The 115,343-nt window shown below is 73.8% G+C and carries 98 protein-coding genes (2 of these 98 running past the window's edge); 38 read left to right on the forward strand and 60 right to left on the reverse strand.

Annotation, left to right across the window (positions count from 1 at the left end; translation table 11 throughout):
• Positions 1-1,004, reverse strand: the 5' portion of a protein-coding gene (locus LQ327_RS17255) for an NAD(P)/FAD-dependent oxidoreductase (protein WP_230735844.1). The gene continues 403 nt to the left of window position 1, outside the view; the window shows 1,004 of its 1,407 coding nt (coding positions 1-1,004); its start codon is at positions 1,002-1,004; its stop codon lies off the left edge, out of view.
• Between the two features lie 186 nt (positions 1,005-1,190).
• Here LQ327_RS17255 and LQ327_RS17260 point away from each other — a divergent pair, with 186 nt between their 5' ends.
• Positions 1,191-1,556, forward strand: a complete 366-nt coding sequence (locus LQ327_RS17260) for a DsrE family protein (RefSeq protein WP_230735846.1) — start codon at positions 1,191-1,193, stop codon at positions 1,554-1,556.
• 230 nt (positions 1,557-1,786) lie between these two features.
• Here LQ327_RS17260 and LQ327_RS17265 read toward each other — a convergent pair whose 3' ends face one another.
• A complete protein-coding gene (locus LQ327_RS17265; protein ID WP_230735848.1) occupies positions 1,787-5,938 on the reverse strand; it encodes a Pls/PosA family non-ribosomal peptide synthetase in 4,152 nt (1,383 codons plus the stop codon).
• Between the two features lie 218 nt (positions 5,939-6,156).
• On the reverse strand, positions 6,157-7,581 hold the full coding sequence (locus tag LQ327_RS17270) for an FtsW/RodA/SpoVE family cell cycle protein (RefSeq protein WP_372460696.1): 1,425 nt from the start codon (positions 7,579-7,581) through the stop codon (positions 6,157-6,159).
• 277 nt (positions 7,582-7,858) lie between these two features.
• On the opposite strand from LQ327_RS17270, the gene LQ327_RS17275 reads away from it, so the two are divergent.
• Positions 7,859-9,007 carry a magnesium transporter CorA family protein gene (locus LQ327_RS17275; RefSeq protein ID WP_230735852.1) on the forward strand — a complete coding sequence of 383 codons (1,149 nt, stop codon included), beginning with the start codon at positions 7,859-7,861 and terminating at the stop codon, positions 9,005-9,007.
• Positions 9,008-9,060: 53 nt separating this feature from the next.
• Here the strand turns inward: LQ327_RS17275 and LQ327_RS17280 are convergent, their stop codons facing one another.
• The 5 genes from LQ327_RS17280 to LQ327_RS17300 form a co-directional block, all read right to left on the reverse strand.
• Positions 9,061-9,519 carry a DUF5666 domain-containing protein gene (locus LQ327_RS17280; RefSeq protein ID WP_230735854.1) on the reverse strand — a complete coding sequence of 153 codons (459 nt, stop codon included), beginning with the start codon at positions 9,517-9,519 and terminating at the stop codon, positions 9,061-9,063.
• Between the two features lie 179 nt (positions 9,520-9,698).
• A complete protein-coding gene (locus LQ327_RS17285; RefSeq protein ID WP_230735856.1) occupies positions 9,699-10,577 on the reverse strand; it encodes a DMT family transporter in 879 nt (292 codons plus the stop codon).
• A 154-nt stretch (positions 10,578-10,731) separates the two neighbouring features.
• Entirely contained in the window at positions 10,732-11,499 is a 768-nt protein-coding gene (locus LQ327_RS17290) for an enoyl-CoA hydratase/isomerase family protein (protein ID WP_230735859.1), read from the reverse strand.
• Complete coding sequence (locus LQ327_RS17295; protein ID WP_230735861.1) at positions 11,496-13,163, reverse strand: AMP-binding protein; 1,668 nt, start codon at positions 13,161-13,163, stop codon at positions 11,496-11,498. The genes LQ327_RS17290 and LQ327_RS17295 overlap by 4 nt, the downstream gene beginning before the upstream one ends.
• A 26-nt stretch (positions 13,164-13,189) precedes the next feature.
• The gene (locus LQ327_RS17300) at positions 13,190-14,125 is read right to left on the reverse strand and encodes an LLM class flavin-dependent oxidoreductase (RefSeq protein WP_230735863.1); all 936 of its coding nucleotides are present in this window, start codon (positions 14,123-14,125) and stop codon (positions 13,190-13,192) included.
• Between the two features lie 117 nt (positions 14,126-14,242).
• On the opposite strand from LQ327_RS17300, the gene LQ327_RS17305 reads away from it, so the two are divergent.
• The 5 genes from LQ327_RS17305 to LQ327_RS17325 all read left to right on the forward strand — a co-directional run bounded on the left by LQ327_RS17305 (position 14,243) and on the right by LQ327_RS17325 (position 18,519).
• On the forward strand, positions 14,243-15,394 hold the full coding sequence (locus LQ327_RS17305) for an acyl-CoA dehydrogenase family protein (protein ID WP_230735865.1): 1,152 nt from the start codon (positions 14,243-14,245) through the stop codon (positions 15,392-15,394).
• Between the two features lie 71 nt (positions 15,395-15,465).
• Positions 15,466-15,957 carry an ester cyclase gene (locus LQ327_RS17310; protein WP_230735867.1) on the forward strand — a complete coding sequence of 164 codons (492 nt, stop codon included), beginning with the start codon at positions 15,466-15,468 and terminating at the stop codon, positions 15,955-15,957.
• Between the two features lie 5 nt (positions 15,958-15,962).
• Positions 15,963-17,507, forward strand: coding sequence for an AMP-binding protein (locus LQ327_RS17315; protein WP_230735869.1), 1,545 nt, complete (start codon positions 15,963-15,965; stop codon positions 17,505-17,507).
• Between the two features lie 9 nt (positions 17,508-17,516).
• On the forward strand, positions 17,517-18,113 hold the full coding sequence (locus tag LQ327_RS17320; RefSeq protein WP_230735871.1) for a TetR/AcrR family transcriptional regulator: 597 nt from the start codon (positions 17,517-17,519) through the stop codon (positions 18,111-18,113).
• A gap of 34 nt (positions 18,114-18,147) precedes the next feature.
• Positions 18,148-18,519: a DUF2255 family protein gene (locus tag LQ327_RS17325; RefSeq protein WP_230735873.1), complete on the forward strand. Its 372-nt coding sequence runs from the start codon at positions 18,148-18,150 to the stop codon at positions 18,517-18,519.
• A 4-nt stretch (positions 18,520-18,523) separates the two neighbouring features.
• Here the strand turns inward: LQ327_RS17325 and LQ327_RS17330 are convergent, their stop codons facing one another.
• The gene (locus tag LQ327_RS17330) at positions 18,524-18,907 is read right to left on the reverse strand and encodes a hypothetical protein (protein ID WP_230735876.1); all 384 of its coding nucleotides are present in this window, start codon (positions 18,905-18,907) and stop codon (positions 18,524-18,526) included.
• A gap of 507 nt (positions 18,908-19,414) precedes the next feature.
• On the opposite strand from LQ327_RS17330, the gene LQ327_RS17335 reads away from it, so the two are divergent.
• Complete coding sequence (locus tag LQ327_RS17335; protein ID WP_230735878.1) at positions 19,415-19,843, forward strand: DUF805 domain-containing protein; 429 nt, start codon at positions 19,415-19,417, stop codon at positions 19,841-19,843.
• Positions 19,844-19,891: 48 nt separating this feature from the next.
• Here the strand turns inward: LQ327_RS17335 and LQ327_RS17340 are convergent, their stop codons facing one another.
• The 5 genes from LQ327_RS17340 to LQ327_RS17360 form a co-directional block, all read right to left on the reverse strand.
• Positions 19,892-21,166: a cytochrome P450 gene (locus tag LQ327_RS17340; protein WP_230735880.1), complete on the reverse strand. Its 1,275-nt coding sequence runs from the start codon at positions 21,164-21,166 to the stop codon at positions 19,892-19,894.
• A gap of 64 nt (positions 21,167-21,230) precedes the next feature.
• Positions 21,231-21,719 (reverse strand): nuclear transport factor 2 family protein, encoded by a 489-nt coding sequence (locus tag LQ327_RS17345; RefSeq protein ID WP_230735882.1) that lies wholly within the window; start codon positions 21,717-21,719, stop codon positions 21,231-21,233.
• A complete protein-coding gene (locus LQ327_RS17350) occupies positions 21,716-22,507 on the reverse strand; it encodes an enoyl-CoA hydratase/isomerase family protein (protein ID WP_230735884.1) in 792 nt (263 codons plus the stop codon). The genes LQ327_RS17345 and LQ327_RS17350 overlap by 4 nt, the downstream gene beginning before the upstream one ends.
• Positions 22,504-23,268: an enoyl-CoA hydratase/isomerase family protein gene (locus LQ327_RS17355; protein WP_230735886.1), complete on the reverse strand. Its 765-nt coding sequence runs from the start codon at positions 23,266-23,268 to the stop codon at positions 22,504-22,506. Before LQ327_RS17355 ends, LQ327_RS17350 begins: the two co-directional genes overlap by 4 nt.
• Positions 23,265-24,932: a class I adenylate-forming enzyme family protein gene (locus LQ327_RS17360; protein ID WP_230735888.1), complete on the reverse strand. Its 1,668-nt coding sequence runs from the start codon at positions 24,930-24,932 to the stop codon at positions 23,265-23,267. The genes LQ327_RS17355 and LQ327_RS17360 overlap by 4 nt, the downstream gene beginning before the upstream one ends.
• Before the next feature lie 132 nt (positions 24,933-25,064).
• Here LQ327_RS17360 and LQ327_RS34830 point away from each other — a divergent pair, with 132 nt between their 5' ends.
• The 3 genes from LQ327_RS34830 (at position 25,065) to LQ327_RS17375 (ending at position 30,238) form a co-directional block, all read left to right on the forward strand.
• Positions 25,065-26,243 carry a TetR/AcrR family transcriptional regulator gene (locus LQ327_RS34830; protein ID WP_230735890.1) on the forward strand — a complete coding sequence of 393 codons (1,179 nt, stop codon included), beginning with the start codon at positions 25,065-25,067 and terminating at the stop codon, positions 26,241-26,243.
• A 36-nt stretch (positions 26,244-26,279) separates the two neighbouring features.
• Positions 26,280-29,456: an ATP-binding protein gene (locus LQ327_RS17370; protein ID WP_230735892.1), complete on the forward strand. Its 3,177-nt coding sequence runs from the start codon at positions 26,280-26,282 to the stop codon at positions 29,454-29,456.
• A 95-nt stretch (positions 29,457-29,551) separates the two neighbouring features.
• The gene (locus LQ327_RS17375) at positions 29,552-30,238 is read left to right on the forward strand and encodes a nuclear transport factor 2 family protein (RefSeq protein ID WP_230735894.1); all 687 of its coding nucleotides are present in this window, start codon (positions 29,552-29,554) and stop codon (positions 30,236-30,238) included.
• A gap of 4 nt (positions 30,239-30,242) precedes the next feature.
• On the opposite strand, the gene LQ327_RS17380 is transcribed toward LQ327_RS17375, so the two are convergent.
• Positions 30,243-30,596, reverse strand: coding sequence for a VOC family protein (locus LQ327_RS17380; protein ID WP_230735896.1), 354 nt, complete (start codon positions 30,594-30,596; stop codon positions 30,243-30,245).
• A gap of 4 nt (positions 30,597-30,600) precedes the next feature.
• Positions 30,601-31,341, reverse strand: a complete 741-nt coding sequence (locus LQ327_RS17385) for a dienelactone hydrolase family protein (protein WP_230735898.1) — start codon at positions 31,339-31,341, stop codon at positions 30,601-30,603.
• 41 nt (positions 31,342-31,382) lie between these two features.
• Here LQ327_RS17385 and LQ327_RS17390 point away from each other — a divergent pair, with 41 nt between their 5' ends.
• The 3 genes from LQ327_RS17390 to LQ327_RS17400 all read left to right on the forward strand — a co-directional run bounded on the left by LQ327_RS17390 (position 31,383) and on the right by LQ327_RS17400 (position 35,321).
• Positions 31,383-32,762 (forward strand): aromatic amino acid lyase, encoded by a 1,380-nt coding sequence (locus tag LQ327_RS17390; RefSeq protein ID WP_230735900.1) that lies wholly within the window; start codon positions 31,383-31,385, stop codon positions 32,760-32,762.
• A gap of 42 nt (positions 32,763-32,804) precedes the next feature.
• Positions 32,805-34,412, forward strand: a complete 1,608-nt coding sequence (locus LQ327_RS17395) for a Na+/H+ antiporter (RefSeq protein WP_230735902.1) — start codon at positions 32,805-32,807, stop codon at positions 34,410-34,412.
• 63 nt (positions 34,413-34,475) lie between these two features.
• Positions 34,476-35,321: a polysaccharide deacetylase family protein gene (locus LQ327_RS17400; RefSeq protein ID WP_230735904.1), complete on the forward strand. Its 846-nt coding sequence runs from the start codon at positions 34,476-34,478 to the stop codon at positions 35,319-35,321.
• Between the two features lie 108 nt (positions 35,322-35,429).
• Here the strand turns inward: LQ327_RS17400 and LQ327_RS17405 are convergent, their stop codons facing one another.
• From LQ327_RS17405 to LQ327_RS17460, 12 genes are all read right to left on the reverse strand, one after another.
• Positions 35,430-36,347, reverse strand: a complete 918-nt coding sequence (locus LQ327_RS17405; RefSeq protein ID WP_230735906.1) for a hypothetical protein — start codon at positions 36,345-36,347, stop codon at positions 35,430-35,432.
• On the reverse strand, positions 36,344-37,363 hold the full coding sequence (locus LQ327_RS17410; protein ID WP_230735908.1) for a Gfo/Idh/MocA family protein: 1,020 nt from the start codon (positions 37,361-37,363) through the stop codon (positions 36,344-36,346). The genes LQ327_RS17405 and LQ327_RS17410 overlap by 4 nt, the downstream gene beginning before the upstream one ends.
• Positions 37,364-37,677: 314 nt before the next feature.
• Positions 37,678-38,358, reverse strand: coding sequence for a YveK family protein (locus LQ327_RS17415; RefSeq protein WP_230735910.1), 681 nt, complete (start codon positions 38,356-38,358; stop codon positions 37,678-37,680).
• Between the two features lie 442 nt (positions 38,359-38,800).
• Complete coding sequence (locus tag LQ327_RS17420) at positions 38,801-39,028, reverse strand: hypothetical protein (protein ID WP_230735912.1); 228 nt, start codon at positions 39,026-39,028, stop codon at positions 38,801-38,803.
• A gap of 146 nt (positions 39,029-39,174) precedes the next feature.
• A complete protein-coding gene (locus LQ327_RS17425; protein WP_230735914.1) occupies positions 39,175-40,368 on the reverse strand; it encodes an RNA polymerase sigma factor in 1,194 nt (397 codons plus the stop codon).
• 9 nt (positions 40,369-40,377) lie between these two features.
• A complete protein-coding gene (locus LQ327_RS17430; protein ID WP_230736275.1) occupies positions 40,378-40,707 on the reverse strand; it encodes a YciI family protein in 330 nt (109 codons plus the stop codon).
• 39 nt (positions 40,708-40,746) lie between these two features.
• The gene (locus LQ327_RS17435; protein ID WP_230735916.1) at positions 40,747-41,169 is read right to left on the reverse strand and encodes a DUF6069 family protein; all 423 of its coding nucleotides are present in this window, start codon (positions 41,167-41,169) and stop codon (positions 40,747-40,749) included.
• Positions 41,170-41,290: 121 nt separating this feature from the next.
• Positions 41,291-41,692, reverse strand: a complete 402-nt coding sequence (locus tag LQ327_RS17440; RefSeq protein WP_230735917.1) for a cupredoxin domain-containing protein — start codon at positions 41,690-41,692, stop codon at positions 41,291-41,293.
• Positions 41,692-43,032 (reverse strand): hypothetical protein, encoded by a 1,341-nt coding sequence (locus LQ327_RS17445; RefSeq protein WP_230735919.1) that lies wholly within the window; start codon positions 43,030-43,032, stop codon positions 41,692-41,694. The genes LQ327_RS17440 and LQ327_RS17445 overlap by 1 nt, the downstream gene beginning before the upstream one ends.
• Positions 43,029-43,415, reverse strand: a complete 387-nt coding sequence (locus LQ327_RS17450) for a hypothetical protein (protein WP_230735922.1) — start codon at positions 43,413-43,415, stop codon at positions 43,029-43,031. The genes LQ327_RS17445 and LQ327_RS17450 overlap by 4 nt, the downstream gene beginning before the upstream one ends.
• Complete coding sequence (locus LQ327_RS17455) at positions 43,412-44,755, reverse strand: hypothetical protein (RefSeq protein ID WP_230735924.1); 1,344 nt, start codon at positions 44,753-44,755, stop codon at positions 43,412-43,414. Before LQ327_RS17455 ends, LQ327_RS17450 begins: the two co-directional genes overlap by 4 nt.
• Positions 44,752-47,001, reverse strand: a complete 2,250-nt coding sequence (locus LQ327_RS17460) for a galactose oxidase early set domain-containing protein (protein WP_230735926.1) — start codon at positions 46,999-47,001, stop codon at positions 44,752-44,754. The genes LQ327_RS17455 and LQ327_RS17460 overlap by 4 nt, the downstream gene beginning before the upstream one ends.
• Before the next feature lie 482 nt (positions 47,002-47,483).
• Here LQ327_RS17460 and LQ327_RS17465 point away from each other — a divergent pair, with 482 nt between their 5' ends.
• From LQ327_RS17465 to LQ327_RS34835, 7 genes are all read left to right on the forward strand, one after another.
• On the forward strand, positions 47,484-50,237 hold the full coding sequence (locus LQ327_RS17465; RefSeq protein WP_230735928.1) for an ATP-binding protein: 2,754 nt from the start codon (positions 47,484-47,486) through the stop codon (positions 50,235-50,237).
• 33 nt (positions 50,238-50,270) lie between these two features.
• Entirely contained in the window at positions 50,271-51,641 is a 1,371-nt protein-coding gene (locus LQ327_RS17470; RefSeq protein ID WP_230735930.1) for an FAD-binding oxidoreductase, read from the forward strand.
• Between the two features lie 410 nt (positions 51,642-52,051).
• The gene (locus LQ327_RS17475) at positions 52,052-54,412 is read left to right on the forward strand and encodes a molybdopterin cofactor-binding domain-containing protein (protein ID WP_230735932.1); all 2,361 of its coding nucleotides are present in this window, start codon (positions 52,052-52,054) and stop codon (positions 54,410-54,412) included.
• Positions 54,413-54,425: 13 nt separating this feature from the next.
• A complete protein-coding gene (locus tag LQ327_RS17480; protein ID WP_230735934.1) occupies positions 54,426-54,905 on the forward strand; it encodes a (2Fe-2S)-binding protein in 480 nt (159 codons plus the stop codon).
• A 45-nt stretch (positions 54,906-54,950) separates the two neighbouring features.
• On the forward strand, positions 54,951-55,310 hold the full coding sequence (locus LQ327_RS17485) for a hypothetical protein (RefSeq protein ID WP_230735936.1): 360 nt from the start codon (positions 54,951-54,953) through the stop codon (positions 55,308-55,310).
• Positions 55,307-55,525, forward strand: coding sequence for a Sec-independent protein translocase subunit TatA (tatA, locus tag LQ327_RS17490; RefSeq protein ID WP_230735938.1), 219 nt, complete (start codon positions 55,307-55,309; stop codon positions 55,523-55,525). The genes LQ327_RS17485 and tatA overlap by 4 nt, the downstream gene beginning before the upstream one ends.
• 803 nt (positions 55,526-56,328) lie before the next feature.
• The gene (locus LQ327_RS34835; RefSeq protein WP_308286336.1) at positions 56,329-59,043 is read left to right on the forward strand and encodes a helix-turn-helix transcriptional regulator; all 2,715 of its coding nucleotides are present in this window, start codon (positions 56,329-56,331) and stop codon (positions 59,041-59,043) included.
• Between the two features lie 34 nt (positions 59,044-59,077).
• Here LQ327_RS34835 and LQ327_RS17500 read toward each other — a convergent pair whose 3' ends face one another.
• Positions 59,078-59,539, reverse strand: a complete 462-nt coding sequence (locus LQ327_RS17500; protein ID WP_230735940.1) for a group II truncated hemoglobin — start codon at positions 59,537-59,539, stop codon at positions 59,078-59,080.
• A 61-nt stretch (positions 59,540-59,600) separates the two neighbouring features.
• On the opposite strand from LQ327_RS17500, the gene LQ327_RS17505 reads away from it, so the two are divergent.
• Complete coding sequence (locus tag LQ327_RS17505; protein ID WP_308286337.1) at positions 59,601-60,386, forward strand: maleylpyruvate isomerase family mycothiol-dependent enzyme; 786 nt, start codon at positions 59,601-59,603, stop codon at positions 60,384-60,386.
• Positions 60,387-60,404: 18 nt separating this feature from the next.
• Here the strand turns inward: LQ327_RS17505 and LQ327_RS17510 are convergent, their stop codons facing one another.
• Positions 60,405-61,217: a DUF2182 domain-containing protein gene (locus LQ327_RS17510; protein WP_230735942.1), complete on the reverse strand. Its 813-nt coding sequence runs from the start codon at positions 61,215-61,217 to the stop codon at positions 60,405-60,407.
• Positions 61,218-61,221: 4 nt separating this feature from the next.
• On the reverse strand, positions 61,222-61,836 hold the full coding sequence (locus tag LQ327_RS17515) for a DUF1326 domain-containing protein (RefSeq protein WP_230735944.1): 615 nt from the start codon (positions 61,834-61,836) through the stop codon (positions 61,222-61,224).
• A 246-nt stretch (positions 61,837-62,082) separates the two neighbouring features.
• On the opposite strand from LQ327_RS17515, the gene LQ327_RS17520 reads away from it, so the two are divergent.
• From LQ327_RS17520 to LQ327_RS17535, 4 genes are read left to right on the forward strand one after another with little or no spacing between them, the layout of a single operon-like run.
• Complete coding sequence (locus LQ327_RS17520; RefSeq protein WP_230735947.1) at positions 62,083-65,274, forward strand: ATP-binding protein; 3,192 nt, start codon at positions 62,083-62,085, stop codon at positions 65,272-65,274.
• A gap of 59 nt (positions 65,275-65,333) precedes the next feature.
• Positions 65,334-66,389, forward strand: a complete 1,056-nt coding sequence (locus LQ327_RS17525) for a class I SAM-dependent methyltransferase (protein ID WP_269070268.1) — start codon at positions 65,334-65,336, stop codon at positions 66,387-66,389.
• 25 nt (positions 66,390-66,414) lie between these two features.
• Entirely contained in the window at positions 66,415-68,505 is a 2,091-nt protein-coding gene (locus tag LQ327_RS17530) for an alpha/beta hydrolase (RefSeq protein ID WP_230735949.1), read from the forward strand.
• A 9-nt stretch (positions 68,506-68,514) separates the two neighbouring features.
• Positions 68,515-68,772, forward strand: a complete 258-nt coding sequence (locus LQ327_RS17535; RefSeq protein WP_230735951.1) for a hypothetical protein — start codon at positions 68,515-68,517, stop codon at positions 68,770-68,772.
• Here LQ327_RS17535 and LQ327_RS17540 read toward each other — a convergent pair.
• The 6 genes from LQ327_RS17540 to LQ327_RS17565 all read right to left on the reverse strand — a co-directional run bounded on the left by LQ327_RS17540 (position 68,711) and on the right by LQ327_RS17565 (position 75,589).
• The gene (locus tag LQ327_RS17540; protein WP_230735953.1) at positions 68,711-69,925 is read right to left on the reverse strand and encodes a vWA domain-containing protein; all 1,215 of its coding nucleotides are present in this window, start codon (positions 69,923-69,925) and stop codon (positions 68,711-68,713) included. The two genes, LQ327_RS17535 and LQ327_RS17540, sit on opposite strands and share 62 nt — an antisense overlap.
• 2 nt (positions 69,926-69,927) lie before the next feature.
• Positions 69,928-70,812, reverse strand: a complete 885-nt coding sequence (locus LQ327_RS17545) for an AAA family ATPase (protein WP_230735956.1) — start codon at positions 70,810-70,812, stop codon at positions 69,928-69,930.
• Positions 70,809-71,753 (reverse strand): XdhC family protein, encoded by a 945-nt coding sequence (locus LQ327_RS17550; RefSeq protein ID WP_230735958.1) that lies wholly within the window; start codon positions 71,751-71,753, stop codon positions 70,809-70,811. Before LQ327_RS17550 ends, LQ327_RS17545 begins: the two co-directional genes overlap by 4 nt.
• Entirely contained in the window at positions 71,750-74,116 is a 2,367-nt protein-coding gene (locus tag LQ327_RS17555; protein ID WP_230736281.1) for an aerobic carbon-monoxide dehydrogenase large subunit, read from the reverse strand. Before LQ327_RS17555 ends, LQ327_RS17550 begins: the two co-directional genes overlap by 4 nt.
• An 80-nt stretch (positions 74,117-74,196) precedes the next feature.
• The gene (locus tag LQ327_RS17560; RefSeq protein WP_230735961.1) at positions 74,197-74,712 is read right to left on the reverse strand and encodes a (2Fe-2S)-binding protein; all 516 of its coding nucleotides are present in this window, start codon (positions 74,710-74,712) and stop codon (positions 74,197-74,199) included.
• Between the two features lies 1 nt (position 74,713).
• On the reverse strand, positions 74,714-75,589 hold the full coding sequence (locus tag LQ327_RS17565) for an FAD binding domain-containing protein (RefSeq protein WP_230735962.1): 876 nt from the start codon (positions 75,587-75,589) through the stop codon (positions 74,714-74,716).
• 124 nt (positions 75,590-75,713) lie between these two features.
• On the opposite strand from LQ327_RS17565, the gene LQ327_RS17570 reads away from it, so the two are divergent.
• A complete protein-coding gene (locus LQ327_RS17570) occupies positions 75,714-76,661 on the forward strand; it encodes a LysR family transcriptional regulator (protein ID WP_230735964.1) in 948 nt (315 codons plus the stop codon).
• Here LQ327_RS17570 and LQ327_RS17575 read toward each other — a convergent pair.
• Positions 76,658-77,665 (reverse strand): helix-turn-helix domain-containing protein, encoded by a 1,008-nt coding sequence (locus tag LQ327_RS17575; RefSeq protein WP_230735966.1) that lies wholly within the window; start codon positions 77,663-77,665, stop codon positions 76,658-76,660. The two genes, LQ327_RS17570 and LQ327_RS17575, sit on opposite strands and share 4 nt — an antisense overlap.
• Before the next feature lie 211 nt (positions 77,666-77,876).
• Between LQ327_RS17575 and LQ327_RS17580 the strand changes: the two genes are divergently transcribed.
• Complete coding sequence (locus tag LQ327_RS17580; protein ID WP_230735968.1) at positions 77,877-80,006, forward strand: molybdopterin-containing oxidoreductase family protein; 2,130 nt, start codon at positions 77,877-77,879, stop codon at positions 80,004-80,006.
• 16 nt (positions 80,007-80,022) lie between these two features.
• Positions 80,023-80,424 carry a CBS domain-containing protein gene (locus LQ327_RS17585; RefSeq protein ID WP_230735970.1) on the forward strand — a complete coding sequence of 134 codons (402 nt, stop codon included), beginning with the start codon at positions 80,023-80,025 and terminating at the stop codon, positions 80,422-80,424.
• Between the two features lie 85 nt (positions 80,425-80,509).
• On the opposite strand, the gene LQ327_RS17590 is transcribed toward LQ327_RS17585, so the two are convergent.
• The 3 genes from LQ327_RS17590 to LQ327_RS17600 form a co-directional block, all read right to left on the reverse strand.
• Positions 80,510-81,817, reverse strand: a complete 1,308-nt coding sequence (locus tag LQ327_RS17590; RefSeq protein ID WP_230735973.1) for a magnesium transporter MgtE N-terminal domain-containing protein — start codon at positions 81,815-81,817, stop codon at positions 80,510-80,512.
• Positions 81,818-81,830: 13 nt separating this feature from the next.
• The gene (locus tag LQ327_RS17595) at positions 81,831-83,510 is read right to left on the reverse strand and encodes an NRAMP family divalent metal transporter (RefSeq protein ID WP_230735975.1); all 1,680 of its coding nucleotides are present in this window, start codon (positions 83,508-83,510) and stop codon (positions 81,831-81,833) included.
• Between the two features lie 121 nt (positions 83,511-83,631).
• On the reverse strand, positions 83,632-84,831 hold the full coding sequence (locus LQ327_RS17600; protein ID WP_230735977.1) for a DUF5666 domain-containing protein: 1,200 nt from the start codon (positions 84,829-84,831) through the stop codon (positions 83,632-83,634).
• Positions 84,832-84,996: 165 nt separating this feature from the next.
• Between LQ327_RS17600 and LQ327_RS34025 the strand changes: the two genes are divergently transcribed.
• Together LQ327_RS34025 and LQ327_RS17605 are read left to right on the forward strand one after the other, a co-directional pair.
• Positions 84,997-85,128: a hypothetical protein gene (locus LQ327_RS34025; protein ID WP_269070273.1), complete on the forward strand. Its 132-nt coding sequence runs from the start codon at positions 84,997-84,999 to the stop codon at positions 85,126-85,128.
• The gene (locus LQ327_RS17605) at positions 85,121-85,891 is read left to right on the forward strand and encodes a lytic transglycosylase domain-containing protein (protein WP_230735980.1); all 771 of its coding nucleotides are present in this window, start codon (positions 85,121-85,123) and stop codon (positions 85,889-85,891) included. The genes LQ327_RS34025 and LQ327_RS17605 overlap by 8 nt, the downstream gene beginning before the upstream one ends.
• A gap of 10 nt (positions 85,892-85,901) precedes the next feature.
• Here the strand turns inward: LQ327_RS17605 and LQ327_RS17610 are convergent, their stop codons facing one another.
• Together LQ327_RS17610 and mgtA are read right to left on the reverse strand one after the other, a co-directional pair.
• Positions 85,902-86,258: an ArsR/SmtB family transcription factor gene (locus tag LQ327_RS17610; RefSeq protein WP_230735982.1), complete on the reverse strand. Its 357-nt coding sequence runs from the start codon at positions 86,256-86,258 to the stop codon at positions 85,902-85,904.
• A 151-nt stretch (positions 86,259-86,409) separates the two neighbouring features.
• A complete protein-coding gene (gene mgtA / locus LQ327_RS17615) occupies positions 86,410-89,010 on the reverse strand; it encodes a magnesium-translocating P-type ATPase (protein ID WP_230735984.1) in 2,601 nt (866 codons plus the stop codon).
• A gap of 127 nt (positions 89,011-89,137) precedes the next feature.
• On the opposite strand from mgtA, the gene LQ327_RS17620 reads away from it, so the two are divergent.
• Together LQ327_RS17620 and LQ327_RS17625 are read left to right on the forward strand one after the other, a co-directional pair.
• Complete coding sequence (locus LQ327_RS17620) at positions 89,138-90,349, forward strand: LCP family protein (RefSeq protein WP_230735986.1); 1,212 nt, start codon at positions 89,138-89,140, stop codon at positions 90,347-90,349.
• A 29-nt stretch (positions 90,350-90,378) separates the two neighbouring features.
• Positions 90,379-91,041, forward strand: a complete 663-nt coding sequence (locus LQ327_RS17625; RefSeq protein ID WP_230735988.1) for a hypothetical protein — start codon at positions 90,379-90,381, stop codon at positions 91,039-91,041.
• A gap of 66 nt (positions 91,042-91,107) precedes the next feature.
• Here the strand turns inward: LQ327_RS17625 and LQ327_RS17630 are convergent, their stop codons facing one another.
• On the reverse strand, positions 91,108-93,117 hold the full coding sequence (locus LQ327_RS17630; RefSeq protein ID WP_230735990.1) for an ArnT family glycosyltransferase: 2,010 nt from the start codon (positions 93,115-93,117) through the stop codon (positions 91,108-91,110).
• A gap of 242 nt (positions 93,118-93,359) precedes the next feature.
• Positions 93,360-93,992 carry a TetR/AcrR family transcriptional regulator gene (locus LQ327_RS17635; RefSeq protein ID WP_230735992.1) on the reverse strand — a complete coding sequence of 211 codons (633 nt, stop codon included), beginning with the start codon at positions 93,990-93,992 and terminating at the stop codon, positions 93,360-93,362.
• Positions 93,993-94,120: 128 nt separating this feature from the next.
• On the opposite strand from LQ327_RS17635, the gene LQ327_RS17640 reads away from it, so the two are divergent.
• On the forward strand, positions 94,121-94,657 hold the full coding sequence (locus LQ327_RS17640) for a hypothetical protein (protein WP_230735994.1): 537 nt from the start codon (positions 94,121-94,123) through the stop codon (positions 94,655-94,657).
• Between the two features lie 62 nt (positions 94,658-94,719).
• On the forward strand, positions 94,720-94,857 hold the full coding sequence (locus tag LQ327_RS17645) for a hypothetical protein (protein WP_230735996.1): 138 nt from the start codon (positions 94,720-94,722) through the stop codon (positions 94,855-94,857).
• A 33-nt stretch (positions 94,858-94,890) separates the two neighbouring features.
• Here the strand turns inward: LQ327_RS17645 and LQ327_RS17650 are convergent, their stop codons facing one another.
• Both LQ327_RS17650 and LQ327_RS17655 read right to left on the reverse strand, forming a co-directional pair.
• A complete protein-coding gene (locus tag LQ327_RS17650; RefSeq protein WP_230735998.1) occupies positions 94,891-96,093 on the reverse strand; it encodes an FAD-dependent monooxygenase in 1,203 nt (400 codons plus the stop codon).
• Positions 96,094-96,199: 106 nt separating this feature from the next.
• Positions 96,200-96,472, reverse strand: coding sequence for a helix-turn-helix domain-containing protein (locus tag LQ327_RS17655; RefSeq protein ID WP_230735999.1), 273 nt, complete (start codon positions 96,470-96,472; stop codon positions 96,200-96,202).
• Between the two features lie 50 nt (positions 96,473-96,522).
• On the opposite strand from LQ327_RS17655, the gene map reads away from it, so the two are divergent.
• Positions 96,523-97,362 (forward strand): type I methionyl aminopeptidase, encoded by an 840-nt coding sequence (map, locus tag LQ327_RS17660; RefSeq protein ID WP_230736001.1) that lies wholly within the window; start codon positions 96,523-96,525, stop codon positions 97,360-97,362.
• Between the two features lie 12 nt (positions 97,363-97,374).
• Here the strand turns inward: map and LQ327_RS17665 are convergent, their stop codons facing one another.
• The 10 genes from LQ327_RS17665 to LQ327_RS17710 form a co-directional block, all read right to left on the reverse strand.
• Positions 97,375-98,544 carry an MFS transporter gene (locus LQ327_RS17665; RefSeq protein ID WP_230736003.1) on the reverse strand — a complete coding sequence of 390 codons (1,170 nt, stop codon included), beginning with the start codon at positions 98,542-98,544 and terminating at the stop codon, positions 97,375-97,377.
• Positions 98,541-99,170, reverse strand: coding sequence for a GntR family transcriptional regulator (locus tag LQ327_RS17670; RefSeq protein WP_230736006.1), 630 nt, complete (start codon positions 99,168-99,170; stop codon positions 98,541-98,543). The genes LQ327_RS17665 and LQ327_RS17670 overlap by 4 nt, the downstream gene beginning before the upstream one ends.
• A 191-nt stretch (positions 99,171-99,361) precedes the next feature.
• Positions 99,362-100,039, reverse strand: coding sequence for a hypothetical protein (locus LQ327_RS17675; RefSeq protein ID WP_230736007.1), 678 nt, complete (start codon positions 100,037-100,039; stop codon positions 99,362-99,364).
• 57 nt (positions 100,040-100,096) lie between these two features.
• Positions 100,097-100,462, reverse strand: coding sequence for a hypothetical protein (locus LQ327_RS17680; protein ID WP_230736009.1), 366 nt, complete (start codon positions 100,460-100,462; stop codon positions 100,097-100,099).
• A gap of 55 nt (positions 100,463-100,517) precedes the next feature.
• Positions 100,518-101,258: a type 1 glutamine amidotransferase gene (locus tag LQ327_RS17685; RefSeq protein ID WP_230736011.1), complete on the reverse strand. Its 741-nt coding sequence runs from the start codon at positions 101,256-101,258 to the stop codon at positions 100,518-100,520.
• Positions 101,237-102,652 carry a MurT ligase domain-containing protein gene (locus LQ327_RS17690; protein ID WP_230736014.1) on the reverse strand — a complete coding sequence of 472 codons (1,416 nt, stop codon included), beginning with the start codon at positions 102,650-102,652 and terminating at the stop codon, positions 101,237-101,239. Before LQ327_RS17690 ends, LQ327_RS17685 begins: the two co-directional genes overlap by 22 nt.
• Positions 102,649-105,609 carry an FtsW/RodA/SpoVE family cell cycle protein gene (locus LQ327_RS17695; protein ID WP_230736015.1) on the reverse strand — a complete coding sequence of 987 codons (2,961 nt, stop codon included), beginning with the start codon at positions 105,607-105,609 and terminating at the stop codon, positions 102,649-102,651. Before LQ327_RS17695 ends, LQ327_RS17690 begins: the two co-directional genes overlap by 4 nt.
• Complete coding sequence (locus LQ327_RS17700; RefSeq protein WP_230736017.1) at positions 105,603-106,706, reverse strand: hypothetical protein; 1,104 nt, start codon at positions 106,704-106,706, stop codon at positions 105,603-105,605. Before LQ327_RS17700 ends, LQ327_RS17695 begins: the two co-directional genes overlap by 7 nt.
• Before the next feature lie 70 nt (positions 106,707-106,776).
• The gene (locus tag LQ327_RS17705) at positions 106,777-107,757 is read right to left on the reverse strand and encodes a rod shape-determining protein (protein ID WP_230736019.1); all 981 of its coding nucleotides are present in this window, start codon (positions 107,755-107,757) and stop codon (positions 106,777-106,779) included.
• A 403-nt stretch (positions 107,758-108,160) separates the two neighbouring features.
• On the reverse strand, positions 108,161-108,646 hold the full coding sequence (locus LQ327_RS17710) for a DUF1059 domain-containing protein (protein ID WP_269070418.1): 486 nt from the start codon (positions 108,644-108,646) through the stop codon (positions 108,161-108,163).
• Between the two features lie 136 nt (positions 108,647-108,782).
• On the opposite strand from LQ327_RS17710, the gene LQ327_RS17715 reads away from it, so the two are divergent.
• Positions 108,783-109,547, forward strand: coding sequence for a helix-turn-helix transcriptional regulator (locus LQ327_RS17715; RefSeq protein ID WP_230736022.1), 765 nt, complete (start codon positions 108,783-108,785; stop codon positions 109,545-109,547).
• Positions 109,548-109,628: 81 nt separating this feature from the next.
• Positions 109,629-109,955, forward strand: a complete 327-nt coding sequence (locus LQ327_RS17720; protein ID WP_230736024.1) for a putative quinol monooxygenase — start codon at positions 109,629-109,631, stop codon at positions 109,953-109,955.
• On the opposite strand, the gene cydD is transcribed toward LQ327_RS17720, so the two are convergent.
• The 3 genes in view from cydD to zwf are tightly spaced (at most 32 nt apart) and all read right to left on the reverse strand, a layout consistent with a single transcriptional unit that may run on beyond the window.
• The gene (cydD, locus tag LQ327_RS17725) at positions 109,898-113,302 is read right to left on the reverse strand and encodes a thiol reductant ABC exporter subunit CydD (RefSeq protein WP_230736026.1); all 3,405 of its coding nucleotides are present in this window, start codon (positions 113,300-113,302) and stop codon (positions 109,898-109,900) included. The genes LQ327_RS17720 and cydD overlap by 58 nt on opposite strands.
• On the reverse strand, positions 113,299-114,627 hold the full coding sequence (locus LQ327_RS17730; protein ID WP_230736028.1) for an NAD(P)/FAD-dependent oxidoreductase: 1,329 nt from the start codon (positions 114,625-114,627) through the stop codon (positions 113,299-113,301). Before LQ327_RS17730 ends, cydD begins: the two co-directional genes overlap by 4 nt.
• A gap of 32 nt (positions 114,628-114,659) precedes the next feature.
• Positions 114,660-115,343: the final stretch of a glucose-6-phosphate dehydrogenase gene (zwf, locus tag LQ327_RS17735; RefSeq protein ID WP_230736030.1), read on the reverse strand. Its footprint extends 699 nt past the window's final position; only the last 684 of its 1,383 coding nucleotides appear in the window; its start codon lies beyond the right edge, outside the window — the gene reads right to left on this strand; its stop codon occupies positions 114,660-114,662.

The raw sequence follows: 115,343 nt of genomic DNA on the forward strand, positions 1-115,343 counted from the left end.
TCGGAGGCGACCGCCGCGACGAGGCCGACCACCGTGCGCATCGCGATGCCCAGACCGCGGGCGAAGGTGGGATTGGTGGTGCAGACCGCGTCGCCGACGGCGTGCAGGCCGTGCACGACGGGGGCTCCGTCGACGACCAGCCGGCGCAGGGTGTTGTGCAACCCGCCCATCACGGTGACGTCGGTGATGGGCTCGATCCGATCGAGCCATTCACGGTAGAACGGGACGCTGCCCACCGCCGCGGTGAACACCTCGGGATCGCGGGCCGCCGTGAAGCGCCGGTCGGCGGCGAGGGGCGCGAGCGCGATCTGCACCGCGCCGTTGTCACCACCCCAGATGCCGATCGTGAACTCGTCGAGCGCCGCGACGACGCGGACCAGCGATGGGCCGTCGACGTCGCGGCGTCGGTACTGCCGGCTGTAGTAGGCGGCTCCGCACTCGGCGAAGGTCATCGCGCTGGGTCGCGCACCGATCTCGCCCAGCCGGCGGTCGAGCGCCGACCGTCGCCCGCCGGCGTCGATCACGAGATCCGCGGTTACGCCACCGCCCGCGGTCCGTACGCCACGCACGCGGGGCAGGTCTCCGGGATCGGCGACGAGGCCGGTGACCTGGGCACGGTGCCGGATCGTCACGCCCGGCTCGACGGCGGCGGTCCGGCGGAGCACCCAGTCGACGGTGGCCCGTCTGGTCAGCACGAGCGTGAGGTCGTCGTCCGGGACCGCCGCCGGGCCCCCGGGCTCCGCCTCGACCGCCCCGGCAGCGAGCAGGCCCGCATACACGTCGGGGAGCCTCTCCCGCAGCAGGTGACGGCAGGTGGCCATGAGGACGTGCGGCTGCACGATCTGCGGCGCCGAGGCCCGGAACGCCGTCGCGGCCGAGGTCTCGACGTCGGGCGCGGCGCGGAGATCGTCGCGCTCGAGAACGACGACCTCGTGACCGTCCCGGGCGAGCAACAACGCCACCGAGAGGCCGGCGGCGCTGCCGCCGATGACGACGATCTTCACGAGCCACCTCCGATGGCCGATATCAAGAGACGCCGAATGCTACTCATGGTGACAACATCAACGGGAAATCGCCGTCTGCAAGACCTGTAATCGAGATCTTAGGCTGTTCGGGTCGCCTTCTTATCACTCATTGTGATACTGCGGCATGCTGCCCTCAGACGTCATCCAGGCACTCGGGGAGTCCGCATGAGCAACAAGGTCATCGTGAACCTGGCGACCGGGTTGGAGGACGCCGAGCGCGTCACCGTCGCCTTCCTCGTCGCCCTCGGCGCCGCCGAGCGTGGTCAGCCGGTGCGGATGTTCCTGACCAAGGAGGCCGTACGTCTCGCCCTCAAGGACGGGGCCACCGGCATCGCCTGCGATGGTTGTCCGCCGATCCCGGGCCTCGCCGAGCGCTTCGCGAAGGCGGGCGGCCTGTTCCAGGTGTGCCCGATCTGCTTCGAGGCCCGGAAACTCGACACCGTGGACCTCGTCGAGAACTCGCAGGTCGCCGGCACCGTTCCGTTGTTCGAATGGCTCGACGGCGAAGCCGGGACCGTCTTCAGCTACTGAGCCGCGAGCCCGCGCCGCGTTCGAGATCGCGAATGGTGCGGCGGAACGCATCAGATTTGACGCGTTCCGCCGCACGGAAGACGATCAAGGCGCTGAACGCCGGCGTTGCGTCTGGGTGCGCCGGTGATCGCGAGGGCCGGGGGCGTCGCACGGTCTCTCGTCAGAGGCCGACCCGACCATGATCACCAGAATGAGGCGGATCTGGGCGCCGAGGGCCGCCCGGACGACGTCTACGAGACCGGGTGCCGCGAGCCCGCGACCTCCTCGGCCGGGTTGCCCATCCACCGGGCCCCCGGCGGGACCTGCTGCCCCTTGGTGAGGAAGGCGTTCCCGCCCAGCCGCGACCCGGTCCCGAGGACGGTGTCGTAGTGCACGAACGCCAGTGGCTCGAGCTCGGCCCCGGACCCGACGACGATCGGCGCGGCCTTGAAGACGCCGTCCTCCATCGAGTGCGGCTGCAGCACGACGCCGTCGTTGAGCGTGACGTCGTCGCCGAGCGCGACGAGTGACTTCTCGCTGATGCTCGCGCCGTCGTCGAACAGGCGCCGCCCGACCCGCACCCCGAGCAGCCGCCACACCGTGCTCTTGAACGGGGTCCCGTTGAGCACGCTGGGCTGCATGCTGAACTTCCAGAAGCGCTCGTGGCGCCAGAAGTACGGGTCGTAGATCGAGCAGTACTGCGGGCGCAGCGCCCGGAACCGGGTGCTGAGCCGTTCGAGCAGCACCCCGTAGGCGAGGTTGAGCGGGCCCGCGACGAGCACCGCGCACGCCACGACCGAGATGCCGACGGTGTCGTCGAGGTTCACCGCGACCAGCGCGAGGATCGTCAGGAGCGCGACCCGGACCCACTGGGCGAGCAGGAACAGCACGATGGTGCGGAGGTTGTGGGCGTTCTTCTGGGCCAGGCGCCGTCGCAGCCCGGTGCGGCTCAGCGCGAAGTCGGCCTCGTCGGCCCGGCGTCGCGGGATCTCGAAGGCCGGGGAGCCGAGCAGGCCGATCCCGGAGCGGACCCGGCCGTCCGCGGGGATCGAGGTCTTGCTGCCGATGAACACGTCGTCGTCGAGACGCGCGCCCGGGGGCACCGAGATCACGTTGCCGAGGAAGCAGCGGCTCCCGATCGCGAGGTGCTCGGTGCGGAACGCGGTCGCGGACTGCTCGGTGTTCACCAGGTCGACGCCGTCGGAGAGCATCGTCCCGGCGCCGACGGTGATCGAGTACGGGTTCTCGTGGCGCAGCTCGGCGCCGACGTTCGAGCCGGTCTGGCCCGCGTCCGTCATGGCGTAGCCGAGGGCACGCAGGTAGCCCACGACGTAGGAGCTGTCGCCGAGCAGCCGCACGAAGAAGGGCACGTTGGTCACGCGGGAGACCGCCCGCTGGCAGGCGTGCGCCACCCCGTACAGCGGGTGGACCCGGCCGGGGACCAGCACCCGCGCCAGGACCCGGGGCAGCGTGCACACCGCGGCGAGCCCCAGCGCGACGGCGCCGAGGTAGAGCACGAGGGAGACGCCGAGCGCGCCCAGGTAGAACGCCGGGTCGCCGAGCCCGGAGATGCCGGGCAGGACGGCGTCGCCGACGGCGGGCAGCGCGTCGCCCGCGGTGATCGCGCAGGCCACCAGGAACGGGACCACGAGCAGGAGCGCCCCGACCTCGGAGACCGCGGCGACCACCCGCCGTCGACGGGGGCAGTGCGCACTCGGCAGCGTCGGCGGCGCGTGGTCGGCCGGCCGGGCCGGGGAGCCGTGCCAGTGGCGCCCGTCCGGGACCCGCTGCCCGGTGTGCACCGACGACGCGTGCGCGAGCCGCGCCCCGTCGCCGACCACGGTGTCGATCTCGAGGAGGGAGCCCTCCCCGACCACGGCGTCCGCGCCGATGCGCACCCGGCCGGTGCGCAGGGCGCCCGCGCGGGCCTGGTAGCCGGTGAACGCCACGCTCCGGCGCACCACGGCCCCGTCGCCGATCTCGATCAGGTCGGGGCACACCGGCACCGTCGTCGAGAGGATCACCGCGCCCCGCCCGATGCGCGCGCCCAGGGCCCGCAGGTAGAGCACGTAGATCGGTGACCCCGCGAACAGGGCCAGCGGGCAGGAACGGATCAGGGTGGCGACCGTCCAGAACCGGACGTACGCCAGGCTCCAGAGCCGGATCGTGTCGGGTCGGCACCGTCCGACGAGCAGCCACTTCGCGGCGATCGGCAGCAGGCACACCACGGCACCGGACGCGGCCAGGGCGGCGAGGACGCGCAGGTAGAGCTCGCCGAAGCCCTGGCTGGGGCCGACCCAGTCCACGTCGACGTTCGCGATCAGCACGCCGCCGAGCGCGAGGGCCGCCAGGACCAGCAGCTGCAGCACCCCGCACGCGCGGTGCATCCAGGTCCCGACGCGCGGCTCGGGCGGGTGCTCGGGCAGGCCCACCGCCGCACCGGGCGTGGCCTGCGCGAGCGCCGCCGCGAGCGAGCGCACCGTCGGGTGGGCGTACATGAGCCGGATCGGGACGGGCGGGAGGTCGGTGTCGCGGCGCAGCGCCGCCGCGACCCGGGCGAGGGTGAGCGAGTTCGCACCGAGGTCGTCGACGAGGTGGGACTCGACCGAGACCCGCTCGAGGTCGAGCACCCCGGCGAACGCCGCGGCGAGCGACTCCTCGGTGCGGGTGGCGGGGGCGACGACGGTGCCGGGAGCGCCGCCGCGACGGGCGGCGGGCGCCGGGAGCGCCGCGCGGTCGACCTTGCCGCTGCTCATCATCGGGATCTCGGCGAGCCGCTGGAAGTACGCGGGCACCATGTGCGCGGGCAGGGCGCTGCGCAGCCGGGCGGCGAGCGACTCCTCGTCGACGGCCACGCCGTGCTGCACCCGGTAGTAGCCGACGAGTTCGGTGACCCCCGACGACGGGGTGTGGGTGGCGACGACGGCCTGGGCCACGCCGGGCACGGCGCCCAGCACGGCCTCGATCTCGCCGAGCTCCACGCGGAAGCCGCGGATCTTCACCTGGGAGTCGGCGCGCCCGACGTAGGTCAGTCCCTCCCGGTCCGCGCGCACCAGGTCACCGCTGCGGTACGCGCGGCCCCAGCCCAGGGCGGGCAGCGGGCGGAAGGCCGCGGCGTCCTTCTCGGGGTCGAGGTAGCGGGCGGTCCCGACCCCGGCGATGACCAGCTCACCGACCTCGCCGGGACGCACCGGGTGGCCGCGCTCGGGGTCGACGACAGCGAGTTGCCAGCCCGCGAGCGGCAGCCCGATCCGCACCGGCTCCCCGGGACGCAGCCGGGAGGCGCAGGCGACCACGGTGGTCTCGGTGGGCCCGTAGGTGTTCCAGACCTCGTCGCACACCGCGGCCAGCCGGTGCGCCAGCTGATCGGGGCACGCCTCACCGCCGAGGATGAGCAGGCGCAGGCCGCGGCACTGCTCGGCGCTCCACAGCCCGGCCAGGGTCGGCACCGTCGACACCACGGTGATGTCCCGGGCGGCGAGCCAGTCGCCGATCTCCGCGCCGGAGCGGACCAGCGACCGCGGCGCGGGCACCAGGCAGGCACCGTGGCGCCAGGCGAGCCACATCTCCTCGCACGACGCGTCGAACCCGACCGACAGCGACGCCATCACCCGGTCGCCCGGGCCGAGCGGCCGGTGCCGCAGGAACAGCCGGGCCTCGGCGTCGACGAAGGCCGCGGCGCTGCGGTGGGAGACCGCGACGCCCTTCGGGGTCCCGGTGGTGCCCGAGGTGAAGATGATCCAGGCGTCGTCCGAGGGCAGCGGCCGCCCGGGCGGGAGAGCGGGGGGACCGCCGCGGCGGGTCTCGTAGGTCTCCGCGTCGGTCAGCACGCCCCGCACCTCGGCGCGGGCGAACACCAGGTCCGCCCGGTCCGCGGGGTCCTCGGCGTCGACCGGGACGTAGGCGGCCCCGACGGCGAGCACCCCGAGGACGGCGACGTAGAGGTCGGCCGTGCCGGAGGCGACGCGGATCCCGACGCGGTCGCCGCGTCCCACGCCGTGGGCGGCGAGCAGGACCGCGACCCGGTTCGCCTCACTGCGCAGCGCGGCGTAGTCCAGGGTCCGTGTGCCGTCGTCGATCGCGGGACGGTCGGGGTACGCGGCGGCCGTCGTGGCGAGCACGTCGAGCAGGGTCCGCGGGGGTGCGGAGCTCCCGCCGAGGTGGACGGCCCCGGGCGGCGGGACCGCCGGACGCCGGGGCCGCCGGACGGTCGGCGAGTCCGCGTCCGGGCGGACGGCCGGGACACCGCCGGGCGGGGACGGCGGCGCACCCGGCGCCGCGAATCCGTGCGGCGGGGACGGCGGCGCACCCGGCGCCGGGAGACCGCGCGGCGGGGACGGCGGAGCACCGGTACGGGCCGGGAGGGCGCCGGTGGGGGCCGGGCCGACTCCTACTGGGTGCACGCCGTGTCCTCCTGGGGTGGTGTCGCGGCTCGAGGTGGGGTGCGACGCGGAGCGCGGCGAAGCTAGTGAGGGCGCCGGACCCGCGGCCCGGTGCCTGAGGGGGTCGGGGCCGGGGCCGCGTCGAATGGTCGGTGCGGCGCGCCGAGGGTCGGCGAAGGCCGCGGTCTGCTCATCCGTGTGAAACCGGGGTGAGCCCGAGGCGTGCCCTCCGGACGGCGTCACTCGGCCGGAGCCCGGGAGCTGACCATGGTCGCCGCCTCCGCGAGCGGCGTGACCGGAGCGGCGGGACGGGCCTCCTCGGGCCGCCGGACGTGGTGGGAGATGCGCAGCAGGATCGCGACGAGCACGTAGTTCGCGAGCAGCGAGGAGCCGCCGTAGGACAGGAACGGGGCCGTCAGACCGGTCTCCGGGATGAGGTCGGTGACCCCGCCGACGACGATGAACACCTGCAGGGCCAGCGAGAACGACAGCCCGGCGGCGAGCAGCGTCGAGAAGCCGTCGCGGGCCGCGTTCGCCGCGTGGAGGCCTCGGCCGATCAGCAGCAGGTAGACGCACAGGATCGCGGCGAGCCCGGTCAGCCCGAGCTCCTCCCCCATCCCGGCGATGATGAAGTCGGTGTTCGCCAGCGGGACCAGGTCGGGGCGGCCGGCGCCGAGCCCGGTTCCGAGCATGCCGCCGTAGGCGAGCCCGAACAGGCCCTGGGAGAGCTGGTACCCGTTGCCGGCGAAGTCCGCGAACGGGCTCTCCCAGACCTGCACGCGGACCTGGACGTGGGCGAACAGGTGGTAGGCGAGCACGCTGGTCGCGGCGAAGAAGGCCAGGCCGATCAGCACCCACGACACCCGCTCGGTCGCGATGTAGATCATCGCGAGCACGACGCCGAAGAACAGCAGGGACGCCCCCAGCTCCTTCTCCAGGGCGAGCACCCCGACGGCGGCGAGCCACGCGATCACCAGCGGCGCGAGGTCGCGGGGCCGGGGGAACTCCATCCGGCCGAGGCGCCGACCCGCCGTCGTGAACAGCTCGCGCTTCTCGACGAGCAGCGATGCCGCGAACACGATGATCGCGAGCTTGGCGAACTCGCCGGGCTGCAGCGAGACCGGTCCGACCCGGATCCAGAGCTTGGCCCCGTTGACCTGGGAGATGCTCGCCGGCAGCACCCCGGGCAGCACCAGCAGCACCAGCCCGACCAGGCCCAGCAGGTAGCTGTAGCGCGAGAGCACCCGGTGGTCGGGCAGCCGCCACATCACCACCGCGAGCAGGACCACCGACCCGCCCGCCCAGGCCAGCTGCCGGATCGCGTTCGACGACGGGGCGGGCAGCCCCTGCCCGACGGCGGAGGCGGCCGCGGCGAGATCGAGCCGGTGGATCATCACCAGGCCGAGACCGGTCAGGAGCGCCACGCACGGCAGGATCAGCGGGTCGGCGTAGGGGGCCCAGCGGCGCACGGCGAGGTGCGCGCCCGCGAACAGCGCGAGGTAGGCCAGGCCCAGGTAGCCCAGGGCGAAGCTCAGCGCGTGCTGCTGGTCGATCTCCACCGACACCAGCGACGCGGTCGTGATCGTCGCCGCGGCGACGAGCAGCAGCAGCTCGGTCCGGCGGCCGGTGGCCGGTCCGGGTGGTCCGTCGGGGACGCGGGTCAGGGGACACCTCCGGGGGCGACGGGACGGTCCGACGGACCAGATACTCGCACGAACATTTGAGCGTCATGGAGGCGCCGCAGCCTTCTGACCTGCGTCGAAGCCGGTGATGACCAGGCGATGGGGTGCCGATGAGCAACGCCAGAGATCGACCACCGGCCGTCGACGACGACGGTCCGCTCGCCGTGTCGGACGGTTCCGGACGGCCCGTTCGTGCCACCCGTCACCCGTACCGAGCCGGCCCGCCCCGTGCGCCGCTCGCGACCAGGGAGGAACGACGATGAGCTCGGACGCGACGATCCGCTCGCCGGAGCAGGACCGCCCCGGACCGGACACCGAGAATGCCGCGGGTGGCGGGCTGCGGGCGCGCCCGGCCGACGGCGCCACGTTCGCCGGACGCGATCCCGCGCTGGCCGCCGACCAGACGATCTCGGGGCAGACGCCGCCCCACTGCCCGGCCCGGACCCGGGCCTACCGCGGCGGCCGGGTGATCGCCGAGGGGTTCCCGGTGGCCGAGCTGTCCGACCAGCTCGACGACCACCCGGAGACCTTCGTCTGGCTGGACCTGCACGACGCGGACCCCACCGACCTCCGCGTGATCACCGAGGAGTTCGGGCTGCACCCGCTGGCCGTCGAGGACGCGGTCAACGAGCACCAGCGCCCCAAGCTCGACCGGTACGACGACCACCTGTTCCTGTCCGCCTACGCGGTCGCCCTCGACGCCACGACCGGGCAGCTGGCCGCGAGCGAGATCGCCGCGTTCGTCACCCCGCGGGCGTTGATCACGGTGCGCAAGGACGACGGCTTCGACCCCGGCAGCCTCGTCGCCCGGTGGGACGCCAGCCCCGATCTCGCCGCGCACGGCGTCGGGTTCCTGCTGCACGGCCTGCTCGACCAGATCGTCGACGGCCACTTCACGGCCGTGCAGTCTCTCGACGACGAGATCGAGGAACTGCAGGACGAGCTGTTCAGCGAGGTCGACCCGGGCCAGAGCCTGCAACGACGCAGCTTCGAACTGCGGAAGTCGCTGGTGCTGCTGCGTCGGGTGGTCCTGCCGATGCGCGAGGTCGTCAACTCGCTCATGCGCCGCGACCTGCACGTCCTCGACGACACCCTGACGCCCTACTACCAGGACGTCTACGACCACGTGCTGCGGGCGACCGAGTGGACCGAGTCGCTGCGCGACCTGGTCACCACCATCCTCGAGACCCGCCTGACGATCCAGGGCAACCGGCTCAACGAGATCATGCGGAAGCTGACCTGCTGGGCGGCGATCATCGCCGTGCCCACCGCGGTCACCGGGTTCTACGGTCAGAACGTCCCGTACCCCGGCTTCCAGGAGTCGTGGGGCTTCGTGACGAGCATCGTGCTCATGGTCGTGATCGCCGGCGGGCTCTACCTCGGGTTCAAGCGCAAGAACTGGGTCTGAGTTCGGTGACGACGGCGGGGCCCGGTCGGCGTGACCGGGCCCCGCCGGGGCCGTCAGCTCCCGGAGGGCGCCGGGGTGATCGGTGCGGACGGGGCGGGCTGGGCCGGGGCCGCGCCGTGGTCGCGCACCCACCGGGCGTCGAGCGGGCCGCCGTCGGCCCAGGCGGCGATACCGATCCGGTCGCCGACCACCACCGCGCTGTCCTGGCTCTTCTGCTTGTCCTTCCGCACGTGCGTGGTCGGGGTCAGCGTGTAGGTCTGCGAGTAGCCGTCCTTGCTCTTCACGGTCACGGCCGAACCGTTCACGGCGGTGACGACGCCGCGCTGGAGGTCGACGGTGACCGTCCCGTGCTTCTTCGTGTTCTTCGAGAACTCGACGTGCTCGCCGGGATGGTGGGGGTGGGCGCCGGCCGCCGGGGCGCCCGACGGTTCGGCGTTCGCGATCCCGGCGCCGATCCCGCCCAGCGCCAGCGCAGTCGCCGTGGTCGCCGCCGCCTTCATCCAGATCCTCATGAGAGTCCCTTTCCCGTGCTCGGCGCGACGCTGATCGCCGCGACGGGAACGACGATCACGGCGTCGCCTGACAACGGACTGAGAAAGCCGGGAAAGGCCCGAGCCGCTTCAGAGAGCCTTCAGCGCGACGGAATTACTTCCCGACGACGGGGAATGCGCGGGACGAATCCGGACAACGGTCAGCCGACCGTGGAGTCGACGGCCGGAGCGCGGACCGACCCGCGGGCGAGGGCCGCGGTGGCGACGGCCATCACCGCCACCAGGAGGACGATCAGGACGACCGTGGGCCCCGAGGCACGGATGTGCTCGCCGAGCACCACCACGCCCAGCAACGAGGCCCCCAGCGGTTCGCCGACCGTCACCGCGGGCAACGAGGCCGACAGCGGACCGGCCCCGAACGCGATCTGCTGCAGCAGCGTCCCGATCCCGATCGCGGCCAGCAGGACCCAGGTCTCCCAGCCCCGCAGCAGCGGCACGAGTCCGGTGGCCAGCAGCGCGACCACCGACTTCGTCAGGGCCCCGACGAGCCCGTAGGCCAGACCCACGGCCACGGCGAGCAACGCGGCGCGCCGGGCTCCGCGCCGGCGCCCCGCGCCCAGCACGCAGGCCGCCGCGACCAGCACCAGCACCGATCCGGCCGGCACCCACTGCGCGAACGGCGCCCGGTCGACCCCCGCCGTCGGTTGTCCGACGCACACGAACAGCGCCAGCGCCCCGACCAGGGCGACCGACCACTGCCGCTGCGCCGTGGTGACCGTCCGCCCCGAGTAGCGGGCCTCGAGCGGCAGCGCGAACAACAGGGTCGTCACCAGCAGCGGCTGGACCAGCAGCACCGAACCGATCCCCAGTGCCCCCGCCTGGAGCCCGAACGCGCCGGTGTCGGCGCCCGCCCCGGCCCACCAGCGCCGGGAACGGACCAACCGGCCGACCAGGTGGCTGCCCCGGGCCGCCTCGTCGGGCACCGCCGCGGCCGCGCCCCGCTGCACCACGGACGCCACCGCGAACAGCAGCGCGGCCAGCAGCGCGAGTCCGGCGGCGCAGGCGTCCAGCGCCGTCACGCGGTTCCCGGAGTGCTCGTCACGGCCCTGGAATGTAGTCCTCGGCGACCGCCGGAGGCCGCCCCGCGGCGGGATCGGGCAATACGAGGACGGCCGCGGAAAAGCCTCGGGAAAGTCGCGGCCAACCATTCCCGGGCTCGATGTGTGGCTCCCGTCAGAAATCCGGGTCGCGCCGCTCGAGGAACGCCGCCACTCCCTCCCGGGCGTCCTCGCCCGCGAACAGGTCGGCCACGCGGTCGGCCTCCCGGGCGAGGCCCTTCGTCAGGGGAAGGTCGTGCGCGTCGTCGACGGACCGCAGCACCGCGGTGAGGGCCGACGTCGGCAGCGACGCGAGCTCCGCGGCCCACGCGAGCCCCGCCTCCTCCTCGCCGCCGGCAGCGACGATGCGGTCGACGAGCCCGATCGCGTGGGCCTCGGCCGCACCCACGGTGCGCGGGGTGAGCAGGAGGTCCAGCGCCCGGCCGCGCCCGACGAGCCGGGGGAGCCGCTGCGTCCCGCCCGCTCCGGGGATCAGGCCCAGCCGGGTCTCGGGCAGCCCGAGCCGCGCGCCCCTGCCCGCCACCCGCAGGGTCGCGGCCATCGCCAGCTCCAGGCCGCCGCCGAGCGCCTGTCCCTCGATCACCGCGATCGAGGGGCGTCCGGCTGCCGCGATCCGCTCGATCGGCCGGCGCAGGGAGACGAGGTAGCGCGCCATGTCGTCCTCGTCGAACCCCGCCATCGCCTTGATGTCGGCGCCGGCCACGAAGAACCCGGGGAGGTCGGAGACGATCACCAGCACCCGGGCGTCCGAGATCTCGAAGGCGTCGACGGCGGCGTCCAGCCCGGCGGCCACCGCCGCCGAGAGGGCGTTGACCGGCGGCGAGGCCAGCCGGACGACGAGGACCCGCTCGTGGCGCGTCCAGGTCACCACGTCGTCGCTCATGCGTCCTCCCGCGGAGCCGTCGCGCCCGCCCCGACGACCGGGGCGGCCAGCCGCTCACGGAGCCGGAACTTCTGGATCTTGCCGGTGAGGGTGCGGGGGAGGGCGTCGACGAGCTCGAGGCGCTCCGGGCGGTACTGGGTCGCCGCTCCTCGCCGGGCGAGGAACTGCCCGAGGCCGTCGAGCGTGGGGACGGCCCCCTCACGCGGTACGACGAAGGCGCACGCCCGCTCCCCCAGCCGCTCGTCGGGCATCGCCACGATCGCCACCTCGGCCACGTCGGGATGGGCGTAGAGCAGGTTCTCGATCTCCACGACCGGGATGTTCTCCCCGCCGCGGATGATGATGTCCTTGCTGCGCCCGGTGATGCGCAGGAAGCCGTCCGCGTCGATGCGGGCGAGGTCGCCGGTGTCGAACCAGCCCTCGGCGTCGCACCCGCGCAGGTTGGGACGCTTGAGGTAGCCGCCGAACAGGCTGTTGGCCCGGACCTGCAGCGACCCCTCGACGTCGGGGCCCAGGACGTCGCCGTCGAGCCCGATCACCCGCAGCTCGACGTCGGGCAGCGGCGACCCGTCGGTCTCGAACACCCGCTCGTCGGCGTCCTCCGGGCCGGTCGCGGTGACCGCGCCCATCTCGCTCATCCCCCAGCCGGAGCCGATGCGGGCGTCCATCGCAACGGTGGCCCGCCGGACGAGATCGCGCGGGACCGGAGCCCCCGCGCAGAGGAAGACCCGGAAGCTCGCGAACGCCTCCGGCGCCGCCTCGGCCTCGCGGGTCAGGTCGGCCAGGAACGGCGTCGAGGCCATCGTGAAGGCGACACTCTCGGCGCGGATGATCTCGGCGGCGCGTCCCGGGCGCCACACGTCCTGCAGCACCGAGGTCGCCCCACGCAGGATCGGCATCTGGAAGCCGTACATGTAGCCGGTCTGGTGGGCCAGCGGCGAGGCCATGAGCTGGACGTCGTCGGGGGTCAGGCCCAGCCGGGCCGCGAAGTCGCGGACGTTGCACAGCGCGGTGTTCGACGTGACCATCACGCCCTTGGGCTCGCCGGTGGTCCCGGAGGTGTAGGCGAGCTGGACGACGGCGTCCGGGTCGGGCCGGCGCCGGGCGAACTCCGCGCGGTCGTCGACGGTCGGGCTGCGCCCGGCGAGCACGGCGTCGAACTGACCGCCGCCGCCGGGGCGCACCGTGATCACGGTGGTCAGCGCGGGAAGGCGCCCCGTCAGGTCGCGCGCCATCGCGGCGTGGTCGAAGCCCGCGAACTCCTCGGGCACCACGAGCACGGTCGACTCCGCGAGGCCGAGCATGAACTCGAGCTCCCGGGTGCGGAAGATCGGCATGAGCGCGTTGGTGACCGCGCCGACGCGCAGGCAGGCCAGGCTCAGCACGGGCAGCTGCCACCAGTTCGGGAGCTGCATCGAGACCACCTGGCCGGCCTGCACCCCCAGGTCGAGCAGGCCGGCGGCGACGCGGTCGACCCGCGCGGCCAGCTCGGCGTAGGTCAGGGCCCGGCGGCCGTCGTCGGCATGGGTGTACCCGACGACGGCGAGGGTGTCCGGACGGTGCGCGACGGCCTCGTCGAGATGATCGAGCAGGGTCCGCCCCGGCCAGGATCGTCGGGCCATGTCCGCCCGGTACCCGTCGGTGAAGTCGGTCGCCAGCGTCATCGGTGCCTCCCGGACCCGCTCGTTCCTCACCCAGCTTCGACCAGCGCACGGACCGAGGCCAGACGCTCGTACTGCACGAGCACATCGGACGCAGCCGGCACCAGCACGAACCCCGCGGCGCCCGCTGCCCGCAGCGCGACGAGCTCCTCCGCCACCGCGCGCTCGCCGCCGAGGACGACCCACCGCTCGAGGCGGGAGAAGGGCAGGCCGTACTGACCGCGGACGAACGCCGCCGCCTCGGCCCGCGCGGCCCCCGGGTCGTCACGGGGGCCGGTGACGTGCACGAACACCATCATGAGCACGGTCGGGACGGGCCGGCCCTGCGCGGCGGCGAGCTCGGCGAGCCGGCCCGCGACCTCGGCGACCCGGCGCGGGGACATCCAGACGCCGAGCCACCCGTCACCGACGCGGGCCGCGCGACGCAGCGCGGCGTCGGACCGGCCGCCCAGCACCAGCGGCGGCGGTTGGGCAGGCGCGGGCTCGAGGACCGGGGCGCGGGTCGGCAGCAGCGGTCCGGGGTGGTCCACCGCCTTGCCCCGCAACAGGGTGTCGACGATCGCGAGGGATTCGTCGAGCCGGCGCCCCCGCTGCCGCACCGGCACCCCGGCCGCCTCCCACTCCTCGGGGTTCTCGCCCCCGACCCCGACGCCGAGCAGGACGCGGCCCGGGGCGAGCGCGTCCACCGTCGCCACCTGCTTCGCGGTCCAGACCGGGTGGCGCATCGGGAGCAGCAGGACCCCGGTGCCGAGCAACAGCGTCCGCGTGCTGACGGCCGCCGCGCAGAGTGCGCCGAGCGGCTCCATCACCGGCGGGTGGAACGCCAGGTGGTCGCCGACCCAGCCCGCGTCGAACCCCAGGTCCTCGGCCAGCGCCGCGCCCCGTGCCAGCGGCGGTGGCCCGGTCCGGAACGGATCGAAGGTCGGGAGCATGACCCCGAACCCGGCCTGCGCCACCTGCTCCATCCACGCCTCCCGAGCCGCCCGGCGCCCGCCGTTGACGGCCGGACCGGTCGTCGCGATCGTCGTCGTCGACCCGACGATCCTGGACCATCGACCCGACCTGCGAGGGGATCCGAGCCCATGGACTTCACCCTGCGGCCCGAGCAGGAGGCCTATCTCGCGGAGCTGCGCAGCTTCGGCGAGAAGGAGCTCGCGCCGCACTACCGCGCGGACGACCTCGCCGGCACGCTGCGCCCGGACCTCATCCCGACGATGGCCCGGATGGGCCTGACCGGTCTGCGTGTCCCGGAGCGGTTCGGCGGCCAGGAGGCGGACGCGGTCACGACCGGGCTGGCCGCGGAGGAGATCGCCCGCCACGACTTCAACGCCTGCTACGTGCTGCTCGACTCGGCGCTGGTCTCGGACATCCTGCTGGCCGGGGCGACCGAGGAGCAGCGGGCCCGGTGGATGCCCTCGATCGCCTCCGGCGCGACGGTGCCCGCGGTCTGCCTCACCGAGCCCGGCCAGGGCTCCGACGCGGCGAACCTCGCGCTGCGCGCGGATCCCGACGACGACGGCGACGGCTGGCGGTTGATCGGCGAGAAGACGTCGATCTCGCTCGGGATGTACACGCCGGTCGGGGTGGTGTTCGCGCGCACCGGGGGGCCGGGCGCGCGCGGGGTCAGCGCGTTCTTCGCCGACCTCACCGACGACCGCCTGTCGCGGACCCCGCTCGACGACCTCGGCAGCCGCTCGATCGGCCGCGCCAGCCTCTACTTCGACGGTGTCCGGGTCGGGCGCGCGGACATGATCGGCGCCGAGGGCGAGGGCTTCGTGGCCGTGATGCGCGGCTTCGACTACTCGCGCGCGGTGATCGGGCTGATGTGCCTCGGGATCGCCTCCGCGGCGCTGGACGACGCGATGGCCTACGCCCGCGAGCGGGAGGCGTTCGGCCGGCCCATCGGGACCTTCCAGGGCGTCGCGTTCCCGCTGGTCGAGTTCGCGACGCAGATCCGCGCGGCCCGGCTGCTCTGCTACGAGGCGCTCGCCTTGAAGGACGCGGGTGAGGACCCGGCCGTTCCGGCCAACATGGCGAAGTGGTGGGCGCCCAAGCTCGCGGCCGACGCGGTCCACCAGGCGCTGCTGACCTTCGGGCACGCCGGGTGGTCCACCGACAACACGATCGGCCAGCGTCTCCGGGACGTCATCGGCCTCGAGATCGGCGACGGGACCGCCCAGATCGCCAAGCTCGTCGTCGCCCGGCATCTGCTCGGGCGGTCGACGGCGCCCTGATTTTCTACGTTGTCGCAGGTTCTGCGATGTCGTAGATTCTGGGCGTCGACGACCGAAGGAGAGCCCGGCCGATGGTTGCCCCGAGTGCCGATGTCACCGTCCTGGACCGCGACTTCGCCGAGCGCTGGTACCGCGAGGGCTGGATCCGGGCGTGGAACGAGAACCGCCCCGAGCTGTGCCGGGAGATCCTCACCGAGGACTTCGTGCTCGACAGCCCCACCACCCGGCACACCCGGAGCCTCGTGCAGGGACCGGAGGCCGCGGCCGCGTACATCCGCTACGTCCTGGGCGCCTACCCGGACCTGCAGTGGGAGGTCACCGACCCGCCGCTGTACTCCGACCACGTGGCCCGCGCGGCGTTCAACTGGCGCGGGACCGGCCACTTCACCGGCCGCCTCGACCCGCCGGGGATCGACGGGACGGGCCGGGCGTTCGAGTTCGCCGGGCTCGAGGTGTTCGACTTCCGGGGCGACCGGGCCTGCTACCTCAACGCGAGCTACGACCTGCTCGGGCTGATGAAGCAGATCGGGGTCCACGGGAGCTCGGGCCGGCGGGCCGGGTAGCGGACATGACCGCGAGCCTGCGCGCCCTGCTCGAGCACGGGGTCGCGACCGGACCGGACACCGTCGTGCTCGAGGACGCCGCCGACACCCTGACCTGGGCCGCGCTGCACGAGCGGGCGTGCGGGGTCGCCGCCGCCCTGGTCCGGGACGGGGTGGCGCCGCAGGACCGGGTGGTCTTCATCGGCCGGAACGACGTGCGCTACTTCGACGTGCTGTTCGGCTGCGCGCTGGCCGGGGCGGTGCTGGTCCCCCTGAACTGGCGCCTCCACGCCCGCGACCTGCTCGCGGTGGTCGAGGACTGCGGTGCCACGGTGGTCGTCGTCGACGACGCCGGGGCGCAGGCCCTCGCGCCCGTGGCCGACGCCCTCGCCGTCGTCGTCAGCCTCGATGCCCACCCCCGGTGGCCGGAGCTCGCGGCCTGGCGCGCCCCCGCTCGCGACCCGGAGGTCCCGGCGCGCCCCGAGGACATCGCCGTGCAGCTCTACACGAGCGGCACCACGGGGTCGCCCAAGGGCGCGATGTTCGCGAACGGCACCAACGTCGCGGCCCTGCTCGACGACATCTCCGTCGCGTGGGGCTTCACCGCCGACGACGTCAGCCTGCTGACCATGCCCCTGTTCCACATGGGCGGCCTCGCCTGGGCCCTCGCCGGGCTCGCCCGCGGCGCCCGCGGGATCGTCGTGCGCGACTTCGTGCCCGACCAGGTGCTGCGCACCATGCGCGACGAGCAGGTCACCCTCGCGTTCTGCGTCCCGACGATGCTCGCCGCGCTCTGCGCCGTCCCGGGCGCCGGCGACCTCCCGCTGGCGCTGCGTCAGATGGTCTACTCCGGCGCCCCGATCAGTCCGCCCGCGCTGGCCACCGCCCAGGCGACGCTGCGCTGCGACTTCGTCCAGATCTACGGGCTGACCGAGGCCACCGGCGCGTTCGCGCAGCTCCCGGCGGCCGACCACCGCGGCGACGCCGCCCGCTCCGGCGTGATCCGCTCGGCCGGCACGCCGTACCCGTGGGTGGAGGTGACCGTCCGCGACCCCGAATCCGGCCGTGACGTGGGCGTCGGGGGGACCGGAGAGATCCTCACGCGGTCGCGGCAGAACATGGTCGGGTACTGGAACCGCCCGGAGGAGACCGCCGCCGTCCTCACCCCCGACGGCTGGCTGCGCACCGGCGACATCGGCTACCGCGACGGCTCCGGGCGCATCTACCTGCTCGACCGCGCGAAGGACGTCATCATCAGCGGCGGCGAGAACGTGTATCCGGTCGAGGTCGAGAACGTCCTGGCCGGACACCCCGACCTCGCCGAGGTCGCGGTGATCGGGGTCCCCGACCCGCACTGGGGCGAGACGGTCAAGGCCGTCGTCGTGCCACGGCCCGGGGCCACGCCCGACGCGGCCGCGATCATCGCCTGGTGCCGTGGGCACCTCGCCGGGTTCCAGTGCCCGACCAGCGTCGACCTGGCCGAGACGCTGCCGCGCACGGCCACCGGTAAGGTCCGGAAGCCCTTGCTGCGCGCGCCGTACTGGCAGGGGCAGGACCGCGCCATCCACTGAGGAACCGCCGTGAGCTCCCCTCCCCCGGCGAACGCGCCGAGCAAGGGTGACCGCACCCGGCGGCGCCTGCTGGACGCCGCCGCCGCGGAGATCGCCCGACGCGGGCCCGACGGCACCAGCCTCGCCGCCGTCGCCCGCCGCGCGGAGCTCAAGGCCGGCAGCGTCTACTTCCACTTCGACTCGCGCGACCACCTGATCGAGGCGGTCCTCGAGGAGGGGGTGCGGGAGTCGCTGCGCATCCTCGACGACGCGGTGTCCGCCCTGGCCGCCCCGAGCGCGGCCCCGGAGCGGCTCCGCGCTGCGGTGCGCGCCCACCTGCGGGCGATCGAGGAGCTGAGCGACTACGCGATGGTCGTCCTCGCCCCGCCGTTCCACACCGCCGGCGACCGGATGCCCGTCTACCGGGACGCCCTGCGGACCTACCTCGCCCGCTGGACGGAGCTCATCTCCGACGCCCAGGACGCCGGAGTCCTCCCGGGGGGCACGGACCCCCGCAGCCTCCGGGATCTGGTGCTCGGGGGCCTCAACGCCTCCGGGCTCGCCGGGCGCCCGGTCGCGGACACCGCGCGGGCGATGGAGTCGCTGCTGGGACTCGACGACGGTTGACCTCGAGCGCGGTCGAGGTCCTAGCGTCGAGCGCATGAGCTGGGCACCGGAGCAGCTGGAACGGATCGACTCGTCCGACGAACTGCGGATCGCGGCCCGCCGCGACGACGGCTCGCTGAGCCGCGCGCTGCCCATCTGGGTCGTACGCGTCGGCGACGACGTGTACGTGCGCACCTGGCACCGTCGCGAGACCGGGTGGTTCGGCCGCGTCGTCCGGACGGGACGCGCCCGCGTCAGCGTGCCCGGGGTGGAGGCCGACGTCGCCGTCGAGGACGTCGGCGCCGCACGGCGGGCCGAGGTCGACGCGGCCTATCAGGACAAGTACGGACGCTACGGCCGCTCGACCGTCGACGCGATGGTCGGCGAGGCGGCCGCGGCGTCCACCCTGCGGTTCGTCCCGGAGTAGCGGGTCAGCCCGCCTGGATCCACTGCGTGGCCTGGGCGCCGGTGGCGGCCCAGGTGATGCGGTCGGTCCGGCCGGCCAGCCGCGCCACCAGCGCCAGCCGCTCCCGCGAGGTACCCCGGACGCCGAAGCCCCGTCGCGCGGCGATCATCCCGGGGTCGAGCACCAGGACGCGCCGCGCCTTGTCGACCCGCTGTTCGAGCTTGGCGTCACTGCTGACGGCGGCGGTCGCGCCCGCTCCGCCGACCTGCTCGGCCCAGCGGGCGGCCGTGCGGGCCCCCTGCTCGTCGGCGCGGACGCTGATCACGAGGACGTCGGGTTGCTTCGCGTCGTCAGTGGTGTCGGTGGGACGGGGGGTGTCAGCTCGGCGACCGAGCGACGGGGAGGACATCGCGGTTCCTTCACGCATGAGATCCGAATCGGTGGCCCCTCTCGGGGTACCTCCCATCCTTCCACCCCGGACGGCGCCGACGGCCGTCGTACCGATTCGGCGTGCGGCACCTCCGACAACGAGAACGAATGACGGCGGACGCAACCTGCGGGGCCGCCGCGTCTCAGTATCCCGGCATCTCGCCCCCCGCTCCGCGCTCGCGCACGAACGCCCGCCCCGGCGGATCGGAACGGGCGACGCCGGCCGATCCCGTCCAGGTCGGAGCACGTCCGGGCATCGCCACAGCCGCTGACCGGCCCAGTCACGAGACGCAGGGGTTCTGCGACGCCCCGTGACAGCACGGGCCGGACCGATCGAGCGCGTCGCCGTCCGCTGACGCCGCGATAACACTTTGGGACTAGTCGATCGAGGGTGTTTCTCACCACACGTGATCTCACTACTCTCACCGGTTCCGGACAGACCGGGCCATCGTCGCTCAAAGACGACTCTCCGTGAGAGGCAGCAGCCATGCAGTGGTACCTGAAGGCACTCAAGCAGTACGCCGACTTCAGCGGCCGCGCGCGCCGCACCGAGTTCTGGATGTTCGTGCTGATCAGCTTCATCATCTCGCTCGTGCTGGCGATCATCGACTCCGCGATCGGGACGGCACACCTGTACTCCTCGGGCGGCGCGGCCTACTACAGCCCCGGCATCCTCGGCGGGATCTACTCCCTCGCCGTGCTCATCCCGACCATCGCGGTGACGGTGCGCCGCCTGCACGACACCGACCGGTCCGGCTGGTGGTTCTTCATCCAGCTCATCCCGATCGTCGGCTCGATCGTCCTGCTGGTGTTCATGTGCCTCGAGGGCACGCGCGGGCCGAACCGCTTCGGCCTCGACCCCAAGGCGGCGACGACGACGAGCGAGCAGCCGGGCCACCCGGCCATGCCGGCCTGAGGCCGGTCCGCAGTACTCCATGCCGCCGGTGAGCGCCGCGTAACGCGCTCACCGGCCGGCGTCGAGCGGGAGCCGGGAGAACTCGCTCAGCAGCAGCGACCGGCGCCGCTCGGCCCCGGGCAGCCGTCGCAACCGCGGCATGCGGGTGGCCAGCTCCGTCAGCGCCACGCGTCCCTCGAGGCGGGCCAGCGACGCCCCGAGGCAGTAGTGGATGCCGCCGGAGAACGCGAGGTGCTCGGCCGCCGTCGTCCGGGTCGGGTCGAAGGTGTCGGGGTCGGTGTGCACCGCCGGGTCCCGACCGGCCGCGCCGAGCATCGCCAGCACGGTGGTGTCCGGCGCGATGGTGCGATCGCCGAGCTCGACCTCGACGTGCGGCACGCGCGCGGTGAACTGGACGGGCGGGTCGTAGCGCAGAGTCTCCTCGACGACGGCGGGGGCGCCCGCCGCCGGGTCGTCGACCAGCTGCTGCCAGGGCTCGCCGGTGTCGAGCATCGCGGCGACGGCGTTGCCGATCAGTCCGCTGGTCGTCTCGAACCCTCCGAGCAGCAGCAGGACGGCCAGGCTCACCGCCTCGTCGTCGGAGACGTCCTCGGCCGCGAGCCGGTCCAGGACGTCGCCGTCGCCCTCCGAGCGCCCTGCCCGACGGCGGTCCAGCAGCCCGGACATCAGCGCCCGGAGCTCGACCACCGCGCGCTCCAGTCGGTGCAGCGCGCGCAGGGAGCGCACCCCGCCCAGCCCGGCGCCGACCGCCCGGCCCCAGTGCGCGAACGCGTCGGCGTCGGCGTCCGGCACCCCGAGGATGTCGGCGATGATCGCGACCGGCAGCGGGACGGCGACCGCGGAGACCAGGTCGAAGCGGCCGAGTCGCACCGCCCGATCGACCAATCGCGCCGCCATCCGCACGGCGAGGTCCTCGCGGGCGGCGACCCGCGCCGGGGTGAAGACCGGGGCCACCAGCCGTCGCAGTCGGGTGTGCTCCGGCGGGTCGAGGCCGAGCACGGACAGGTCGACCGGTTCCAGCAGCGGGTCCCGTGTCCCGTCGACGGCGCCGCCCGGGGTGCCGCCGGCGCGGGTGCGGACGCCGTAGCGCCGGTCGCGGACGACCTGTTCGCACGCCGCCGCCGTCGCCACGACCATCACCCCGCCGCGGCTCGCGAACGGCTGCGGACCCTCGCGCAACTGCCGGTGGATCGCGTGCGGGTCGTCGATCCACGGCCGGTAGAGCAGCCGGAGCACCGGGTCGCCGGCGAGCGCGAGCACCCGGCCGCCGCCGCGCATCACCGCCAGGCGAGCCCCCAGACGCACATCCCGGACCAGGTCCATCGCTCCCCCTCCACCATCGCGACCCAGCGTGGCAGGACCGGCCGCCGTCGCGAAGCGTCGATGATCAGCCGGCGGCCGCCCCGGGATCGCTGCGCAGGAGCTTGAGCAGGTAGGCACCGCCGATCTCGCCGTTCCGCGGCGGCAGCGCCCCGAGCTGGCGCATCATGTCGGTGATCTCGTACTGCGCGAGGTAGTGCGAGAGCAGCCCGTCGGTGAAGCGCAGGAAGACGTCGCAGCCGTACACGTCGAACCGCGCCTCGGGAGCGAGCTGCGGCGGCCCGGACCCCTGCTGGCGGAACAGGACCAGCGCCCGGCCGTCGTCGGGAGCGGTGAAGAGCTGGACCTCCTCGAACGACACGTCCGGCATGACCGACCAGATCCGGTCGATGTAGCGCGTCATCTCGGCGCGGTCGGTGATCGGGTGCGGCCAGAACACCGTGTCCTCCCACCGGCAGTCCGGGTGGAGCAGCTCCAGCACCCGGTCGGTCTCGTGGGAGTTCCACGCGTCCAGCCAGCGGGTGGCGAACTCCCGCAGCTCCGGGACACCCGTCATGACGACGACCCCAGCCGCTCGGTGGCCCGGCTCCGCCCGGACTTCAGCCGGTCGAGACCCTCCGCGATCCGCTGGGAGAACAGACCGCGGCCGAGCAGGTCGTGGGTGACCCGCAGCTCGTAGGCGGTCGCGGCGGCGTGGTCCATGTGCGAGGCCCGCAGCGCGACCTCCTTGAGGATCGTCGTGAGTTCGGCGCCGTGCTCGGCGATCTGCGTGGCCAGCCGCAGTGCGGACTCCCGCAGCTGCCCCACCGGGACGACCTCGTCGACGAGCCCGCAGCGGTGCGCCTCGTGGGCATCGATCGGGTCGCCGGTGAACAGCATCCGGCGGGCGCGCTGGCTGTTCGTCTTGCGCAGCATCGCGTGGTAGAAGCCGTTCATCCCGTACTTGACCTGCGTCGAGCCGAACGCGGCGTTCTCGGACGCGATGGTGATGTCGCACATGTTCGCGACGTCCATGCCGTATCCGGGCGCCACCCCGGCGACCGCCGCGATCGTGGGCTTGCGGAAATCGTAGATGGTCGACATCAGCCGGTAGGCGAGGTCGGTGAACCGCGCGAGGTCGTCACCGGAGGCGCCGTTCAGCACGTCGAGGGCCCAACCGGAACAGAAGTACTCCTCGGTGCCGATGAACAGCACCGCCGCGACCTCGTCGTCGTACGCCCACGCCTCGAGCGCGGCGGGAATGTCCCGGTGCAGTTCCCAGCCCAGGGCGTTGCGCTTCTCGGGATGGTTCAGCTGCAGAATCCCGACGCCGTTCTCGACGGACGTCTTCAGGTAGTCGGTCACTTCTTCCCCCGCACCCGTGAATAGGCCTGCCCGATGCGTTCGACGACGTCGGTGTGCCAGACCACCTCGCGGTAGGCGAGGGTCTCGTAGGTCAGGGCGCTGATCGGGTCCATCGCCGGCGACCGGCGGGCCAGCTCCTTGTTGTTCACCGCCGACCGCGTGGTGGTCTCGGCGATCGACCGGGCCAGGTCCGTCGCGGCCGCGACCACTCCCCCGGCCGGCACCATCCGATCCAGCAGTCCGATCCGCAGCGCTTCCCGGGCATCGACACGGTCGCCGCTGAACGTCAGCAGCTTGGCCTGGCTCAGCCCGACGATCTTCCACAGCGGCGAGAAGTACGGCGTCAGGCCCATCTTGATCTGCGGGTAGCCCATGACGACGTTGTCGGCGCCGATGCGGATGTCGGAGAACACCGCGATGTCGCAGCCACCGCCGAGCGCCGGCCCGCCGACGGCGGCGATGGTCGGCTTCCGGTAGTCGAGCAGCGTCCCGTAGGCGCGCAGGCAGGCCTCGGAGTAGATCCCGCGGGACTCGGGGGTGAAGCCGGACTGCAGGTCGAGGTCGAGCCCGGCGCAGAACACGTCCTCGCCACCGGTGATGACCACCGCCGCGACGTCGTCGTCGTACGCCCAGGCGTCGAGGTTGTCGCTGATCGCGGTCAGCATCCCGACCGACAGGGCATTGCGCCGGTCCCATCGGTCGAAGGTGATGGTGCCGACGCCGTCCTCGACCGCGATCCGGGTGTCCGGTCCGGGTGTCACGTGGGGTCTCCTCCTGAGATGTCGGGACCGGATCGGGTGAGCCGGTCGGTCCAGGTCGCGATGTCGTCGAGCTCGGTCAGGCGGTGCTTCTGCACCTTCCCGACGGCGGTCGTCGGGATCTCGGCCACCACGTGCCACTCGGTGGGGAGCTTCTGGCGGGCGAGGCGCTGCTCGTCGAGGTGGGAGAGCAACGGCGTCGCGTCGTGCCACGCCGCCGGGTCGGTGAGCACCACCCACGCGCCGACCGTCTCGCCGAGCCGCGGGTCGGGCACCGCGGTCACCGCCGCCCGCGCGACGCCTGGGTGGGTGGCGATGGCGGCCTCGATGTCGCCGGTGGAGAACTTCTCGCCGCCGCGGTTGACGATGTCCTTGGTGCGCCCGTGGATCTGCAGCCAGCCCTCGTCGTCGACCCGCCCGACGTCGCCGGGGTAGAACCAGCCCGCCTCGTCGAGCTGGTCGGCGGTGACGACGGGGTCGGTGTAGGCGTCGAGCAGCTGCGGGCCGCGCATCCGCAGCTCACCGATCTCGCCGGGCGGCACGACCTCCCGTTCCGGGTCGACGACCTCGATCTCCATCCCGGGCAGGATCCGGCCGTCCCATTCCCGACGACGGGCGAGCGGGTCGTCGGCGAACGCGATGGCACAGACGCCGGAGGTCTCGGTCATGCCGTAGGCCCGCATCCCGCGGACGCCGACCGCGGCCGCCCGGTCGATGACGGTCGGCGGGATCGACGCCCCGGCGCAGGCGTAGACGTCGAGCCGGTGCCCGGATCCGGCGCCGCGCTCGTAGCGCTCGACGAGCTCGGACAGGAAGAGCGTCGCGCCCATCATGAGGTCGACCCGCTCGGTGGCGATCAGCTCCACGGCGTCGTCCGGCCGCCAGCCCGACATGATCACCGAGCGCCCGCCGAGGAAGATCGGGAAGACCACGGCGGCGACGAACCCGCTGAGGTGGGACAGCGGGGTCGCGGCCAGCGTCGTCGTCGCCTCGCTCGCGCCGAGTGCGTCGCGGAAGTTACGCAGGTGCGCGACCAGCGCCCGCCCGGACAGCAGCGCTCCCTTCGGCGCCGAGGTGGTCCCCGAGGTGTAGAGCAGCAGGCACGGCTCGGCGGCCGGCAACGGAGCGGGGAGCGCCGCGGTGGTCGCCGAGGCCGCCGGGAACGGGACCCAGCCCGCCGGGCCGCCGTCGTCGACGACGTAGCGCACCGCCGGCGCCAGGCCGAGCTCGGCGATCAGGGCGTCCAGCTCGGCCACCGGACGGCGCGGCCCGAGACTCGCGACCGAGCAGATCACCGTCGGCCGGCAGTCGGCGAGGATCTGGCGCATCTCGTGCTCGCGGTAGATCGGGACGACCGGCACGTCGACGGCCCCGGACCGGAACGCCGCGACCTGCGCGACCAGGGCCTCGAGACGGTTCGGGAGCTGGACGAGCACCCGATCCCCCGGCCGGACGCCACGGGCAACCATGTCCGCGGCCACGGCCCGGGTCCAGGCCTCGAACTCGCCGTAGGACACCCGCCGGCCCTCGCACACGAACAGCTCGCGCTCCGGATGGTCGGCCGTCCGCTGCTCGAGCACCGCGGCTATCGTGTCGTCGGTCCACAGCCCGGTGGCCCGGTAGCCGGCGTGACGATAGGCGGCGGACGGCGAGGGCGACGGCGGCATCGACGACTCCCGATCTCGGCGGAAGGAGCGCGCCGAAGCTAGTCTAGTGACTATTCACTAGGCAAGCCGTGAGTCGGCCGACCGACCCGACGGACTACCGTCGGTGACGTCGTCGGGAGGGGAAGGACCGTGGTGAGCCGAGCGCCGTCGCCTGCTCCTCGCCCCCGGGCTCCCCGGCTCTCGGCCGCCGAGCGCCGGCGCGAGCTCGCCCGCACGGCCGCCGTCGAGTTCCACCGGCGCGGGTTCCACCAGGTCACGATCGGCGGGGTGGCCGCCGCGGTCGGGCTCACCGCGCCTGCGGTGTACCGGCACTACGCCAACAAGAACGCCCTGCTCGCCGGGGCCGTGGACACCGGTCTCGAGGAGATCGAGGCCGCGATGGCGGCCGCCGCCGCGGACGGCGGCTCGCTCGACGATCTGCTGCGTCGCCTCACGACGGCGGCCCTGCGTCGCCCGGACTTCTGGACACTCCTCCAGCGCGAGGTGCGCCACCTCGACGACACCGAGCAGCAGCACGCCCACTCCCGGTTCCTCGCCGTCCGCGACGAGCTCGCCGCCGCCCTGACCCGTCGCACCCCGGATCTCGACCCCGGCGAGCGGGACGTGCTGGTCACCGCGGCGCTGGCGGTGATGGCCACGCCGTCGACGTTCCGGTCGGCCCTGCCCGACGAGCGCCTCGCGCCGATCCTGGCGGCCGCGGCCCGGGCGGCCTGCACCGCGTCGATCGTCACCGCCACGCCTCCGGGCGGGGCCCCCGAAGCCCGGGAGTCCCCGCCGCGCCGCGCCGAGCAGATCCGGGACACCGCGTTCGCCCTGTTCCACCGCCACGGCTACGCCGCGGTCAGCCTCGACGACATCGGCGCCGCGGTCGGGATCGCCGGCCCCAGCATCTACCACCACTACGGGAGCAAGGCCGAGCTGCTCGTCGCCGCCTTCGACCGCGTGCTCGACGGCCTGCCCGCCGTCGACGGGCGCGCCACCGGGGCCGACGCCCTCCGCGACTACGTCGACCTGGCGCTGCGGGAGCGCGAGGCGATCGGCACCCGCGCGACCGAGATGATCAACCTGCCCGCCGACGACGCGCTGCGCATCGAGCGGGCCCTCGCCGCCGACCTCGCGGCGTGGACGGCGATGCTGCGCCGCGAGCGTCCCGCGCTCGACGACGACGAGGCCGCCCTGCTCGTGGAGGCCGCCCGCTCGGCCGTCCACGACGTCGTCCGGCTCGGCCGGCTCCACCGCCGCCCGACGGTCCGGGACGAGCTCCTCGCCGTCGGAACCGCCGTTCTCGACGCGGCGCCGCCGACGCAGTAGGCATGGCGCACGACCGGCGACCGCTCGGGAGGCGCGATGGGCGACCCGACGGCGGGGCGCGCCCTCGTCGGCCGGGACGACGTGCTGGCGGCCGTCCTCGGCGCGGCGGGGGACGCGCGGGCCGGGATCGCGCGGCTGCTGGTGGTGACCGGGGAGCCCGGCATGGGCAAGACCCGGGTGCTGCGCGAGGCGACGAACCGGTGCCGCGAACTCGGAATGGGCACGGTCCGGGCCACGTGCTGGAGCGGCGACGGCGCGCCCGCGTTCTGGCCGTGGACCCAGGTCCTGCGCGGGTGCGCCGCCGGGCGCGAGCGCTCCGACCTGCGAAGCCGGTGGGGCCCGCGCGCCACGGAGGCCCTCACCCTGGTCCCCGAACTCGACGACCGGGCCGGGACGGGAACCGTCCCCGACTCGGAGCACGCCCGCTTCCGCCTGTTCGACGCCCTGGTCGCGGCCGTGGCGCACGAGGCCCGCCTCCGACCGCTGGTGATCGCCCTCGACGACCTCCACTGGGCCGACCTCGGATCGGTCCGCGCCCTGGTCTTCATGGCCGCCCACACGGCGGACGAACCCGTGCTCCTGCTGGGGGCCTGTCGCGACGCGGAACTCGACCCCGAGGCCGCCGCTCTCCTGGAGCGCGGTGAGCTGCTGGCACTGCGCGGACTGGGCGCCTCGGAGGTCGCCGAGCTCGTGTCCGCCACGACCGGAGTCGTGCCCGACGACCGCACCGCGCACGCCCTCGCCCGGCGCACCGGGGGCAATCCGCTGTTCGTCCGGGAGCTGGCGGCCCTCGCCGTATCGGACCCGACGGCGACGCGGCCGGGCGCCGTCCCGGGCGGTGTCCGGGCCGTCCTGACCCGCCGGCTCAGCCGCCTGAGCGCCCCCTGCCGCGAGCTGCTGGCCGTCGCCGCGGTCGTCGGCGCCGAGTTCGACGTCGATGTGGTCGCCGGGACCGCCGGGACGACCGCGGCCGCGATGCAGCCCCTGCTCGAGGAGGCGGCCGCGGCGGGGCTGATCCACCCCGCCGAGCGGCCGTCGACGTGGGCGTTCGGCCACGCGCTGATCCGCGACACGCTCCACGCCGAGCTCTCGGCCGCCCGGCGCGCCGAGCTCCACCAGGCGGTGGCCGGTGCGCTCGGGCCCGGGGCCGACGTCGCCGTCGTCGCCGACCACACGGCTCGGGCCGTGCCCCTGGTGGACGCCGACGTCGCGGCCGCCGCGGTCGAGGCGGCGGCGCGCCGGGCCATGGCGGCGCTGGCGTTCGAGGACGCGGCGGCCGCGTTCGCCCGCGCGGCGGCGCTGCGGCCCGCGGGGTCCCCGGAGCACGCCGTCACCCTCCTCGACCTGGGCGAGGCGCGGGCGGCCGTCCGCGGCACCGACGACGCCCGCGAGGCGTTCACCCGCGCCGCGGCGGTGGCCCGGCACTGCGGACGCGGTGACCTGCTCGCCCGCGCCGCCCTCGGCTACGCCGCGGGCCTCGGCGGCTTCGAGGTCCGGCTGCTCGACCAGGCCCAGCTCGATCTCCTCGAGGAGGCGCTCGAGGTGCAGTCGACGGCGGACTCGACGCTGCGCGCGGCCCTGCTCGCCCGGCTCTCCGTCGCCGTGACCTACTCCGCCGCACCCCGCCGGCAGGCGGCGCTCGCCGACGAGTCGCTGGCCATGGCCCGCCGGCTGGGCGACGCCGCCGCGGTGATGCGGGGCCTGGTCGCCTGGGCGGACGCCCGGGCCGGGCCCGACGACGCCGAGGCCCGGCTCGCCGCCGCGTCGGAGATCGTGGCACTCGCCGCCGGTCGCGGCGACGTCGCGATGGAGCTCCTCGGGCGCCGGCTGCGGGTCGTCGCGCTCGCCGAGCTCGGTGACGTCACCGGGCTCGACGGGGAGGTCGCGGCCTACTCCCGCCTCGCCGGGACCACGCGGCAACCGCTCTACACCTGGTACTCCGCCCTGTGGGCGGGGTCGCGGGCGCTGCGCGAGGGCCGGCTGACCGAGGCGCTCGCCCGCGCCGACGAGGCCGAGGACACGGGCGCCCGCGTCGAGAGCCGCAACGCGCGGATGCTCGCAGAGGTGCTCCGGCTCAACACCCTCGCCGAGTCGGACCGGCTCGAGGACCTCGACGCCCGCTACCGCGCGATGCTGGCCGAGCTCCCCGAGGCCGGATGGGGCGACACGAGCCCGGTGACGAAGGTGTACCTGGCGCGCGTCGACCCGGCCGGTGCCGGTCCCGCGGCGCTCGCCGACCTGCCGCACGCGCTCGAGACCCTGCCCCGCGACTCCGAGTGGCTCCCGCTGCTGTGCACCGCGGCCGAGGTCGTGCACGAGGCGCCGGAACCGGAGCTGGCCGCGCACCTGGACGAGCTGCTCGCCCCGTACGGCGACCTGTGCGGGGTGGAGGGCATCAACGCCGCCTGGCTCGGCTCGGTCCGGCGCCACCTCGGCATGCTGGCCGCCGTCGCCGGCCGGGTCGCCGACGCCGAGGCGCACCTCGCGGTGGCGCTGGAGCGCAACACCCGCGCCGGCGCGCTCCTGCAGGTGGCGCACACCCACCGGGTGCTCGCGCAGTGCCGGGCGCGCTCGGGCCGGGACGGGGCCGCGGCGGAGGCGATCGTCGCGCGGGAGCTCTACCTGCGCCTCGACCTCCCGCGCCTCGCCGAGCGCTGCGCGGCGATCGTCGACCGCTCCCCCACGGAGCCCGGGACGCCGGAGGCGGTCCTGCGCCGCGAGGGTCAGACCTGGACCGTCGGCGACGGCGAGCACCGCGCGACGCTGCGCCACGTCAAGGGCCTGGCCGACCTGGCCCGGCTGGTCGTCGAACCCGGTCGCGAGATCCACGTGCTCGACCTCGTCGGGGGCGACCGGCCCGCGGTGCCGGACCTCCCCGCACCCGGCGGCGCCCTCGACGAGCAGGCGCGGCAGGCCTACCGGCAACGCCTCACCGACCTGGACAAGCGGATCGAGCAGGGCGACACCGCCGCCGAGGACGAACGCGCCTTCCTACTGGCCGAGCTCTCGCACGCGTACGGCCTCGGCGGCCGCACCCGCCGCACGGGGAGCTCGGCCGAACGGGCCCGGACCGCGGTCACGTGGCGGGTCCGCGACGCCATCGCCCGGATCGAGACGGCCGTGCCGCCGCTCGGGAAGCACCTGCGCAGCTCCGTGCGCACCGGCGCCTACTGCGTCTACGCCCCCGAGCACCCGCGCCGATGGCGGGTGTGAGGCCGCCTCCTCACGACGTGCGGTCGTTCCTCACGCCGACGGGGGTGGGAGGCCACCACAGTCACCGTGGCCTCCCCCGACCCGAGGAGACCGCCATGACGTTCATCCAGATCATCGACGTGACCACCGACGACCCCGAGGGGCTCCGCGCCGCCGACGCCCGCTGGCTCGCCGCCACCGAGGGACGCAACACCCTGCGCCGCGAGGCGATCTACACCGACCGCCACACGCCGAACCGGTACGTCGCGGTGTGCGAGTTCGACGACTACGCGAGCGCCATGGCGAACTCCGCCCTGCCCGAGACCGCACGGATCGCCGAGGAGATCGCGTCCCTCGCCGAGGGCAGCGTCGGGTTCACGGACCTGGACCTGCTCGACGTGCCGATCGACCGCCGGGCGGACGTGGTCCGGGGGTTCCTCGACTCCGTGCGGAGCGGGCAGCTCGACCGCGCGCTGTACGACGACGACGTCGAGGTGCAGATGAACGTGCCCTTCGGGCTGGTCCGCAGCCACGGCCCGGACGAGCTCGCGCAGCTGCTGCGCGACGCCTTCCCCTACGGCAGCGAGGTCGTCACCGAGCGCTCGGCAGCCACCGACGCCGGCGTCGTCATCGAGTTCGCGGCCCGCACGACGACGGGCCCGGACCGGCCCGAGAGCACCTACTCCCGCAACCTCGTCTGGCTCGAGCTCGCCGCCGGGCGCATCCGCGGGCTGACGCTCTACTGCAGCGGCGACTGGGACGCGGCCACCCAGGCCGAGCAGCTCGCGAGCGCCCGGGCCTGAGGAGTCAGCCCGGCTGCCACAGCTCGATCCGGTTGCCCTCCGGATCGGTGACCCAACCGAAGCGCCCGACGCCGTCCATCGCCTGGGTCTCCTCGGCGACGTCCGCTCCCGCGGCACGCAACTGCGCGAGCATCGCGTCGAGGTCGCGGACCCGGAAGTTGAGCATCGTCTGCTGGCTCGGGGACCCGAAGTACTCGGTGTCGGACCCGAACGCCCCGAACACCGTCGGCCCGGCCTCCTGGCGCCAGGCACCGTTCTCGTCGGCGTCGAGTCCCAGGCAGTCGCGGTACCAGGCGCTCAGCGCCTCCGGGTCGGCCGACCGCAGGAAGTAGCCGCCGATCCCGAGCACACGTTCCATGGCGTCAGCGTGCCAGGGACGACGAGTAGAGCTCGGCGAGTGCCCGCCAGTGTCGTTCGTCGGCGGCCGGGTCGTGGGTGGGGTTGTCCGGCACCGCGAAGCCGTGCGCCGCGGGATAGGTCTCGATGGTGTGGGCCACCCCGGCGCCGGTCAGGGCCTGGTCGAGACGCTCGAACTGGTCGGCGGGGAAGGCGGAGTCGTCCTGGGCGGCGGCGACATGGACGGTGGCGCGGATGTGGTCGGCGAGGCGGTGCGGGCTGTCCGGGTCGTCGGCGACGGCGAGGTTCCCGCCGTGGAAGCTGGCCGCGGCGGTGATCCGCTCCGGGTGCCCGCCCGCGGCGAGCAGCGAGTACCCGCCGCCCATGCAGTACCCCGTCGTCCCCACCGTGCCGGAGACCTCGGGCCGCCCGGCGAGGAAGTCCAGGAACGCGCCCGCATCGCGGATCTTCATCTCGGCGGTCAGGCCGCGGACCAGCGACATCAGCCGGGCGCGCTCGCCGTCGTCGGAGAACACCGTGTCCATCGAGAACGGCTCGTAACCACCGTGGCGGTAGTAGACGTCGGGCAGGAGCACGACGTACCCGAGGCCGGCGAGCCGGTCGGCCATCACCCGGAACGTCTCCCGGGCGCCGCCCGCGTCCGGGAACAGGATGACCGCGGGCCGGGCCTCCGCCACGTCGGGCGTGTGCAGGGTGCCGGCGCACTCGCCGTCGGGCGTCGGGATCGTGACCTCGAGACGACTCATGGGACCGAGTTCTACCCGCACCACGGGGCCAGGATCGAGCCGTGACCTACGAGATGGACGACCCCGGCGACGTGACCCTCGACGCCGTCCGACGGGTGGCCTGGGCCGGTGAGGGGATCCGGTTGAGCGCGGCGGCGCTGACGGCGATCGGACGACGGCGGGCGGAGTTCGTCGCGTTCGTCGAGGCGCACGCCGGCGAGCACCTCTACGGCATCACGACCAAGCACGACGTGGCGGCGAAGACCGTTCTCGACGACGCGGCACGGGCCGAGTTCGGGCGCGTCCTGCCCCCGACGCCGCCGACGACGGGTGCGCCGCTGCCCGAGCGCGTGACCCGGGCGGCGGTGCTGGCGCGCCTGACCGACGTGCTGTACGGCACCGCCCCGCTCCGCCCGGAGACCGCCGAGCGGCTCACCGGCCTGCTCGACGGGCCGCTGCCCGCGGTCGCCGAGGGCGGCAACGGCGACCCGGGCGACGTCATCGCGCTCGGGCGGCTGCTGCGCCCCGCGTTCGAGGGGATCCTCGAGGTCGGCGAGGGGATGGCGCTGGTCAACGGGTCGCCGGTGGCGTCGGCGGTGCTCGCCGAGGGGGTGCTGCTGGCGACGCAGCGGATCCCCCGGCTCGAGCGGGTGCTGGCCCTGGCCGCGGTCGCCGCCGAGCTGCCCGACGCGCACGTCGACCCGGCGTTGGGCGAGCTCTGGGGCGATCCGCACCAGGCCGGAGCGCTCGCGACGTTCCGCGAGCTGCTCGACGGCGGCCGGTGGGAGCGGCGCGCGTACCAGGCGCCGGTGTCGTTCCGGAGCGCGCCGCGGGTGCTCGGCGGGCTCCGGCGCACGCTCGCCCACGCCGAGGAGGCGGCCGCGATCTCCCTGCGCTCCGCGTCGAACAATCCGGTCTACGTCGGCCCGGACCGGCGCCCACCGCTGGGCGCGGTGCTGTCCAACGGCGGGTACCACGACCCGCTCGTCGCGCCGACCCTCGACGCCCTGACCCACGCCTGGGCCGACCTCGCGCAGCTGGTGAACGCACAGCTGAACCGACTGACCGACGGCCTCGCCGCCCTCGAGCCGGAACCGCGGACCTCGCTGTTCGGAATGACCGCCTCGGGATGGGCCGAGCAGGCCCGTGCCGCGGCGCAGCCCAGCCTCGTCGGGCTCGGGCGCAGCGGTCAGACCGACACGAGCACCCCGGACGTCCTCGCATGGCGCCGGACGGTCGACGCCGGGGCCGCCCTGGACGTGCTGCTGGCCCTGCTCGCTGTCGCCGCGGTTCACCTGATCTCCCGGCGCGGGGACACCGTGCCGCCGGCGCTGGCCGGCCTCGCCACCGCCGTTGTCGAGCGCTATCCCCTCGACACCGCACCCCTCGACGTCGGCGACGCGCTCGCGGCCGTGCGGGAGCACCTGTCGGACGAGGTGTAGATGCGCTTGGCTCGGCACCACCCGGGCGGAGGGAGGTGACCGATGCAGGACGCGCACCTGCTCGAGGTCCTCGTCGTCGTGCTGGCCGCGGTGCTGGTGCTGAGCGTGGTCGCGCGGTGGCTGCGCATCGCCGCGCCGTTGGTGCTGCTGGTGGGCGGGGTGCCGCTGGCGTTCGTGCCGTGGATGGCCGGGGTGGCGCTGCCGCCCGAGGTGGTGCTGCTGCTGTTCCTGCCCGCGCTGCTCTACTGGGAGGCGCTGACCACCTCGTGGCGGGAGCTGCGCGCGAACCTGCGGGTGGTGGTGCTGACCTCGGTGTTCCTGGTGCTGGCGACGGCGGGGGTGGTCGCGGTCGTCGGGCACGCGCTCGGGCTGTCCTGGCCGGTGGCGTGGGTGCTGGGCGCGGTCGTCGCGCCCACCGACGCGACCGCGGTCACCGCCATCGCGACCGGGCTCCCCCGCCGGTTCCTGACGACGCTGCGCGCGGAGAGCCTCGTCAACGACGGCACCGCCCTGGTCGTCTTCGCCGTCGCGCTCGCGGTGGCCACCGGCGAGCAGAGCTTCAGCTGGCCCGGCGCCCTCGGCCGCTTCGCGCTCTCCTACCTGGGCGGGGCGCTGGCCGGGCTGCTCGTCGCGTGGCTGTCGGTCCAGGCCCGCCGGATCGCCACGGACCGGCTGCTCGAGAACACCGTCGACGTGCTCACGCCGTTCGCGGCCTATCTGCTCGCCGAGCTGGTCGGGGCGTCCGGGGTGCTGGCCGTGGTCGTCGTCGGGCTCGGGATGGCCCGGATGGGGCCGCGCATCACCGCGGCCCGCACCCGGCTGCAGGCGCGCGGCTTCTGGCAGATCAGCACGTTCCTGCTCAACGGTGCCCTGTTCGTGCTGGTCGGCCTGCAGTTGCGCGGTGCGCTCGCGGCGCTGCAGGACTACTCGCTCGGTCAGGCCGTGCTCGACGCCGGTCTGGTCGCCCTCGCCGTCATGGGCACGCGGGTGGTGTGGAACTACACGACGCCCTACATCATCCGGGCGGTCGACCGGCGGCCCGTCCAGCGGGCCCGGCGCATCGGTGCGCGGCAGCGGCTCGTGGGCGCCTGGGCCGGCTTCCGCGGCGGGGTGTCGCTGGCCGCCGCGCTCGCCGTCCCGCTCACGCTCGTCGACGGCCGTCCGTTCCCCGGCCGCGACCTGATCATCGTCGTGACCTTCGGCGTCATCCTGGTGACCCTCGTCGTCCAGGGCCTGACGCTGCCCGCGGTGCTGCGGTTCGCGCGGCTGCCCGAGGACACCGGCGTGGTCTCCGAGGAGCACCTCGCCCGGCGCACCGCCACCCGGGCGGGGCTCGACGCCCTCGCCGACACCGCCGCCCGGCTCGGGGTCTCGCCCGCCGCCGTCGACCGGGTCCGCGAGGACTACCGCGAGCACCTCGTCCTGCTGCGCGACGGCCCCGACCACGACGGTGACGCCGACCACGCCGAGCGGGACCGGGCCGACCAGGAGGACTACCAGCGACTGCGTGCGGCCCTGCTCGCCGAGAAACGCCGGGCCGTGCTCGCCCTGCGCGACGAGGGCACCATCGACGACATCGTCCTGCGCCGCGTCCAGAGCACCTTCGACACCGAGGAGATACGGCTGACCGCCGCCGCCGAACCGGACTGATCGCGTCTCGGGGACGGCGTGGTCCCTGGGCACCGCGGCCCGGGTGGACGAAGCTCGGCCGCGATGAACTGCCCGGGACCGCACCTGCCGCGACGGCGGCTGCTGGGACTGCTCGGTCTCGGTGCCGTCGCCGCGCTCACCGGGTTCGCCGGCGGATCGGGAGCGAACGCCGCCGTGCCGACCGCCGAGGCCGGCGGGCCGGCCGCGCCTCCCCCGCCGCCGGCACCGATCCCGGTCCCGCCGGAGGCACCGCTGGCCGGCGGACCGGTCGTGCTGCGGGAGGGCCCGACGACGACGAACCGGATCGCGCTCACCATCGACGACGGGTACTGCGCCGACTGCGTCGCCGGCTACACCGACTTCGTCGCCCGCACCGGCATCAACCTGACCTTCAGCCCGAACGGCATCTACGGGCCCGCCTGGGCACCCTCGGCGCCGACCCTCGCGCCGCTCGTGGAGCGCGGTCAGCTGCAGATCATCAACCACACCTACACCCACCAGGGCCTCGAGGGCGCCGGGTCGTCCACGGTGCGCGAGGAGCTCGAACGCAACGAGGCCTGGATCGAGGCGACGTTCCGCACCACCGCCCGGCCCTGGTGGCGACCCCCGTACGGCCGGTACGACGAGTCGCTGGAACAGCACGCCGCGGAGCTCGGCTACGACCGGCTGGTGATGTGGAACGGGTCGTACGCCGACTCCCAGCTGATCACCCCGGAGTTCCTGCTCGCCCAGGCCTCGATGGCGTTCAAGCCGGGCGGGATCGTGCTCGGCCACGCCAACCACCCGACGGTGCTGGGGCTGTTCGGCCCGCTGGTCGAGATGCTCCAGCAGCGCGGCCTGCGACCGGTGACGCTGCGGGCCCTGCTCGACGGCCACGGCCGACTCCGGGAACCGGGCCCCGGCGGGTAGCCGACGCCGCGGGCGGGTCACGGATTCGTCACGTCGTGAACGGTCGCGGTCCCTGCGGCGTGTGTGGTCGGACGGACAGGGGGCGTCGGCCTGAGGGCGGCCGTCGGTTCAGGCACTCGACCAGGTCAGCCACGGCTTCGCCGCCACCGCGTCCTGCACACGTGCCGCGTAACCGTCCCCGGTCGGGGAATGCCAGTCCCCGGCGAACCATCGACCCACGCACCCGTAGAGGTCGCCGGCCTGATAACCGTCTCCCAGCCACGTGTCCCATCCCTCGTAGCAGCCCCGGATCACGGCGGCATAGGTGTCGACGGCGTATGCGGTCGACTGCTCGGTCCACGGCCACCCTCCGGTGCCGGTGGCCTGCGGGTTCTCCAGGGAGCACCACTTGGCCTGCAGGATCCCGAAGCTGGACGGCCCGCCGGGGCCGTACGGTGCCCCCGGCGGGGACCCCCCGCAATTGCCGAAGTCGCCGAAGCCCCGGTGATTGACCGGGGCACCCGTCGAGCTGTGCAGCCCCTGGTACCAGTTCGACTCCACCACCGCCTCGCCCCGGATGACCTCGTCTGGAAGACCCCACTTCGCTGCCGCCCACTGGATGATCTCGTCGGTGGTGCCGGTGAAGTTCCCGGTCACTCGCCCGAACACCGCCGGCCCGTTGATCATCCCGGCGTAGCCGTCCAGATGGGTGCCGGGCGGCGCGACCGTCTGGTTGGCCGTCGCATTCTGCGGTCGCGGTTCCCACGAGGACCGGTGCACCATCGCGGCGGCCGCGGCATCGTCGGGAAGCGTTGCGAAGCTCCCGACGGGGCGGAGCATGAAGTAGCCGTCCGGCGTCGGCGGCCCGTCCGTCACCGGGCCCGTCGCGGTGTCACCCGATCCTGCCGACGGGGGGCTCGTCGCGGGCGGGGGCGCGGACGCCGCGGGAGGGCCGGCGCAGCCGCCGACGAACAGCGCCACCGCCGCCGCGGCCACGACCAGAGCCGACCGGCGGGGACGACGGGCTGGGCGCGGGGTCGAGGTCATGACACGGTCTTCATCCCGCGGCGCACGGATACGGTGAGAGCCTCCGGGGCCTTGTCGGTGGACGCCAGGACGCGGACCACGTCGAGTCCACGCTCCCCCGGGGTGTCCGGTCGCCGCCCTGAGCGCAGGCAGTTCACGAAGTGGGCGTCCTGCACCGCGAGCGGCTCGGTGAACTGCACGTACGGCGAGACGATGTCGCCGTTGCGGTAGGACACCGGCAGCGCGTGCACGTCGTCGGGGTCGGGAACGTCGACCCCGATGTCGTAGACCCGGATGCGCTCGTTGTCGGAGAGATCGTTGTAGACCGCCATCTTGCGTTCCCCGACGACCGTGATCCGCCGGACCTTGCGGGGATCGAGCCAGCTCACGTGACTGTAGGACTGGACGTCACTGCGTTCGAAGGTCATCTGCACGTACGCGACATCGGCCAGGTCCCGCCCGACGTGGCCCTGCGCCCACACCTCGGTCCTCGTCGGCATCTCTCCGAGCAGATAGGAGATGATGGAGATGTCGTGCGGCGCCAGATCCCAGATGACGTTGCAGTCCCTCTGGTATCTCCCCAGATCCAGCCGGGCCGTGTCGATGTAGAGGATGCGTCCCAGCTCGCCCGAGTCGACGATCTCCTTCAGCTTCCACACCGCCGCGTTGTACTCGAACGTGTGGCCCACCATCAGACACACGCCCTTCCCGGCCGCACGCTCCACCATCAGTTCCGCGTCGGGCACGGTCATCGCGAGCGGCTTCTCGACGAGCACACCCTTCCCGGCCTCGATCGCCAGCAACGACAGCCCGCAGTGCGCCCGCGGCGGCGCGGCGATCACGACGGCATCCAGATCGGGCAGGGCCGACTCGAGGTCACACTCGACCTCGGCCCCGGGGTGGACCCGGCCCGCCTCGGCCAGGCGGTCCGCATTCGAATCGATCACCGTGACGGCCACGTCCGGTAGACCGCCGAGCACCCGGACGTGTTTCGACCCCCAGTATCCGTATCCGACGACGCCGATACGATCGACCATCAGATTCCCCAGCTTCCCGTTCCTCGCACCGAGCTCACCGGTTCGCTGCCCCTCGGTCGGACCGCCGGCCGTATCAGCTCCATTTGCTCACGCATGGGGTCTGCCGACTTTCTTAAAGACCCGCCCAGCGTTTCCCTCGGACCGTCCCTGGATCGGCGGCCCGGGAGACGCGAATCGTCGATTCCGACCGGGTGGACGTACGGCCGCACGCGACGTTGCTCACCGATCGACCACAGTGGCGTCACACTTCCGTCACCAACCTGTGAGAACGGTGGGAAACGACGTCGGAACGCGGCGCGGGGCGGGGCCACGCGTCACGGCTCTGGGCTTCGGCCGGGCCGTCGCCGGGCGAGGATCGTCACGGCCGCCAGCGCGATCACCAACCCGCTCGCCGCCCCGATGATGGTGCCGAGGACGGGGTGCGGACTGACGGCGCCTCCGGGATAGGCGGGGACGACGATCTGCGCCTGCGGCTGTGCGACCTGCGACAGCATCAGGGTGTCCAGCTGCGAGCCGAGGCTACCGGCACGGTCCGCTGCCGACGGGAGCTGAGCGAGGGCCGCGGCGCTGCCGTCCACGCGGAGCTGCTGGATCTGGTTCTGCGCGGCGGTGAGCTGGCCCTGGAGGTAGCGAATCTGGTCGGACGAAGGCTTCGGCGACTCGCTGACCGCGAGGTACTGCCTGCTCACGGAGTCTGCAAGCCGTACGGCGAGCTCCTGCGACGGGTCGTGGACCTCGAAGTTCAGGATCTCGCTCCCGAACGGGACCGTGACAGTGAGCTTCTGCGCCAGTTCGGTCGTGGTCAGCCCGTTCCGCGTGGCCACGGGGCCGAGTACGGCGTTGCTCTGGGCGAGAGCCGCCTGCGTGATCAGGTTCTGGTCCTCGTCGAGGAATCCGGTCGGCTGTTGATCGGTGATGAGGTACAGCACGGACGCGCGACCGGCATATTCGGTGGGCCACAACAGGGACGCACCGAAGCCGATCACGGCGCCCACCAGGACGAGCACCACACCCGTCACGACCAGCTGCCGGAACTGTCGGCGGGGCCGCACCGGGGAAGGGAGTGGCACTTCCTCGGGATCGCCACCGGCCGTGCTCGACGGCGGGACCTCCGGTCCGGGCACCGTTCCGCCGAGGTGCGAGGTCGAAGAAGGGCGTGTCATGCAGCGCCACCTTTCCGGAAGTGGGACGAAAGCCCCGAGTGGTCACCAGAAGACCGGGATCACGCCCATCGGACTCCGATCGACGAGTGGCCGGGAGACCGTTTCCTCCGCCCCTTCTGACGTCCCTCGGTCTCGCAGGTTGCTCACTGGACAGAAGTCTCTGGACCTGATCTCCGTGATTGCTCCGACATCTCCGGCAATTGGCGTCGATTCCTCTTGCGGCAGGTCAGGCAGGAGCTGACCGGAGTCGGTCTCGACCGGGCCGGCGGCAAGATCAATCGCCCTGGTCCAGTTCGTCGGCCCGCGCCCGGAGCAGATCGAGCAGGTCCTCGGTGGGGAGGACGAGTGATGGCGCTCCCGCCAGGCGGCGCAGTTCCGCGGCGACGACCGGCGCCGAGATCACCCGGAGGAGGTCGTCGTCCACGGCGTCCTCGATCCCCGACCAGCTGGCGAGATCGCGCACGTACTGCAGGGACGACTTCGGTATCTCGAGCTCCGGCACCGTTCCTCCTCGTCGCCGCGCCGACGTCGTTACGACGAGACACGCAGCGGGGGCGGCGACGGTTCGGGACGAGACGAACACGTGACCCGGGACAGGTGCACTTCGTGCCCGTGAGTACTTGTGGTTGCTGTAGCCACCACAAGTACTCAGGGGCACGAAGTGCACCTGTCGCGGCGCTCCAGCAGGAACGCCCGCTCGGTGTCGTTGCCGGCCAGCGCCGCCGCCTCGTCGTAGGCATCGGCGGCCTCGTCGGCGCGGCCGAGCCGGGCCAGCAGGTCCGCGCGGGTCGCGGGCAGCAGGTGGTAGCCGGGGATGTCGAGTTCCTCGACGGCGGCGAGCGCGGCCTCGGGCCCGTGCACCTCGGCGAGCGCGACGGCGCGGTTGAGCGCGACGATCGGGGTCGGCGTGTGCTGGAGCAGCTGGTCGTAGAGGGCCAGGACCTGCGTCCAGTCGGTGGCCGCGCCGTCGGTGTGCACGGCGTTGATGGCGGCCTGGATCTGGTACGGCCCGGGTCGGTCGCGGCGCAGGCAGCGTCGCACGAGCTCGTGGCCCTCGGCGATGAGATCGGCGTTCCAGAGGCTGCGATCCTGCTCGGCCAGGGTGACCAGCTCGCCGTCGGGACCCAGGCGGGCCGGGCGCCGGGCCTCGGTGAGCAGCAGCAGCGCGAGCAGCCCGAGCACCTCCGGCTCATCGGGCATCAGGTCGGCCAGGGCGCGGGCCAGCCGCACGGCCTCGTGCGACAGATCGGTTCGAAGCAGCGTGCCGGTCGACGCGGCGTAGCCCTCGTTGAAGATCAGGTACAGCGCGGTGAGCACCGGCGGCAGCCGGTCGGGCAGCTCCGCCGCGCCGGGCACCCGGTACGGGATGGCGGCATCGCGGATCTTCTTCTTCGCCCGGACGATGCGCTGGGAGATGGTCGCCTCGGGCACCAGGTAGGCGCGGGCGATCTCGGGCACCTCCAGCCCGCCGAGCAGGCGGAGGGTGAGCGCGGTCTGGGCGAGCGGCGAGAGCGCGGGGTGGCAGCAGGTGAAGATCAGCCGGAGCTGGTCGTCGCGCACCGGTCCCACCTCCTCCCCCGGCTCGTCGGACCGGTTCAGCAGCAGCGCCTGCGCGTGGCGGGCCTCGCGGGTCGATTCACGGCGCAGGCGGTCGATGGCCTGGTTGCGGGCGGTGGTGACGATCCAGGCGCCCGGGTTGGGCGGCAGCACGTCCCACTTCGTCACGGCGATGGCGAACGCGTCCTGCACGGCCTCCTCGGCGAGTCCGATGTCGCCGAGGAGGCGTGTCACGGTGGCGACGCAGCTGCCGTACTCGGCCCGGTAGACGCTGGTGAGGTCCATCGGTCCCGATCAGGCGAGACCGTCGAAAGGACGGACCTCGATCGGGACCTCGCAAGCCTCCGCGGCCTTCTCGGCCCAGGCCAGCGCGGCGTCGAGATCGTCGACGTCGATGACCCAGAACCCGCCGAGCTGCTCCTTCGTCTCGGCGAACGGCCCGTCGGTCATGGTCGTGCTGCCGTTCGCGACGCGGACGACGGTGGCACTGTCGGACGGCAGCAGCCCGCCACCGAACACCCAGACCCCCTGGGCCTTCATCTCGTCGTTGACGGCCCCGACCCGGGCGAACGAGGCCTCGTCGTCGGGAGGGAGTGCGTCCTCGTTGAGCCGGACGCCCATCATGTAGTGCACGGCACGTCTCCTTCGTGTGGTCGGTGGCGCTCAGGCCAACCGGCGGGCGACGGTCGGGATGACGATCGCAGCCGCGAGGACGTGGGTCAGCATCAGCAGCAGCTTCGTCCCGACGGCGGCGTCGGCGAGCAGGTCGGGCACGAAGGACAGCGCGGTCAGGACGACGGTGGTGCGGATCCACATCGTGTGCGGGTGGCGGGCGAAACGGCGCAGCGACACGGCGATGACGAGCCCGACGACGGAGAAGATGGCGGTCAGGACGGCGAACCCGGCCGTCGGGATCGGCGCTCCGGAGACCTCGGTGGTGATGCCGACCGCCTGTCCGGCGGCGGCCACGATCGCGGTGGCGGCAGCGGCGGCGACGGTGGCGGCCGAGCCGGCCAGGAGCAGCGAGCCGACGCCCGGCGCGGTGGTGGTCGTGGTGGCGGGGGCGGTGGCGAAGTCGGTGGACACGGGAACCTCCGGTGGGTGCGGAGACCGGCTCGGTTGCCGCTCTCTCACCATGACCACGAACGGGATCGACGCCGTTCGACACGTCCACCGAAAGTTTTTTCCCGGGACGTCGGTCAGCCCGTCAGGAGACCTCGAGCTGCAGCAGCTGCTTGTCCGACCCGTGCAGCTCGGTCTCGAACACCCCGGGGATGTCGGCGACGAACCGCACGGTCGCGGTGCCCCCGGCCGGGATGTTCTCCTCCTTGTCGTAGCCGTGCACGTGGACCTGGTCGGCGACGTCGCTGGTGACCTCGAGGGTCACCGTCGAGCCGCGGGCGACCTGCACGCGCCCGGTGTCCCCGGTGATCGCCCCGTGGGCCTGCGAGACCTTGATGACCCGCTCCGCCGCCGCGGTCGCTCCCGCCGGTGACGGCGCCGCCGGGGTGGCGGTGGGCGCGGTGCCACAGCCGACCAGCACGCCGGCCGCGAGCAGCAGACCGAGGCATCCGCGGAGGGCGGTCGTCCGGGCGCGGGAGGAGATCATCAGGGGGCTCCGATCAGGGCGACCGCGCCGATGGTCAGCGCGACCATCGTGGCGAGCATGGGGTACTGGGTGCGGACGGCCGCGCGGTCGGGGTAGAGCCGGGTGGCGCGGTCGTGCGCGGCGACGGTGGCGACGAGGTGGCCGACCACGATCGCGAGGACCTGGACGACGGCGATGGTGTTCGTCCCGACGAGCGTGTAGTCGATGACGTGGGTCGCGGTGCCGAACCAGTCGGAGCCGTGGTCGAGGGGATCACTGGCGAGGATGGCGACCTGCTGGCCGTCGAACACCAGCAGCGAGAAGTAGTGCGCCACGGCGTACCCGACCGCGATCGGGACCAGCGCGTGGGCGAACGCGGCCGGCGGGTGGCGTCGGGTGTCCCGGGCGGTGGTGGCCACGGTGCTCGCGGTACCGAGCAGGAAGATCACGGCGATGAGCAGGATGGCCAGGGCGAGCCCGACGGTGCCGTCGAGCGGGCCGGTCGCCCCGGCGGACTGCCAGAACGAGGTCCGGGAGAGCCCGTCGAACGCGGTTCCCCCGATCAGCACGACGAGCAGTGCGACGAGTCCGGGGCCGGCGTCGAGGTCGTCGAGCCCGTCGAGGGGATTGCGCAGCGCGAGACGCCCGTCCCGGCGCCCGATCGGCGCCATCGACCCGATCACCCGGGAGTACGCCTCGAACACGTCGCCGCCGGCGAACCACGACGACCCGAACACACACCCCAGCCCGATCTGGACCAGGCAGTAGCCGGCGATCAGCCCGGCGAGCACGGGCGGGTCGGCCCGGGTGGGCAGGACCAGCTCGACCCACAGGTAGCCGGCGAGGAACACCGCCGCCGGCCACCGTCCGACCTCGGCCGGGAGCGGTCTGACCCCGTCCGCCGGGTCGAGGCGCAGCAGCCGGGCCACGACGGCGTGGGCGAGCCGCAGCGGGTTGAGGACGGCCCACACCGGGCCGAGCAGCACCGAGGCCGGCACCAGCCCGACCCAGAGCCAGACGTAGATCAACCAGGGCCCGAGGTTGCGGTTGGTGTCGGTCGGTCCGGCGAACCCGAGGACCACCACCCCGACCAGGACGCCGAGGGTGACCGCGCGCAGCGCGGTGCGCAGGACGACGCTCCCGACCAGCGCGTCGACCGCGGCCGGGAGGGCCGGGCCCGCGTCCTTCCGCGTCCTGGGGCGACGCCAGAACAGCGTCAGCACCAGGAACGAGATCAGGACGGCGCCGCCCGCGGCGGCCAGGGTGAGCGGCGTCGGGACCGGGAGGTCGGTCCGGGTCCCGACGCCGTGCGTGGGCAGCAGCGTCGGGATCCCCGAACCGACCAGGTGAACACCGGTCACTTGTAGGGCACGACCTCTTCGAGCCCGTTCTCGGTCTGGCCGGCCTGGTCGTTGCTCTTGTTGACCTGGTGGCCGACCTCCGGCGGGGCGGAGACGTCGGGCGCCGGCAGCTGCTGGTAGGTCAGCGCCGGGATGTCGCCCTTCGGGTTCTGCCCGGCCGGCAGCTGCGGGATCTGCGGCGGGGCGAACTCGGGGATGTCCAGCGCGGACAGGTCCGGGGTCCCCGGGGTCGGGACGGTCGGGGCGATCAGACCGCCCTCCTGGTCGGCCGGTGCGGGGCGGATCGCGTGGGCCGACGCGATCCCGGCCAGGCCGACCCCGCCGACCGCGACGGCGGCGCCGATCACGACCCCGCGCAGGGCGACAGACATCCGTGCATTCATCGGTGATCCTCCAGGATCGGTGAGGGGGTCGGGGAATCGCTCGGCGCCGGGTCGGCGTCCGAGGCGGTGGTGGCGGCGGGCGGCTGCTCGTCGGGCCCGTGGGTCGAGCTGCGGGCCCGGCGCAGGAGCAGCAGCAGCGCCCCGGCGAGGAGCACTCCGCCGCAGATCAGCGAGATGGTCACCCACGGGCGGGAGGCCCACGGGTCGTCCTGGCCCTGCTGGGCGAGCACCGCCTTGGTGGGCATCCAGCGCACCGCGCCGGTGAGCTGGGCGGGGGCACCGTCGACGCGCAGCGGGACGGTCCAGCGGGCCAGTTCGGTGGGCCCCGACGCGGCGAGCGCGGCCGGCGGCGGCACCGTGTTCGACCAGCCCAGACGGCGATCGAGCCAGGTGAGTGACGACCCGTCGTCGGACAGGTGGGTCCATCCCACCCCGACCGGGCCGTCCTCGCCGCGACCGGCGCGATCGGCGAGGTACTCCGCGCTGCCGGTGTCCGCATCGGTGCCGGTCGGGCCGGCCCGCAGCCAGGGCTGCCCGTTGCGTCCGAGGACCTCGACGGTGTGGCCGTCGGGAACCTGCAGGAACATCGCCGGCACGGTGCCCGCCGCGACCGTGGCGGTCAGACCCGGAGTGGCGACCGGGTCGACCGTCGTGTCGAAGCGGCCCACGACCGGACGACGCTCCAGCTCCCCGACCGCCGCGACGGGCGTGGCGCCGTAGGTCATGCCGATGCGCCAGTGGGCGAGCACCGTGATGCGCTGCTGCGTCGGATCGCTCGGGTCCTGCGCGGAGTCCTGGCCTCCGGGCCCGGCGCCCGAGTTGACGTCGGGCTGCAGCCGCGGGTCGAACCAGCCCCACTCCGGCGAGGCCGACACCGGGACCCAGCGCACCGGGGCGTTCTGGGCCGCACCGGGTGGCAGCTGGGCGGGCGGCGCGTCCGGCGGGTTGAGGCTGACGTGGAAGAACGGAGAGTTGACGTTGCCCTGCACCCCGGCCGAGGAGACCTGCGCGAACGGCACGCCGGTCGGGTCGAGGAGCGTCAACGGGACCGGCGTCGGGTTGGCCACCACCATCTGCGGTGCCACCGAGGTCTGGACCTGGACCAGCACGCCCGGGGGCAGCGCCGGCTCCACGCCGGTCAGCGTGGAGACGAGGGTCGGGTCCGAGCCGTCGGCCCACGCCGCCCCCGAGCCCAGGCCGAGCGCGGCGAGCGCCGCGGCCAGGACGACGGCGAGCAGGCGGAACCGTCGGCCGTTGCTCCGGTCCGCCGACGCGGCGTGACGCCGCCGGCCGGAGCCGACGGCGTCACACCCGAGGTCGGACGCGGACGCCCGGTTCACGCGTTCCCGTCGCGGCCGGCTCCGCGGCGCTGCAGGCGCCGCCGCCGGAGACGGGCCCACAGCCCGGACTCGGAACCCACGAGCCCGAACCCACCGAGGGCGACCACACCACCGAGCGCCGGAGCGGCGGCCGGGGCCTTGTAGTCGGCGGGCGTGTCCTGGAGCGGGGTGTTCTGCCCGGCCGGGGCGTTCTGGGCGGCCGGGGCCTTGTTCGCGGCCGGGGTGTTCTTCGTGTAGCCGTTGTCAGCCGCGCCCGGGCCACGGTAGGTGCCGTTGCCGGGGTCGCCCTGGGTGTCCCGGGCGGGACGGGGGCCGTCCTGGCCGGGGGCCGGGTTCCCGAGGCTGGTGCCGCTCTGGTCGATGTAGAGCTGCTTGGCCACCGAGGGGATCTCGCCCTTGTCGCTCTGGCGGTTGACGAAGAGCATGTACGGCCCGGCCGGGGTGACGGCGGAGTCGGGGAGCTTGACGGTGACCGAGCTGCCGTCCTTGCTCACCACCGGCAGCTTGACGGTGCGCTGGTCGCTGTCGATCAGGTGCGTCTCCGCGGTGTTGCGGGACACGACGACCGACGACACGTCGCTCGGGTTCGCGACCCCGATCTTCATCGTGGAATTCGTCTTCTGCTGCGGGTCGACACCGGTGATCTCCGGCCGCTGGCCCCAGAACAGGTAGGGCGGCTTGTAGATCTGGAAGGTCGGGTCGGCCGAGGCCCGCGAGAGTCCGAGCGCCTTGGTGCCGAGGTCGGTCTGGTAGGCGTACCCGGTCGCGATCGGCGCGTGGCCGCCGAGCAGGACCTCGCCGCTGGGCAGCAGCGTGGCGGTGTTGTGGTACGTCCGGCCGTCGGTCTGCGGGACCAGCTGGCTCCACTGCTGGGTCTTCGGGTCCCACAGCTCGTTCTGGCGCACCGGGTTACCGCTGCCCGGGAGCACGACCTCGTCGCGGTTCGCCCCGCCGGAGAGGAACACCTGCCCGGTCGGGAGGACCGTGCCGGTGCCGTACCAGCGCGGCTCGTTGAGGTTGCCGATCGTCTTCGAGTCGAGCTTGTCGTTCTTCGCGGTGTCGATCGTGTTCAGCGTCGTCGAGTTGCTGCCCAGGTAGGTGCCGGGGCTGACGCCGAGAACACCGCCGGCCGAGAGGAACTGCGCCTTCGAGTACTTGCCGTCCGCGCCGGGCTCGAGCGGGAGCATCGCCGAGAACCCGGACCCGCGGAATCCCTGGGGAAGGCCGGCCACGCTCGGCAGGCCCTTGTCGGTCCACTTCTGCGTCTTCGGGTCGTAGACACTGGCGAAGCTCCACAGCGCCTCGTCGTAGGACTGGCCGAAGGGGTTGAAGGTCTGGCCGCCGGCGTCGTAGTAGGTCTTGCCGTCGGGCAGCAGGTGCAGCCGCGGGTAGAGCGGCAGCGACTTGTTCGCGCTGGCCGGGTTCGGGGTCCAGCTACCGGTCTTGGGGTTGTAGTTCTCGGTCTGCTTGACGTTGGTGCCCGAGTCCAGCGGGCGGTCCGGGTAGGCCGGCTTGATCAGCTTGGTGACGCCGCTGAACACGCTCAGCGTCCCGTCGGCCTGCGTGACCATCGAGGGGTACCAGCGGCCGTAGTTCATGCCGCCGGACTGGCCCCACGAGTTGGTCTTCGGGTCGAACACCCGGGTGTTCTTGAGGCCCTCGAGCTCGATCGCCCCGTAGGTCGGGATGCCCGGGATGCCCGGCTCCTGGTAGTAGTCGGTGCCGCCGGTGACCATGATCTTGCCGTCGGGCAGGAACTCCAGGGCCGAGCAGAACAGGTCGCCGTCGTTGGAGCGCACGTCGTTGTTGTGCGGGACCAGCGGCAGGTACTCGGCCTGCTTGTCGTTGCCGTTCGGGTTCGCCCCGCCGTCGTAGGGCTTGGGCACCGTCCAGCTCGGATTGTCGCTGTCGACGTTGCTCATCACGCGGCTCTGATCGTTCTGCGCGACGTTGCCGTACTCGGCGACCACGTTGAAGTTGACCTTGTTCATGCCCTCGAGGCCGTCCCAGTACAGGGACTTGCCGTTCGGGAGGTTCACCAGCGACATCGCGGCCGGCTTGCACTGCGGGGACGGATCCCGCGCCTCGCGACAGTTCTTGCCGGTGGGCTCCTCGAACAACGGGCCCATCTGGCCGACCACCGCCGGATCGGGACCGTCCGGGGCGGCGGCGGAGGCGACGACCGGCACCGCGACCGCTGCGGCCGCGACAGCGGCCACCGTGAACATGACGACACGCCGTCGCATGCCAGTACCTCCTTGTGACCTGGGCTACGTCCAAAAAAACGAACGCGATACAAAAACGTCACGATCAGTTCACGGCCAACTCACGGATCTGCTACTCTCCGTGATCGAGATCTGGGCCGTTGGAGGGCGGCCTGTGGTCGCTGTGAGGTCACTGTGACGTCGCACGAACGCTCCGTGCGCGGACGATCATCGGGGCCTGACGGACGCGGAAACCGGTCGACGGCGGGCTGTCGGCCTTGTTCCACTCCCCAGGTCGTTGCTCGGAGCAACAAGAAGGTGTCAATCCGACACGCCGACCTTCATCACTCGGTCGAGTTGCCCCGCAGACGCGGAACCATCGGTGGCTCCGGCTCGCAGACACGGAATGCCGTGTTGCTCCAACACGCAGGCGCGGAACGGCTCCGACGCCGTCCCCGGCGGATCCGATCCCCCCGGTTCCGCTCGGCCTGGATTCCCGACGGGGCGGCGGCGACGCTGGTCCGATGACGCCGAGCGGGACGGCCGACGAGCCGCTGCGCTGCGGTGTCCTGGGCGAGGTCGTCCTCGTGACCGGGTCGCGGACGCGGGGCTTCGGCCGCCGGCGGACCGCGGAGGTGCTCGCCGCCCTCCTGGTCGATCGCGGGCGATCGATGTCGGTCGACGACGTGGTGGCGGCGGTCTGGGGTGACGAGGCGCCGCCGACCGCGGCGACGATGGTGCACGGCGCGGTGCGGCGGCTGCGGACGATGGCCGACGAGGACCGTGGGCGGGACCGGGGACGGTTCGTCATCTCGCGCGCCGGCCGGTACGAGGTGCCGCCGGAGGTGGGGCTCGACGCGGCGGAGTTTGAGGCGCTGGTGGCCGAGGCGCGTCCGCTGACCGCGTCCTCCCCGGCCCGGGCGGCGCGCCTGCTGGACGAGGCGCTCGCGCTCTGGCGCGGGCCGGCCTACGAGGGCATCGAGCAGGCGCTCGCCCGGGACGAGGCCGGGCGTCTGGAGGAGCTCCGCCGCCGGTGCGCCGAGATGCTCGCCGAGGTCGAGCTCGCCCTGGACGAACCCGCCCGCGCCGTGGCCGTCCTCGAGCCCGTCGTCACCGCCGACCCCTGCCGGGAGCGCTCGGCCGGGCTCCTGATGCTCGCTCTGGCGCGCACCGGCCGCCCCGCCGAGGCCCTACGCCTGTTCGAGCGGGTCCGGGTGGGGCTGGTCGAGGCGCTCGGGGTGGCGCCTGGTCCCGAGCTGCGTGAGATCGAGGCCGGGATCCGCACCGGCGGCGGTGCGCCCGCGCGGCGGGGCCCGCCGCCGCCACCCCAGCGCCCGCCGGTCCCGGTCAGCTCGTTCGTCGGACGGGAGGACGACCTCGGTCGCATCGCCGGGCTCCTGACCGAACACCGGTTGGTCACCGTCACGGGGCCGGGCGGGTCGGGGAAGACCCGGCTCGCCGTCGAGGCCGCGCTCCGGAATCCGACACGGGCGGCGTTCGTGGACCTGACCCGGTCCGCCACGCCCGACCGGTTCGACGACATCGTGGCCGAGGCGATCGGGATCCGGACCGGCGCGGGTCCGCCGGCGGTCACCGTCGCCCGCGCCCTGGCCGACGAGTCCATCCTCGTCGTGCTGGACAACGCGGAGCACGTGCTCGACCGCTGCGCGGACTTCACCCGCGACCTGCTCGGGGCCGCGCCGTCGGTCCGGGTCCTCGTGACCGCCCGGGAACGGCTGGGGTTGCCCGGCGAATGCGTCCATCTCCTCGGCCCGCTGCCCGTGCCCCACCCGCGCGCGGCGCCCGAGGAGATCGGCCGGTCCCCCGCGGTACGGCTCTTCGTCCAGCGCGCCCGAGCCGTCCGACCCGGCTTCGCCCTCGCCGCCGAGGACGTCTCGTCGGCGGCCGAGATCTGTCGACGGCTCGACGGCCTGCCGCTCGCGCTCGAGCTCGCCGCCGCCCGGGCCGCCGCCCTGTCGCTGTCCGAGCTCGAGGCGGCCCTCGGGGACCGCTTCCGGCTGCTCACCCACCCGGCCCGCCACGACGCCGCTTCTCGCCGGGCCGGGCTGGCGGCGACGATCGCCTGGAGCCGGGACCTGCTGGACGACGACGGGCGGCGGCTCCTCGCCGGCCTCGGGGTGTTCCCGGTGACGTTCGATCTCCCGGCCGTCCGGGCCGTCATGGGCGACGCCGGTGAGGACCCGGCACCGACACTGGCGCGGCTCGTCGACACCAGCCTGGTGCAGGTCGACGACGTCTCGGGCGACCGCTGGCGCTACCGGATGTTCGAGTCGACCCGCGAGTTCGCCCGCACCTGCCTCGCCCGGGACGAGCTCGCCGTACTGCGACGCCGCCACGCCGACCACTTCCTCGGCGTCTGCCGGCGCGCCGTCCCGCACCTGTACCGGGCCGGCGCCGGTCCCTGGTTGGACGCGCTGCATCGCGACCGTGACAACCTGCGCGCCGCGCTGGCCTGGGCCGACGGTCCGGACGGCGACACCGAGGTCCTGGTCGGGCTGTGCACCGGCCTCTGGCACTACTGGGACGTGCGTGGGTCCCGGGCCGAGGGAGTGCGCCTGCTGGCCACCGCTCTCTCCCGCATCGAACCGCAGCATCCGGAACGCATGGGCCTGCTCTCCGCGCTGGCGCTGCTGCACCTCGGACGGGGCGAGTTCGGCGCGACCGAGACCGCCGCGACCGAGCAGCACCGGCTCGCGCGCGCCGCCGGAGACCGGCGCTGGGAAGGCGACGCGCAGGCCCTGCGTGCCACGGTCGACTGGGCCTGCGGCCGGTTCGACCGCGCCCAACAGCGCTACGAGGACGCGATCGCGGCGTCCCTGGCGGGCGGGGACGTCTGGCGGGCGGCCATGGCGGAGGCGCAGCTGGCCCGCCTGCACCGCGACCGCGGCGAGCCCGACGCCGCGCGGGCCCTCGCCCGGTGCGCGGCCGCGCACGCCGCCGAGGTCGGCGAGGAACTCGCCCAGGGCCTGGCCGGCGACGTCCTGGCCTCCATCGAGCAGCGGTGGGGCGACCCCGCCACCGCCCGCCGCCTCGTCGAGACCGCGCTGGAGCACTACCGGCTCATCGGCTACCGGGAGGGCGAGGCCTCGGCGCTCGCGCTGTCCGGACGCCTCGCCGTGACCGACGCCGATCCCGAGGGCGCCCGGATCTGCTTCGAGCAGGCCCACGACATCTTCCGGCGCATCGGGCACCGGGCGGGCGTCACCGCGACGGCCGACGGGCTGGCCGCCCTCGATGCTCCCGGCCCGCGGGGTTAGCCGGCGATTAGCGGGACCGTCGACGCTCGCGCCATGAGTACCTCGGTCAGCCTCGAACCACCTCCCGACTTCCCGACGACGGTGCTGCGCGCCGGCGATCCCGGATACGAGTCGGCCCGCTCCGTCTTCAACGCCATGATCGACCGCCGGCCCGCGGCGATCGTCCGCTGCCGCGACGCGGACGACGTCGCCCGGGGGATCGCACTCGCCCGGGAGCACGACCTCGTCCTCTCGGTACGCGGCGGCGGGCACAACGTCGCCGGCAGTGCGGTCTGCGACGGCGGGGTGATGCTCGACCTCTCCGCGATGCGCACCGTCGACGTCGACCCGGACACCCGGACCGCCGTCGCCGGCCCCGGATGCCTGCTCGGCGACCTCGACGAGGCGACCCAGCAGGTGGGGCTGGCCACGCCGCTCGGCGTCATGTCGGGAACCGGGATCGCCGGGCTGACCCTCGGCGGGGGCCTGGGCTGGCTCAACGGTCGTCACGGGCTGACCTGCGACAACCTGATCGGTGCGGAGATCGTCACCGCCGGAGGCGAGATCCGGCGCGTCGATGCCGAGCACCACCCCGATCTCCTCTGGGGCCTGCGCGGCGGGGGCGGCAACTTCGGCGTGGTCACCGCCTTCACCTATCGGCTGCACCCGGTCGGGCCGGTCCTCGCCGGCGGGTTGTCGTGGCCCTGGTCGGCGGTCCGCGACGTGCTGCGCTTCCACGACGAGCTCCTCGCGGCGGCTCCCGACGAGCTGGCCACGGCGGTCTCGTTCACCCGCGACCCCGAGGTCGGCCCCGTCGTCTCGATCGGCGTGTGCTGGTGCGGCGACCTCGCCGAGGGCGAGCGGGTCCTGTCGCCGCTGCGGTCGTTCGCCCGGCCGGTCGTCGACACCGTCGGGCCGACGTCCTTCACCGCCTGGCAGTGCGGTCCCGACGCCGGCTACCCCCGCGGCCGGCGCCACTACTGGAAGTCGGGCTACCTGCGCGAGCTCACCGACGACGTCGTCGGGACGCTCGCGGACCTCGTCCCCACCATGCCCTCGACCGCGAGCGGGATCGGCATGCAGGCGTTCCGGGGCGCCGCGGCACGCGTGCCCGCCGATGCCACCGCCTTCCCGCACCGCGTCCGGCAGTACGACCTGTTGCTGCTCGGGCAGTGGGATCGGGCCGACGCGGACGAGCGCAACATCGCCTGGGGCCGCCGTGCCCACGACGCGCTCGCGCCGCATCTCGCCGACGCCGTGTACGTCAACAACCTCGGCGCCGAGGGGCCCGATCGCGTGCGCGCCGCCTACGGGGCCAACCATGATCGTCTCGCTGCTCTGAAGCGCTCGTGGGACCCCGACAACGTCTTCCGTGTCAACCAGAACATCGCTCCGGCGCCGTTCTCCTCATCTGAGGACCGGTGAGCACCGGGGTTCCGCAGATGCGGATGTGATGCGGTAGGGTTCGCCGCGTCGTCGGTTACCAGGCCCGTCGCCGCCTCCTGGAAGGTGTCCCGTGGCCGCCGCCGCGTCGTCGGCTGCCCGCAACCTCACTCAAGCGAGTGATGAGGGTCGGCGCGTCGCGCTTGACTTCTCGCGCCCGGACACTCCTCCCCGCTGTGCCGGCGACAGGTGCGCTGACCTGCAGCAACAGGTCCGGCTGATCGTCCGGGGTCGATCGATCTCGGATGATCGATTCCTCGATTGTCGACACCGAGCCGTCCGACGGCCTCGTAACAGTCGAGTATTGCCGTCGTTGTGGGCGCCAACACAGCATTCACCTCGCTGCGACGGCTCCCCCCTGGCGTCGATGGCGCGGTGTCGGGAGGACAGCGATGCCCAACCACCGCGCGACCACCACGCGGGAGAAGCCGCCCCGGGAGCACTCCCGGCGGTTCGGCCAGTCCGATCTCAGCCGGCGGCGCTTCCTCGGCTACGTGGTCGCCGGCACGTCGCTGATCGCGGCGGCCGAGTTCACGCGGGAGTCGATCTCCGACTCGGTGCCGAACGCCTCGGCGGCGGCGATCCCCTCGACGCCGCAGACCCCCGAGATCTACGACCTCTCGGACGCCATCCGGGACGCGGCGCGCCCGACCGCGAACCTGATCCGGGTCAAGGTCAACCGGGACAACACCGTCTCGTTCGCGCTGCCGCGCTCGGACAACGGGCAGGGCATCATCACCTCGACGCAGATGATCATCGCCGAGGAGATGAACCTCGACCCGGACCAGGTGATCGTCACGCTGGCCGACGCCCGTCCGGAACTCGTGTTCAACCAGCTGACCGGAGGCTCGACCACCACCTTCAGCACCTACACGCCGATCCGGGTGGCCGCGGCCATCGCGGCGGGCCGGCTCCTCGACGCCGCGGCCGCCGAGATGGGCCAGGACAAGGCGGTGCTCACGAGCCGCGCCGGCACGATCACCGACACGGCCGGGAAGGCGCTCTCGTTCGGTGACCTCACCGCGAAGGCGGCGGCGCCGGTCACCCAGGCCGTGCAGGTCGCGCTCAAGGACCGTGAGAAGTTCACGATCATCGGCAAGCCGCGCACCAAGTCCGACGCGCGGGACATGGTGACCGGCAAGAAGAAGTTCACCACCGACCTGCAGATCGCCGACGCGCTGCCGACCATCCTGTGCCGGGCCCCCGACCTCAACGGCTATCCGCGCAGCGTGCAGAACCTCGACCAGGTCCGCACGATGCCCGGGATCACGGACGTGGTGAAGGTCGAGGGCGGGGTCGCGGTCCGCGGGAACACCTACGGTCAGTGCATCGACGCGGTGAACGCCCTGAAGGTGACCTGGGCGAACGGCACCGTGCACGGCGCCGACGACGCCTCGGTGCTCAAGGAGCTCCGCGCCGCGGAGCTGCCGTTGGCCGCGCCGAAGGGCCCCGGTTCGCTCGAGGGCGACTTCGTCTTCTACTTCCGCAGCAACTCCTCGCTGGAGACCAACTGCGCGATCGCCGACGTCAAGGCGAACAGCGCCACCATCTGGGGCCCGGCGAAGAGCCCGATCGCCGCCCAGGCGGAGATCGCGAAGAAGCTGGGGATGCCGCAGAACGCGGTGACCTTCCACGTCATGCAGGGCGGCGGGTCCTTCGGACGGAAGCTCTTCTTCGACGCCGCGGAGGAGGCAGCCCTCGTCTCGAAGGCCATGGGCAAGCCGGTCAAGCTCATGTGGTCGCGCTCGGACGACTCCCGTCAGGGCCGCGTCCACCCGATGGCGACCTGCCGGATCCGGGCGAACGTGACCGCCGATGCCGTCACCAGCTTCGAGATCCGGCACACCAGCGTCGCCACCGAAGGCAACCCGGGGCTCTCGGAGCCGATCACCGCCGCGGCCAACAAGGCCCCGCTGGGCAACCTCGGCGTCGCCGAGAGCCTCTTCGAGCTCACCCAGTTCACGCCGTACAACTTCGGCGCGTCGACCCGGTTCCTCAACGAGGTCGACATGGGCTTCAACACCAGCTCGATGCGCAACATCTACTCGCCGGACGTCGCCACCGCGCGTGAGCTGATGGTCGACCAGATCGCCGCGAAGCTCGGGACGGACCCCTACGTCTTCCGCTCCGAGTTCGCCAAGCAGGCACGGTTCAAGGCCGTGCTCGACCGGGCCGCCCAGGAGGGCGACTGGGGCAAGTCGATGGCCGACGGCACCGCCCAGGGCATCGCGATGCACGTCGAGTACAAGGGCTGTGCGGTGTGCATCGTCGAGCTGGACTGCACGCCCGCGACGGTGAACCGGAAGATCCGTCAGGCGCGGACCGGGCCGCGGGTCACCAAGGTGACCTACGTCGTCGACGCGGGGCTGATCATCAATCCGCGCGGATACGAGGCCCAGATGATGGGCGGGATCAACGACGGTCTGGCGATGACGCTGACCTCCAGCCTGCACCTCGACGACGGCCACTTCGTCGAGGCCAGCTGGGACAACTACTTCTACACCCGGCAGTGGAACACGCCGCCGGAGATGAACATCGTGATCATGGACTCCGACGCGCCCGAGCCGGGCGGAGCCGGGGAGTTCGGCGTCGCCGCGACGTGCGGCGCGATCGCCTGCGCCTACGCGCGGGCCACCGGGAAGATCCCCACCTACTTCCCGCTCGACCACAAGGACCCGCTGCCCTTCACGCCGTACCCGACGTCGCCGCCGATCCCGCCGTCGCCGACCAACGGTCTGCAGACCACCTTCTGATCGGAGCTCCCCCATGCCCACGCACACCTTCAAGCTCAACGGCCAGCAGGTCAGCGTCGACGTCGAGGACGACGTCCACCTGCTCTGGGTGATCCGCGACCTGCTCAAGGTCACCGGGCCCAAGTACGGCTGCGGCATCAACGTCTGCAAGGCGTGCACCAGCCACATCAACGGCAAGGCGTTCAACCCCTGCTCGGTGCAGGTCAAGGACATCCAGCCGACCGACGAGGTCACCACCATCGAGGGCCTCGCCGACACCGCCCCGGGCGGCGGCCTGCATCCCATGCAGGATGCCTGGATCGAGAAGGACGTGGCCCAGTGCGGCTACTGCCAGCCCGGCCAGATCATGGCGGCGGTCGCGAAGGTCAAGCAGTGCAAGGCCGAGGGCCGGGACGTCGACGACGACGCGATCGAGGAACTGCGCAACATCTGCCGGTGCGGCACGTACAACCGCATCCGCGAGGCCATCAAGGCCGGCGCCGAGAACATGTGACGTCGACCCACCACCCGCTCCCCCACCCCGAGAGGAACCCTGACGATGACCGCTCGTAGGACCACCCGCACCCTGGCCGCGGCCGTGGGCCTGGCCGGGGCCGTGCTGCCGCTCGCCGGCGCCGGCATGGCCCAGGCCGCCACCACCGACAGCAGCGCCACCGACGCGTCCGGCTCCGACGCGACCACCGGCTACCCGAGCACCCAGAGCCCGCTCCAGGGGCCGACCGCCGTGCTCGCGACCGCCGGCAACCTCGCCTCGTCGATCATGGACGCGAACAACGACGCGACCGGCAACGCGCGGCCCGAGGACGCCAACGGCACCGAGACGCAGTACCCGTCGGCCGACCCGCACTTCGTCGAGGGCCCCGTCGGCGGCGCGCTCGTGAACGGGCCGTTCGAGTGACCGGCGCCCTGAGCCCCGTCCACTGGCTGATCATCGTCGGGGTCCTCGTGGTGCTGTTCGGCGCCAAGAAGCTCCCCGACCTCGCACGGTCGGTCGGTCAGTCGGCGCGGGTGTTCCACAGCGAGATCCGCGAGCTCTCGAACGAGTCCGCGGGTCGGACGGCCGGGGGTCCCGAGACCGCCGCCACGGCGGAGGAGCGGCGCCCGGCCGCCTGACGCGCACACCGTGTGGTCCGGAGTCCGCGTTCTCGCCGGGCTCCGGGCCCACCGGCGTCCGGGCATGAAGCCCTGACGGTCCGATGATGCCGTCACACGGGTGGCGCAGCGAAGCTGCCCTGAGGGCGTCGGCCACCAGGCGGCTCTCGATGCGGGTCAGTTCGTGTCCGAGACCCCGAATGGTGAGAGTGACGAAGGGGTCGTAGTCCTCGACCTGAACGGTGAGGATTTCCTTCCCGGTCGAACTGCACACCGTGGCGAGGGGTATCAAGGCCCATTCTCCCTTGTCTCGTGGGCTCGCGGTGTCGACCGCGGTCGAGCGGCCGACGCTTTCGCCACCGCCGGATTCATTCGGGCGAGGAGGGGTGGGGTGGCCAGCCGGGGTGACGGCGCGGAGCAGCGCGGACACTCGGCGTGGGCGTCGGCCCCGGCCCTCGGGCGCTCGCGCTCGAAGTAGCCGCAGTCGGGACAGCAGTAGGCGTCGGTGTTCATGGAGTGACCCTTCTCGGATTCGACCGCGCGGACACGAAGGGACACGGCGCGGGGGATGTCGATGACCCGTCAGCACCCTGTGCGTTTCTTCGAATGCGGTACGGAGCCAGCGTGGCCGACGGTTCCCGGCAGGACATCGGCCAGGTGGCAGATATGCGCAATGATGAAGTGGCCGACCTTGCGAGAGAACGTGTACCGGTCGGACCATTGGCGCCGTGTCCGATCTCGCCACTCCGCTCGGATTGTCTTCACCACCCCGGCATCGTCGGCTCGGGGTGCCCAGCAATCTGCCCAATTCGCCCAGTTCCTTCGTGGGTCGGGCGGGTGACATCACCGAGGCGGGCGGGCTGCTCACCGGCACCCGGTTGTTGACGTTGACCGGGGCGGGTGGCTGCGGGAAGACCCGGCTGGGCGGACAGGTGGCCGCGGGTACCGCGTCACGGTTCCCCGCCGGAGTGTGGTGGGTCGAGCTGGCGGCCCTGACCGAGGGCGCGCTGGTCGGCGACGCACTGGCCCGGGTGCTGGAGATACCTCTCGAGGGACGTCCGGCGGCCGAGGTGATCGTCGAGCACGTCGCCGAGGGCGAGATGTTGGTGGTGCTGGACAACTGCGAGCACCTCGTCGACTCGACCGCCGCCCTGGTCGACGAACTGCTGCGCGGCACCGGAGCGCTGCGGGTCCTGGCGACCAGCCGCCAGCCCCTCGGCGTGGACGGCGAGACGACCTGGCGGGTGCCCTCGATGGCAGCCCCGCCCGAGGGGTGCGATCCGGACGGGCTCGCCGAATTCGACGCCTCCCGGCTGTTCGTCGAGCGTCTGGGACGAGCACGACCGGGCCCGTCCGGGGACACCGACGAGACCGCGTCGGTGGTGCAGGTCTGCCACCGGCTCGACGGCATCCCGCTGGCCCTCGAGCTCGCCGCCGCGCGGGCACGCACGATGAGCCTTGCCCGCATCGTCACCGAGCTCGACGACCGTTTCGGGCTGCTGATCGGCGGGCCGAGGGGTGCGCTGGCCCGGCACCGCACGCTGCACGCCTCGGTGCAGTGGTCCTACGACCTGCTCGCCGACGCCGAGCGGATCGTGCTGAGGCGGTTGGCGACCTTCGTCGGCGGATTCCGGATGGAGGCCGCACAGCAGGTCGCGGGATTCGCCCCGCTCTCGTCCGATGCCGTCCTCGACCTCCTCGGAGGGCTTGTCGACCGCTCCCTGGTCCAGTTCGACGCTGCCCGTGACCGGTACCGGCTGCTCGAGACGATCCGGGACTACGGCCGGGAGCAGCTCGCGGCCGCCGGCGAGGCCGACGACGTCGCCGAACGCCATCTCAGCTGGGTGTGCGCGTTCGCCGAGAGTCACGACGAGGGCATGACACGCGCCGACCTGGACGTGCTCGACGCCGTCGAGGAGGAACTACCGAACCTGCGTGTAGCCCTGGATCACGCGGCCCGCGGCCCGGTGGCCACCGCACCCGGAGAGCAGACCGGGCTACGCCTGGTCGTGGCGCTGACCTTCTTCTGGGCGCAGCGCGGGCTCGGCCTCGAAGGCGCGGACCGGGCTGTCCGGGTGCTGGCGGCGCATCCCGCGGCCCCGGGCGCACTGCGTGGCCGCGCCTGGGCCGCCGTCGCCTACGACCGGTTCTACGGGGCCGACTTCGCCGCCGTGACGACTGACGCCGACCACGGGCTGGCCGAAGCGACCGCGGCCGGTGACCTCCGCGGGCAGGCCCGGAGTCTCCACGCCCACGGCGCGCTCGCCTTCATGCTCGACCCCCCGCACTGCCGAACGGTCATGGCACGCGCGATCGAACTGGCGCGCTCGTGCGGCGACCACTGGTGCGAGACCGACGCCCTGCAGATCCTCGGGTTCAGCCACCTGATCCAGCACCGGACGCTGCTGGCCCTCGACCCGGTGATGGACTCGGCGGCGATGGCCGAGGCCCAGGACAACGCCTTCCAGCTGGCCTGCCACCAGCTCGGGCTCGCCTGCATCGCCGCGGCCGCGGGACGGCTGGGTGAGGCGGCAACGGCTGCTCGCCGGGGCGCGGACGAAGCCCAACGCATCGGCGACCCGGCCATCGAGCTGTGGGGCCGCGCCGGTCAGGTGACCACTGCGCTGGCCCGCCGCCGGTACACCGACCTGGACTCCATCGCCGGCCAGACCACCCCGCCCCACACCCCCCTGTCCCCGGTGGTGACGGCCTTCGTCGCCGGCATCAGGCGCATCGCCCGCCACGAGCGCGACCCGATCGGTGCGCTCGACGCGCTCGAGGAACTCTCGGAACTGTTGCGCGGCACCTTCGTCCCCAACGAGGGCCTGCGACTCGCCGTGATCGGCGTCGCCGGCGCCCTCGCGCTCGGCGACCAGCAGCGCGCGGCAGCCGCCGCCGAAGCCGCCTTCGAAGCCAGCACCACGTTCGGCTCCGCGCTCGTCGGCCCGTGCCGGGTTCTGCTCGCCCGGCTCGAACGCGGCCGGGGTGAGCCCCTGACCGCCGACCGGCTCGCCCACGACGGGCTCGCCGAGATCCACGACGCCGGCCTGATCATCGATCTCCCCGACGCCCTGGAGGCCCTCGGCGGCACTGCTCTCGACCTCGGCGCAGCTCCTGCCGCCGCCCGGCTGCTCGGCGCCGCCGATGGGCTGCGGGAGTCGCTCGATCTCCCCGGCCCGTACCCGACCGAGGCCGTCACCGATCGGCCCGAAGTCCACGACCGGTTGGGCGAGGAGTTCGCGGCGCGTTGGGAGGAAGGCCGGCGTATGGACGCCGACGCCGCCGTCGCCTACGCCCGACGTTCCCGCGGCGAACGCAGACGCCCGGCCAGCGGCTGGGGAGCCCTGACTCCCACCGAGCTCGACGTCGCCCGCCTGGCCGCCCGTGGCCTGACGAACCCTGACATCGGCCGGGAACTGTTCATCTCACGAGGAACCGTCAAGACCCACCTCGAGCACATCTATGCCAAGCTCGAACTCCACAATCGCGCCGAGCTCGCCACCACCGTCGCCCGACGACCCGACATCCAGATCGAATAGCCATGGCGTCGAGTTCCGGCCCCTGCGGCGTCGATCAGGACGGCTGGTACGGGGGCGCGACGCCCCATCCCCACCGCGGTACCGGCGCCTGTTCGACGACGTCGGCGTCGGGTTGGGAGTTGTGCAGGGCCAGCCGGGTGCCCCACTCGACGTAGCCGACGAACGCCGCGCGGAACTCCGGATCGTCCGGGAGGCCGGCGTCGTCGGCGGCCCGGCTCATGGTCTCCGCGAAGCGTCGCCGCTGCTCCGGGGTGATCCCGAGGTCCCGGTGGTGGGCGAGCATCCGCTCGTAGCCGCCGAGGGTCCCGGTGTAGTCCGCGGGCCCGCCGAAGACCTCGATCCACCAGAGCGTCACGTGCGCCCGGTGCTCCTCGGAGACGCCTCCCGGGAAGAGGACGCTCAGCAGCTCGTCCTTCTCGACGCGGTCGTAGAACGCGTCGATCAGCCGACGGAACGCCGCGCTCCCGCCGGCCCAGTCATGCAGCGTCGGCTCCATTGCAACACTGTAATCAGGAAATGGGCCGCTCTCCAAGCACGAACCTTGGGTCCGTGCCTGCATGATCGACTTCCGTGTGACGGAATGCGTCAAATTTGAGGCATTCCGTCACGCGGAAGTCGATCAACGGGGATCGCGCGGCCCGCTGCACGGGAGCACACTGATCCGCTCACATCAGGCCACCACGACGCCTGACCGCCGACGACTCCGGAGATCAGCCGTGAGCGATCCGATGCAGCTGGCGCGCGACGAACGCGCCGACCTCGCCGCGCTCCTCGCCGGACTCGACGCCGATCAGTGGAACGCGCCCACGCTCTGCACGCAGTGGCGGGTCCGCGACGTCGTCGCGCACATCGTCAGCTACGACGACCTCGGCGCCCTCGGCCTGGCCTCACGGTTCGCCCAGGGCTGGTTCGTGCCCGACCGGGTCAACGCCGTCGGCGTCCGGCACTACGCATCCCTCACCCCCGAGGAACTGCTCGCCGAATTCGGCAAGCACCTCGAGCCGGCCGGCCTCACGGCGGGCTTCGGGGGACGGATCGGTCTGGTCGACGGGCTGATCCACCACCAGGACATTCGCCGCTCCCTCGGTCTCCCCCGGGATGTGCCGGCCGAGCGGCTGGACGAGGCGCTCCCCTTCGCCCGGATCGCGCCGCCCATCCGGGCGTTCTCCCGGGCTCGTGGCCTGCGCCTCGTCGCCACCGACACCGGCTGGAGCAACGGACGCGGACCCGTCGTCGAAGGGCCCGCCGAGCCACTGCTCATGGCCATCGCCGGCCGCCCGCACGCGCTCGACGAACTGACCGGACCAGGCACAGCCACGCTGGCTGCACGACTGGGGCGTTGAGGGCGCCGGGAATGGGCCTCACATGACCATGGTCTGACCGGCCGGAATCGTCAGTCCCGGTATCGCAGCAGGAGCCACCAGAACGAGCACGCCGAGGGTGACCAGCACGACCGCGATGCCGTAATTGGCAACGGCCCGCCACGGCAGAATCTTCTCGATCGCGATCAGGGCGGCGACGAACGCCATCCACGCGATGCTCATGATGCCGAGCGCGAACAGGGCGAGCATGAGCGCCCAGCAGCACCCGACACACCAGCCACCGAGTTTCGCGCCCATCCCGAGGCCGCCGATCGGACCGTCGCGCCAGGACCCCAGCAGGAATCCGAGCGGGCTCCGGCACCGGGTCAGGCAGACGTTCTTCAGAGGCGTGAGCTGGTACGCACCGGCAGCGATCAGGGCCGCCGAGGCCAACACACGCCCTCCCTGCTCCCACGGCACCGCGTCGGCCGGAATCCATCGCGTCGCGGCGGCGATCATCCAGGCGACGACACCCGCCGCGGTCCAGGTCAGCAGATATCCGGCCGTGAACATCGGCGGCGCCAGGCGAATACGACCCTTGGTCATACGGGAGTAGAGCGCCACGGTCGGCGCGATCGACGGGAACATCATCGCCGCCATCATCACGAGCCAGACCAGCACGAACCAGCCGAGTCCCCCGAGGGCGGTCCACGGACCATCGTCCATCCCGCGCATCTGCCCGGCGGTCCACCACCAGCCGAGCCCGGCCAGGACGAAGAGCGACAGGACCAGGCCGAGGCGCGTCCTGGAAGCGGCCAGTGCCGGGCGGGGGCCGTCCTCGACCGCGGAGCGGCGGTCCGAGGCGGCGGTCACGACGTCAGGCCGCCCAGGAGAAGTCCGACGTCGACAATCCTGTCCTGCCTTCGTACTCGATCCCGAACGCGTTGATGCGTGACCACTTCGCCTCAGCCATCGTGAGGTCCGACGCGACCGGGTGGAACATGCCGGAGAACTTGACCGGCTCGCCGGACTCGACCCCGAACGGCACGATGTCCTCGACGTCGAAATCGATGCCTCCGGAGATCCGCACGGAGTGGCGCAGCCCGTCGTCGTCGATCTCGATCGTCGCGCGCTCGGCCCCGAGCATCTCCCCGATCAACGGCGCGAGACCGGCCATCGGCCCGCCGATCTGACCACCGAACACGCGCACGAGCTGCTCGAACTGGCCGTCACTGGCCTCGTCCCCCACGAAGACGCCGACGCGCCAGTTGCCGTCGGTCATCACTTTCGGGGTGTCGATGATGATCGCGACCTTGCAGCCGGCGATGTCGGTACCTTCGACCGCGCCCTCACGGATGTCGAACACCAGGCTCGCCCGGCAGAAATCGTAGGTCGCTCCATGATCGAATGACAGGTTACACGGACACATCAGCTCGCAGGAGCACGTCTCGACGTAGCTGCCCCGCAGATTCCACGACATCGTCGCCCCCATTTCCCGATTCGGTCCGGAGGATGAACTGTCCTGCGGTTCGTGACGTGGAGTCAAGACACATACTCGTCGTCCGACATGACCGACTCCGCCCGCAATCGGACTCGCACTCAGCGTCACGGATCATGCCGAGGCCGACGATCTCCACGTCGCTGGAACAAACCCTTCACACCGACCTTCGAACAGATCTTAGGATCTCCCGATAATGGCTTCATTGCTCTCGACCTGGAGCAGCCGCATAGTGTCGTAATGAGTGTCACGGTCCGGCTCGCCGGTCCGTTGCGCGTCGAACAGGGTTCCCCTCCCGAGCCGTTGCGCATCGGGAGCCCGAAGGAGCGCAGGCTGCTCGCGGTCCTCGCCGCGCGGCGCCCGCAAGCCGTGACGCCGGACCGGCTGGCGGAGGCGCTCTGGCCCGAAGGACCACCCCGGAGCCCGTCGGCCAACGTCGCCACCCTGATCAGCCGGCTACGGGGACGGCTGGGCAACGCCGCGGTCCTCGGCGATCGGCAGGGCTACCGGCTCGGCGAGCCTCCGGACGTCGGAGTAGATCTCGACGAGGCCACCGACCTGGTCGCCCGGGCGGCTCGACACCTCGCAGCAGGCGCCTCGGGGCCGGCGACAGTGGCCGCGCGCCGTGCCCTGGAGCTCGTCGACGCCGAGCCGCTCGCCGAGGAGGACGACGCGCCGTGGGTCGTCGACCTGCGCCGCAGGTGGAGCGAGCTGCGTCGCGCCGCGCACCACCACGCCGCCGAGGCCGCGCTCGCCACCGGCGACACGACCGCGGCGAGGACGTTGGCGGCGGCTGCCCTGACGGCCGACCCCTACGACGAGCCGGCGATGCGGCTGCTGCTCACCGCCGACCAGGCCGCCGGGGAGCCGGCCCGGGCGGTCCTCGCCTTCCACGAGTTCCGCGCCCGGCTCGCCGACGAGCTCGGGGTCGAACCCGCTCCGGCCACCCGCGACGCCTACCTGGCCGTGCTGCACGAGGCCCCGGCCGCCCCGGGACGTCCCGTGTCCGGCCACGCCGGAGGTCCGGGACGGACCCCTCCTGCTCGTGCGTCGGCAATGGTCGGCCGTGACAAGGAGATCGCCCGTCTGATCGGGCACTGGGACCGGGCCGGCAGCGGCGAGCCCGGAATCGTCCTCGTCGTCGGCGAGGCCGGGATCGGCAAGACCCGGCTGACCACGGAGCTACAGCACGTCGCCGTCGGATCCGGCGCCCGGGTGGCGGTCGGTCGCTGCCACGTCGCGGAGCGTTCGCTGTTCCTCCAACCGATGATCGACGCCCTTGCCGCCCCGCTCGCCGGTCTCCCGCTCGAGGTGATCCGTGGGGCCGCGGGTCATCACTGCCGGGCCCTCGCAGGACTCTTCCCCGATCTCGCCGACGCGCTCGGGGTGGACGACCCCGAGGCCTCGGTGCCGGACGCCCGGCGCTCCTTCGAAGCGATCGGGGGGCTGCTCCGCGCCCTGACCGTCGACCGGTCGATGCTGCTCGTCCTCGACGACCTGCACAACGCCGGGACGGCCACCGTCGAGCTGTTGCACCACCTCGCGCTGCGCTCCGGGAGTGCCCGCCTTCTCGTCGTGGCCACGGTGCGGATCGAGGAGGGCTCCGATTCCCTGGTCACCCTCGAGCGCGCAGCGAGCCGCCTCGACCTCGGACGGCTCTCGCCCGCGGACGTCGCCGTGCTGGCCGACCGCGCCGGACAGACCGACCGCGGCGCTGCGATCGAGCGCAGGACGCGCGGCAACCCCTTCTTCGTCGTCGAGGTCCTCCGCGCACTCGCCTCGGGTGATCACGACGTCCCGGAGTCGCTGCAGGCCGCCGTCGTGGCCCGGGTCCGCCGGCTCGGCGACACCGTCGAGGAGCTCCTCCGGGCCGGGTCGGTCCTCGGCGCCACCGTCGATCCGACCGTCGTGGGACGCCTGCTCGGGCTCGACCCGGTGGAGGCCGCGCGACGCTGCGAGCAGGCCGCGGCGGCGCGCCTCCTGGTTCCCACGGACCGTGCGTACGAGTTCGCCAACGACCTCATCCACGAGGTCCTCTACGCGACGACACCCACCCCTACCCGACGCCTTCACCATCGCCGCGCCGCCGACCTGCTGACCGCGACCCCGGAGGCGGTCGGCGTCCACGCCCTCGCGGTCGAGGACTGGAGCCGGGCGGCCCGCGCGTTCCTCCTCGCCGGGCGGTCCGCGACCCGGCGCGGCGGGGTCGGCGACGCCGAGGCCCTCCTCGGCCAGGCCCTGCACGCCGCGGATCGCGCCGGTTCGCGGGAGCTGGTCGGCCGGGTGCTCGTCGCCAGGGCGCGCGCCCGCGAGGGTCTGGAGCACTTCGCCGAGGCCTGGGCGGACCTCGACGCCGCCGCCGTCGCCGCCCGGCAGGCTGGTGACCGTCGGCTCGAGATGGCCGCCCTGCGCGAGCTCGGCGGGGATGTCCCGGTCGCCCTGGGCAGACCGGTCGGCGAGAGCACCGAGCGCCTGCGCCAGGGGCTGCGCCACGCCCTGGACTACGGGGACGCGGGCGCCGAGGCGGACTTCCGGGCTCGGCTCGCGGTCCTGGCCACGAACCGCCTGGCCTTCGTCGAGGCCCTCGACGAAGGCGCCCGCGCCGTCGGGGCCGCCCGCGCCGCCGGGGACGAGGAGGCCCTCGTGGCGGGCCTCGACGGCCTCAAGACCGCGCACGCCTATCTCGGCCACATCGCCCAGCTCACCGAGGTCGTCCACCAGATGGAGCCCCTCGTGCGACGGCGCGACGACCGCTGGTACCTACCGTGGGCGCTGTTCGAGGGATCGTTCGGCGCCATCGCGGACGGTCGGTGGGACGACGCACGCGAGCGCATCGGCGAGGCCGTCGAGGAGAGCGGTCGCAGCGGCTACCCCGGCCACGCCACCTGGTTCGTCGCCCACCTCGGCTGGGTCGCCCGGTTGCAGGGTGATCTCGACGCGGCGGTGGAGCACGGCCGCCGCGCCGTCGAGATCGGCGGGCGCGCCGCCCATCTGTGGTGGTGGCCCACCGCCGGGGCGATGTTGGCGGCGACGCTGCTCGAGCTCGGGCAGCCTCGCGAGGCCCGCCGGGTCGCGGCCGAGGCGGTGTCCGCCGCCGGGACCGACGCCATCGCCGCGTGCCGGCTGCGCTGCCTGGCTCCGCTCGCCGAGGCGGAGGCCCGCGACGCTCCGGGCGGTCCGGTGCCGCCGACCCTGATCGAGGCCGACCGCCTGCTCGCCGCCGTCGACGCGCCCGTCGGCTCGGCGTGGCTCCTCGGGGCGGACGCGTATCTCGGGGTGGCCCGGGCGTGGCGGGCGATCGGCCGGCCGGACCGGGCCGACGCCGCCCTGGCCCCGCTCGCGGTGGCTGCGCAGCGGCACGGGTGGCGGACGGTGCTTGCGGCCGCCTCGCTCGAGGGGTGCGCTCCCACCGCCGCGACGGTCGCGCAATGAGCGCGCAACGCCGATCGGCAACGTCCTCGGCGACCGCACCGAACAACGAGGAGGCGACGATGACGGTGGACCAGGACAAGTTGATGGCGTTCGTCGGGAAGATGGTGACCGACCTGGGGGCCGCGAGCGCGGCCGGCGGGGTGGTCATCGGGCACCGGCTCGGGCTCTACCGGGCCTTGGCGCAGGGCCCGGCGACCCCGGAGGAGCTCGCGCGGCGCACCGAAACGACCACCCGCTACGTCGCCGAGTGGCTCGCCGCGCAGGCCGCGAGCGGCTACGTCGGCTACGACGCGGAGGCCGGCACGTTCGCGCTCGACGAGGAACAGGCGTTCGCGCTCACCGACCCCGACGGCCCGATCTATCTGCCGGGGGCCTTCGTCCTCGCCCTCGGCGCGCTGCGCGCCGAACCGCGGATCACCGAGGCCTTCCGCACCGGGGGCGGGGTCGGCTGGCACGAGCAGGATCCGGACGTCTTCGACGGCTGCGAGATCTTCTTCCGACCCGGGTACGTCGCGAACCTGACGGCGTCGTGGATCCCGGCGCTGACCGGCGTCGAGGAGAAGCTGCGCTCCGGCGCCCACGTCGCGGACGTGGGCTGCGGTCACGGGTCGTCCACCGTGCTGCTGGCGCAGGCCTACCCGGCGTCGACGATCTCCGGCTCGGACTACCACGACGAGTCCGTCCAGATCGCGCGCAAGCGTGCCGCCGAGGCCGGCGTCGCGGACCGGACCAGCTTCGAGGTGGCCTCGGCCACGTCGTTCTCCGGCCGGGACCTCGACCTCGTGACTTCCTTCGACTGCCTGCACGACATGGGCGATCCGCTCGGAGCGGCGCGCCATGTCCGCGAGTCGCTGGCGCCGGACGGGACCTGGATGGTCGTCGAGCCCCGCGCCGGGGACACGCTCGCCGAGAACCTGAACCCGGTCGGCCGGCTCTACTACGCCCTGTCCACGTTCCTGTGCGTGCCCAACGGCCGGTCCCAGCCCGGCGGCTACAGCCTCGGCGCGCAGGCTGGCCCGGCGGCGATCCGCCAGATCGCCACCGATGCCGGGTTCACCCGGTTCCGGCAGGCCACCGAGACGCCGTTCAACCTCGTCTACGAGCTCCGGCCGTAGCGCCCGCGGAAGGGGGGTGGGGTCAGTGCGCGCACGGGAGCCCGACGAGGTCGGGACCATCGAACGGGGCGGGGTGCGGGTCGGCTACGAGGTGTTCGCCGGGCCCGCGGGGGCGCCCACCGTGCTGCTCCTGACCTCGTGGGCGATCGTGCACATGCGGCAGTGGAAGTCCCAGGTCCCGTTCCTGGCCCGGGAGTTCCGCGTCGTCACGCTGGAAGGACGGGGAAACGGCGCGGCCGACCGTCCCGCGGACCCGGCGGCCTACCTGGACCGGGAGGCCGTCGGGGACGCGGTGGCGGTGTTGGACGCGACCGGCACCGAGCGGGTCGTCGCGATCGGGCTCTCGCTCGGTGCGCGGCGGGCGCTCCAGCTCGCCGCGTGGCACCCCGAGCGGGTCGCCGGGGTGGTCGCGATCGGGACGGCGCTGCCCTGGCCGCTGCCGCCCGGGTTCGACGACGTCCGTGCCTCCCACGAGGGGTGGGAGAAGGCCAACCGCCACTACTGGAAGGCCGACTACCGGGGCTGGGTCGAGTTCTTCATGTCCCAGGTCGTCCACGAGCCGCACTCGTCGAAGCAGTGGGAGGACCTCGTCGGGTGGGGTCTGGACACCGACGGGGAGACCCTGGCCGGCACCGTCGCGGGGGTGGGCGAGCCGACGGCCGCCGACGCGGAGGAGATCTGCCGGGCGGTGCGCTGCCCGGTCCTCGTCGTACACGGTGACGCGGACGCGGTCACCCCGTACCCGAACGGCGTCGCCATCGCGGAGTGGACCGGCGGGTCCCTGGTGACGATCCCGGGCGGCGGGCACGCGCCCACCGTCCGGGAACCGGTGAAGGTCAACCTGCTGCTGCGGGAGTTCCTGCGCTCGGTGACCGGGCCGCGCCCGGCATCCGTGAGCTGGACACCCGCCCGCTCCCGGCCCCACCGGGTGCTGTTCGTCAGCTCGCCGATCGGGCTGGGTCACGCCCGCCGCGACGTCGCGATCGCCCGGGAGCTCCGGCGCCGTCGTCCGGACGTCGGGATCGACTGGCTGGCCCAGCATCCCGTCACCACGCTCCTGCGGGCGGACGGGTCGCGCGTCCATCCGGCGAGCTCGCTGCTGGCCGGGGAGAGCGCTCACATCGAGGCCGAGGCCGGCGAGCACGACCTCCACGCGTTCCGGGCGATCCGGCGGATGGACGAGATCCTGCTGGCGAACTTCCACGTCTTCGCCGACGTCGTCGACGCCGGGCAGTACGACCTCGTCGTCGCCGACGAAGGCTGGGAGATCGACCACTTCCTGCACGAGAACCCTGAGCTCAAGCGCACGCCGTACGCCTGGCTCACCGATTTCGTGGGGTGGCTCCCGATGCCCGACGGCGGGCGCGAGGAGGAGGCGCTGACGGCGGACTACAACGCCGAGATGATCGAGCACGTCGCCCGGTATCCGCGGCTGCGGGACCGTTCGATCTTCGTCGGGGGCCCGGAGGACCTGGTGACCCGGCCGCTCGGGCCCGGCCTGCCGACCGTCCGCGACTGGACGTGCGAGCACTTCGCGTTCAGCGGCTGGGTCGCCACGGGCGGCCCGCCCCGCGACCGGGACGAGCTGCGCGCCGAGCTCGGATGGCGGCCCGGTGAGCGGGTCTGTCTGGTCAGCGTCGGTGGCTCGGGGGTGGGCCGGCCGCTGCTCGAGCTGGTGGGGGCCTGCTACCCGCTGCTCGCCGAGCAGGTGGCCGGCCTGCGGATGATCGCCGTGGCCGGGCCTCGCATCGACCCGGCCTCGCTGCTCGTGCCCGACGGCGTCGAGGTCCGTGGGCACGTGCCCGACCTCGAACGCGAGCTCACCGCCTGCGACGTCGCCGTCGTGCAGGGCGGGCTGACCACCACGATGGAGCTCGCCGTGGCCGGTCGCCCGTTCCTGTACTTCCCGCTCGCCCACCACTTCGAGCAGCAGTTCCACGTGCCGCACCGGCTGTCGCGGCTCGGAGCCGGCCGGCGGATGGAGTACGCGGACGCCACCGCCGAATCGGTCGCCGCGGCGGTCGTCGAGCTGCTCGGGCGGCCGGTGCACCCGGTGTCCACGGGGCCCGACGGTGCTGGACGGGCGGCCGACCTGCTCCTGCCCCTCCTGGGATGAGGCGCTGCGATGGCCACGATCCACGTTCCGCCGCCGCCACCCCGCATCGACGGGAATGCCCCGGTCCTCGCGCCGCACGAGAAGTCACGGCTGCGGGCGGCCGCTCACCACGCCCGGCGCGCCCTGCCCGGGCCGGTCGGCGACCTGGTCTCCCGCGAGCTGGTCGCCTACGCCGACTTCGGCCACCGGATGACCGTCGACAGCCTCATCCACCGCCTCGCCGCGGACGTGCTGGCGAGGCCCACCCTCCGTCCGGACCAGGGCTGACGTCGGCGAGGGCGTCCAGCAGATCATCGAGGGCGTCCAGGCTGTGGGCGCTGACGACGGCGTCACAGTACGGCCACGCCGCCGCCATCCCGCCCGCGAGGGGCCGGTAGTGGGGGCTCGCCGTCCTGGGGTTCGCCCACACCACCCGGTGCGCGACCCGGGACAGCCGCTCCATCGCGGCCGCCAGCCGCGCCGGGTCGCCGGTGTCCCAGCCGTCGGAGATCACCAGCACGACGGCGCCGCGGGCCATCCCCCGCCGCCCCTGGACGTCGGTGAACCGGGCGATCGCGTCGCCGATGCGGCTGCCGCCGGCCCAGTCCACGCAGCGCCGCACCGCGCGGTCGATCGCGACCTGCGGCTGCTGACGGGCCATCACCGACGTGAGCCGGGTCAGCCGGGTGGCGAAGCCGAACACCTCGGCACGGCTGCCACCCGACGCGCACCAGAGCAGCTGGAGCAGCGCCCGGGCGTACGGCTCCATCGACCCGGAGACGTCGCAGAGGACGACGAGACGCCGCGGACGGGTGCGTCGGGCGCGATGGACGATCCGTGTCGGGTGCCCACTGGTCCCGCGCGCGGCCCGCAGCGTCGCCCTCAGATCCACGCGGTCACCGTGCGGGGACGGGCGGAACCGGCGGGTGCGTCGCGGCGGTGTCGCCACGCGCAGCCGGCGCATCGCGTCCGCGAGGGCCAGCAGCTCGGCCGGTGAGAGCGACGCGAAGTCCCGGTCGTGCAGCGGCTCCGGCCGTTCGGCGGCGCTCGCGACCCCGGCGACCGGAACCTCCCGCGCGTTCCCCCCGCCCCCGACGTCGTCGTCGGCGCTTGCCGAGGAACCACCCGACGCGGCCGGCGTCGTGGACATCTGCGTCTCGACGCCGAGGGGCGGCGCGGACGGGTCGCCCCGCTGCTCGGCCGGGTCGACGATCCCGGAGAACGTCGCGGCGAAGACGGCGTCGAAGGTCCCGATCTGCGCCGGGTCCGAGACCAGCGTGGCGAGACCCGCCTGGCGCAGCGACCGCTGGGTCTCGGGCCGGATCAGCAGGACCGCCCGCGCGAACCGCTCGGCCCGTTCGGGCGTCACGGGCAGGCCGGCCTCATGCAGCGCGGCCGCGAACCCGGCCGCGAGGGTGGCGACATCGGGTGCGGCCGTCACGATCACCGCCCGCCGACGACCGCGTCGAGCGCCGACCGCGCGAGCTGCTGGTCCTCGTCGTACTTCAGCACCGCCCCCAGGGAGCGCTCGGCCGCGGCGACGTCGAGGAGATCGACGCCGAGCGCCACCAGCGCGCCCGTCCAGTGGATCGCCTCGGCGACCCCGGGCGGCTTGATCAGCTCGAGGCCCCGCAGCCGGGACACGGCGTGGGCGACCTGGTCGGCGAGGACGTCGCCCGCCTGCGGTACCCGACCCCGGATGATCGCCTCCACCCGCGCCGCCTCCGGATAGCGGATCCAGGCGTAGAGGCAGCGACGCTTGAGGGCGTCGTGCAGGTCGCGGGTGCGGTTCGAGGTGAGGACCGTGATCGGCGGGACGAGCGCACGGCGGGTACCCAGCTCGGGGATCGTCACGGCCGCCTCGGCGAGCACCTCGAACAGGTAGGCCTCGAACTCGTCGTCGGCGCGGTCGATCTCGTCGACGAGGAGCACCGCGGGCCGGGGTCCGGGATGGCGCAGCGCCGCGAGCAACGGGCGTTCCAGCAGGTAGTCGTCGGTGAACAGGTCGGCGTCGCGCAGGGTCTCGCCGCGGCTCTCGGCCAGCCGGATCGCGAGCAGCTGGCGCGGGTAGTTCCACTCGTAGATCGCCTCGGACGCGGTGAGCCCCTCGTAGCACTGCAGCCGCAGCAACGGGGTGTCGAGCGCGGCGGCGAGCGAGACGGCGGCCTGCGTCTTCCCGACGCCGGGCTCGCCCTCCAGCAGGATGGGCTGACGCATCGCGGTGGCCAGGAACAGCGCCGTCGCCAGCGACTCGTCGGCGAGGTAGCCACGGCCGGACAGGGCCTCCTGCACCGTCGCGACGTCCGGGAACTCCGCGGGGGCCGTCACGAAGCCGCCGCAGGATCGCCGGACGGAGCCAGGAACGCCTGCCGGCAGCCGACCCCGCAGAACCAGTGGGTCACCCCGTCGACGACCGCCGACGAACTGGCGGGCACGCAGGCCACCGTCATGCCGCAGACCGGGTCGACCGCCTGCGAGGCGTCCGGCGCGGGCGCCGCACCCACGACGGTGGAGACCGGCCACACGCGGTGGCTCCGTGTCGCCACGATCTCGGCGTAGATCGAGAGCGCGACCTCGGACGGCGAGCGGGCGCCGATGTCGAGACCGGCGGGCGTGTGGACCCGCTCCCGGTCCCCGTCGTCGAGCCCGTCGAGCACGGCGGCCCCGCGGCGCCGGCTCGCGAGCAGCGCGACGTAGGGCACGCCCGCGCGCAGGGCCCGTGTCAGGAGCGGCTCCTCCTGCCGTCCGTGCGAGGCGACGATGACGGCGGCCGCGTCGGCCGGGACCGTCCCGTCGTCGACCGGATCCACGCCGCTCGCCAGATGAACGTCGTAGTCGAGCGCGGCACCGAGCGACGCGAGGGCCCGCGCGACCGGGCCGTCACCGAGGACCACGACCACCGTCGGCGGGACCATCGCCTCGAGGAAGATCTCCAGCGTGCCCCCGGAGAGGCAGGGGTTGTCGACGGTGATCACCCCGTCGACGGCCGGCGTGACCTCGCCGCCGGCCGACGGTGTGATCCGCAGCAGCGTGGAGGTGCCGTCGCGCAGCAGCCGCAGCCCTTCGATCCGGACCGTCGACTCGGCGCAGGAGCCCCCGACGAAGCCCTCGACGGTGCCGTCGGGCAGCACCACCGCCCGATCGCCGGGCCGGGCGCTGGTGGGGCGCTCGGCCCGGACGACCGTCGCGAGCACGAACGGGGTCCGGTCGCTGCGCAGGTGGTCGACCCGGGTGAGCAGATCCGTCGGCGGGACGGCGGGCGCGCTCACGTGATCCCGAGATCGGGACGCAGCGGATTGCCCTGGGCGGCGCACCACACGGCCGCCGGGGTGAGCGGCATGTCCGCGTGGCGGACGTCGTAGGGGGCGAGCGCGTCGATCACCGCGTTCACGACGGCGGGTGGCGAACCCACCGTCGCCGACTCCCCCACGCCCTTGGCGCCGATCGGGTGGTGCGGCGAGGGAGTGACCGTCTCCCCCAGTTCCCAGGACGGGCACTCCAGCGACGTCGGCAGCAGGTAGTCCATCATCGAGCCGCCGAGACAGTTGCCGTCGAGGTCGAACGCGATGCACTGCATCAGCGCCATCCCGACGCCGTCGGCGAGCCCGCCGTGCACCTGCCCCTCGACGATCATCGGGTTGATCCGGACCCCGCAGTCGTCGACGGCGACGAAGCGCCGGACGTCGACCGCGCCGGTGCCCGGGTCGACCTCGACGAGGCAGACGTACGCGCCGCAGGGGTAGGTCAGGTTGGGCGGGTTGTAGACGCAGGTCGCGTCCAGGTGGCCCTCGACGCCGTCGGGCAGCTCCAGGTTGGAGTGCGCGGCCATGGCGATGTCGGCCATCGAGCGGGACGCGTCCGGGTCGCCGGCGACCTGCCAGCGGCCGTCGTTCCACTCCAGGTCGTCGGCCGAGACCTCCATCATCGCCGCCGCGACGATCTTCGCCCGCTCCCGGACCTTCCGGGCGACCATCGCCGTCGCGGCCCCGGACACCGGCGTCGAGCGGGATCCGTAGGTGCCGAGCCCGAACGGGGTCTGGTCGGTGTCGCCGTGCACGACGTCGATGTCGTCCGGCGAGATGCCGAGCTCCTGCGCGACGATCTGCGCGAACGTCGTCTCGTGGCCCTGCCCCTGGCTCTGGCAGGAGACCCGCAGCACCGCCTTCCCGGTGGGATGGACCCGCAGTTCGGCGCCGTCGGCCATGCCCAGCCCGAGGATGTCCATGGACCGGCGCGGGCCGGCCCCGACCGCCTCGGTGAAGAAGCTCAGCCCGATCCCCATCAGGGACACCGGCTCACCCGCCTCGAACCGGCGACGACGGTCGGCCTGCTCGGCACGCAGCTCGGCATAGCCCGCCTTGTCCAGCGCGACCTGGAGGGTGTGCGGGTAGTCGCCCGAGTCGTACTCCCAGCCGGTCTTGGACTGGTACGGGAACTGCTCGGGCCGCAGCAGGTTGCGCATCCGCAGCTCGGCCGGGTCGATCCCGAGATCGTGCGCGACGACGTCGACCATGCGCTCGATGAGGTAGACGGCCTCGGTGATGCGGAACGAGCAGGCGTAGGCGACCCCGCCGGAGGCCTTGTTGGTATAGACGCCCGTGACGGCGCAATGGGCCGCCTCGAGGTCGTAGGAGCCGGTGAACACGCCGAAGAAGCCGGCCGGGAACGCCGTCGGCTGGGCGGTGGCGTCGAACGCGCCGTGGTCGGCGAGCACGTGGACGCGCACCCCGCGGATGCGGCCGTCACGGGTGACCGCCACCTCGCCGCGCATGTGGTAATCGCGGGCGAAGGAGGTGCTCATGAGGTTCTCCGAGCGGTCCTCCATCCACTTCACCGGAGTGCCGGTGACGATCGAGGCCACCACCGCGCAGACGTAGCCGGGGTAGATGCCGACCTTGTTGCCGAAGCCGCCGCCGATGTCCGGCGAGATGATGCGGATCTTGTGCTCGGGCAGGCCCGCGACCAGCGCGTAGAGCGTGCGGTGGGCGTGCGGGGCCTGCGTCGTCGTCCAGAGGGTGAGCTTCCCGGTGACGGGGTCCATGTCGGCGATCGCGCCGCACGTCTCCAGCGGGGCGGGGTGCACCCTCGGGTAGATCATGTCCTGCACGACGACGAGCTGGTCATCGGCCGCCTCGGCGTCGGCGAAGACCGCGTCGGTCGCGGCGCGGTCGCCGGACTCCCAGTCGAAGATGTGGTTGTCGGCCTTGCCGTCCTTGTCGGTGCGGATCACCGGGGCGTCCGGGTCGAGCGCCCGCTTCGCGTCGATCACGGGGTCCAGCGGCTCGTACTCGACGTCGATCAGGGCGAGGGCGTCCCGGGCAGCGTACCGGTCGTCGGCGACGACGAACGCGACCTCCTGGCCCTGGAAGCGCACCTTGTCGGTGGCCAGCACGGCCTGGGTGTCGTGCGAGAGGGTCGGCATCCAGGCCAGGCCGAGCCCGGCGAGGGTCTCGCCGGTGATGACGGCGTGGACCTTCGGGTGCGCCTCCGCCGCGCTGGTGTCGATGCTGAGGATGCGGGCGTGGGCCAGCGGGCTGCGCAGGACGGCGCCGTGCAGCATCCCGGGCAGCACGACGTCGTCGACGTACTGGCCGCGGCCGCGGATGAAGCGGGCGTCCTCCTTGCGCTTCATCGCCCCGTAGCCGCGCGGGGTCTCGTCGGCGGCGTGGATCTGGACCGACGGGTCCTGGACGCCGGGCTCTCCGACGGCGGTCATGCCATCGCCTCCGACGACTCGGTGTCGGCGGCTTCCCGGGCGGCGGCTTCCTTCGCGGCCGCCCACTGCACCGAGCGGACGATGTTCTCGTAGCCGGTACATCGGCAGATCTGGCCGGAGATCGCCTCGCGGATCGTCTCGGCGGACGGGTCCGGGTCGCGGTCGAGCAGCGCCCGGCTCGTCATCATCATCCCGGGCGTGCAGAAGCCGCACTGCAGGCCGTGGCAGACCATGAACCCCTCCTGGACGGGGTCGAGGTCCGCCTCGGTCCGGCCGTGGGCCAGGCCTTCGACGGTAGTGACCTCGGCGCCGTCGGCCATGGCCGCCAGCACCGTGCAGGACTTCACGGGCACGCCGTCGAGCCGGACCACGCACGCGCCGCAGTTGGAGGTGTCGCAGCCCCAGTGCGTGCCGGTCAGGCGCAGTTCGTCGCGCAGGAAGTGGGTCAGCAGCAGGCGTGGCTCGACGTCGCGGACGTAGGACTCGCCGTTGACGCTCACGGTGATCTGCACGTCAGGCCTCTTCCCCTCGGCTGCGGCGTGCTGCCCGGCGCAGCACGCGGGTCGTGAGCTCGCCGGCGAGGTGGCGCTTGTAGTCCACCGGGCCGCGCTGGTCGGCGCTGGGCGAGCAGTGCCGGGCGGCGAGGCGTCCGGCCTCGACGAACGCGTCGTCGGTCGCCGGTCCCCCGCGCAGGAGGTCCTCCGCCTCCGGCGCCACGAAGTGCGACGCGCCGACGGCCGAGAGCCCGATGCCGACCTCGGCGACGGTGTCGCCGTCGAGCCGGAGCATCGCGCCCGCGGCGGCGACCGCCCAGTCCCCGGCGCGGCGCTCGAGCTTCGCGTAGGCGCTGCTCGACCCGGCGAGGATCGGGACCTCGACCGCGACGAGCAACTCCTCGTGCTCCACCGCGGTCTCGTAGGGGCCCCGGTGGAACTCCCGCACCGGCACCTGCCGCTCGCCGTCGGCACCCCGGATGACCGCCGTGGCCCGCATCGCCGAGAACGCGGCGGAGAGGTCCTCCGACGGGTCGGCCTGGCACAGCGAGCCGCCGACGGTGCCGCGGTTGCGCACGACGGGGTCGGCGATCACCCGCTCGGCGTCGGTGAGGATCGGGAAGTGCTCGGCGATCACCGGGGAGGCCAGCAGGGCGCTGTGGCGGACCATCGCGCCGATCCGCACCCGGTCGGACTCCACGGCGATCACGGCCAGGTCGTCGAGTCCGTTGATGTCGATCAGCGTCTCCGGCTCGGCCAGCCGCAGCTTCATCATCGGCAGCAGGCTGTGCCCGCCCGCGACGAGGAACGACTCCGGTCCGTGCCTGGTCAGCAGTGCGATCGCGTCGTCGACGCTCGTCGCCTTGAAGTACTCGAACTGGGCGGGAACCTGCATCCGGTCCTCCGGGAGGTCGTGGAGGCGCCAGACTGAACGGCCGCAGGTGCGGCGGGAAGCGCGCCCTAAGCAATCGGTTAAGTGGTTCCTGGTGCGACCCCGATCGCTGCTCAACACTGGCTCGGTGACCCTGACCCAGCTGAGCGCGTTCGTCGCGGTCGCCCGGCTCGGCTCGGTGAAGGCGGCGGCCGGGGCGCTCGGGGTCAGCGAGCCCGCGGTGTCCCAGGCGCTGGCGGCGCTGCGTCAGCACCTCGGTGACGCCCTGCTCGCCCGGGAGCACGGCCGGATGGAGCTCACCGAGGGCGGGCAGCGGCTGCTCGCGGTCGCCACCCAGATCGTCGCGCTCGGCGCGGAGGCCGAGGCCACCGTCCGCTCCGCCCAGGGCGCGGCCGACCGGTTGCGCATCGTCTCCACCAGCACCATCGCCGAATTCGCCGCGAGTCCGGTGACCGACGCCTTCGACCGGCGCTCCGCCGGGGCCGTCGAGACCAGCTGGGGGGTGACGGCCGGGTCGGAGATGGCCGTCCTGGTGGCCCAGCGCCTCGCCGACGTGGCCCTCGGCCCGCGTCTCGACGGCGACCCGACCCTCGGGCTCACCAGCGACCCCGTCCTGCGCGCCCAGCTCGTCGTCGCGGCCGCGCCCAGTCGGCGGCCGCGGGGGATGCCCCGCACCTGGACCTGGCTGCTCGGACCCCGGGGCGCCGAGCCCGACAGCGAGGTCGCCGCGCTGCTCCGCCGGCTCGGGGTGCCCGACTCCAAGGTCCAGGTCTTCGGCACCCAGACCACCGCCTGGGAGGCCGCCACCGCCGGCGTCGGCGTCGCCCCCGGGATGCGGCACCTGCTCTCGCCGCAGCTGCGCCGCGGCGACCTCGAGATCGTGACCGTCCCGACGACGCCGGTCCCGATGCGCTGGTACATCACGACGCTGCGGCCGGACCACCGACGGCTGGTGGCCGCCACCTTCCACCGCTTCCTCGGCACCCCGGAGGCCCTGGCGATCCTGCGCTCCCCCACCGGCGGCGTCCCGCCGTCGCGGTTCCGCCCGCCGGTGTACGTGACGATCTGGAGCTAGGGGCCGACCCGGAGGCCGGCCCGGCGTCGGTAGCTGCCCGGCGGTTCGTGGAACTCGAGCTTGAAGCGGCGGCTGAACGAGGCCAGGTCGACGAACCCGCAGGAGTGGGCGATCTCGGTGAGGGACAGGTCGGCGGCGCGGGGGTCCAGCAGCCGGCGTCGGGCGTGCTCGAGACGGCGGCGCCGGATCAGGGCCCCCACGGTGGTCTCGGCGTCGGCGAACACCCGGTGCAGCGCGCGGACCGAGATGAAGTGGGCGCGGGCGATGTCCTCCGGCCCGAGCGCGGGGTCCTCGAGGTGCTCGGCCACGTAGGAGTCGACCCGGTGCCGGAGGTCGGCGGCGCTGCTCGGCGAGAGGACGTCCCCGCGACGCAGCGACTCCCCGATCGCGGTGCCGAGCAGCGCCGCGAGCTGTCCGGCCAGCCGGCCGCCGCCCGCGTCGCTCAGTGCGGGCGGCGACAGCGCCGTCTCGGCGAGCGTGTGACCGATGATCGAGCTGAGCCGGTCCCCACCCAGCGTCCGGGCCGTGGCCGCACGGGTCACGTCGGCGCCGAGGGCGACCAGCTCGCGCGGCCAGGTCAGCACGAGGAGCTTCCACGGGCCGGCGAAGTGCCACGTGAACGGGCGGTCGGTCTCGTAGACCGCGTACGCACCGCGCCCCAGGACGGCCTCGCGGTCGTCCTGCTCGAGGACCGCGGTGCCCTCGGCGACCATGCCGACCTGGAGGTACGCGTGGTGATCGGTCCGGGCCTGGCCGGGGGTGCGGTGGGCGCTCTGCGGGGCGGAGCTGACGACGGCCGCTGAAACGTGCCCGACGAGCGTGCTGCGCACCCGGCTGCCGAACGGGCCGTCGCGATCCACGTCGTCGACGTCGAGGGCGACGAAGTGCTCGCGCAGCATGTCGCACCAGGGCGCGAGGCCCTCGGACTCGTCCGCCGCGGTGCGGTTCGCGTACTCGGGCCCCGTGTCCGGGAACGGCCCGACGGGGCGCAGATCTCGGCTCACGGACGTACTCCGGTGCAGGTGGTGGGGCTGCGGGAGGTGATCGACGCTAGGACCGGGCCACTACCCCGTCAACGAACTCCGCATCTGGCGCTGTACGACAAGCCTGTCGCCGCAGACGCGGTGCACGCTCCCTCGACCGGCCGACGACGACCGCCCTCGAGGCCCGGCCCCGGGGTGCCCACCACCGCGCGATCACCTCCGGGGAGCCACCATGACGGCAGACCTCACCCTGACCCCGACCACCACCACCGTCCGCGCCGCCTGTCCGCACGACTGTCCGGACACCTGCGCGATGCTCGTGACCGTCGAGAACGGCCGCGCGACGAAGGTCGCCGGGGACCCCGAGCACCCGATCACCCGCGGCGGGCTGTGCGTCAAGGTCAACGACTACCAGGAGAAGACCTACAGCCCCGACCGTCTGCTGCACCCGATGCGCCGCGTCGGGCCGAAGGGCAGCGGACGGTTCGAGCAGATCTCGTGGGACGAGGCGCTGGACACCATCGCCTCGACGTTCCGGTCGAAGATCGCCGAGTACGGCCCCGAGACGGTGATGCCGGTCAGCTACCTCGGCACCCAGGGCATCCTCAACGGGCTCTCGGCCGGGGACGCGTTCTTCCACCGGCTCGGCGCCACGGTCACCGAGCGGACCTACTGCGACTCGGGTGCCTGCACCGCCTACGCGTCCACGGTCGGCGCGACGGCGGGGGTGGACCCGGAGAGCATCGTCCACTCGCGCTACATCATCATCTGGGCCTCGAACACCATCTCGACCAACCTGCACCTCTGGCCGGTGATCGCCGAGGCCCAGAAGCGCGGCGCCAAGGTCGTCTGCATCGACCCGATGCGCCACCGCACCGCGCAGCGCGCCGACTGGCACATCCCGATCCGCCCGGGCACCGACGGCGCCCTCGCGCTGGCGATGATGCACGTGATCATCGCCGAGGGCCTGCACGACGAGGAGTACGTCCGGGACCACACCCTCGGCTTCGACGAGCTCGCCGAGCGGGTCGCGCAGTACACCCCGGAGTGGGCGTCGGAGGAGACCGGGATCCCGGTCGAGGACATCCGCACCCTGGCCCGTGAGTACGCGACCACCGATCCGTCGATGATCCGCATCGGGGTCGCCATCGAGCGCCACGCCGGCGGTGGCCAGACCGTGCGCTCGATCGCCTGCCTGCCCGCGCTGGTCGGGGCCTGGCGCCACGTCGGCGGCGGGCTGCTGCAGCTGCCGCTGTGGGCGCACCCGGTCAACTGGCCGGCGTTCATCCACCCCGAGTACCGCACCCCCGGCACCCGGGTGGTCAACCAGTTCCTGCTCGGCCGGGCACTGACCGGCGAGCTGACGCTCGACCCGCCGATCACCGCGATCATGGTCTACAACTCCAACCCGATGGTCGTCTCCCCCGAGCAGGAGAAGATCGCGGCCGGGCTGGCGCGCGAGGATCTGTTCACCGTGGTCAGCGACCACTTCCTCACCGACACCGCGCGCTACGCCGACATCGTGCTGCCCGCGACGACCCAGCTCGAGCAGCACGACATCATGTTCAGCTGGGGCCACTTCTACGTCACGCTCAACATCCCGGCCGTCGAGCCGGAGGGCGAGTCGATCCCCAACACCGAGCTGTTCCGCCGGCTGGCCGGGCGGATGGGGTTCGACGACGAGTTCTTCGGGCTCTCCGACGAGCAGCTGCTCGCCCAGGCCTACGACTGGTCGGCCCCGGCGATGGAGGGCATCACCCTCGACTCGCTGCGCGAGACCGGGTGGGCACGGCTCAACCTGCCCGGCCCCGACGACTACCGCCCCCACGCCGAGGGCGCGTTCCCGACGCCGTCGGGCAGGACCGAGTTCCGCAGCTCGGCGCTGGAGGCGATGGGCAACTTCGTCGTGAACCTGTTCCGGCAGCTCTCCGACGACCACCAGCCGGGCACGCCGGTGGACCCGCTCCCCCACTACGTCGCGCCGCGCGAGACCGGGGACGTCTACCCGCTGAACCTGCTCTCCCCGAAGTCGCACGCGTACATCAACTCGAGCGCCGGCGACCAGGCGATGCAGAAGCGCGTCCAGGGCGAGCAGACGGTGACGATGCACCCCGCCGACGCCGAGGCGCGGGGCGTCGCGGAGGGCCAGTACGTCGCGGTGCACAACGACCGCGGACGCTTCGTCGCCCTGGCCCACCTCAGCGACGAGCTCGCGCCCGGCGTGGTCGTGTGCCCGATGGGCTCGTGGCCGAAGAACGCCAAGGACGGCTCGACGGTCAACGCCGTCAACCCGTTCGTGTTCGCCGACCTGGGGAACGCCCCGACGTTCTCGGACACCCGCGTGGACATCGAGCTCGTCTAGGTCGACGCTCGTGGGCATGTCCACCGTCGCCGACGCCCACCTGCGGACGCCGAGGCTCCACGGCCCCGGTCTGTCCGTCGGTGCCGCCCGCACGGTCTTCCTCGACGATCACGTGCACGCGCTGCTGCTGGTGGACGACGGCGTGCTGGTCGCCGTCGTCGAGCGGGGCGACCTGGTCGGGGTGCCCGCCGGTGCCCGGGCGCGGTCGGTCGGGCGTCTGGCCGGCCGGGTCGCCGGTCCCGACGACGACCTCGAGGCCACGCGCGAGGCGATGGCGTCCCGGCGGCAGCGTCGGCTCGCGGTCGTCGACGCCGGGGGGCGGTTGCTCGGGCTGCTCTGCCTCAAGCGTCACGGCCGCGGGTTCTGCTCGGCGGCCGATGTGGCGGCGCGGGATGCGGAGCGGCGCGCGGCGGGGTGACGGGATCCCGGCTGGCGGGGCGCCGACGAGGGGCAGGTCAGGCGAGTCGGACGCCGGCTCGAGATGCGTGGTGTACCCCTCGACCTCAGGACCCCGCCGACGCCGTGTGGTGCGCCGGACGAGCACCCGGCTCACGACGCCGCCACGGCTCAGGCAGCGTCGCTTCCAGCGCATCGTCGACCGTGATCACCCCGAGCAGGCGGTCGTCCTCGTCCACCACGGGGAGGACGAGCAGGTTGTAGTCGGTCATCAGCACGGCGACGTCGGGCAGATCGGTCTCCGGACCGACCCGCACCGGGTTCGCCTCCGCCACGGTCGCGAGTAGGCCACCCGGATCGGCCTGCACCAGCGTCACGAGCCCGACGGCGCCGGTGAGCCGGAGCTCGTCGTCGTAGGCGTAGATCGTCGTGAGCGCCTGCGGCTCCTGGTCGCTGGCCGAACGGACGGCGTCCAGCGCGTCGGCGACGGTGGCGGTCTCCCGCAGGGCCAGGTGGTCGAGGGCCATCAGACCTCCGGCGCTGGTCGGGTTGAACCCGAGCAGCGACCGCAGCTTGCGGGCGGCGCCGGCGGGCATCCGCTCCATGACCGGCACGCGGCGGTCCTGTGGGAGGTCCATCAGGGCGTCGGCGGCGTCGTCGGCGCGCATGTGGGCCAGGACCGCGGCCACGTCCTCGTCGCTCTTGCCGCGCAGCAGCTTGGCCTGGTCGGGGTCGTCGAGCTCCTCGAAGACGTCCGCCTCCAGCTCCGGGTCGGCGTGGACCCGGTCGAGGAGCTCGGCCCGCTCCTCGACCGAGGCCGCCTCGAGCAGGTCGGCGATCTGTGGGGTCTTGAGCCGGTGCAGCCGCGACAGCGGTGCGCGGACCAGTACCGACGGGGTGTGCCCGATCAGCGCCTCGAAGGCGGACCAGTCCCGGCACCCGTCGGGGCTCACCGCTTCACGGCTCTCGTGGAAGATCCGCTGCCACCAGCTCGCCGGGCGCGTGTCCACTCCGACGAGCACCCATCCCGCTTCGTCCGATCCCGAGACCGGCGCGAGCTCGAGGTCGTGGGCGCGGACCAGCCGGACCGTGCTCGTGTCGATCAGCCGGTGGCCGAGGATGTCGGCGCGCAGCAGGACCTCGCCCTCGCGGCGTTCGAACGCGCGCAGGTCCACACGGGCGGTGGTGAGGGCGAGCGGGTCGCTGGTCCAGTCATCGACCTGCCCGGCCGGCACGAACAGCCGGCGCCCACCGACGTCCGCGACCAGCCCCGTCACCGACGGGTAGCCCTCGGTGCGGAGCCGGACGATCACGTCGTTCACCCGGCCCACGGCTCGCCCGTCGCGGCCGGCGACGGCGCGGCCCAGCAGCCGCCGCATGGACAACAGTCCCGATCGGGCGTGCTCGGTGCTCATCACGGGTCCCCTCTCAACGTCCGGCCACGGCGAGTTCGGCGATGCGGGCGACGACCATCACGACGGCGACGACCAGGTAGCCGCGCAGCACGGTCAGCCCGAGACGGCGGCCGCGCGAGAGCTGCGGCCGGGTCAGCAGCACCAGCGGCGGCATCCGCCAGGAGGACCGGTCACCGCCGGCTCCGCCCGCTCCGTCGTCGGACTCCGCCGTCGTCGTGCCCCGCCTGCGTGAGCGCCGGCCGGCGATCAGCAGGCCAAGTCCCCCGAGCACCCCGAGCCCGGAGCCGCCGACGAGGATCCCGACGATCACCGTCGCGCTGATGTCCGGGTAGAGCACCCCGGCGGTCAGGATGATCGAGAGCATCACCAGCACCCCGATCACCACCGAGGTGAAGACGTTCATCGGGGTGCGGTTGACCCAGGGCCCCAGTACCTGACGGTCGTTGCAGAGCAGCAGCAGGAACACCGTCGCCGACGGCAGCAGCACCCCGGCGAGGGTCTGCACCCCCTCGGTGACCAGGCCGAGCGGGCTCTCCGGCAGGACCACGATCACCGCGGCGAGCAGGATCACCGCGGCGAACACGGCGTAGAAGCCCTTGGCGTCGCGGACCCCGCGGTGCAGCGAGTGCCGCATCCCGAGCACGTCGCCGAGCGCGTACGACGTGGCCAGCCCGACCGCGGCGGCCCCGATCACCGACGCGTCGATCAGCGCCAGCGCGAACAGCACCCCGGCCGCCTTCCCGGCGTAGGTGCCGAGCCCGGTGGCCACTCCCCCGGCGTCGGTGAAGTTCCCGAACTCGGGATGCCCGGTGAAGGCCGCCGTCGCGAAGGCCATCATCGCCGCGGCGCCGACCACGACGATGACGATCCCGACCCAGAGATCGACCTTCTCGTAGCCGATGAACCGGGGCGTGATGCGCTTGTCGATGATGTAGGACTGCTGGAAGAACAGCTGCCACGGCGCGACGGTGGTCCCGACGATCCCGATGATCAGCAGCATCACCGTGGAGAGCTCGGCGCCGGCGGGCAGGCCGGGCACCACGAAGTCGTGGGCGATGTGCCCGATCGGCGGATGCGCCATGATCAGGATCGGGATCAGCAGCAGGTTCCCGACCACCAGTACCAGGCACAGCTGTTCGAACCGTCGGAAGCTCCCGGTGGCGGCGGTGCCGATCACGAGAGCCGCGGCCACCAGTACCCCGGGCACGGTGGGCAGGCCCAGGTAGCTCAGGCCGAGGCTGATCCCGATGAACTCGGTGATGATCGTGAGCGCGTTCAGCAGGAACAGGTCGATGACCGAGAACGCGCCCCAGAAACGTCCGAAGCGCTCCAGGATCAGTCGCGCGTGGCCGACGCCGGTGACCGCGCCGAGCCGGACGACCATCTCCTGGTTGACGTAGAGCACCGGCACCAGCAGCAGCAGGGTCCACAGCAGCCGGGTGCCGTAGTCCTGGCCGGCCTGGGAGTAGGTCGAGAACGCGCCGGCGTCGTTGTCGCCGACCATGACGATGAGGCCGGGTCCGATGATCGCGACGAGGGTCTTCAGCCGCGCCGGGAGCCCCCGCCGCGGACCGAGGTCCTCCTCGCTGATGGTGCCGAGTGCGCCGCGGATGTCCCCGACGTGGGCCTCGTCGAGCACGGCGCTGCCGGTTCCGGAGCCCCGTCCGCTTCCCGTGCGCTCGAGATCGGTCATGACGACGAGCTCCTTCCCGGCGGCCGCAGGTGCGCGGGAAGGACTACACAGGGTCTCGTCGCCAATAGTCAAGCAATTGTACAAGCGTTAGTACGAGACGCGCCTCACGCCTCGGGGTTCATCAGGTCGAGGCGCGCGCGAGGCCGCCCGTGAGAGCACCGGTGATGTCGTTGACCGCGGAGCGGGCGGTGTCCCAGTCGTCCGAGCCCGGCTGCTTGGTCTCGACTGCGACGATCCAGCGCGACCCGGCGGCCGGGACTCCCGTGGTGTGCAGGTAGAGGTCGCCGTCCGACATCCAGCCCTGCTTGGCCTCCGCACCGGCGGGTCGGGGCGGTTCGAGCAGCCCGAAGGCCTGGTCGAACCCGTCGGCCCCGGTGTCGGAGGCCTGGGACAGGTCGCCCATGACGGTCTTCTGGTCGGCCGGGTTCAGCTGGGTCAGCGCGTACCGGTAGACGGCCAGCACGTCCCGCGGCGAGATCACGGTCTCGCCCCACTCGTCGGGGTCGGAGGGCGCCGAGGTGTCCTGCAGGTGGGCGAGCGAGGCCATCTCGGTGACGGTGTCGGTCCCGCCGTAGGACTCCCAGAGGTCGTCCATCGCGTTGTCGTCGCTGAGCTCGAGCGCCCGCGTGATGTCATCGTCGTCCTGCGGGCTCAGCGTGATCGCGCCGGTCTCGGAGCGGTGGAGCAGGTCGACGATGGTGAACAGCTTGACCACCGAGGCCGACTCGAAAGTCGAGGCGCCCGTCGCACCCGTCGTGACGTTCCCGGTGGTCTGGTCCATCACCGCGACCCCGGCGGTGACCCCCGGATGCGCACCGACCGCGGCGTTCGCGGCGGACACCGCGCCCGCCGCGACCTGGTTCGGGTCGGCGGCGGGGGCCGGCGGAGTGGTCGTGGTGGGCGGCGGCGTCGTGGTCGTGGTCGTCGGGGGCGCCGCGCCCGGGGTGGCCGTCGGAGTCTCGGTCGGGCGGGTCGCGAGCGGCGGGAGCACCCGCCGGGCGGTGATCGTCGTGCCCTGCGGCTGCCCCAGGACCCGCACGCTCGCCCCGACCGGGAACTGCGCGGCCGAGGACTGCTGGTGCAGGCGGCCGAACCGGGTCGCCGCGGTGATCTGGACGGTGGTGGTCTGCCCGTCGGTCCCGAGCACCGTCCAGGTCGACCCCTGTTCCGCGGTGATCTTCCCGCTGACCGCGTGCCGCGCCGCCCGGGCCGCGGGTGTGGTCGACGAGGAGCAGCCGGCCAGGACGACCGCGGCCACGAGGGCCAGGACGACCGCGGCGGCAGGGTGACCGGGACGACGAGCCGACAGTCGGTTGGCCATGCCGCCCACCCTCTCGCGCGCATCGCCTGTCCCGGGGTGACGGGGGCATGCGTCCCGCGGAGGGTTCACGTCGTACGCTCAAACGTTCGTATAAGCATTGCGATCACGCCGCACCGTAGGGAGTTCACCGATGACCGACGTCCGCTTCCCGACGGCGGGTCCGGCATGACCGGCTGGGAGGTGGTCGGGACCTTCGTGGGGATCCCGATCGCGGTGCTGACCTTCATCGCGCTGCCGATCTTCGGACCGGAGTGGTGGCGCCGTCGCCGCGGAGGCGGCGACGGCACGGGTGACTGACCGTTCCGCGTCGGGCCTCCGGAGCCGGGACACCGCGCTGCGTCTCGCGGTGGTCCTCGGGGTGCTCTCGCTGGCCGGCGCCGCACTGTTCTGGGGCACGCACCTCCTTCCGGACGGCGGCGACACCGCCGACGTCCCGGCCCTCGAGGTCGCCCCGGCACCGATCGTGCTGGGCACCGTGGGCCAGCCGGCCGCGGCGACCGCGTCCGTCCCCGGGACGGCACAGCTCCGGTCCTGGGCCGCCGACCTGGCCGGCCGCACCGGGATCCCGCCGCGCGCGCTGGAGGCCTACGGCCTGGCCGAGCTCGTCGTCGGGCGCCTCGACCCCGCGTGCCACCTGTCGTGGGTCACCGTCGCTGGCCTGGCGCGGATCGAGTCCGACCACGGGCGCTACCACGGCTCCCAGGTGGCGCCCGACGGCGAGGTGGTCCCGCCGGTGATCGGTGTCCCGCTCGACGGGACCCACGGCAACGAGAGCATCGCCGGGCCCGACGGCGGGTCGGTGCGCGCCCGGGGCCCGCTGCAGTTCATCCCGTCGACGTGGGCCACCTGGGGCACCGACATGCACGGCACCGGACGGGCCGACGTCGACAACATCGACGACGCCGCGGTGACCGCGGGCCGCTACCTCTGCGCGGACGGCCGAGACGTCGCCACCGGACCCGGCTGGACCTCCGCGGTGCTCTCCTACGACGCGTCCGCGGACTACGCCCGCCGGGTGTTCACGGCCGCGTCGGCCTACGCCTCGGGCACGTCGCCCTGACGGGTGCCCCTCAAGCCTCGCGGCGGCGTCGTTCGGCCGGGGACAGGTGCCGGAGCTCCTCGTGGTGCGCGACGGCCAGGCGCACCATCTCGACGACGTGCGGATCGTCGACCGCGTAGAACTGGTGCCGCCCGGCCCGGCGGGCACTCACGAGCCCGGCGAGCTTGAGCTTGCCGAGGTGGTGGCTCACGGTCGCCACCGTCTGCCCGACCTGCTCGGCGAGGGTCCCGACGTCGTTCTCGCCCGCCGCGAGCACCCAGAGCAGTTCCAGGCGCACGGTCGCCGAGAGCAGCCCGAACGTCGACGCGGCGTCCTGGATCACCTCGGGATCCGGTGGGCCTCCGTCGGAGACGGGCCGTGGTGCCATGTGAAGTCCTTCGCCGGGCGGACCGGGAGCGATCCGCGATACTTGCATGAGGCTTTGAACATGTGAAGGCGCCCGGTCCGGCAACGGTCGACATCCGGGACCTCTCGGGACACACCTCATCAGATGACCGAGGGCGACCGGGATCTCCCCGTCAGGTCAGCAGCGGATAGGACCGCCCCAGACGGACCTTCACCACCTGGGCCAGGCCCGCGTACCCGCTCACCGTCACCACCAGCCACAGCAGGTACGACGGCGGCGGCGCCTGCAGCGCCAGGAGGGCGCCGACCGGCGAGGTGACGACGAGCAGGCCGAGCACCGCCGCCCCGGCCGACGCGAGCAAGAGCGGGACGGCCGGCTTCGCACCCCGCCACGGCGCGCCGCGGGACCGGAGCACGAGCACGACGACGAGCTGCGAGATCAGGCCCTCGACGAACCAGCCCGCCCGGAAGATCTCCGGGGACCGGCCGCCGTCGACCCCCCACCAGAGGACCGCGAACGTCGCGAGGTCGAACAGCGAGCTCAGCGGACCGAACACGAGCATGAACCGGACCAGGCCCCGGGTGTCCCAGCGGCGCGGGGCGCGCAGGTAACGACGGTCGACCCGGTCCCAGGGCAGCGCCAGCTGGGCGGCGTCGTAGAGCAGGTTCTGCACCACCAGCTGCAGCGGCAGCATCGGGAGGAAGGGCAGGAACACGCTCGCGGCGAGGACCGTGACGACGTTGCCGAAGTTCGAGCCGGCCGTGATCGTCACGTACTTGAGGGTGTTGCCCAGCGTCCGCCGCCCCTCGACGACGCCGCTGGCGACGACCGCGAGGTCGGGGTCGGTGAGGATCAGGTCGGCGGCCCGCTTGGCCGCGGGCACGGCGGAGGCCGGGACGATGCCGACGTCCGCGGTCTGCAGGGCGGGCACGTCGTTGACGCCGTCGCCGACGAAGCCCACCGCCCGGCCCCGGGCCCGGAGGGCGGCGACGACGCGGGCCTTCTGCGCCGGGGTCAGCCGCGCGAAGACCCGGGTGTCCTCCACGATCCGGCCCAGCCGCTCGTCGCCGACGGCGTCGATCGTCGCGCCCTCCACCACGTCGCCCGCCCGGATCCCGGCCTGGGCGGCCACCCGGGCGGCCGTGTGCGGGTTGTCACCGGTGAGCACGCGGACCTCGACCCCGTGCTCGGCCAGCCGCCGGACCGCCTCCGGCGCGCTCCCCCGCACCGGGTCGACGAAGGCCACGAAGCCGACCAACACCATCGCGGTCTCGTCGCGCTCCTCGCACGTGCCGAGGCGGGGCACCTCCCGGACCGCGACGGCGAGCAGCCGGAGCCCGTGCTGGGCGTGGGCCCGCGCGAGATCACCCGCGGCCAGGCGCCGCCCCCGGTCGAGGTCGACGACGTCGTCGCCGGCGCGGGCCCGATCGCACCGCGGCAGGACCTCGTCGGGGTCGCCCTTGGTGATCAGCAGGTGCACGCCGTCCTCGCGGCGGACCTCGACCGTCGAGCGCCGCCGGTCCGGGTCGAACCCCCACTCGTCCACGGGGGCCCAGAGGGCGTCCTGGATCGCCTCGTCCGGCTCGGCGAGCCGGGCGAGGATGGCCTCGTCGAAACGCCCGTCCGGGACGCTCTGGGCCCGCACCGCCAGCGCCGCGTGGTCGGCCGCCTCGTCGTCCGGGACCCCGGTGGCGTCGATGCTGTGCACCGCCACGACGCGTTCCTCGGTGAGCGTGCCGGTCTTGTCCAGGCACAGCACGTCGGCGGCGCCGAGGTCCTGGATGGCGTTGAGGCGGGTGACGATGACGTGCTGGTCCGCCAGGCGCCGCGCTCCCCGCGCCAGGGTCGTGGTCACGACGACGGGGAGCATCTCGGGGGTGAGCCCGACGGCCACGGCCGCCGCGAACATCCCGGCCTGCGGCCAGTTCCCCGTCACGGTGCCGTTCACGGCCAGCACGATCGGGACCATGACCAGCATGAACCGGATCAGCGTCCAGCTCACCGAGCGGACGCCGAGGTCGAACGTGGACTCCGGTCGGCCCTGGACGGCGAGCCGGGCCAGGGTGCCCGAGTAGGTCGCCGCCCCGGTCGCGACGACGACCCCGGTGGCGGTTCCCGAGACCACGGCGGTCCCGGCCAGGCACAGCGCGGGCGAGCGCTCCGGGTCGGTGCGGGCCTCGTCGGGATCGGCGGACTTCCGGGCGGGCAGGCCCTCGCCGGTGAGCACGGCCTGGTCGACCCTCAGGTCGTTGGTGTCGGTGAGCCGGACGTCGGCGGGCACCACGTCGCCGGGCGCCAGGAGCACCACGTCGCCGGGCACGCACTGTTCGAGCGGCACCTCGCGGCCGACCGGCTCGCTGCCCTCGGCGGCCCGTCGTCGCACCGTCACCGTGGTGTGCACCCGCGAGCGCAGGGCCTTCACCGCCCGGTCGGAGCGGGACTGCTGCCAGAAGCGCAGCGCCGCCGAGGCCACCACCATCAGCGCGAGCGTCACGGCGCCGCGGGCGTCCCCGACGACGGCGAACACCACGTCCAGCGCCGCGAGCAGCGCCAGGAAGGGGCTCCGCAGGGCCGCCAGGATCCGCCCGGGCAGGGTGGGCCCCGGATCGACGTCGACGAGGTTCTCGCCGTGGCGGTGCGCGCGGCGCGCCACCTCGTCCTCGGTCAGGCCCTGCGGCGAGCTGGCGACCGTCCGGTAGACCGACGGCGTCGACGCCCCCGCGACCTCCCGCAGCGACACGTCCGCGAACGGTGTGGGGAGAACGACGGCCACGACACGATCCTCCTCCCCGATGCCCGCCGGATGCGCGCCGGCCGACCCGCGCGCTGCAGGACAGTCAAACGATTATGCGAGTATTCGGCCGATGGCCACCACGCGGGTGTGGCCAGACGGAGGGGTGATGCGTCCACTCGAGATCCGGCCCGCCCCGCCGACGGTGCCGCTGCGGCCGCCGCCCGCGGCGCGGCGACCGCGAGGCCGGATCGGCCGGATCGGCCGGATCGGCCGGATCGTCGCGGGGATCTGCTCCGTGCTGGTGCTCGTCGTCTCCGGCGCGGGCTGGGGCTTCGCCCGCTCGCTGTCCGGCGGCAGCGGTGCGGGGTCGGGCTCGGAAGCCGCCGACGGGTCGGTGAACATCCTGCTCATCGGGCTCGACACCCGCCTCGACCAGAACGGCGACCCGCTCCCGCCGCAGATCCTCGACCAGCTGCACGCCGGCGACGGCGACGAGGGCGGCTACAACACCAACACGCTGATCCTGCTGCACGTGCCGGCCGGCGGCGGGCGGGCGACCGCGTTCTCGATCCCGCGTGACGACCTCGTCCCGATCCCCGGCTACCGCCCCGACAAGATCAAACAGGCGTACGGGGTCACCAAGGCCGCCGTCGAGGCCCGGATGACGGCCCAGGGCGTGACCGACCGGGCCACCCTGGAGCAGGCCGGCCGCGAGGCCGGACGCCAGGCGACGGTGGGGGTGGTCCAGACGCTCACCGGACAGACCGTCGACCACGTCGCCGAGATCACCCTCGCCGGGTTCTACGACCTCGCCACCGCGCTCGGCGGCGTCACGGTGTGCCTGAACCACGCGGTGGACGACAGCTACTCCGGGGCCGACTTCCCGGCGGGCGTGCAGCGGCTCGACGGCGCCCAGGCCCTCGCGTTCGTGCGCCAGCGTCACGGTCTGACCAACGGCGACCTGGACCGCACCCACCGCCAGCAGGCGTTCCTGTCCTCGGCGATGCACCAGGTCACAGCCGCGGGGACCTGGACCGATCCGTCGAAGCTGAGCGCCCTGTTCGACGTGGCGCAGCGCGACATCGTCCTCGACCAGGGCTGGGACGTGCTCTCGTTCGCCACCCAGGCCTCCGCCCTCACCGGCGGCGACGTGACCTTCTCGACCCTCCCGATCCAGGGCTACGTCCAGGCCAACGACGAGGACGACAACCTCGTCGACCCGGCCCTGGTGCAGGCGTTCATCCGCGACCAGATCGCCGCGGCCGCCGCCCCGCCCCCGCCGGCGCCGCCGCCCACCGGCCCGGCCCCGGCACCTGTCGCTTCGCCCGGACCCGCGGGTGCGCCGATCTCCGCCGGCGGGGTGCCCTGCGTCGACTGACCGCCCGTCCCCGTCCGAGAAGGACCCTGATGACCACGACCTCCGTCCGCGCGACGACGATCCCCCGGCCGGAGCCGCGCTGGCCGGTGGCGGTCGCGGTCGCGGTGGCGATCGGCCTGCAGGTGGTGCTCCCGGGACGCTTCGCCCCCGGGCACCGGCTCGTGCCGTTCCTGGAGCTGGTCCTGCTGATCGGCATCGTCATCGCCAACCCGGGACGCATCGACCGGGTCACGCTCCCGCTGCGCTGGACCAGCATCGCGCTGATCGGGATGATCACGGTGACCAACGCCTGGTCGGCGGTGCGGCTCGTCCTGGAGATCGTCGCGGGCGCCGCCGACGACGCGCTCGGACTGCTCTCCTCCGGGGCCGCGATCTGGGCGACCAACGTGATCGTCTTCGGGCTCTGGTACTGGGAGCTCGACCGCGGCGGGCCCCACACGCGGACCCACGTGACCGGCCTCTACCCGGACTTCTCGTTCCCCCAGGACCAGAACCCGGAGCTGGCCCGGCCGGGGTGGCGCCCCCGCTTCGTCGACTACCTCTACATGTCGTTCACGAACGCGACCGCCTTCAGCCCGACCGACGTCATGCCGCTGGCCCGGTGGGCGAAGCTGACGATGATGGCGCAGTCCGCGATCTCGCTGGCCACCGTCACGTTGGTGGTGGCCCGGGCGATCGGGCTGTTCAAGTAGGCCGGGACGCGCCGCGGCGGCCCACCCGGGTCGGGGTCCGGGTGGGCCGCCGCGGTCAGGTCCGGGTCAGGCCGGCGTCCGGGCGGTGAGGTCGTAGACGGTCTCGCCGCCCACGGTGCTCGACCGGAAGTGCGACTGGACCCACTGCGTGATCGTCGCGCTCGGGCTCGTCGAGCCGCCGCCCCCGAACCCACCGCCGAACCCACCGCGACCGGCACCGCTGCCGATGAAGTAGTGGATCTTCCCGGCGGCCACGTCGGCCTGGAACTGGGCGAGCGTCGGGGTCGGGTCGGAGCCCGAGAACCCGCCGATGCCCATCACCGAGGTGTTGCTGGTGAGCTCGAGCCCGGCGGCGGCCATCGTCGAGGGCACCGCGGCCGACCAGGTCGTCCCGGCCTGCGCCAGCAGGGTGTCCAGCGCCGGGTCGGCCTGGGTGCCGCGGCCGAAGCCGCCGCCCGCCATCCCCGCGCCGGCCCCACCGGCGCGGCCGGCCTGACCGCCGGTGATCCGACCGGCCCCGACCCGACCCACGCCCCGGGCGGCGGCGCCGCCTCGAGCCCAGCGGAAGCCGCCGAACATCCCGCCCCCGGTCTGCGGGCCGGCCGAGGCCTCGGTCCCGCCGTGCGCGGAGGCGACGGTGTCGACCGCGTAGGCCGCCGGGCCGCCGACCGCGGCGATGAGCGCAGCGGCGAGACCCGTCACCACCACCCCGCGACGCACCGCGGCACGCGGCAGCAGCACCAGGACGACGGCCACGAGCCCGGCGAGCAGGATCACCCAGCGCAGCCAGGGCACGAAGGTCGGCGTCCACGACAGCATCACCGCGGCCCAGATCGCGGTGACTCCCGTCCCCACGGCGAGCAGCACCCGCGCGGCGAGGGCGTCCCGGCGTCGCCACCCCTCACGGGCGCCCAGCGCGACCATCGCGGCGAGCGGCGGCGCCATCACCACCGTGTAGTAGGTGTGCACCATCCCGGCCATGAACGAGAAGGTGATCGACGCGACGACCAGCCAGACGCCCCACATGATCGTCGAGGCGCGCAGCAGATCGGTCCGCGGGGCGCGCCGGGTCGCCCACAGCAGGGCCACGAACGCCAGCAGCGCGGCGGGCAGCAACCAGGCGATCTGACCGCCGAACTGCTCGGTGAACAGCCGCAACGGGCTCGCCTGGCCACCGAATCCGCCACCGGCGAAACCCCCCGGCCCGCCGGGGCCACCGCCACCGCCCGCCCGCCCGGCCGGGGCCGCGGTGCCCGACGCCGACGCGGCCAGCGACGAACCACGCCCCAGGATGCGCGACAGGCCGTTGTAGCCGACGGCGAGCTGCCAGAGCGAGTTGTCGGTCGAGCCGCCGATCCACGGCCGCGACTCCGCGGGCCAGATCGCGACCAGCGCCAGGAACCAGCCCGCGCCGACGACGAGTCCGGCCAGGCCGCCGGCCAGCTGCCCGATCCGGCGCCGCAGCGTCACGTCCGCGCAGATCAGGTAGACCAGCCCGAACGCCGGCACGACGAACAGCGCCACGCCCATCTTGGCCAGGAAGCCGAGCCCGACGAGGGCCCCGCACGCCACCAGCCACGCCGTCCCGGCGCGGCGGCCGGCGGCGTCCACCGCGCGCACCAGGGCGTAGGCGGCCGCGACGAGCAGGAACGTGAGCATCGGGTCGGGGTCGTCGAACCGGAACATGATCACCGCGACCGGGGTGATCGCCAGCAGCGCACCCGCCAGCAGGGCCACCCCGGGGCCGGACCAGCGCCGGACGGCGAGCACCAACAGCGCTACCGACCCGACGCCGAGCAGGGCCTGCGGGATGAGCATGGTCCAGGCGGAGAACCCGAACACGTTCGCCCAGAGGCCCATCCACCAGTTGTCGGCCGGGGGCTTGTCCACGGTGATGAAGCCCGGCGCGTCGACCGCGGCGAACAGCCAGGCGACCGGGTTGCGGGTCGAGGCCTGCACCGCGGCCGCGTAGAAGGAGTTCGCGTACCCCGTCGCACCCAGGTTCCACAGGTAGAGCACGGCGGTCGCCACGAGCAGCGCCGCGTATCCGGGACGGAACCAGCGGGGCGCGTCCACGGCCCCGTGTCTCCCTCCACCCGGGAGCGGGATCGGGCTCGTCGGCGGATCCGCGGGCGTCACGGCCCGCTGCGTCACGGTCACGACGCGAAGACTCCGAGCATCTGGTGTCCCGATGCTGGGCGTTCCCTGTGCAATCGCTGTCAGCGCGGCGACCGGCCCGTCCGGATCGCTCAAATAATCGTACGAATGTTCGTCAGCGTGACGAGCGGCCCGAAACCGGCGTCGCTCGGGCCCGGACCTCAGCGACTCCCGGAGGTGTCGTAGATCCGCGCGGCACCCTGGTGGACGACCGCCAGGAGGCCGTCCACCCCGCGCCGGAAGACGGCGGCGGCGTCGTCGACCCCGTCGAGATGCGCCCCGGACATCGCACCGTCGCGCATCATCAGGAAGTGCTGCGCCGCCTCGCGGGGGTCGGGACGCTCGGCCGAGTCCCCGAAGGCCTCGGCGAACACTTCGGTGATCGTCGCGAGGTACCAGGCGCGGTGCTCGACGACGATCCGGTGCACCGGATCCTCGGGGTCGGGGAACTCGGTGGCGGCCTTGAGGAAGGCGCAGCCCCGGAAGCCGGGCGAGGTCAGGTCGTCGGCGAGCGCCGCCCCGATGGCACGCAGCGCCTCGGCCGGTGAGGAGCCGGCCTCCCGGGCGGTCCCCACCGCATCGCGGGTGAGGGTGTCGACCCCGCGCAGGTAGGCGAGGACCAGGTCCTCCTTGGACGGGAAGTGCCGGTAGAACGTGGCCCGCGTCGTCGGGACCTCGGCGAGGATCCGCTCGACCCCGACCGCGCGGATGCCCTCGCGGTAGAACAGCTCGCTCGCCGTCGCCAGCAGCCGCTCGCGCGCCTCGGAGCGCGGCGCCGCGGTCGTCGTCCCCATGACGCCACGCTAGCAGAAAGAACGATCGGTCTTGCGTCCCACGCGGCTCGGCTGGCACTGTCACCGGCAGAGCAGAGAGAACGGTCTTTCTGCCTCTGCCGAACACCGCCACCGGGAGGACGTCCGCCATGACCACCGCCACCGCACCGACCACCAGCGCGACCCGAGCGCTCCGCCGGCTGTATCTGGTCCGCTTCGGCTTCGCCGTCGTCTGGGCCGTCCTGCTGTTCCTGACCGCCTCGACGATCGGGCCACTGAGCGCGGCGCTGCTCGTCCTCTACCCGGTGTTCGACGTCGCTGCCGCCGTCGTCGACGCCCGGTCGTCGCGGACGTCCACCCGGGCGCTCACGGTGAACATCGCCATCAGCTCCCTCGCCGCGATCGCCCTGATCGTCGTCGTCACGTCCGGCGTCACGGCGGTCCTGGGCGTCTGGGGAGCGTGGGCGATCGTCGCGGGACTCGTGCAGCTCGTCGTCGCCCTCGGCTGGTGGGGACTGGGAGGTCAGTGGGCGATGATCGCCAGCGGGAGCATCTCGGTGCTGGCCGGCGCGTCGTTCCTCGTCATGGCGTCCGGCCCCGCGGCGTCCCTGACCGCTCTCGCCGGCTACGCCCTGCTCGGCGGCATCTTCTTCCTGGTCTCGGGGCTGCGGATCTCCACCTCCTGAGGCGAGTCCGATGGTCCCGCCATCGACCCGCCTCCTACAGTCAGCGACCGGACGATCACTCTGTGCTGAGGGGGAGCCATGACGGCGGCCGCACCGGCCCCGGAGGACGAGCGCGCCGCGAGCTCGAGACCGTCATCGATCGCTGGGCCCGGCGCATCGCCCACGACGAGCGCCCGATCGAGCTGGTGCCCGCCGACTGACCTTCCCCGGGTCAGTCGGCTGACCGCCCCGGGTCAGACGCCGATCCGCCGGTCCACGGGGTAGTCGGGCAGCTCGATCGCGTCCGACGGCGGGCGGCCGAACCGGTCGAGCAGCCCGCCGAACTTGCCGGAGGCCTGGGCCGCGACGCCGAACGCCAGGCGCTGGAGCTTCCGGCCGGGGGCGGTGCGCGGGTTCATCGCCCGGAGCATGCCCGGCCGGACGCTCTGCGCGCGGTCGACGAACGGCCGCATCAGCTCCTCGTAGCGGATCAACGCGCGCCGCGGGTCGTCCTGACGATCCAGCTCACCGGCCAGGATGTACGCGCCGGTCAGCGCGAGGCTGGTGCCGGTCCCGAACGGGCCCGCCGACCACGCGGCGTCGCCGAGCAGCACCGTCCGCCCCCTGCTCCAGCGCGGGAGCTTGGCCTGGGCGATCCCGTCGAAGTACATCGAGGCGTCGTCGAGCGCGTCGAGCACCCGGGGCGCCTGCCAGCCGACGTCGGCGAACGTGCGCCGCAGGATCATGGCCTGGTCCTCGCGGCTCAGGGCCTCGAGGCCGCGCACATCGGACAGGAAGATCAGCATCGCGCGCGTGGTCCCGAGGTTGTCGGGCCGCAGGCTGACGCTGCGTGAGCCGAGCGCGTGGTGCCAGCGCCACCAGCGGTCGTCGTCGGGAAGCCGGGGGATCGTCAGGTACGCCATGTACATGCCGAGCTCGTTCAGCCCGACCTCGGGCACCACGAGCTCACGGGTCCGCGAGCGGGTCCCCTCGGCCACGACGACGAGGTCGGCGTCCAGGTCCTCCCCGCTCGCCAGCCGGGCGGTGACGTGATCGCCGTGGTCGGTGAGGTCGGCGATCTGCTCGTCGAACCGGTACTCGGTCGACCCGCGGGTGCGCTCGTACAGGATGCGCGCCATCTCGCCGCGCAGGATCTCCAGCTCGGCGGTCGGGCCGTCGGTGTCGTTCTCCCCCGCCGGGAACTCCGCGATCGTCGATCCGCGCTCGTCGACGAAGCGCAGCCCGACCTCGGTGGTGTTCGCCGCCCGGATCTCGTCCTCGATGCCCATGCGGCGGGCGACCTCGCGGCCGGTCCCGCGGATGTCGATGTTCTGCCCCTCGTCACGCAGCTGCGGCGCGCGTTCGACGATGGTGGTGCGCCAGCCCCGCATGGTGAGCTCGTGGGCCAGGGCAGGACCGGCGATGCTGGCGCCGGAGATCAGGGCATGACGGGTCACGGTGCTCCTCGGGGTGACGACTGCTCCCGGGATGCCCTCGCCCCCCGTCGCCGAAGCTTCCCGACGACGGGTGCCGCGTCACGGCCGGTGCCGGGTCCCGGCCCGCTCAGGCCGTGCGGGGCTCCTCGAGCTCGGCCGAGTCCCCGCAGGCGTCGACCAGGGCGTCGAGCGGCAGGTCGAGCTCCCCGGCCAGGGCGGCCACCGTGAAGAACGCCGGGGTCGGCACCCGTCCGGACTCGATCTTGCGCAGCGTCTCCACCGGCATGCCCACCGCCGACGCGACCGAGGTCATCGACCGCGACCCGCGGGCGTCGCGCAGCACCTCCCCGAGGCGACGGCCCCGGTCGCGCTCCTGCGGGGTCAACGGCACGCGCACCATGACCGTGATACTAATACCGGGATAGTTATCCCGAGTGGTGGAGCCGCGAGATGATCGAGATCAAGACCCCCGAGGAGATCGAGCTGATGCGCCACGCCGGCCGGATCACGGCCGACGCCCTGATCGCCGTCCGGGACGCGGCCACGGTCGGGACGCGACTCGACGAGCTCGACGAGGTCGCGGCCGGGGTGATCGCCGCGGCGGGCGCCGAGCCACTGTTCCTCCATTACCAGCCGGGCTCGGCGTCCACGCCCTATCCCGGGGTCTCGTGCATCAGCGTCAACGACGCCGTCGTGCACGGCATCCCCGGCCGCCACGCGCTCGCCGCCGGGGACCTCGTCTCCGTCGACTGCGGCGCCCGCATCCACGGCTGGAGCGGCGACGCCGCCATCTCCTTCACCGTCGGCGAGCACCCCGACCCCGAGGTCGCCCGCAGCGACCGGGCGCTGATCGCCACCACCCGGGCTGCGCTCGACGCGGGCATCGCCGCCGCGCGGCCCGGCGCCAAGCTCGGCGACATCGCCCACGCGATCGGTCGGGTCGCCCGCGACGCCGGCTACGGGCTCATGGAGAACCACGGCGGCCACGGCATCGGGCGCGAGATGCACGAGGCACCGCACGTTCCCAACGAGGGCCGCCCCGGTCGCGGCGTCCGGCTCCAGCCCGGCCTGGTCCTCGCCCTGGAGCCGATGCTGATCACCGGCGGCACCGACGCCTACGACGAGGACCCCGACGGCTGGACCCTGCGCACCGCCGACGGGACGCGCGCGGCCCACATCGAGCACACCGTCGCCATCACCGAGCAGGGTCCGGAGGTGCTGACCCTGCCCTCGGCGCCCGGCTCCGCCGGCCGCGCACCCGCCGTCGCACCCGGCATGGCCCGGGGCTGAACGACGGCGCCGCTACCCGCCCAGCGGGAGGTGGCGCCGGGAGTGGCGCAGGATGACCGTCATGCCGAGCAGCGCGATCACGGCGAGCCCGCCGAGCAGGACGGTGTAGCTCGCCACCGCGCTGAGCACGGCGAGGATCGAGGGGAGCAGGAACCCCGAGTAGGCCAGGGCGTAGTAGACCCCGGTCAGCGTCGGGAGCTCCTCGGGCGGCGCGAGACGCTGCAGCTCCAGCATCCCGGACACCATCGCGATCCCGTACGCGGCGCCGAGCACGATCGCCGCGACGAGCGCGACGACCGGGGAGCGCACGAGGGCGACCACGACGCTGACGCCGAGACCCACCGCCATCATCACCATCCCGACGAGGACCGCGCGGGCACTGGAGAGGTGGTCGAGGCGCTTGGCCAGCGGCTGGATCGCGGCGCCGACGCCGAGGGTCGCGACGGTGAGCAGGGTCGAGTAGGCCAGGCCCCAGCGGCCGAGGTGGTCGCCCACGAGCTGCGGCATGACGGCGTACGCGATCCCGGCCGAGCCGAAGATCCACGGCGCCATCGGGGAGACCACCCGGCGGAACCGCGGGTGCCGGAGCCCGAGCCGTCGCGACGCCCGCACCGGGACCGCGTCGGGGTCGCGGGTCTCCGGCAGGAACGCGACGGCGCCGAGGACCGCGAGGGCCAGGACGGCGTGCACGCCGTAGGGCAGCACCCCCGGCGCCGGGGCCCACTGCGCCAGCACGCCGGCCACCCCGGCGCCGAGCCCGAAGCCGAGGGTGAGCCAGAGCGCGGCCCGGCGTGCCCCGGTCGCGTGGGTCTCGCCGGCGCGCACCGACAGCTCGGTGACCCACGTCGTGCCGACGCTCATCGCCACCGCCACCCCGAGCCCGGTGATCAGCCGACCCGCCGCGATCCAGCCGACGCCGAGTCCGCCGAGCGCGAGCAGCACGCTGGCGACCAGCGACAACGCGGCGCCCGACGTCATCACCGGACGCCGGCCGAGCCGCTGGGACAGCGGGCCGGCCAGCAGCAGTCCCGGGACGAGGCCGACGACGTAGGCCCCGAGCAGGGCGTCGACGGTGACCACCGAGAACCCGGTCTCGCGGTACATCACCAGCAGCGGGGTGAACTGGTTCCCACCCCAGCCGCAGACCAGGACGCCCGCGGCCGCCACGTGCGCGTGCCTCATCGCCGGTGCGTCCCGTCGAGGTGGGCGCGCAGCGCGTGGGCGAAGCCGGACTCGTCGTGGGCCTCGATGAGGCCCACGAGCTCCCGGTGCTGGTCGAGGATCACCGGGACCAGGTCGGGCGAGGGACCGAGCGCGTGCACGCTCATCCGGCGCTGCCGGTCGGCGAGGGTGGCGTAGAAGCGGGTCGTCAGCGCGTTGCGGCCCGCGCCGACGATCGCGCGGTGGAACGCCTCGTCGGCCTGGGCGAAGGCCTCGAGCTGGGCGGCGTCGGTGTAGCGCTCCTGCTCGGCGATGGCCCCGCGGAGCGTCCCGATCACCTCCGGCAGCCGGTCCGGACGACGCAGCATGCGGCGCACCGCGGCGGTCTCGACGGCCTCGCGGGCGTCGAGGACGTCCTCGGCCTCGCCCGGCGGCACCGGCGCGACCACCGCCCCGCGCTTGGGGATCAGCACCAGCAGCTCCTCGGCCTGCAGCCGGAGGAACGCCTCCCGCACCGGGGTGCGGCTGATCCCGAGGCGCTCGGCGATGTCGCCCTCGCTGAACAGGTGCCCGCCCGGGAGATCGCCGGTGAGCACGAGCTCCTTGGTCATCGCGTACGCGCGGTCAGCGGCGGCTTCGGCGGGCATGATCGTCACCGTAGCTCATAGCCGCATGCTTGCATCTATGCTTTGTGCCACCGGGCACCGCCGGTTCACCGGGCGAGCGTCGCGTCCAGGATGACGTCCACGAGGTGATTCGCCCGGGACGCCAGAGCCGGTTGATCGCCGAGCCACGCCATCGCGCTGATCAGCGCGAACAGGTCGGCCCTGACCAGGGGTCAGTCCGCGCCCGCCTCCCCCGCCCGCCGGGGAAGGGCCGCGTCCAGGAAGCCCTCGACCCGCGCCCACGCGACGAGCCGGGCCGCGTTGGCGCGCGGGACCGCGAAGTGCCGCGCGACGGCCGCCGTCGGGGCCTGCCGCTCGCGCGGCGCGGTGCTCGCCAGCGCCCGCCGGTACACCGTCGCGACCCGGCGCAGCATGTCCGCGTCCACCGCGCTGCGCCGGACCCGCGGCTCGGCGCGCTGCCGGGCGGGCGCGGTCGCGGGGCGGGTGGCCCCGTCGACCGGTCTCGACGAGGTGATCAGTCGACGGTTCGCCAGACCGAGGTAGTCGTGCACCGGGATGCGCTGCATCATCGCGGCGTCGATCGGCGGACCGTCCCGGTCGCGACACACCTCGAGCGAGTCGAGCTGCCACGTCGTCGTCGTGGCGGACAGGCTCATCAGCACCCGGCAGCGCACCTCCGGGTCGGTGACCGCGACGAGCGCCTCGTCGCGCGGCGGGGCGACGACGGCCGGTTCGCCGGCGCGGCGGGTCCCCCGGGGCCGCTGCCAGAGAACCTCGAGCGAGACCTCACGACGGCGGGTGGGGACACCGGACCCCGAGGTGTGAGCGCGCTCGCCGCCGTGCACGACGCCCCCTCCCGACTCCCGTCGGACCGTGGCACGGCCCGTCACCCGAGGACACGGAGCCCGGCGCGATCCGGTTCACCCGGATCGCGGGTCGGCGCGGGATCAGCCGCGGAGCTCGACGTGCTCGATGACGGCCGCGGCGAACGTGAGCGCGGCAGCCGTCGTCTCCGGGGGCAGGCGGGCCTCGTCGGCGGCGTCCGCGCTCACCCGCAGCCAGGTGATCAGCGGCTCGACCACGCGGGGGCTCAGCCCGGAGATCCATGACGCGGTGCGGGCCCGGGTGTCGGCGACGTGCTCCGTCGTGCCGTCGTCGTACCGGGCGATGACCTCGGGACGCGACGCCAGCAGCCCGGCCGTCTCCCACTCCCCGCCCGGGGTGCGGTCCCGGAGCGCCTCGAGCCGATCGGCCGCCGCCCGCAGCCGGTCACCGGCGTCGAGAGGCTCCCGCCGTGGTGCCGTCGTCGCCACCTCGCCTCCTCCGGTGAATCCGCGGACCGGTGTACCCGCCACAACCGGATTGTGCTCATCCGAGGTACGTGGCGCGGAGCGCGGCCATGTCCGGGAGACGGTCCGGGTCGAGCGGGGGCAGCGGCGCGCCGAGCGCCCGCGCCAGGAGGTGGTCGGCGAGGGCGGGGTTGCGGGCCAGCACCGGACCGTGCAGGTAGGTGGCGACGATGCCCGGCCCCGTCGCGGCGTCGGCGGTCGGTCGGCTCACCGCGCCCTCGACCCTCGTGCCGGGGTGGTTGCCCGGCCCGCGCTCGGTGTGGGCGAACGGGAGCGCGTCGGGGCCGAGCAGGGTCACGCCGCCGTGGTTGTGGAACCCGGTCACGCGGCCCACGCCGGGCAACGTCGAGACACTCACCGACTCCCCCACCGTGCGACGGGCGCCGGGGGACGAGACGAGGTCCAGCAGCCCGAGACCGGCGTGCTCGACACCGGCCCGGTCCGTCATGACGCGCCCGAAGATCTGCAGTCCGGCGCACACCGCGAGGCTCACCGCTCGCTCGGCGAGAGCCGTCCGCAGCCCGTCGTGCCGCGCGAGCCAGTCGGCGGCGACGTACTCCGCGGTGTCCTCGCCGCCGCCGATGACGTACAGGTCGCACCCGGTCGGAGGGACGGTGCCCGCGGTGACGTCGACGATCTCGGCCGCGACACCGCGCCAGCGCAGCCGCTGCGCGAGGACGACGGCGTTGCCCGCGTCGGAGTAGGTGCCGAGCACGTCGGGCAGCAGGACGGCGATCGCTACGGAACCGTGGGCGCGCACCGCCGCCTCCCGCTGTCCGGCCCGGCCGGCTCGGCCGGCCCCGGCGGCCCCGGCGGCGGGACCTCGGGCGCGGGGCGGGGATGGCCGGTGCCGCCGCCCGGCCGCCGAGGACGCGCCGGGCCGGCGAGGGAGCGCCGGAGGTCGCGGAACGCCGTGTAGTTCGCGACCGCGTCGACCTCCCCGGCCGGCAGCGCCGCGAGCGCGACCAGCGGGTCGGGGTGGCTGTGGTGGGGGATCCCGGCGTAGCTCAACCGCACCCCCAGGTCCGCGGCGCGCTCCCCCGCGACCGCCACCACCCGGCCACGCAGCACGTCCACGGGGAGATCCCACAACCACGACACGTCCCGCCCGTCGGCCTCGCGGGCGTTGACGACCAGCAGCACCGGCCGGGCACCGGCCAGCACGTCCAGGGCCTCACCCCAGCCCGCGGGGTTCTTGACCAGCACGCTGCGCACCAGCCGGTCCTCCCAGGCGACGCGGTCGTAGCGGCCGGCCACCGACCGGACGCGGGCGACGTGCGGGGCCGCACTGGCCGGGTCGGTGCCGACCGCATCGGCCGCGGCCAGGGCGATCGTGGTGTTGCTCCGGTTGACCCGCCCGGGCAGCCCGGAGACCACCGTGACCGCCGCGACGTCCCGGTGGTGCACGACGAACCCGCCGGGCTCGTCGGCCGGGGTCCACCACCAGGCCGGGCACGGGCGGTGCAGGCCGCAGTGGTCGCACCACCACGAGACCGCCCGGAGACCGTTCGTCCGCCGGGACACCTGGTGCCCGCACGTCGGACAGGTCCGGGTGTCGGCCTCCCAGCCGGCGCCCGCGGCGACCCACACCACGTGCGGGGACGACCCGGCCGCCGAGACCACCAGCGGGTCGTCGGCGTTCGCCACGACGACCGTGTCCGGGTGCCGGGCGAGCACCGACTCCACCGTGCGGGCGGTCTGGCGCACCTCGGAGACCCGGTCGAGCTGGTCCCGGCTGAGGTTGAGCAGCACCAGTACGGCGGGGCGCACCGCGTCGAGCACCGGACCCAGGTGCAGCTCGTCGACCTCGAGCACGCACAGCCGTGATCGCGGCGTCGCCATCAGCGCCCCGACCGCGCCGTCGAGCATGTTCGACCCGGACGCGTTGTGCGCCACCGGCCCGCGGTCGCGGAGCGCGGCCGCGACCAGGTGGCTCGTGGTGGTCTTGCCGTTGGTGCCGGTGACCAGCACCGAGGTCCGGCCCGCCGCGAGCCGGGTCAGCACGTCGGGGCACAGGCGGTGCGCCACCCGGCCCCCGATCACCGATCCCCCGCCGCAGCCGAGCCGCCGCGACACCTCCGCCGCGAGGCGACCGGCCGTCACCGCGACGCGGAACCGGATCGTGGGCCCGCGGCCCGTCCCGACGACGTTCATGACCGGTTCCCGTAGTTCCGCATCATGTCCGCGACCACGCCGGCCGCCGTGGAGGAGCTGTCGGCGTGCTGGGTCAGGGCGGTGACGACGAGGTCCGGGTTGCCCCAGGGCGCCGCGGCGGTCATCCAGTCGTCGATGCCGCCGCCGGGCACGGACGGATCCTCGGCGGTCCCGGACTTGGCGCCGACGGGCACCCCGACCCCGCCGAGCGCGGTGCCGGTCCCCGAGGTGACCACCGCGCGCATGCCGTCCCGCACCGGGCCGAGCGCATCGGCGAACGGGAGCCGCTGGACCGGGATCTTCGGGAGCGGCGTCATCGCGCCGGGACCGCTGCCCACGGCCATCGCGAGCCGTGGCGTGACGAGGTTCCCGGTCGCGACCGCGGCCGTCCAGCGGGCGTCCTGCAGCGGGGTGACCGTGAGCGCGCCCTGCCCGATCCCGAGGATCACCGTCGAGCCGGGGTACCAGGTGCCGCCGTCGGCGGTGACGGACGCCGGGGTGCCGAGGTAGCCCGCACTCTCGCCGGGGAGGTCGATGCCGGTGGGGGCGCCGACCCCGAAGGCCCGCGCCGTGGTGGTGAGCCGGTCCGGGCCCAGCGCCCAGGCGAGCTTGTAGAAGTAGACGTCGTTGGACCACGCGATCGCCTGGACCATGTCCTGCGGCGGGAGCACCCGCCAGTTGTTGAACGTGTGGTCGCCGAGGCTGAAGCTGCCGCCGGTCGGGATGACCTCGTCGGGCGGGATCCAGCCGCCGAGCAGCGCCGCCGAGGCGTTGACCAGCTTGTACGTCGAGCCGGGCGGCACCGCGGACTGGGTGACGTGGTTGGTCATCGGCTGTCCCGGGACGGCCTCGGCCGCCGCGAGCGCCTGCGTGTCCAGCGGCGGGCCGTACACAGCGGGGTCGTACGAGGGGACGGAGGCCATCGCCAGGACGGCGCCGTCGATGGGGTCGAGAGCGACGGCGGCGCCGATGGCGCCGGTCGGCCCGCCCTTCAGCGAGGCGGCGACGTCGTCGGTCAGGCGCTGCTGCATGGCCAGGTCGATCGAGAGCTGCAGCGTCGCGCCCGGCACGGGGGCGGTGCTCGGGGCAGGACCGACCGGACGGCCACTGGGGTCGACCCAGAAACAGCTGCTCCCGTCCACGCCGCGGAGCACGCCGTCGTACCAGGACTCGAGCCCCGAGCGGCCGACGTCGGCGCGCGGGTCGAGCGCCGGGTCGGCACGGACCTGCTGCGGGGTGGCGGCCCCGACGAAGCCGAGCACCGGGGCGAGGTCGGCGGCGGCCGGGTAGGTCCGCTGCGGCGCCGGGACCACCACGACGCCGGGGAGCGCGGCCCGCATGACCGCGTCACCGGTGGCGGCGGGCACGGTGCCGGCGTCGACCGACATCGTGGTGCCCGGGGCCCCGTCGACCAGCGCGTGCAGCTGCGCCGCCGGTCGACCGAGCAGGCCGGCGAGCCGGTCCACGGTCGCCGGCTCGCGGCCGGCCAACGCCGGCACCAGGAGCACGGTCCGGGCGCCGGCGTCCGCGGCGAGGACGGTGCCGTGGCGGTCGACGATCGGCCCGCGGGGGGCCGGGACGGTGATGCACCGCGTCATCTGGGTCTGCCCGGCGAGCGCGAGACGGTCCCCCTCCTCGACGTGCAGGCGCGCGCCGAGGAGGCCGAAGACCGCCAGGACGGCGGTCAGCGCCACGAGCGCGGTGAGCACCAGGCGCGGCCGCGGGGCCTGGACGCGACTGGGTGCCCAGAGCCGCCGGCGGGCACCGTCGCGACGGCCGCCGAGCACCAGCCCGATCGCGACCAGGTGCACCACCGAGGCGGTGCCGCCGTTGCTCAGCACCGGGAACGGCACCCCGGCCACCGGGAGCAGCCCGAGGTTGCCGCCCACCGAGACGACCAGCTCGATGCCGAGCAGCACCGCGAAGCCGGCGCAGAGCAGCGAGCCGGTCGGGGTGCGCGGCTCCCGGGCCGCGACCGCGACGCGCCACACCACGACGAGCCCGGCGAGCACCGCCCCGATCCCGGCGACGAGCCCCCAGCCGCTGACCAGGCTGGCGAGCGCCAGGTCGGTCTCGCGCTCCGGGAGGTACTGCACCGCCAGGGCGTGCACCGGGTCGGCGCGGTCGCCGAACCAGCCGCCGCGCGCGATCGCGATCTGCGCCTGGCGCACCGCCCACCCGGGGCCCTCCGCCGACTGCGACCCGGACAGGAACGTCCCCAGGCGCTCGAGCTGGTACTGGCGCATGAGCCCCAGTCCCAGCGGGGCGGCGACGACGGCGGCGGCCACCACCGGCAGCAGGAACCGGGCGGGCACCCGCCCGATCACGAGCATCGCCGCGGAGACCAGGACGAGCAGGGTCGCGGTGGACAGGTCGGGCTCGACGACGACGAGGCCGACCGGCAGCGCGATGACGACGACGGCGAGCGCGCTGCGCCGCCAACCCGGGCGCCGCACGCCCAGGAGCGCGGCCAGCGCGAGCACCAGCGCCACCTTGGTGAGCTCCGAGGGCTGGAGCGAGGTCGGGCCCAGCACCAGCCACCGCACCGCCTGGTTGGTCTCGGCCCCGACGGCGAGCACGAGCACCAGCAGCACGATCGCCACCGCGTAGACCGCCCACGCCAGGCGCGGGGTCACCGTGATGCGGGCCCACCACAGCACCAGCAGGGCGACGACGCCGACCGCGGCGGTCGCGAGCTTGGTCACCGCCTGGTCGGGCTCGCCCATCGCCCACAGGTTCAGCGCGCCGAAGCCCACCAGCGCGATCGCGCAGCACGCGGCGGCGAGGTCGGCGAGGCCGGAGCGCCGGCCGGGCCGGGAGCGCTGCTCGGTCTCGCCGCGGGCCTCTCGACGCCCTGCCCGCCGTATCCGGCGCAGCGCCCGCCGGCCCCGGAACCCGGCGCGGGACCCGAGGTCGTCGGGCTCGTCGACGTCATCGTCGTCGTACGGGGTCAGCACGTCGTACTCCCGACGAGCAGCCCGGGGGCGGCCGCGCGGGCCGGGGTGTCGACGACGGCGAGGAGGGCGAGCGAGCGCCCGGGCGGCAGGACCGGGTCGGCCAGGCCGTAGACCTCGGTCGCGCCCACGGGGACGGGCACGCGGCCGGTGGGCAGGACGTTGTGGGTGCCGCTGCAGCGGTCGACGACCTCGAGGTGCCAGGCGACGACGTCCGGTCGCACGGCGCCCGTCGCGCCGAGGCTCACGAGCACCCGGACCGGGCACGACGCCCCCGGTGTGCACGGGGGCGGGACCGCGCGGAGGTCGACCCCGACGACGGGGCCGGCCGCCGGTGGGGCGACGACGGGCACCGGCGCCGCCGGGCGCCCGGCCGGTGCCGGGGCGACCGTGGTGGAGGCGGCCGGCGCGCCCGCGGTCCGCAGCGCCTGCAGATCCCCGGCGATGCGGCCCTTGAGCAGCGCGACCTCGCCGCCGACGACCAGGAGGAGCACGGCGAGCGCCAGCAGCCACGGCCACGTCCGCCGCCACAGCGTCCGGCCGCGCCACCCGACGGGGCGCCGGCGCACCGGTGCCGTGACCGGCGGGGCGAGTCGGGGTCGTGCCGTCGTCGGGGCGGCGGTCGCGCGGCCGACCAGGGCGCCGAGACCGCGACGGGCCACGGCGCCGGCCTCGCCGTCGACGTCGACCTCCGCGCCCAGCCGGCCGGGATCGACCCCCGGGTGGACGAGAGCCCGGGACGCTTCGAGCAGGCCCGCGAGCGGCGGGGCGTCCGACGGCCCGGCGACGGCGAGCCGGGCCAGCGCCGACCGCGCCACGGCGTGTCCGTCCGCGCCCGGGGCCCAGTGGATCCGTCCGTCCCGCCCGACCCGGACGGTGTCGTCCGACGTTCCTCCGGGGTCCGGCGCGCCCCGGTCGAGCACCCGCAGGAGGTCCGCCGCCAGCACCCGGGCCTGATCCGCGGACAGCGGGCACAGCGCCAGCAGCCGCTCGAGCGGCAGCACCGTTCCGCCGTCGGACGCCGGGGACGGCGTCTCGTCCGGGATCGGACGGTAAGGAGCGGGACGGGGTCGCGTGCGCAGGTCGTCGGTGTCGGTCATCGGTCGTCCGGGAGGAGGGCCCGGAGCCCGGGCCGTGGCAGGTGGGTGGGTGGGGAGCGGGCGGGAGCCCTCAGGAGCCGTAGCTCCGGCGGACGGCGGGCGCGGCGACGGCGGCCGCGAGGCCCTCGGCGACACAGGTCAGGGGCCGGTCCACGTGCTTCACCGGGAATCCCAGTGCCTTCTCGAGGTCCCCGCGTAGCCCGGGGACGAGCGACCCCCCGCCGAGCAGGAGCACGCCGCCGGCGAGGACGTCCTGGGTGGCCTGCGGGGGCAGTTCCTCGAGGCAGGAGGTCAGCGCCGTGACGACCCCGCGAACCACGGGACGGAGGGCTTCGTCGATCTCCTCGGCGGACACCGGGACCAGCCGGGGACGGCCGGTTCGCGCGTCGCTGCCCCCGGCGACGACCTCGCCGCCGTCGACCGACGCCCGGATCTTGATGTCCTCGGCACCGCGCTCGTCGACGACGAGGTCGTGGGCCTCGCGCAGGTGCCACCGCACCGCGGTGGTCATCTCGTCGCCCGCCTGCCGCGTCGAGCGCGCGACGAGGACCTCGCCCCAGCAGAAGGCGGCGATCTCGGCGGTGCCGCCGCCGACGTCGACCACGAGATGGACCCGTCGCTCCATCGGATCGAGCCCGCAGCCCAGCGCCCCGGCGATCGGTTCGGGGAGCAGGGTCACGTGGGACATCCCGGCTTCCTCGGCCGCCTCCGTCAGGGCGCGCCGCTCCAACGGGGTGGCCCCGAGCGGGACGCCCATCACCGCGCCGAGCCGGCGCCACCGCCACTGCCGCCCGGCGACCCGCTCGGCCACCGCCCGCACGTAGGTGCGTGCCGCCTCGAGGTCGGTGATCACACCCCCGCGCAGCGGACGCCGGGAGCGCGCCCGAGGGGAGGTCCGACCCTCGAGCGATGCGGCCTCGTGCCCGACGAGGACCTCGCGCCGGGCACCGCGACGCAGCAGCATGACCGACGGTTCGTCGAAGATGACGCCGTCACGCGGATGGCAGACGACCGTGTTCGCGGTCCCGAGATCGACCCCGACATCGACCACACTCGCCCCCTCGCCGCACACGGCCCGGGACGCGTCCGTCGACCGGTCAGCGGTGGGCAGAGCCCCGAACGCCAGGCACCGCAGGAGATCGCCGGAGGACCGTGCCCGAAGCCCGAAGTTCCTCAGGCGAGAATTGTCGTCCTCTGATCTTGGGAATGGAAGGCGCTGAGACGCGGGTGCGCGCCGACAAACCGTGTTCCGCAGTGCAACATCGAATTCGCAAATTCGATCACGGGAAAGTCAGGACAGATCCTGCGGATTCCGGACACGACGGCCGCGCGGACCGGACACGGCGCCCGGGGCCGGAAACGTTCTTGCGCAACCGAGTCACGGTGACTCGGTTGCGCCGCCGTCGATGACGCCGTCACCCGCCCGTGCACGTGCCCGTACGGGACGCGGCGACTCAGAAGACCGTGCTCTGGTGCACCTCCAGGTTGTGGAAGGTCGGGTCGCTGTCGCACAGCTTCCGGAGCCGGTCGGCGAACGCACTCGTGGCGGGGTGATCGGAATTCGACATCGCCGCGGCGCGGTCGGGGAACTCGACGATCTGCAGATAGGAGTCGGCCTCGTCGAGATCGGCGCCGGTGATGTCCCACCGGGCCGTCCGCGCCGGTCCGATGGCGTCGGCCCACTGCCGGGTGACGTCGTCGAACTCGTCGATGCGGCGGGTCCGGAACTCGATGACCTGGATGAACGCCCCGGCTGGGGTGAGGCCGTCGGACGCCTCGCGCAGCGCCTCCCGGAGTCCGTTGCGCAGCTCCTCGCCGTCGGCGTGTCCGTGCACGTCCACGGCGTGCGCGGCCGCCGCCCGGAGGACCTCGTCGGGCTCGCCGGCGATCGTCAGGGTGCAGCCGCTCTCACTGGGGACGTCGCGGCAGTCGATCATCATTCTGGTCACGGATGCCTCCTGGGGGTTCGACCACGACGAGTGATCGCATTCCGGTCTCCTTGACCCAACCAGGGAACGGCGGGACCGTCGTTACGCACCTTGCGCACCCGGAGAGTCACCGCGCGCGGGAGGGCTCATGAGCACAGTCCTGGTCGCCGTACGCCGAGCGGTGACCCTGATCGACGAACTGGCGGATCTGGACGATCCCGCCGGATTCGCCGATCTCGCCCTGCCCGGGCTGGCCTCGCTGATCGGCGCCGACGTGTCGACCTACAACGAGATCGGGCCCGGCGGGGTCGACTACGCCGACCACCCGGCCGGTTCCCTCCCTCCCGGCACCCGCACGGTGTTCGCGGCGCACGTCGACGACCATCCGCTGGTCGCCCACTACCGGGCCACCGGCGACGGCCGGGCGTTGCGGATCGGCGACTTCCTCACGCGCCGCGAGTTCCACCGCCGCGCGCTGTACAACGAGTTCTTCCGCCACGTGCCCACCGAGCACCAGCTCGCGATCACGGTGGCCACTCCGGGCACGAGGCTGCTGGGGATCGCGCTGAGCCGCGGCCGGCACGAGTTCAGCGACACCGAGCGGGATCTGCTCACGCTGCTGCGTGCACCCCTGGCCGCCGGCCTCGCCCGCGCCCGGGCCCGCCACGACGCCCGGGGGCTGCTGGCCACCACCGCGGACGCGACCCTCGCCGAGCTCACCGACCGGGAGATCGAGGTCCTGCACCTCGTCGCGCTCGGGCGCACCAACGTGGCCATCGCCCACGCGCTGGACCGCAGCCCCCGGACCGTCGCCAAGCACCTCGAGCGCATCTACCGCAAGCTCGGCGTCCACAACCGGGCCGCCGCCGTCGCGGGCCCGGCCGCCGGCGGCGTCCCGGAACCCGTCCCCTGATCAGCGGCCACGGGTAGGAATGACACCGGACCGGAGTTCACGACGACCGCTCCGGACACCTCACCGACGAGGAGACCTCCCGTGATCTTCATCGTGATCAGCATCGATGTCCGCCCGGACCGGCGCGCCCAGTTCGTGGAGGGCATCACGCGGTACTGCGCGCAGGTCCGCGCCGAACCGGGCAGCCGGCACTTCACCTGCTACGAGAGCGTGGAGGGCGGCAACGAGTTCGTGGTCGTCGCGAACTACGTCGACGACGCGGCCGGTCAGGCCCACGTCTCCTCGGAGCACGCCCAGTGGTTCTTCGGCTGGCTCCCGTCGGTGGTCGCGCGCGTCCCGAAGATCGTCTATCAGGACATCGGCGACACCGAGTGGACGGAGATGGGCGAGGTCGCCGCGCACATGTGAGCCATCCGGATCTCCCGGAACCCGGCCAGCTCCCCGGGCCGGTGCGTGGCCACGAGCATGGTCCGGCCCCGGGAGAGCTCGACCAGGTCGGCGCACAGCGCTTCGGCGCTCGCGGCGTCGAGGTGCGCGGTCGGCTCGTCGAGCACCAGCACGGGGTGGTCGGCGAGCAGGGCGCGGGCGATCCCGAGGCGCTGCTGCTCGCCGCCGGACACCCCCGGTCCGGTTCCGCCGAGCCGGGTGTCGAGACCGTCGGGCAGGCCCTGCGACCAGGAGCGCAGGCCGGCCCGCCGCAGCGCGTGCGCCAGCTGCGCCTCGGTGGCGTCCGGGCGGGCCACGAGCAGGTTCGCGCGCAGGGTCCCGTCGAACAGGTGCGCGCCGGGACCGCACCACGCGATCCGGCTCCGGACGTCGTCGGCGAGGAACTCCCGGGCGTCGGTCCCGTCGACGAGGAGCGCGCCGCCGCCGATGTCGAGGGTGCGCATGACGGCCGCGATCAGCGTGCTCTTCCCCGACCCGGAGGGGCCGCTGACGGCCAGGTGCCCGCCGGGGCGCAGGTCGAGGTCCAGGTGGGCGACCGCGTCCCGGTCGGTGCCCGGCCAGCGGACCGAGAGCGCGTGCGCGGCCAGCCGCTCCCCCGCCGGCGCGGGGCGCGGGGCGGCCGGCTCGGCCACGGTCGGCGGAGCGCTCTCCAGGGAGGCGAGCCGCCGCGCGGCCTGCCGGCCCGCGGCGAGCCGTTCCGCGGCGTCCGGCAGCCCGGCGACGACCTCGGCCAGCGCGAGCGGGGTCAGGACCAGTACCGCGAGCGCGGGCCCGGGCAGGTCACCGGCGCGCAGGGCGACGATCCCCACGACGCCGCAGCCCACCGTGCTCGCGCCGATCGCGAGGGTGCCGAGTGCACCGCCGAGCCCGGTGCCGGCGGCCGCGCGGCGGGTCAGCGCGGCGAGCCGGTCGTCGAGCGCGGTGATCCGGGCCCGGCGCCGCTGCGCGGCGCCGAAGGCCGTCAGGTCGGGACCGGCGACCAGCAGCTCGACGACGGCGGCGCTCACGGCCCCGCGGGCGGCCGCGGTGCGGCCCGCCGCCGCCCGGACCGCGCCCAGCGTCACGGCGGGCGCGACCACTCCGGCGACGACGAGGCCGAGCAGCAGCACCACGCCGGCGGCGGGGAGGACCAGCCCCAGCGCCAGGGACGCGGCGGCGCCCACGACGACCGCGCAGGCACCCGGGACGAGCGAGCGGACGAGGACGTCCTGCTGGGCGTCGACGTCGCCGACGAGCCGGGCCAGCAGGTCGCCCCGGCGCAGCCGGCCGGTGGCCGCCGGGCCCAGGCGGACCAGCGCGTCCCAGACCCGGACGCGCAGGTCGGCCAGTGTCCGTAGGGCCACGTCGTGGGAGGCGAGCCGCTCGAGGTACCGGAATCCGCCCTTGGCCAGCCCGAACGCCCGCACCGCGACGATCGCCACCATGAGGGTCAGCACCGGCGGGTGCAGGGCCGCCGCGGAGATCAGCCAGGCGGCGGTGGCCGTGAGGGCGACCGCGCAGCCCAGGGCCAGGCTGCCGGCCAGGACCGCGCCGGCGAGCCGGGCGCGGTGGGGCCGCGCCGTCGCGAGCAGCCAGCGGAGGGGACCGTCGGCTCCGGCCGGGGCGGGTCCCGCGGTGACACCGCTCGAGGGTTCCGACGGCGGCTCGGCGCGGCTCTCCGGCTCCGGGCGGGACGGCGGGGTGGGCCGATCGTGGACGGGGCCGGGCAGCGCGACGACCCGGTCGCAGCGACCGAGCACCGCGCTCCGGTGGCTGACCACCACGGCGCTGCGACCGGCCAGGGCGGCGGGGAGCGCGTCGAGGATCGCCGCCTCGGTGTCGGCGTCGACGCCCTCGGTGGGCTCGTCGAGCAGCAGGAGCGGTCGATCGGCGAGCAGCGCGCGGGCGAGCGCGACCCGGCGCTGCTGGCCGGTGGAGAGTGCCCGGCCGAGCTCGCCGACGTCGGTGCCCAGGTCCAGGTCGAGCCGGGCGGTGTGCGCCGCGACGGCGACGGCGGCGTTCGTCGCCCCCGGAGCCGCGAGCCGCACGTTGTCGGCGATCGTGCCGCCGACCAGGACCGGCCGTTGCGGGACCCAGGCGACCCGGGCCCACCAGGCCGCCCGGTCGATCCCGGTGAGGTCGACGTCGCCCACGAGCACCCGACCGCGGTCGGGCGGACGCCACCCGAGGAGGACGTCGACGAGCGTCGACTTCCCGGCCCCGCTCGGGCCCGCGATGCCGAGGATCTCCCCCGGCGCGAGGTCGAGCGAGAGGTCGTCGAGGACCGGGCCCGCCCGCCCCTCCACCCCGACCCCGTCCAGGCGCAGCGTCGTCGTCGACGGATCCGGGGCCGGCCGCCCGCCGCTCGGCGCCGGCGCGACGGCGAGGACCCGAGCCACGTCGTCGGCGGCGGCGAGGCCCTCGGCACTGTCGTGGTGGCGGGCGCCGATCCGGCGCAGCGGCAGGTAGACCTCCGGCGCCAGGACGATCACGAGGATGCCGGTGGCGAGATCGAGCCGGCCCTCGACGAGGCGGAGGCCGACCGAGACGGCGACCAGGGCGACCGAGAGCGTGGCCAGCACCTCGAGGACCACCGACGAGAGGAACGCCGTCCGCAGGGTGCGCAGGGTCAGCCGGCGGTAGCGGTCCGCGACGCGCGCGATCTCGCCGCGCTGCCGCCGCGCCCGCCCGAAGGCGGTGAGCACGTCCAGCCCGGCGACGAGGTCGAGGAAGTGGTGCCCGAGCGCGGCGAGCGTGCGCCACTGCCGGCCCACGGCGTCCCGGGTGTGGAGGCCGATGAGGATCATGAAGACCGGGAGCAGGGGCACCGTCACCGCGATGAGCAGGGCGGACACCGGGTCGGCGGTCAGGATGCGGATCGCCACCGCGACGGGCACGACGACCGCGACGATCAGGTCGGGCAGGTAGCGCCGGACGTAGGTGTCGAGACCGTCGACGCCCCGGCCGACCAGCGTGACGAGCTCACCGCCCGGTGGCAGTCCCGGGTGTCGCGGTCCCACGGCAAGGACGTGGCCGAGCAGCCGGGTCCGCAGGCTGCGGGTGACGGCGGCCGAGGCCCGGTGGGCGGAGACCTCGCCCAGCCACCCGAGCAGGGCGCGCGCGGCGACGACGACCCCGAGCGCCACCAGCAGCCCGGCGAGGTCGTGGAGCCCCTCGCCGCCGAGGAAGGCGCGGGTCACGAGGTCGGCGAGCAGCCCCGCCTGCACGATGATCAGCCCGGCGGTGAGCACGCCGGCCAGCGCGGTCAGCCCGATGTCGAGGCGGGCCGCGGTCACGTAGGGCAGGGCCCGCCGGTCGAGGACGGTCACCGGGGGACGGCGGGCCCTCGGGAGGGGACGTCGCCGGGCGGATCGACCAGGGCCGGGGTGGCGCCCTCGCGGCCGTGGTCGATCCCGCCGGGGGCGAACGCCCGCTCCCGCCGGATGTCGCGGGCGAACGTGGTCGCCCAGCTCAGGACGGCGCCGAGCCGGTTGCGGTAGCCGGTCAGGAACGCGATGTGCACGAACAGCCAGGCCAGCCACCCGGGCACGCCGGTGAGGTGGACCCGCCCGGCGGAGACGACCGCGCGGCCCCGCGAGATGTAGGCCGCCGAGCCGAGGTCGTGGTACCGGAACGGCCGGCCCCGGCCCGCGTGCCCGATCCGGCGCCCGGTGTAGAAGCCCGCCTGCATCGCGACCTCGGCCACCCCCGGGAGCCCGTCGACGCTCATGGCGTCCCCGATCACCGCGATCTCGGGGTGGCCGGGGACCGTCAGGTACGGACCGACCCGGATCCGCCCGGCCCGGTCCCGCTCGGCTCCGGTGGCCGCGGCGAGCGCGGTGATCACCGGGGGTGCCTCGACGCCGGCGGTCCAGAGGACGGTGCCGGCGGAGTGGCGGGTCGAGGTGCCGTCGGCGTCCCGGACGACGAGCCCGTCGGCGTCGACGAGGGTCACGACCGACCCCATCTCGACCTCCACGCCCAGCTCGTCGAGCGCCTGGCTCGCGTTGCGCGACAGGGTCGGCCCGAACGACGCCAGCGGCATCCGGCCACCGTCGAACAGCAGGACCCGCGCCTCCTCCGGGTCGATGCTGCGGAACTCGTGACGCAGGGTGCGGGTGGCGAGCTCGCGGATCTGGCCCGCGAGCTCGACCCCGGTGGGTCCTGCCCCCACCAGGGCGAACGTCAGCCAGCGGCGCCTCTCGGTGGGCTCCGTCGTCGTCTCCGCCATCTCGAACGCGCCGAACACCCGCCGTCGGATGGCGAGCGCGTCGCCGATCGTCTTCATGCCGGGCGCCCACCGGGCGAACTCGTCGTGCCCGAAGTAGGACTGCCGCACCCCGACCGCCACCACGAGCTCGTCGTAGTCGATCTCGACGTGGGTCCCGCCGGGCCGGACCGCCACCACGCACCGGGCGGCGGGGTCGACGTCGACGACCTCGGCGAGCTCGCACCGGACGTTCCGTTGGTGGGCGAACAGCCGGCGCAGCGGGATCGCGATCTGTCCCTCGGAGAGCATCCCGGTGGCCAGCTGGTAGAGCAGCGGCTGGAACAGGTGGTGCTGGGCCCGGTCGACGAGGGTGACGTCGACGGGGGCCCGGCGCAGCGCCCGCGCCGCGAAGAGCCCGGCGAATCCGCCGCCCACGACGACCACGTGGCGCCTCCCCGAGGGCGCCTCGGCGGTGGTCACCGGGGACCGGCCGGGTCGTGCCAGCCCTCGCCGTCGGGCAGCAGCCCCTCGGCCTCCTTCGGCCCCCACGTGCCGACCCCGTAGGGGTGGACCTCGACGGCGTCCCCGAGGACCGGCGCGACCACGCGCCACGCCTGTTCGACGGTGTCCTGGCGGGCGAAGAGCCACCGGTCGCCGTCGAGCGCGGCGCCGATGAGGCGGTCGTAGGGCCGCATGTCCGATCCCGGACGCGCGGCGAACGAGAGCTCCTCGTGCTCGGCCGCCCACCCGGCGCCGGGCTTCTTCCCGGCCAGCGTCAGGCCGACCTCGGTCTCCGGCCAGACGCGGAACCGCAGGGCGTTCGTCGCGGGGGTCGGCCGCAGGCCGAAGACGTCGTGCGGCGCGGGCCGGAACCGCACGAGCACCTCGGTCGCGGTCACGGGCATGCACTTGCCGGCCCGGATGAGCAGCGGTACCCCGGCCCACCGCCACGAGTCCGCGGCGAGTCGCAGCGCCACGTACGTCTCGGTGGTCGAGTGCGGCTCGACGCCCTCCACCTGGTGGTAGCCCTCGTACTGGCCGCGCACCGTCGTCGCGGGCGAGAGCGGGGCGAGCGACTCGACCACCCGCGCCTTGGCGGCCCGCCACGAGGCGAGGCCCGGGCCGTCGGGCGGGTCGGCGAGCACGGTCGCCAGCACCTG

The organism is Actinomycetospora endophytica (genome assembly GCF_021026375.1).
In the GTDB taxonomy this organism is placed as follows: domain Bacteria; phylum Actinomycetota; class Actinomycetes; order Mycobacteriales; family Pseudonocardiaceae; genus Actinomycetospora; species Actinomycetospora endophytica.

What these genes read in the sequence shown, in the direction of transcription:
- LQ327_RS17640 (WP_230735994.1), top strand. Translation starts at nt 94,121, where the DNA reads ATGACCACCGCCACCGCACCGACCACCAGCGCGACCCGAGCGCTCCGC.
- LQ327_RS17395 (WP_230735902.1), top strand. Translation starts at nt 32,805, where the DNA reads ATGCAGGACGCGCACCTGCTCGAGGTCCTCGTCGTCGTGCTGGCCGCG.
- LQ327_RS17385 (WP_230735898.1), bottom strand. Translation starts at nt 31,341, where the DNA reads ATGAGTCGTCTCGAGGTCACGATCCCGACGCCCGACGGCGAGTGCGCC.
- LQ327_RS17275 (WP_230735852.1), top strand. Translation starts at nt 7,859, where the DNA reads ATGAGCTCGGACGCGACGATCCGCTCGCCGGAGCAGGACCGCCCCGGA.
- LQ327_RS17340 (WP_230735880.1), bottom strand. Translation starts at nt 21,166, where the DNA reads ATGGACCTGGTCCGGGATGTGCGTCTGGGGGCTCGCCTGGCGGTGATG.
- LQ327_RS17595 (WP_230735975.1), bottom strand. Translation starts at nt 83,510, where the DNA reads ATGACCGATCTCGAGCGCACGGGAAGCGGACGGGGCTCCGGAACCGGC.
- LQ327_RS17430 (WP_230736275.1), bottom strand. Translation starts at nt 40,707, where the DNA reads ATGATGGGCGTCCGGCTCAACGAGGACGCACTCCCTCCCGACGACGAG.
- LQ327_RS17260 (WP_230735846.1), top strand. Translation starts at nt 1,191, where the DNA reads ATGAGCAACAAGGTCATCGTGAACCTGGCGACCGGGTTGGAGGACGCC.
- LQ327_RS17330 (WP_230735876.1), bottom strand. Translation starts at nt 18,907, where the DNA reads ATGTCCTCCCCGTCGCTCGGTCGCCGAGCTGACACCCCCCGTCCCACC.
- LQ327_RS17655 (WP_230735999.1), bottom strand. Translation starts at nt 96,472, where the DNA reads ATGGTGCGCGTGCCGTTGACCCCGCAGGAGCGCGACCGGGGCCGTCGC.
- LQ327_RS17405 (WP_230735906.1), bottom strand. Translation starts at nt 36,347, where the DNA reads ATGACCTCGACCCCGCGCCCAGCCCGTCGTCCCCGCCGGTCGGCTCTG.
- LQ327_RS17525 (WP_269070268.1), top strand. Translation starts at nt 65,334, where the DNA reads ATGACGGTGGACCAGGACAAGTTGATGGCGTTCGTCGGGAAGATGGTG.
- LQ327_RS17590 (WP_230735973.1), bottom strand. Translation starts at nt 81,817, where the DNA reads ATGAGCACCGAGCACGCCCGATCGGGACTGTTGTCCATGCGGCGGCTG.
- LQ327_RS17380 (WP_230735896.1), bottom strand. Translation starts at nt 30,596, where the DNA reads ATGGAACGTGTGCTCGGGATCGGCGGCTACTTCCTGCGGTCGGCCGAC.
- LQ327_RS17535 (WP_230735951.1), top strand. Translation starts at nt 68,515, where the DNA reads ATGGCCACGATCCACGTTCCGCCGCCGCCACCCCGCATCGACGGGAAT.
- LQ327_RS17370 (WP_230735892.1), top strand. Translation starts at nt 26,280, where the DNA reads ATGGGCGACCCGACGGCGGGGCGCGCCCTCGTCGGCCGGGACGACGTG.
- LQ327_RS17505 (WP_308286337.1), top strand. Translation starts at nt 59,601, where the DNA reads ATGATCGACTTCCGTGTGACGGAATGCGTCAAATTTGAGGCATTCCGT.
- LQ327_RS17665 (WP_230736003.1), bottom strand. Translation starts at nt 98,544, where the DNA reads ATGAGGCACGCGCACGTGGCGGCCGCGGGCGTCCTGGTCTGCGGCTGG.
- LQ327_RS17480 (WP_230735934.1), top strand. Translation starts at nt 54,426, where the DNA reads ATGCCCACGCACACCTTCAAGCTCAACGGCCAGCAGGTCAGCGTCGAC.
- LQ327_RS17690 (WP_230736014.1), bottom strand. Translation starts at nt 102,652, where the DNA reads ATGAACGTCGTCGGGACGGGCCGCGGGCCCACGATCCGGTTCCGCGTC.
- LQ327_RS17360 (WP_230735888.1), bottom strand. Translation starts at nt 24,932, where the DNA reads ATGCCGCCGTCGCCCTCGCCGTCCGCCGCCTATCGTCACGCCGGCTAC.
- LQ327_RS17450 (WP_230735922.1), bottom strand. Translation starts at nt 43,415, where the DNA reads ATGAATGCACGGATGTCTGTCGCCCTGCGCGGGGTCGTGATCGGCGCC.
- LQ327_RS17485 (WP_230735936.1), top strand. Translation starts at nt 54,951, where the DNA reads ATGACCGCTCGTAGGACCACCCGCACCCTGGCCGCGGCCGTGGGCCTG.
- LQ327_RS17410 (WP_230735908.1), bottom strand. Translation starts at nt 37,363, where the DNA reads ATGGTCGATCGTATCGGCGTCGTCGGATACGGATACTGGGGGTCGAAA.
- LQ327_RS17520 (WP_230735947.1), top strand. Translation starts at nt 62,083, where the DNA reads ATGAGTGTCACGGTCCGGCTCGCCGGTCCGTTGCGCGTCGAACAGGGT.
- map (WP_230736001.1), top strand. Translation starts at nt 96,523, where the DNA reads ATGATCGAGATCAAGACCCCCGAGGAGATCGAGCTGATGCGCCACGCC.
- LQ327_RS17400 (WP_230735904.1), top strand. Translation starts at nt 34,476, where the DNA reads ATGAACTGCCCGGGACCGCACCTGCCGCGACGGCGGCTGCTGGGACTG.
- LQ327_RS17460 (WP_230735926.1), bottom strand. Translation starts at nt 47,001, where the DNA reads ATGCGACGGCGTGTCGTCATGTTCACGGTGGCCGCTGTCGCGGCCGCA.
- LQ327_RS17620 (WP_230735986.1), top strand. Translation starts at nt 89,138, where the DNA reads ATGCGTCCACTCGAGATCCGGCCCGCCCCGCCGACGGTGCCGCTGCGG.
- LQ327_RS17335 (WP_230735878.1), top strand. Translation starts at nt 19,415, where the DNA reads ATGCAGTGGTACCTGAAGGCACTCAAGCAGTACGCCGACTTCAGCGGC.
- LQ327_RS17345 (WP_230735882.1), bottom strand. Translation starts at nt 21,719, where the DNA reads ATGACGGGTGTCCCGGAGCTGCGGGAGTTCGCCACCCGCTGGCTGGAC.
- LQ327_RS17305 (WP_230735865.1), top strand. Translation starts at nt 14,243, where the DNA reads ATGGACTTCACCCTGCGGCCCGAGCAGGAGGCCTATCTCGCGGAGCTG.
- LQ327_RS17310 (WP_230735867.1), top strand. Translation starts at nt 15,466, where the DNA reads ATGGTTGCCCCGAGTGCCGATGTCACCGTCCTGGACCGCGACTTCGCC.
- LQ327_RS17280 (WP_230735854.1), bottom strand. Translation starts at nt 9,519, where the DNA reads ATGAGGATCTGGATGAAGGCGGCGGCGACCACGGCGACTGCGCTGGCG.
- LQ327_RS17375 (WP_230735894.1), top strand. Translation starts at nt 29,552, where the DNA reads ATGACGTTCATCCAGATCATCGACGTGACCACCGACGACCCCGAGGGG.
- LQ327_RS17565 (WP_230735962.1), bottom strand. Translation starts at nt 75,589, where the DNA reads ATGCAGGTTCCCGCCCAGTTCGAGTACTTCAAGGCGACGAGCGTCGAC.
- LQ327_RS17600 (WP_230735977.1), bottom strand. Translation starts at nt 84,831, where the DNA reads ATGGCCAACCGACTGTCGGCTCGTCGTCCCGGTCACCCTGCCGCCGCG.
- LQ327_RS17580 (WP_230735968.1), top strand. Translation starts at nt 77,877, where the DNA reads ATGACGGCAGACCTCACCCTGACCCCGACCACCACCACCGTCCGCGCC.
- LQ327_RS34025 (WP_269070273.1), top strand. Translation starts at nt 84,997, where the DNA reads ATGACCGGCTGGGAGGTGGTCGGGACCTTCGTGGGGATCCCGATCGCG.
- LQ327_RS17425 (WP_230735914.1), bottom strand. Translation starts at nt 40,368, where the DNA reads ATGGACCTCACCAGCGTCTACCGGGCCGAGTACGGCAGCTGCGTCGCC.
- LQ327_RS17465 (WP_230735928.1), top strand. Translation starts at nt 47,484, where the DNA reads ATGACGCCGAGCGGGACGGCCGACGAGCCGCTGCGCTGCGGTGTCCTG.
- LQ327_RS17585 (WP_230735970.1), top strand. Translation starts at nt 80,023, where the DNA reads ATGTCCACCGTCGCCGACGCCCACCTGCGGACGCCGAGGCTCCACGGC.
- LQ327_RS17635 (WP_230735992.1), bottom strand. Translation starts at nt 93,992, where the DNA reads ATGGGGACGACGACCGCGGCGCCGCGCTCCGAGGCGCGCGAGCGGCTG.
- LQ327_RS17715 (WP_230736022.1), top strand. Translation starts at nt 108,783, where the DNA reads ATGAGCACAGTCCTGGTCGCCGTACGCCGAGCGGTGACCCTGATCGAC.
- LQ327_RS17300 (WP_230735863.1), bottom strand. Translation starts at nt 14,125, where the DNA reads ATGGAGCAGGTGGCGCAGGCCGGGTTCGGGGTCATGCTCCCGACCTTC.
- LQ327_RS17670 (WP_230736006.1), bottom strand. Translation starts at nt 99,170, where the DNA reads ATGCCCGCCGAAGCCGCCGCTGACCGCGCGTACGCGATGACCAAGGAG.
- LQ327_RS17295 (WP_230735861.1), bottom strand. Translation starts at nt 13,163, where the DNA reads ATGACGCTGGCGACCGACTTCACCGACGGGTACCGGGCGGACATGGCC.
- LQ327_RS17625 (WP_230735988.1), top strand. Translation starts at nt 90,379, where the DNA reads ATGACCACGACCTCCGTCCGCGCGACGACGATCCCCCGGCCGGAGCCG.
- LQ327_RS17555 (WP_230736281.1), bottom strand. Translation starts at nt 74,116, where the DNA reads ATGAAGCGCAAGGAGGACGCCCGCTTCATCCGCGGCCGCGGCCAGTAC.
- LQ327_RS17475 (WP_230735932.1), top strand. Translation starts at nt 52,052, where the DNA reads ATGCCCAACCACCGCGCGACCACCACGCGGGAGAAGCCGCCCCGGGAG.
- LQ327_RS17610 (WP_230735982.1), bottom strand. Translation starts at nt 86,258, where the DNA reads ATGGCACCACGGCCCGTCTCCGACGGAGGCCCACCGGATCCCGAGGTG.
- LQ327_RS17440 (WP_230735917.1), bottom strand. Translation starts at nt 41,692, where the DNA reads ATGATCTCCTCCCGCGCCCGGACGACCGCCCTCCGCGGATGCCTCGGT.
- LQ327_RS17700 (WP_230736017.1), bottom strand. Translation starts at nt 106,706, where the DNA reads ATGACCGACACCGACGACCTGCGCACGCGACCCCGTCCCGCTCCTTAC.
- LQ327_RS17315 (WP_230735869.1), top strand. Translation starts at nt 15,963, where the DNA reads ATGACCGCGAGCCTGCGCGCCCTGCTCGAGCACGGGGTCGCGACCGGA.
- LQ327_RS17325 (WP_230735873.1), top strand. Translation starts at nt 18,148, where the DNA reads ATGAGCTGGGCACCGGAGCAGCTGGAACGGATCGACTCGTCCGACGAA.
- LQ327_RS17470 (WP_230735930.1), top strand. Translation starts at nt 50,271, where the DNA reads ATGAGTACCTCGGTCAGCCTCGAACCACCTCCCGACTTCCCGACGACG.
- LQ327_RS17500 (WP_230735940.1), bottom strand. Translation starts at nt 59,539, where the DNA reads ATGGAGCCGACGCTGCATGACTGGGCCGGCGGGAGCGCGGCGTTCCGT.
- LQ327_RS17515 (WP_230735944.1), bottom strand. Translation starts at nt 61,836, where the DNA reads ATGGGGGCGACGATGTCGTGGAATCTGCGGGGCAGCTACGTCGAGACG.
- LQ327_RS17710 (WP_269070418.1), bottom strand. Translation starts at nt 108,646, where the DNA reads ATGATGATCGACTGCCGCGACGTCCCCAGTGAGAGCGGCTGCACCCTG.
- LQ327_RS17290 (WP_230735859.1), bottom strand. Translation starts at nt 11,499, where the DNA reads ATGAGCGACGACGTGGTGACCTGGACGCGCCACGAGCGGGTCCTCGTC.